At 68.4% G+C, this 111587-nt stretch carries 106 protein-coding genes and 2 riboswitches (1 of these 108 only partly in view); of the genes, 47 read left to right on the forward strand and 59 right to left on the reverse strand.

The features are described 5' to 3' along the window. On the forward strand, window positions 1-1293 hold the 3' portion of the coding sequence (locus ABIC21_RS03985; protein WP_354349117.1) for a UDP-N-acetylglucosamine 1-carboxyvinyltransferase. It extends 231 nt beyond the left edge of the window; only the last 1293 of its 1524 coding nucleotides appear in the window; the start codon falls outside the window, past its left edge; its stop codon occupies window positions 1291-1293. Window positions 1294-1424: 131 nt separating this feature from the next. Further along, window positions 1425-2612 (forward strand): glutamate--cysteine ligase 2, encoded by a 1188-nt coding sequence (locus tag ABIC21_RS03990; RefSeq protein ID WP_354349118.1) that lies wholly within the window; start codon window positions 1425-1427, stop codon window positions 2610-2612. An 18-nt stretch (window positions 2613-2630) separates the two neighbouring features. On the opposite strand, the gene ABIC21_RS03995 is transcribed toward ABIC21_RS03990, so the two are convergent. From ABIC21_RS03995 to ABIC21_RS04010, 4 genes are all read right to left on the reverse strand, one after another. Then, window positions 2631-3839 carry an O-succinylhomoserine sulfhydrylase gene (locus ABIC21_RS03995; RefSeq protein WP_354349119.1) on the reverse strand — a complete coding sequence of 403 codons (1209 nt, stop codon included), beginning with the start codon at window positions 3837-3839 and terminating at the stop codon, window positions 2631-2633. Then, window positions 3840-4271 carry a rhodanese-like domain-containing protein gene (locus tag ABIC21_RS04000; RefSeq protein WP_354349120.1) on the reverse strand — a complete coding sequence of 144 codons (432 nt, stop codon included), beginning with the start codon at window positions 4269-4271 and terminating at the stop codon, window positions 3840-3842. After that, on the reverse strand, window positions 4268-4495 hold the full coding sequence (locus ABIC21_RS04005; RefSeq protein WP_354349365.1) for a DUF1737 domain-containing protein: 228 nt from the start codon (window positions 4493-4495) through the stop codon (window positions 4268-4270). The genes ABIC21_RS04000 and ABIC21_RS04005 overlap by 4 nt, the downstream gene beginning before the upstream one ends. Window positions 4496-4589: 94 nt before the next feature. Beyond that, a riboswitch (SAM riboswitch) is annotated at window positions 4590-4704 on the reverse strand. 84 nt (window positions 4705-4788) lie between these two features. After that, window positions 4789-5751 carry an aminodeoxychorismate lyase gene (locus tag ABIC21_RS04010; RefSeq protein ID WP_354349121.1) on the reverse strand — a complete coding sequence of 321 codons (963 nt, stop codon included), beginning with the start codon at window positions 5749-5751 and terminating at the stop codon, window positions 4789-4791. Window positions 5752-5892: 141 nt separating this feature from the next. Between ABIC21_RS04010 and cls the strand changes: the two genes are divergently transcribed. After that, window positions 5893-7320, forward strand: a complete 1428-nt coding sequence (gene cls, locus ABIC21_RS04015) for a cardiolipin synthase (RefSeq protein ID WP_354349366.1) — start codon at window positions 5893-5895, stop codon at window positions 7318-7320. A 24-nt stretch (window positions 7321-7344) separates the two neighbouring features. Here cls and pabB read toward each other — a convergent pair whose 3' ends face one another. Together pabB and ABIC21_RS04025 are read right to left on the reverse strand one after the other, a co-directional pair. After that, entirely contained in the window at window positions 7345-9408 is a 2064-nt protein-coding gene (pabB, locus tag ABIC21_RS04020; protein ID WP_354349122.1) for an aminodeoxychorismate synthase component I, read from the reverse strand. Beyond that, on the reverse strand, window positions 9405-9986 hold the full coding sequence (locus ABIC21_RS04025) for a low molecular weight protein-tyrosine-phosphatase (protein WP_354349123.1): 582 nt from the start codon (window positions 9984-9986) through the stop codon (window positions 9405-9407). Before ABIC21_RS04025 ends, pabB begins: the two co-directional genes overlap by 4 nt. Before the next feature lie 152 nt (window positions 9987-10138). On the opposite strand from ABIC21_RS04025, the gene ABIC21_RS04030 reads away from it, so the two are divergent. Next, window positions 10139-11074 (forward strand): S1C family serine protease, encoded by a 936-nt coding sequence (locus ABIC21_RS04030; RefSeq protein WP_354349124.1) that lies wholly within the window; start codon window positions 10139-10141, stop codon window positions 11072-11074. 16 nt (window positions 11075-11090) lie between these two features. On the opposite strand, the gene ABIC21_RS04035 is transcribed toward ABIC21_RS04030, so the two are convergent. Further along, complete coding sequence (locus ABIC21_RS04035; protein ID WP_354349125.1) at window positions 11091-11585, reverse strand: MarR family winged helix-turn-helix transcriptional regulator; 495 nt, start codon at window positions 11583-11585, stop codon at window positions 11091-11093. A gap of 242 nt (window positions 11586-11827) precedes the next feature. On the opposite strand from ABIC21_RS04035, the gene ABIC21_RS04040 reads away from it, so the two are divergent. The 6 genes from ABIC21_RS04040 to menE all read left to right on the forward strand — a co-directional run bounded on the left by ABIC21_RS04040 (window position 11828) and on the right by menE (window position 18484). Beyond that, on the forward strand, window positions 11828-12763 hold the full coding sequence (locus ABIC21_RS04040; protein WP_354349126.1) for an SDR family NAD(P)-dependent oxidoreductase: 936 nt from the start codon (window positions 11828-11830) through the stop codon (window positions 12761-12763). A 1-nt stretch (window position 12764) separates the two neighbouring features. Beyond that, on the forward strand, window positions 12765-13658 hold the full coding sequence (locus ABIC21_RS04045) for an amidohydrolase family protein (protein ID WP_354349127.1): 894 nt from the start codon (window positions 12765-12767) through the stop codon (window positions 13656-13658). 1 nt (window position 13659) lies between these two features. Then, a complete protein-coding gene (locus ABIC21_RS04050) occupies window positions 13660-14892 on the forward strand; it encodes an acyl-CoA dehydrogenase family protein (protein WP_354349128.1) in 1233 nt (410 codons plus the stop codon). Between the two features lie 88 nt (window positions 14893-14980). Continuing rightward, window positions 14981-15436, forward strand: a complete 456-nt coding sequence (locus ABIC21_RS04055) for a MaoC family dehydratase (protein ID WP_354349129.1) — start codon at window positions 14981-14983, stop codon at window positions 15434-15436. A gap of 40 nt (window positions 15437-15476) precedes the next feature. Next, complete coding sequence (locus tag ABIC21_RS04060) at window positions 15477-16856, forward strand: MFS transporter (RefSeq protein ID WP_354349130.1); 1380 nt, start codon at window positions 15477-15479, stop codon at window positions 16854-16856. Window positions 16857-16909: 53 nt separating this feature from the next. Then, a complete protein-coding gene (menE, locus tag ABIC21_RS04065; RefSeq protein ID WP_354349131.1) occupies window positions 16910-18484 on the forward strand; it encodes an o-succinylbenzoate--CoA ligase in 1575 nt (524 codons plus the stop codon). A 16-nt stretch (window positions 18485-18500) separates the two neighbouring features. Here menE and ABIC21_RS04070 read toward each other — a convergent pair whose 3' ends face one another. Together ABIC21_RS04070 and ABIC21_RS04075 are read right to left on the reverse strand one after the other, a co-directional pair. Beyond that, window positions 18501-19124 carry a LysE family transporter gene (locus ABIC21_RS04070; RefSeq protein WP_354349132.1) on the reverse strand — a complete coding sequence of 208 codons (624 nt, stop codon included), beginning with the start codon at window positions 19122-19124 and terminating at the stop codon, window positions 18501-18503. 45 nt (window positions 19125-19169) lie between these two features. Continuing rightward, a complete protein-coding gene (locus tag ABIC21_RS04075) occupies window positions 19170-19694 on the reverse strand; it encodes a hypothetical protein (RefSeq protein ID WP_354349133.1) in 525 nt (174 codons plus the stop codon). A 163-nt stretch (window positions 19695-19857) separates the two neighbouring features. Here ABIC21_RS04075 and opgC point away from each other — a divergent pair, with 163 nt between their 5' ends. Further along, on the forward strand, window positions 19858-22350 hold the full coding sequence (gene opgC, locus ABIC21_RS04080) for an OpgC domain-containing protein (RefSeq protein WP_354349134.1): 2493 nt from the start codon (window positions 19858-19860) through the stop codon (window positions 22348-22350). A gap of 118 nt (window positions 22351-22468) precedes the next feature. Beyond that, entirely contained in the window at window positions 22469-23245 is a 777-nt protein-coding gene (locus ABIC21_RS04085; protein WP_354349135.1) for a hypothetical protein, read from the forward strand. Window positions 23246-23267: 22 nt separating this feature from the next. Here ABIC21_RS04085 and ABIC21_RS04090 read toward each other — a convergent pair whose 3' ends face one another. After that, complete coding sequence (locus tag ABIC21_RS04090) at window positions 23268-24083, reverse strand: class I SAM-dependent methyltransferase (protein ID WP_354349136.1); 816 nt, start codon at window positions 24081-24083, stop codon at window positions 23268-23270. Between the two features lie 142 nt (window positions 24084-24225). Here ABIC21_RS04090 and ABIC21_RS04095 point away from each other — a divergent pair, with 142 nt between their 5' ends. After that, window positions 24226-25581, forward strand: a complete 1356-nt coding sequence (locus ABIC21_RS04095) for an APC family permease (RefSeq protein WP_354349137.1) — start codon at window positions 24226-24228, stop codon at window positions 25579-25581. Here the strand turns inward: ABIC21_RS04095 and ABIC21_RS04100 are convergent. After that, complete coding sequence (locus ABIC21_RS04100; RefSeq protein ID WP_354349138.1) at window positions 25508-26038, reverse strand: MarR family winged helix-turn-helix transcriptional regulator; 531 nt, start codon at window positions 26036-26038, stop codon at window positions 25508-25510. The genes ABIC21_RS04095 and ABIC21_RS04100 overlap by 74 nt on opposite strands. 213 nt (window positions 26039-26251) lie before the next feature. Between ABIC21_RS04100 and ABIC21_RS04105 the strand changes: the two genes are divergently transcribed. Further along, a complete protein-coding gene (locus ABIC21_RS04105) occupies window positions 26252-28477 on the forward strand; it encodes an MMPL family transporter (protein WP_354349139.1) in 2226 nt (741 codons plus the stop codon). A 40-nt stretch (window positions 28478-28517) separates the two neighbouring features. Here ABIC21_RS04105 and ABIC21_RS04110 read toward each other — a convergent pair whose 3' ends face one another. Further along, complete coding sequence (locus tag ABIC21_RS04110) at window positions 28518-29480, reverse strand: NAD-dependent epimerase/dehydratase family protein (RefSeq protein WP_354349140.1); 963 nt, start codon at window positions 29478-29480, stop codon at window positions 28518-28520. Between the two features lie 176 nt (window positions 29481-29656). Here ABIC21_RS04110 and ABIC21_RS04115 point away from each other — a divergent pair, with 176 nt between their 5' ends. From ABIC21_RS04115 to ABIC21_RS04145, 7 genes are all read left to right on the forward strand, one after another. Further along, window positions 29657-30418: a TetR/AcrR family transcriptional regulator gene (locus ABIC21_RS04115; RefSeq protein ID WP_354349141.1), complete on the forward strand. Its 762-nt coding sequence runs from the start codon at window positions 29657-29659 to the stop codon at window positions 30416-30418. A gap of 90 nt (window positions 30419-30508) precedes the next feature. Next, window positions 30509-30874 carry a hypothetical protein gene (locus ABIC21_RS04120; protein WP_354349142.1) on the forward strand — a complete coding sequence of 122 codons (366 nt, stop codon included), beginning with the start codon at window positions 30509-30511 and terminating at the stop codon, window positions 30872-30874. Window positions 30875-31148: 274 nt separating this feature from the next. After that, window positions 31149-33011: a molecular chaperone DnaK gene (gene dnaK / locus ABIC21_RS04125; protein WP_354349143.1), complete on the forward strand. Its 1863-nt coding sequence runs from the start codon at window positions 31149-31151 to the stop codon at window positions 33009-33011. 2 nt (window positions 33012-33013) lie between these two features. Then, window positions 33014-33688, forward strand: coding sequence for a nucleotide exchange factor GrpE (locus ABIC21_RS04130; protein WP_354349144.1), 675 nt, complete (start codon window positions 33014-33016; stop codon window positions 33686-33688). Between the two features lie 171 nt (window positions 33689-33859). After that, window positions 33860-34849 carry a DnaJ C-terminal domain-containing protein gene (locus ABIC21_RS04135; RefSeq protein ID WP_354349145.1) on the forward strand — a complete coding sequence of 330 codons (990 nt, stop codon included), beginning with the start codon at window positions 33860-33862 and terminating at the stop codon, window positions 34847-34849. A 15-nt stretch (window positions 34850-34864) separates the two neighbouring features. Then, a complete protein-coding gene (locus tag ABIC21_RS04140; RefSeq protein ID WP_354349146.1) occupies window positions 34865-35287 on the forward strand; it encodes a heat shock protein transcriptional repressor HspR in 423 nt (140 codons plus the stop codon). A 270-nt stretch (window positions 35288-35557) separates the two neighbouring features. Beyond that, entirely contained in the window at window positions 35558-35956 is a 399-nt protein-coding gene (locus ABIC21_RS04145) for a hypothetical protein (RefSeq protein ID WP_354349147.1), read from the forward strand. A 92-nt stretch (window positions 35957-36048) separates the two neighbouring features. Here the strand turns inward: ABIC21_RS04145 and ABIC21_RS04150 are convergent, their stop codons facing one another. Further along, window positions 36049-39588, reverse strand: a complete 3540-nt coding sequence (locus ABIC21_RS04150; protein WP_354349148.1) for a DEAD/DEAH box helicase — start codon at window positions 39586-39588, stop codon at window positions 36049-36051. Between the two features lie 226 nt (window positions 39589-39814). Here ABIC21_RS04150 and ABIC21_RS04155 point away from each other — a divergent pair, with 226 nt between their 5' ends. Continuing rightward, window positions 39815-40693, forward strand: coding sequence for a DMP19 family protein (locus ABIC21_RS04155; protein ID WP_354349149.1), 879 nt, complete (start codon window positions 39815-39817; stop codon window positions 40691-40693). A 31-nt stretch (window positions 40694-40724) separates the two neighbouring features. On the opposite strand, the gene ABIC21_RS04160 is transcribed toward ABIC21_RS04155, so the two are convergent. Beyond that, window positions 40725-41258, reverse strand: a complete 534-nt coding sequence (locus ABIC21_RS04160; protein ID WP_354349150.1) for a COG4315 family predicted lipoprotein — start codon at window positions 41256-41258, stop codon at window positions 40725-40727. Window positions 41259-41446: 188 nt separating this feature from the next. On the opposite strand from ABIC21_RS04160, the gene ABIC21_RS04165 reads away from it, so the two are divergent. Genes ABIC21_RS04165 through ABIC21_RS04175 form a run of 3 tightly spaced genes read left to right on the forward strand, consistent with a single transcriptional unit; the run spans window position 41447 to window position 44571 of the window. Next, entirely contained in the window at window positions 41447-41947 is a 501-nt protein-coding gene (locus ABIC21_RS04165) for a sigma-70 family RNA polymerase sigma factor (RefSeq protein ID WP_354349151.1), read from the forward strand. Continuing rightward, window positions 41944-42675 carry an anti-sigma factor family protein gene (locus tag ABIC21_RS04170; RefSeq protein WP_354349152.1) on the forward strand — a complete coding sequence of 244 codons (732 nt, stop codon included), beginning with the start codon at window positions 41944-41946 and terminating at the stop codon, window positions 42673-42675. Before ABIC21_RS04165 ends, ABIC21_RS04170 begins: the two co-directional genes overlap by 4 nt. A 48-nt stretch (window positions 42676-42723) precedes the next feature. Further along, window positions 42724-44571, forward strand: coding sequence for a hypothetical protein (locus tag ABIC21_RS04175; RefSeq protein WP_354349153.1), 1848 nt, complete (start codon window positions 42724-42726; stop codon window positions 44569-44571). Here the strand turns inward: ABIC21_RS04175 and nagA are convergent. From nagA to trmB, 3 genes are all read right to left on the reverse strand, one after another. After that, on the reverse strand, window positions 44561-45823 hold the full coding sequence (gene nagA / locus ABIC21_RS04180) for an N-acetylglucosamine-6-phosphate deacetylase (RefSeq protein ID WP_354349154.1): 1263 nt from the start codon (window positions 45821-45823) through the stop codon (window positions 44561-44563). The genes ABIC21_RS04175 and nagA overlap by 11 nt on opposite strands. Before the next feature lie 10 nt (window positions 45824-45833). Next, complete coding sequence (locus ABIC21_RS04185) at window positions 45834-46640, reverse strand: DUF1206 domain-containing protein (RefSeq protein WP_354349155.1); 807 nt, start codon at window positions 46638-46640, stop codon at window positions 45834-45836. Between the two features lie 162 nt (window positions 46641-46802). Next, window positions 46803-47726: a tRNA (guanosine(46)-N7)-methyltransferase TrmB gene (trmB, locus tag ABIC21_RS04190; protein WP_354349156.1), complete on the reverse strand. Its 924-nt coding sequence runs from the start codon at window positions 47724-47726 to the stop codon at window positions 46803-46805. 96 nt (window positions 47727-47822) lie between these two features. Here trmB and ABIC21_RS04195 point away from each other — a divergent pair, with 96 nt between their 5' ends. Further along, window positions 47823-49127 carry an MFS transporter gene (locus tag ABIC21_RS04195; RefSeq protein ID WP_354349157.1) on the forward strand — a complete coding sequence of 435 codons (1305 nt, stop codon included), beginning with the start codon at window positions 47823-47825 and terminating at the stop codon, window positions 49125-49127. A gap of 34 nt (window positions 49128-49161) precedes the next feature. Here the strand turns inward: ABIC21_RS04195 and ABIC21_RS04200 are convergent, their stop codons facing one another. Next, window positions 49162-49362: a hypothetical protein gene (locus ABIC21_RS04200; RefSeq protein WP_354349158.1), complete on the reverse strand. Its 201-nt coding sequence runs from the start codon at window positions 49360-49362 to the stop codon at window positions 49162-49164. 47 nt (window positions 49363-49409) lie between these two features. On the opposite strand from ABIC21_RS04200, the gene ABIC21_RS04205 reads away from it, so the two are divergent. Next, the gene (locus tag ABIC21_RS04205; RefSeq protein WP_354349159.1) at window positions 49410-49532 is read left to right on the forward strand and encodes a hypothetical protein; all 123 of its coding nucleotides are present in this window, start codon (window positions 49410-49412) and stop codon (window positions 49530-49532) included. 159 nt (window positions 49533-49691) lie between these two features. On the opposite strand, the gene ABIC21_RS04210 is transcribed toward ABIC21_RS04205, so the two are convergent. Beyond that, window positions 49692-50366 (reverse strand): FAD-dependent oxidoreductase, encoded by a 675-nt coding sequence (locus ABIC21_RS04210; RefSeq protein WP_354349160.1) that lies wholly within the window; start codon window positions 50364-50366, stop codon window positions 49692-49694. Window positions 50367-50490: 124 nt separating this feature from the next. On the opposite strand from ABIC21_RS04210, the gene ABIC21_RS04215 reads away from it, so the two are divergent. Then, complete coding sequence (locus tag ABIC21_RS04215; RefSeq protein ID WP_354349161.1) at window positions 50491-51930, forward strand: MFS transporter; 1440 nt, start codon at window positions 50491-50493, stop codon at window positions 51928-51930. A 96-nt stretch (window positions 51931-52026) separates the two neighbouring features. Here ABIC21_RS04215 and ABIC21_RS04220 read toward each other — a convergent pair whose 3' ends face one another. Together ABIC21_RS04220 and ABIC21_RS04225 are read right to left on the reverse strand one after the other, a co-directional pair. Next, entirely contained in the window at window positions 52027-53511 is a 1485-nt protein-coding gene (locus ABIC21_RS04220) for an amino acid permease (protein WP_354349162.1), read from the reverse strand. A 494-nt stretch (window positions 53512-54005) separates the two neighbouring features. Next, on the reverse strand, window positions 54006-54680 hold the full coding sequence (locus ABIC21_RS04225) for an SAM-dependent methyltransferase (RefSeq protein ID WP_354349163.1): 675 nt from the start codon (window positions 54678-54680) through the stop codon (window positions 54006-54008). Between the two features lie 217 nt (window positions 54681-54897). Here ABIC21_RS04225 and ABIC21_RS04230 point away from each other — a divergent pair, with 217 nt between their 5' ends. Beyond that, the gene (locus ABIC21_RS04230) at window positions 54898-55287 is read left to right on the forward strand and encodes a hypothetical protein (protein WP_354349164.1); all 390 of its coding nucleotides are present in this window, start codon (window positions 54898-54900) and stop codon (window positions 55285-55287) included. A 333-nt stretch (window positions 55288-55620) separates the two neighbouring features. After that, on the forward strand, window positions 55621-57525 hold the full coding sequence (locus tag ABIC21_RS04235; RefSeq protein WP_354349165.1) for a DEAD/DEAH box helicase: 1905 nt from the start codon (window positions 55621-55623) through the stop codon (window positions 57523-57525). Window positions 57526-57639: 114 nt separating this feature from the next. Here ABIC21_RS04235 and ABIC21_RS04240 read toward each other — a convergent pair whose 3' ends face one another. From ABIC21_RS04240 to ABIC21_RS04265, 6 genes are all read right to left on the reverse strand, one after another. Then, window positions 57640-58290, reverse strand: coding sequence for an MBL fold metallo-hydrolase (locus tag ABIC21_RS04240; protein WP_354349166.1), 651 nt, complete (start codon window positions 58288-58290; stop codon window positions 57640-57642). A gap of 10 nt (window positions 58291-58300) precedes the next feature. Next, window positions 58301-59323, reverse strand: coding sequence for an aldo/keto reductase (locus ABIC21_RS04245; RefSeq protein ID WP_354349167.1), 1023 nt, complete (start codon window positions 59321-59323; stop codon window positions 58301-58303). A 134-nt stretch (window positions 59324-59457) separates the two neighbouring features. Beyond that, a complete protein-coding gene (locus ABIC21_RS04250) occupies window positions 59458-59862 on the reverse strand; it encodes a DMT family transporter (protein WP_354349367.1) in 405 nt (134 codons plus the stop codon). A gap of 2 nt (window positions 59863-59864) precedes the next feature. Continuing rightward, window positions 59865-60188 carry a DMT family transporter gene (locus ABIC21_RS04255; protein WP_354349168.1) on the reverse strand — a complete coding sequence of 108 codons (324 nt, stop codon included), beginning with the start codon at window positions 60186-60188 and terminating at the stop codon, window positions 59865-59867. Between the two features lie 9 nt (window positions 60189-60197). Then, window positions 60198-60264, reverse strand: a riboswitch (guanidine-III (ykkC-III) riboswitch). A 209-nt stretch (window positions 60265-60473) separates the two neighbouring features. Beyond that, entirely contained in the window at window positions 60474-61184 is a 711-nt protein-coding gene (locus tag ABIC21_RS04260) for a cache domain-containing protein (RefSeq protein WP_354349169.1), read from the reverse strand. 36 nt (window positions 61185-61220) lie between these two features. Further along, window positions 61221-61961: a FadR/GntR family transcriptional regulator gene (locus ABIC21_RS04265; RefSeq protein ID WP_354349170.1), complete on the reverse strand. Its 741-nt coding sequence runs from the start codon at window positions 61959-61961 to the stop codon at window positions 61221-61223. Between the two features lie 235 nt (window positions 61962-62196). Here ABIC21_RS04265 and ABIC21_RS04270 point away from each other — a divergent pair, with 235 nt between their 5' ends. The 4 genes from ABIC21_RS04270 to ABIC21_RS04285 are packed head-to-tail and all read left to right on the forward strand — an operon-like array spanning window position 62197 to window position 66312. After that, entirely contained in the window at window positions 62197-63270 is a 1074-nt protein-coding gene (locus ABIC21_RS04270) for an ABC transporter ATP-binding protein (protein ID WP_354349171.1), read from the forward strand. A gap of 57 nt (window positions 63271-63327) precedes the next feature. After that, window positions 63328-64515, forward strand: a complete 1188-nt coding sequence (locus ABIC21_RS04275; protein ID WP_354349172.1) for an ABC transporter substrate-binding protein — start codon at window positions 63328-63330, stop codon at window positions 64513-64515. A gap of 1 nt (window position 64516) precedes the next feature. Next, window positions 64517-65443, forward strand: a complete 927-nt coding sequence (locus ABIC21_RS04280) for an ABC transporter permease (protein WP_354349173.1) — start codon at window positions 64517-64519, stop codon at window positions 65441-65443. Window positions 65444-65484: 41 nt separating this feature from the next. Continuing rightward, window positions 65485-66312: an ABC transporter permease gene (locus ABIC21_RS04285; protein ID WP_354349174.1), complete on the forward strand. Its 828-nt coding sequence runs from the start codon at window positions 65485-65487 to the stop codon at window positions 66310-66312. Here the strand turns inward: ABIC21_RS04285 and ABIC21_RS04290 are convergent. Beyond that, window positions 66309-66932, reverse strand: coding sequence for a HutD/Ves family protein (locus ABIC21_RS04290; RefSeq protein ID WP_354349175.1), 624 nt, complete (start codon window positions 66930-66932; stop codon window positions 66309-66311). The two genes, ABIC21_RS04285 and ABIC21_RS04290, sit on opposite strands and share 4 nt — an antisense overlap. Window positions 66933-67181: 249 nt before the next feature. Between ABIC21_RS04290 and ABIC21_RS04295 the strand changes: the two genes are divergently transcribed. Next, the gene (locus ABIC21_RS04295; protein ID WP_354349176.1) at window positions 67182-67808 is read left to right on the forward strand and encodes a phosphoribosylanthranilate isomerase; all 627 of its coding nucleotides are present in this window, start codon (window positions 67182-67184) and stop codon (window positions 67806-67808) included. Here ABIC21_RS04295 and ABIC21_RS04300 read toward each other — a convergent pair. From ABIC21_RS04300 to ABIC21_RS04340, 9 genes are all read right to left on the reverse strand, one after another. Then, window positions 67798-68268, reverse strand: coding sequence for a polysaccharide lyase family protein (locus tag ABIC21_RS04300; RefSeq protein WP_354349177.1), 471 nt, complete (start codon window positions 68266-68268; stop codon window positions 67798-67800). The genes ABIC21_RS04295 and ABIC21_RS04300 overlap by 11 nt on opposite strands. A 340-nt stretch (window positions 68269-68608) precedes the next feature. Then, on the reverse strand, window positions 68609-68779 hold the full coding sequence (locus ABIC21_RS04305; protein ID WP_354349178.1) for a hypothetical protein: 171 nt from the start codon (window positions 68777-68779) through the stop codon (window positions 68609-68611). Further along, window positions 68776-69153 (reverse strand): hypothetical protein, encoded by a 378-nt coding sequence (locus tag ABIC21_RS04310; protein ID WP_354349179.1) that lies wholly within the window; start codon window positions 69151-69153, stop codon window positions 68776-68778. The genes ABIC21_RS04305 and ABIC21_RS04310 overlap by 4 nt, the downstream gene beginning before the upstream one ends. Continuing rightward, entirely contained in the window at window positions 69143-71023 is a 1881-nt protein-coding gene (locus tag ABIC21_RS04315; RefSeq protein ID WP_354349180.1) for a hypothetical protein, read from the reverse strand. Before ABIC21_RS04315 ends, ABIC21_RS04310 begins: the two co-directional genes overlap by 11 nt. After that, complete coding sequence (locus ABIC21_RS04320) at window positions 71020-73131, reverse strand: glycosyltransferase (RefSeq protein ID WP_354349181.1); 2112 nt, start codon at window positions 73129-73131, stop codon at window positions 71020-71022. Before ABIC21_RS04320 ends, ABIC21_RS04315 begins: the two co-directional genes overlap by 4 nt. Before the next feature lie 10 nt (window positions 73132-73141). Then, on the reverse strand, window positions 73142-74242 hold the full coding sequence (locus ABIC21_RS04325) for a hypothetical protein (RefSeq protein ID WP_354349182.1): 1101 nt from the start codon (window positions 74240-74242) through the stop codon (window positions 73142-73144). A 66-nt stretch (window positions 74243-74308) separates the two neighbouring features. Beyond that, window positions 74309-75307, reverse strand: a complete 999-nt coding sequence (locus ABIC21_RS04330) for a glycosyltransferase (protein WP_354349183.1) — start codon at window positions 75305-75307, stop codon at window positions 74309-74311. A 1-nt stretch (window position 75308) separates the two neighbouring features. Continuing rightward, window positions 75309-76160 carry a glycosyltransferase family 2 protein gene (locus ABIC21_RS04335; protein WP_354349184.1) on the reverse strand — a complete coding sequence of 284 codons (852 nt, stop codon included), beginning with the start codon at window positions 76158-76160 and terminating at the stop codon, window positions 75309-75311. A gap of 218 nt (window positions 76161-76378) precedes the next feature. Next, window positions 76379-77416 carry a metallophosphoesterase gene (locus ABIC21_RS04340; protein WP_354349185.1) on the reverse strand — a complete coding sequence of 346 codons (1038 nt, stop codon included), beginning with the start codon at window positions 77414-77416 and terminating at the stop codon, window positions 76379-76381. 203 nt (window positions 77417-77619) lie between these two features. Between ABIC21_RS04340 and ABIC21_RS04345 the strand changes: the two genes are divergently transcribed. After that, window positions 77620-78165, forward strand: a complete 546-nt coding sequence (locus tag ABIC21_RS04345; RefSeq protein WP_354349186.1) for a YceI family protein — start codon at window positions 77620-77622, stop codon at window positions 78163-78165. 15 nt (window positions 78166-78180) lie between these two features. Here the strand turns inward: ABIC21_RS04345 and ABIC21_RS04350 are convergent, their stop codons facing one another. Both ABIC21_RS04350 and ABIC21_RS04355 read right to left on the reverse strand, forming a co-directional pair. Then, the gene (locus ABIC21_RS04350; RefSeq protein ID WP_354349187.1) at window positions 78181-78576 is read right to left on the reverse strand and encodes a hypothetical protein; all 396 of its coding nucleotides are present in this window, start codon (window positions 78574-78576) and stop codon (window positions 78181-78183) included. 25 nt (window positions 78577-78601) lie between these two features. Continuing rightward, complete coding sequence (locus ABIC21_RS04355; protein WP_354349188.1) at window positions 78602-78760, reverse strand: hypothetical protein; 159 nt, start codon at window positions 78758-78760, stop codon at window positions 78602-78604. A 132-nt stretch (window positions 78761-78892) separates the two neighbouring features. Between ABIC21_RS04355 and ABIC21_RS04360 the strand changes: the two genes are divergently transcribed. Together ABIC21_RS04360 and ABIC21_RS04365 are read left to right on the forward strand one after the other, a co-directional pair. Beyond that, the gene (locus tag ABIC21_RS04360) at window positions 78893-79306 is read left to right on the forward strand and encodes a YccF domain-containing protein (protein WP_354349189.1); all 414 of its coding nucleotides are present in this window, start codon (window positions 78893-78895) and stop codon (window positions 79304-79306) included. Window positions 79307-79328: 22 nt separating this feature from the next. After that, the gene (locus tag ABIC21_RS04365) at window positions 79329-79841 is read left to right on the forward strand and encodes an SRPBCC family protein (RefSeq protein ID WP_354349190.1); all 513 of its coding nucleotides are present in this window, start codon (window positions 79329-79331) and stop codon (window positions 79839-79841) included. Window positions 79842-79862: 21 nt separating this feature from the next. Here ABIC21_RS04365 and ABIC21_RS04370 read toward each other — a convergent pair whose 3' ends face one another. The 3 genes from ABIC21_RS04370 to ABIC21_RS04380 all read right to left on the reverse strand — a co-directional run bounded on the left by ABIC21_RS04370 (window position 79863) and on the right by ABIC21_RS04380 (window position 83375). Then, complete coding sequence (locus ABIC21_RS04370; protein WP_354349191.1) at window positions 79863-80732, reverse strand: DUF4031 domain-containing protein; 870 nt, start codon at window positions 80730-80732, stop codon at window positions 79863-79865. A gap of 25 nt (window positions 80733-80757) precedes the next feature. Then, the gene (locus ABIC21_RS04375; protein ID WP_354349192.1) at window positions 80758-81951 is read right to left on the reverse strand and encodes an AI-2E family transporter; all 1194 of its coding nucleotides are present in this window, start codon (window positions 81949-81951) and stop codon (window positions 80758-80760) included. 89 nt (window positions 81952-82040) lie between these two features. Then, window positions 82041-83375 (reverse strand): FAD-binding oxidoreductase, encoded by a 1335-nt coding sequence (locus ABIC21_RS04380; protein WP_354349193.1) that lies wholly within the window; start codon window positions 83373-83375, stop codon window positions 82041-82043. Between the two features lie 171 nt (window positions 83376-83546). On the opposite strand from ABIC21_RS04380, the gene ABIC21_RS04385 reads away from it, so the two are divergent. Genes ABIC21_RS04385 through ABIC21_RS04400 form a run of 4 tightly spaced genes read left to right on the forward strand, consistent with a single transcriptional unit; the run spans window position 83547 to window position 86616 of the window. Then, window positions 83547-83957: a TOBE domain-containing protein gene (locus tag ABIC21_RS04385; RefSeq protein WP_354349194.1), complete on the forward strand. Its 411-nt coding sequence runs from the start codon at window positions 83547-83549 to the stop codon at window positions 83955-83957. Beyond that, window positions 83954-84718, forward strand: a complete 765-nt coding sequence (gene modA / locus ABIC21_RS04390) for a molybdate ABC transporter substrate-binding protein (RefSeq protein ID WP_354349195.1) — start codon at window positions 83954-83956, stop codon at window positions 84716-84718. Before ABIC21_RS04385 ends, modA begins: the two co-directional genes overlap by 4 nt. A gap of 6 nt (window positions 84719-84724) precedes the next feature. Further along, a complete protein-coding gene (locus ABIC21_RS04395; protein WP_354349196.1) occupies window positions 84725-85570 on the forward strand; it encodes an ABC transporter permease in 846 nt (281 codons plus the stop codon). Further along, window positions 85567-86616: a sulfate/molybdate ABC transporter ATP-binding protein gene (locus tag ABIC21_RS04400; RefSeq protein WP_354349197.1), complete on the forward strand. Its 1050-nt coding sequence runs from the start codon at window positions 85567-85569 to the stop codon at window positions 86614-86616. Before ABIC21_RS04395 ends, ABIC21_RS04400 begins: the two co-directional genes overlap by 4 nt. Here the strand turns inward: ABIC21_RS04400 and ABIC21_RS04405 are convergent. Further along, window positions 86604-87125: a carboxymuconolactone decarboxylase family protein gene (locus tag ABIC21_RS04405; protein WP_354349198.1), complete on the reverse strand. Its 522-nt coding sequence runs from the start codon at window positions 87123-87125 to the stop codon at window positions 86604-86606. The two genes, ABIC21_RS04400 and ABIC21_RS04405, sit on opposite strands and share 13 nt — an antisense overlap. Window positions 87126-87873: 748 nt before the next feature. Here ABIC21_RS04405 and clpB point away from each other — a divergent pair. Continuing rightward, window positions 87874-90531, forward strand: a complete 2658-nt coding sequence (gene clpB / locus ABIC21_RS04410) for an ATP-dependent chaperone ClpB (protein ID WP_354349199.1) — start codon at window positions 87874-87876, stop codon at window positions 90529-90531. Between the two features lie 75 nt (window positions 90532-90606). Here the strand turns inward: clpB and ABIC21_RS04415 are convergent, their stop codons facing one another. Beyond that, window positions 90607-91167: a septum formation family protein gene (locus tag ABIC21_RS04415; RefSeq protein ID WP_354349200.1), complete on the reverse strand. Its 561-nt coding sequence runs from the start codon at window positions 91165-91167 to the stop codon at window positions 90607-90609. A gap of 584 nt (window positions 91168-91751) precedes the next feature. Here ABIC21_RS04415 and ABIC21_RS04420 point away from each other — a divergent pair. Both ABIC21_RS04420 and ABIC21_RS04425 read left to right on the forward strand, forming a co-directional pair. Continuing rightward, complete coding sequence (locus ABIC21_RS04420) at window positions 91752-91985, forward strand: DUF3073 domain-containing protein (RefSeq protein WP_282381218.1); 234 nt, start codon at window positions 91752-91754, stop codon at window positions 91983-91985. A gap of 121 nt (window positions 91986-92106) precedes the next feature. After that, window positions 92107-92889 (forward strand): VOC family protein, encoded by a 783-nt coding sequence (locus ABIC21_RS04425; protein ID WP_354349201.1) that lies wholly within the window; start codon window positions 92107-92109, stop codon window positions 92887-92889. 93 nt (window positions 92890-92982) lie between these two features. Here the strand turns inward: ABIC21_RS04425 and purM are convergent, their stop codons facing one another. From purM to ABIC21_RS04440, 3 genes are all read right to left on the reverse strand, one after another. After that, complete coding sequence (gene purM, locus ABIC21_RS04430) at window positions 92983-94155, reverse strand: phosphoribosylformylglycinamidine cyclo-ligase (protein WP_354349202.1); 1173 nt, start codon at window positions 94153-94155, stop codon at window positions 92983-92985. Further along, on the reverse strand, window positions 94152-95834 hold the full coding sequence (purF, locus tag ABIC21_RS04435) for an amidophosphoribosyltransferase (RefSeq protein WP_354349203.1): 1683 nt from the start codon (window positions 95832-95834) through the stop codon (window positions 94152-94154). The genes purM and purF overlap by 4 nt, the downstream gene beginning before the upstream one ends. 77 nt (window positions 95835-95911) lie before the next feature. Next, a complete protein-coding gene (locus ABIC21_RS04440; protein WP_354349204.1) occupies window positions 95912-96256 on the reverse strand; it encodes a hypothetical protein in 345 nt (114 codons plus the stop codon). Between the two features lie 96 nt (window positions 96257-96352). On the opposite strand from ABIC21_RS04440, the gene ABIC21_RS04445 reads away from it, so the two are divergent. Next, window positions 96353-97201 (forward strand): class I SAM-dependent methyltransferase, encoded by an 849-nt coding sequence (locus ABIC21_RS04445; RefSeq protein WP_354349205.1) that lies wholly within the window; start codon window positions 96353-96355, stop codon window positions 97199-97201. Window positions 97202-97282: 81 nt separating this feature from the next. On the opposite strand, the gene bcp is transcribed toward ABIC21_RS04445, so the two are convergent. The 12 genes from bcp to ABIC21_RS04505 all read right to left on the reverse strand — a co-directional run bounded on the left by bcp (window position 97283) and on the right by ABIC21_RS04505 (window position 110544). Continuing rightward, window positions 97283-97762 (reverse strand): thioredoxin-dependent thiol peroxidase, encoded by a 480-nt coding sequence (bcp, locus tag ABIC21_RS04450; protein ID WP_354349206.1) that lies wholly within the window; start codon window positions 97760-97762, stop codon window positions 97283-97285. A gap of 69 nt (window positions 97763-97831) precedes the next feature. Continuing rightward, window positions 97832-98557: a winged helix-turn-helix domain-containing protein gene (locus tag ABIC21_RS04455; RefSeq protein ID WP_354349207.1), complete on the reverse strand. Its 726-nt coding sequence runs from the start codon at window positions 98555-98557 to the stop codon at window positions 97832-97834. Window positions 98558-98568: 11 nt separating this feature from the next. After that, complete coding sequence (gene allB / locus ABIC21_RS04460; RefSeq protein ID WP_354349208.1) at window positions 98569-99912, reverse strand: allantoinase AllB; 1344 nt, start codon at window positions 99910-99912, stop codon at window positions 98569-98571. Then, window positions 99905-101122, reverse strand: a complete 1218-nt coding sequence (locus ABIC21_RS04465) for a glycerate kinase (protein WP_354349209.1) — start codon at window positions 101120-101122, stop codon at window positions 99905-99907. Before ABIC21_RS04465 ends, allB begins: the two co-directional genes overlap by 8 nt. Before the next feature lie 3 nt (window positions 101123-101125). After that, window positions 101126-102916, reverse strand: a complete 1791-nt coding sequence (gene gcl / locus ABIC21_RS04470) for a glyoxylate carboligase (protein ID WP_354349210.1) — start codon at window positions 102914-102916, stop codon at window positions 101126-101128. A 149-nt stretch (window positions 102917-103065) separates the two neighbouring features. Next, window positions 103066-103944 (reverse strand): 2-hydroxy-3-oxopropionate reductase, encoded by an 879-nt coding sequence (locus ABIC21_RS04475; protein WP_354349211.1) that lies wholly within the window; start codon window positions 103942-103944, stop codon window positions 103066-103068. An 80-nt stretch (window positions 103945-104024) separates the two neighbouring features. Beyond that, window positions 104025-104825 carry a hydroxypyruvate isomerase family protein gene (locus ABIC21_RS04480; protein WP_354349212.1) on the reverse strand — a complete coding sequence of 267 codons (801 nt, stop codon included), beginning with the start codon at window positions 104823-104825 and terminating at the stop codon, window positions 104025-104027. 181 nt (window positions 104826-105006) lie between these two features. Next, complete coding sequence (locus ABIC21_RS04485) at window positions 105007-105168, reverse strand: hypothetical protein (RefSeq protein ID WP_354349213.1); 162 nt, start codon at window positions 105166-105168, stop codon at window positions 105007-105009. A 169-nt stretch (window positions 105169-105337) separates the two neighbouring features. Then, a complete protein-coding gene (locus ABIC21_RS04490; RefSeq protein ID WP_354349214.1) occupies window positions 105338-106153 on the reverse strand; it encodes a bifunctional allantoicase/(S)-ureidoglycine aminohydrolase in 816 nt (271 codons plus the stop codon). 23 nt (window positions 106154-106176) lie between these two features. Continuing rightward, window positions 106177-107475: a DUF6986 family protein gene (locus tag ABIC21_RS04495; RefSeq protein ID WP_354349215.1), complete on the reverse strand. Its 1299-nt coding sequence runs from the start codon at window positions 107473-107475 to the stop codon at window positions 106177-106179. 3 nt (window positions 107476-107478) lie between these two features. Continuing rightward, window positions 107479-109077 (reverse strand): malate synthase A, encoded by a 1599-nt coding sequence (gene aceB / locus ABIC21_RS04500; RefSeq protein ID WP_354349216.1) that lies wholly within the window; start codon window positions 109075-109077, stop codon window positions 107479-107481. A gap of 42 nt (window positions 109078-109119) precedes the next feature. Beyond that, on the reverse strand, window positions 109120-110544 hold the full coding sequence (locus ABIC21_RS04505; RefSeq protein WP_354349217.1) for an NAD-dependent malic enzyme: 1425 nt from the start codon (window positions 110542-110544) through the stop codon (window positions 109120-109122). Between the two features lie 231 nt (window positions 110545-110775). On the opposite strand from ABIC21_RS04505, the gene ABIC21_RS04510 reads away from it, so the two are divergent. After that, window positions 110776-111531, forward strand: a complete 756-nt coding sequence (locus ABIC21_RS04510; protein WP_354349218.1) for an IclR family transcriptional regulator — start codon at window positions 110776-110778, stop codon at window positions 111529-111531. Window positions 111532-111587: the final 56 nt, after the last annotated feature.

Consider the following 111587-nt stretch of genomic DNA (forward strand, 5'->3'; position numbering starts at 1 on the left):
GAGGGCGGCCGTACCCTGTCCGGCTCCGTCGACGTCAACAGCAGCAAGAACGCCGGCGTTGCCCTGCTGTGCGCCAGCCTGATCAACCGCGGCACCACCACCCTGCGGCGGCTCGCCCGGATCGAAGAGGTCAACCGGATCGTCGAGGTGCTGACCAGCATCGGCGTCGAATGCACCTGGCTCAACGCCAGCGACCTGCAGATCCGCCGCCCCGCCGTGCTGGACCTCGACTCAATGGATGTCGAGGCGGCCCGCCGGACCCGCAGCGTCATTATGCTGCTGGGCCCGCTGCTGGACGAATCCAGCGAATACCGGCTGCCCTACGCCGGCGGCTGCGACCTCGGCACCCGCACCGTGCAGCCGCACATGCAGGCGCTGCGCCAGTTCGGCCTCAGCGTCGACGCCAAGGCCGGCTTCTACGCCGTGCAGGCGCCGCCGTCGGACGGGCACGACCGCTCCTTCGTGCTCAGCGAACGCGGCGACACCGTCACCGAAAACGCCATCATGGCCGCCGCGCACCGCAGCGGCACCACTGTCATCCGCAACGCCAGCCCCAACTACATGGTGCAGGATCTGTGCTTCTACCTGCAGATGCTCGGCGTCGGGATCGAGGGGGTGGGGACCACCACACTGAAGATCACCGGCCGGCCCGCCGTCGACGCCGACATCGAATACTTCCCCTCCGAAGACCCGATCGAGGCGATGAGCCTCATCACCGCCGGCATCGTCACGAACTCGGAAGTGACCATCCGGCGCGTCCCGATCGAATTCATGGAAATCGAACTCGCGACGCTGGAACAAATGGGCCAGCGGCTGGAGGTGTCCGGCGAGTACCTGGCCCGCAACGGGCGCACGCGGCTGGTGGACGTCACCACCCGGACCTCGGAACTGCACGCCCCCGAGGACAAGATCCACCCCATGCCGTTCCCCGGGCTGAACATCGACAACCTGCCCTTCTTCGCGGTCATCGCCGCGAATGCCCAGGGCCAGACGATGATCCACGACTGGGTCTACGACAACCGTGCGATCTACCTGACCGAGCTGAACAAACTCGGGGCCCAGGTGCAGCTCCTGGACCCGCACCGGATCTACGTCAACGGACCCACCAAGTGGCGTGCGGCCGAGGTGGGCTGCCCGCCGGCCCTCCGTCCCGCGGCCTGCCTGCTGCTGGCGATGCTCGCCGCCCGCGGCGTCTCGGAACTGCGGAACATCTACGTGATCGAGCGCGGCTACGAGGACCTGGCCGAGCGGCTCAACACCATCGGCGCGAAGATCGAGTATTTCCAAGACTGAATGCGCTGACCCACTGAACACATCCCAACAACGCGGGGTCACACCGCTCCTATCAGGGGCGATGTGATGGGCGCGGAGTGACCGCGGGTTGGTGTAGGGCGTTTCCTCGGATCCTGACGCACAATAGAGTCATGCGCACCTTCGGCGTGGAGGAAGAACTGCTGATAGTGGATCCCGAAACGGGGATGCTGCTTGCGCTCGCCGACGTCATGCTGCCCAGCCTGGTCCCGCCGAAGCGGGACGCGGGCCCGGCTGACCCGGCACGGCTGCATGACATCGGTGAGGGCACCGATTTCAGCTACGAACTCAAACTCGAACAGATCGAAACCCAGACGCGGCCGTGCCTGGACTACACAGAACTGCTCCGGCAGCTCAATCAGGGCCGGGACCGCGCGGACCGCGCCGCCCGGGTGCACGGCGGCCGCGTCGCCGCCCTCGCCACCTCGCCGCACGGCTCCGCCACCCACCTGACGCCGAACCAGCGCTATCTGACCATGCAGCAACGCTTCGGGCTCACGGTCCGGAACCAGCTGACCTGCGGCCTGCACGTCCATACCTTCGTGGAGTCTCCGGAGGAAGGCGTGGCCGTCATGGACCGGATCCGCGACAAACTCGCCGTGCTGATCGCGCTCAGCGCGAACTCCCCCTACTGGAACGGCGCGGAGACAGGGTTTGAAAGCTACCGCACCCAGGCTTGGAACCGCTGGCCGGGGTCGGGTCCCACGATGATCTTCGGCAGCCTGCCGGTCTACCGGCGGCTGGTGACCCGGCTGGTGGAAAGCAACGTCCTGATGGACGAGGGAATGGTCTACTTCGACGCCCGGCTGTGCCGGAATCATCCGACCGTGGAGATCCGGGTTGCTGATGTCTGCCTTCGGGCCGAGGACGCGGCCCTGATCGCCGTGCTGGTGCGCGCGCTCGTTGAGTCGGCGTCCCGGGAATGGAACGACGGCGTCGACCCCGCCCCGGTGCCGACACTGCTGCTGCGGATGGCCGCCTGGCAGGCCAGCAACTGCGGGCTCCGTGGCCAGCTGCTGGACTTCGGAACCTTCACCCCTGCCCCGGCCGCGGACGTGGTCCACGCACTGGTGGACTTCGTGGCCCCCGTGCTGGCGGAGCAGGGCGAACTGGACCTGGTGCGGGCGGGCGTCGGCCGGATCCTGGCCCAAGGCACCGGTTCGCAGCTGCAGAGGGAACCGTTCCACTCAGGCGGGCTGGCCGCCGTCGTCGAACGTGCCGTGGAAGTGACGATGCAGGGAACCTCCGCCGGGGACCCGGCGGACCAGGACGAATCCCTGGGCCGGGTCCGCCGCGGCTGACCCCTACCGCGAAAAGCACTAGACCTGCTTCAGCGCCTGGCCAAGGTCGCGGGTCAGGTCCTCAAGGTCCTCGAGGCCCACGGAGAGGCGCACCACGCCGTCACTGAGCCCGATCGCTGCCCGGCCCTCGGGCCCCATGGCGCGGTGCGTGGTGGTCGCGGGGTGGGTGATGAGCGACTTCGAATCGCCCAGGTTGTTGGAGATGTCGATGATCCGCAGCGCATCCAGCAGCGCGAACGCTGCCTCTTTCGCCGAACGCCCGGCGGACGGGGAGAGCTCGAAGGTCAGCACGGTGCCGCCGGCCTTCATCTGCCGGGCAGCCAGTTCGTACTGCGGGTGGGACGGCAGCAGCGGGTACTTGACCCAGCTGACCGCGGGCTGCTCTTCAAGCCATGCGGCCAGCCGCAGCGCGGAGGCGGAGGAGTGGTTCACCCGCAGGGCCATGGTCTCCAGCCCCTTGGTCAGCACCCACGCGTTGAAGGCGGACAGCGCCGGGCCGGTGTGGCGCATGAGCTGCTTGACCGGGCCCTCGATGAAGTCCTTGGTGCCCAGGATCGCGCCGCCGAGCACCCGGCCCTGGCCGTCGATGTGCTTGGTCCCCGAATACACGACCACATCCGCGCCGAGCTCCCCGCAGCGCTGCAGCAGGGGGGTGGCAAAGACGTTGTCGACGACGACCGTCGCACCGGCGGCGTGCGCCAGTTCGCTCACGGCGGCGATGTCCACGATTTCCTGCATCGGGTTCGACGGCGACTCGAAGAAGACCGCCGTCGTCGGCTCCGACAGCGCCGACCGCCACTGCTCCATGTCCGGGCCGTCCACAAAAACCGTCTCGACGCCCCAGCGGGGAAGGATCTCGTTGAGGATCACGAAGCAGGAACCGAACAGCGAACGGGCCGCGACCACCCGGTCGCCGGCGGCCAGCAGGGCGCCGAGGGCAGTGAAGACCGCGGACATGCCCGAGGCGGTGGCGAAGCAGGCCTCGGTGCCTTCGAGCAGCCGCAGCCGTTCCTGGAAGGTGGCCACCGAGGGGTTGCCGTAGCGGGAGTAGACGAAGCGTTCGTCCTCGCCGGTGAAGGCGCGCTCCGCGGCGGCCGCGGATTCGTAGACGAAGCCCGAGTTCAGGAAGACCGGTTCGGACGTTTCCTGGAAGCCGGTGCGGTCGAGTCCGCCGCGGACAGCCTGGGTATCGGCGCTCCAGCCGGCGGCGTCAGGATTGAAGGTCACTTAGTGCTTTCCGGGGTTGGTGGGCAGGCCGCGGTTCTTCCAGCCGTTGACGGTGCGTTCGCCGTAGCGGTCCGGTTCGCCTTCGAAGCCCTCAAGGACGTTGTAGGAGGTGAAGCCGGCGTCCGTCGCTGCGATCGCGGCGGCGATGGACCGGGCGCCCGAACGGCACAGGAACACCAGTTCGGTGCCTTGCTCTTCGGGGGCCGGCTGTTTCAGCTGCAGCTTCAGCTGTTCTATGAACCGCGCATTGGGGATGCCGCCGGCCAGGTTCCACTGGATGAAGAGCGGATCGTTCCGCTTGCTGCCTGCGGCCGCGGTGTCCGGGATGCCGATGTGGGCCCATTCGCCCTCGGTGCGGACGTCCACCAGGATGGCGCCGTCCTCCAGCTTGGCCCAGGCCTCCTGCGGGCTGAGGTCCCCGGCGTAGCTCACGCGTGGCCCTCGCCGTCGAACTCGAGGTCGTCCACGGCATTGGCGACGGCGGCATCGGCGCTGGCGATCGCCGCCGGCAGCACGACGGCCTGCGCCACGATGACGCTGCTGCCGTTGAACGCGGCGGACGGGCTGCCGTGCAGCACGTAGCCCTCGGCGAGGGCAGCCGAGACGCGCTCGCAGAAGGCGCGGTCATCGGGGCCAGTGAACAGGCGGTACGCCAGTCTCTCTTCGGCGGCACCGGGTAATGCGGGGGACGGGGCGGGCGCTGTTTCGGGGACAGCGGGGGCGGACGCGTCAGGCACGACGGATCTCCTTCTTTCACGCTTGCAGCTCGAATGGTCGATATGCCGAGTATTCACCTGAGGCACCCCGCCGCGAAAGGGAGGGTTGCCGACCGGCCAGTCAGGGCTTGGCGCCGGTTCTCATTACTCACCAAAAACGTAACACCTGCGACGCCGGCCCGCACCGCCGCCGCCGTCATGTTAAGTAACGCTCCGCGTTGCTTTCGGGGAGGCTACTCGATCGTGGCGTACAGCGCGTTGAGCTCCGCGGTGAGCTGCCGGCGCAGCTCCGGGGTGCCGATTTCCTTGCCGTCGATGTGGTTGACGGGCGCCAGGAGCCGGATGCTGGAGATCAGCCACACGGCGTCGGCGTCGTACAGGTCACGGGGCTCCAGCGGGCCGTAGCCCAGCTCCCAGCCGGCGGCCTTCGCCGCGGTGAACAGGGCGCCCTGCGAGGTGCCGGGCAGGATCCCGCTGTCGAGCTGGGGCGTGATGAGCCGCCGGACGGTGCGGACCCCGCCGGCGCCGTCGTCGGAGGTCTCCAGGTGCGCGAGCAGCACGGTCGACGTCGGACCCTCCAGGACCCGGCCGTCCGCGGAGGTGAAGATGACGTCGTCCGCGCCCTGGGCATGCGCGTAGCGCAGCGCGGCCATGTTGACGGCGTAGGACAGTGTCTTGGCGCCCATGAGCAGCCAAGGTGCCCGTTCCCCGATGTCGCTGTCGTAGCCGCGGTCCAGCAGGATGACGTCGATCCCGGTGTCGCGCTGGCGCCTCCCGGCCGGTCCGGGGGCGGAGGCCTGGACCCAGCAAGTGGGCCCGGGCGCACCCTCGACGCCGCGGGTCACGAGGAGCTTGACCACGAGTTCGTCGTCCCCGGCGGCCCCGGCGCCAGGGACGTGCTGGCGCCGGTATTCGCCGATGGCCGTCGCGATGGCCCGCCGCCAGGCTTCCTCCGCGGGGATGTCCAGCTCCAGCAGCCGGGCGGACCCGGCCAGCCGGTCCAGGTGCGCCTGGAGCTTGCGGGGCTGCCCGCCCACGGCCAGCAGCGACTCGAAGACCCCGTCGCCGCGGGTGGCGCCCTGGTCCGTCGCCATCAGCTGCGGCCGGGTGGCATCGGCCAGCCGGCCGCCGTCGAACGCAGGATCCAGGAAGACCAGCACCGGGACGGGGGCGGGAGCGGCGGCAGGAGAAGTCATGGCTTCAGCTTAGTGCGGCGGGCTGCGGGATAGGATTTGAAGGTTGCCCGTTCCGGAACTGTTCCGCGGGTCTGGAACTTGAGGGGTTCATCTGTGTTGTGGCCTTTTTCTCTCGCGGAAACTCTCCCGTCCTGGGTGATCATGATCCTCACCGTCGTTGATCTGGCCATCCGGGTGCTGGCCCTCGGCATCATCCCCGGAAACCGCCGCCCCACCACGGCCATGGCGTGGCTGCTGGTCATCTTCTTCGTCCCGGCCGTGGGTCTGGTCCTCTTCCTGCTCTTCGGCAACTTCCGGCTCTCCCGCAAGCGCCGGGCGCAGCAGGACGCCGTGAACACCCGGGTACGCGCCGGCACCTCCGAGCTGGCGATGCTGGAAAGCCGCTATGAGGGCCCGGAATGGGTGTCCTCCGCAGCGGAACTGAACAAGACGCTCGGCTCGCTGCCGATGGTGGACGGCAACCGCGTGGAGCTCCTGCCCGGCTACCCCGACTCGATCAAGGCGATGGCTGCCGCCGTCCGGGACGCCAAGGAATTCGTCAACGCCGAGTTCTACATCCTGAGCTCGGACCACGTCACCGACGAGCTGCTGACCGCGATGGAGGAGGCAGCCGACCGCGGCGTCGAAGTCCGGCTCCTGTTCGACCACCTGGGGACCCTGCGCATCAAGGGTTACAGCAAGCTGATCGCCAGGCTCAAGGCCGGCAAGATCCGCTGGCGTCCCATGCTGCCGCTGAACCCGATGCAGGGGCAGTGGCGCCGGCCGGACCTGCGCAACCACCGCAAGATCATGGTGATCGACGGCGAAATCGCCTTCACCGGGTCGCAGAACCTGATCGAGCCCTCCTACAACAACCCGCGGCACCGCAAGATCGGCCGCGAATGGGTCGAGCTGATGGCCTGCCTGCGCGGGCCGATCGTCACCACGCTCAACGTCGTCTTCGCCACCGACTGGCTCAGCGAAACCGACGAATCCCTCGAGGGCCAGCTCGCGCACCGGCCCGAACTGCACGCCGGGAACGTCACGGCCCAGGTGGTGCCCAGCGGCCCCGGCTTCATCACCGAAAACAACCTGCGGCTCTTCAACACGCTGATCTACTCGGCGCAGCGCAAGATCTCGATCTGCAGCCCGTACTTCGTCCCCGACGATTCGCTGCTGTACGCGGTGACGACGGCGGCGCAGCGCGGCGTCGACGTCGAACTCTTCGTCTCGGAAAAGGGCGACCAGTTCCTGGTGCACCACGCCCAGCAGTCCTACTACGAGGCACTGCTGGAGGCCGGCGTGCGGATCTACCTGTACAAGGCCCCGTTCGTGCTGCATGCCAAGCACTTCACCATCGACAACGAGGTGGCCGTGCTGGGCTCCAGCAACATGGACATGCGCTCCTTCTCGCTGAACCTCGAGGTCTCGGTGATGCTCCTCGGCGAGGACATCGTGCAGCGGATCAGCGCCGTGGAGGACACCTACCGGGGCATTTCGCGCGAGCTGACGCTCGAGGACTGGATGAAGCGGCCGATGGGGGATAAATACGTGGACAACGTCGCCCGGCTGACGGCGACGCTGCAGTAGCCGGCGTCAGGGCCGACGACGGCGTCAGCCGGGCGGGAACTCCGCGCCGAGCGCCGAGAGGACCCCGAAGGCCTTGGTCCGGATTTCCTCGTACTCCTCCTGCGGCGAGGAATCCGCGGTGATCGCTCCGCCGACGCCGAGGCTGAGTCCGGTTCCCCCGCCGGGCTGCTCCGTGAGCACGAGGGTGCGGATCGCGACCGCCAGATCGGTCGCGCCGTTGAGCGAGAAATAGCCGATCGCGCCGGAGTAGACGCCCCGTGGGGCGCCCTCGAGCCGGTCCAGGATGGCCATGGTGCTGACCTTGGGGGCGCCGGTCATGGAGCCGGCCGGGAAGCAGGCCGCGACGGCCTCGGCCCGCGGCATCCCGGGCCGGAGGCGGGCATCAATGGTGCTCACCATCTGGTGGACCGTGGCGTAGCTTTCGATCGCGCAGAGCCGGCTGACGGATACCGTGCCGGGCACGGCGAAGTGGCTGAGATCGTTGCGCAGCAGGTCCACAATCATGATGTTCTCGGCGCGGTCCTTCGGGGATGTCTCCAGTTCGTGCCGCAGCAGCGCGTCCCGTGCGGGGTCCGCGTCCCGGTGCCGGGTACCCTTGATCGGCTCGGCGCGCATCCCGCCGTCGGCCGTGATGCGCAGGAAACGCTCCGGCGAGGTGCTCGCCACGGTGAGGTCCCCGAAGCGCAGGTAGCTCGCGAACGGGGCGGGATTCCTGCGGCGCAGCGCCAGGTAGGCCTGCCGCGGGTCCAGAGCGGCCGCGGGAAGTTCCGCTGCCAGAGCCGTGGTCAGGCAGACCTCGTATGTGTTGCCCTCGGCGATCTCGTGCTGGGCCCGGGTGATTTTGGATTTGTAGGAGACTTCCGAGTCCCGTGCGGCGAAGTCCGGGCCGGCACCGGGGGCGGACGGGTCGACGGCGCTGCTGCCGCCGGCCCCCGCGGCCGGCCCGGAGGATGCCGCGGTGGCGGCCTCGGTGGCGGCGCGGGCCGTGTCCAGCCAGCCGCCGGCGTCCGCGGTGTCCAGGGCCAGCAGCCAGACCGTGCCGTCCCTGTGGTCCAGCACCACCGCGCGGCCGGCGAACAGCAGGCAGGCGTCGGGGGATTCGGCCGTGACGTCGCTGCCGCCGGTCTCGCGTTTGAGCTCGTAGCCGAGGTAGCCCAGCCAGCCCAGGGTGAAATCGCACGGGTAGTCCTCCGGGGCACGGAGGTCAGGCCGGCCCCAGACCCCGTCGAGCCAGCGGAAGAACGGCCCCTCGGTCCTGACGCTGGCGTTGCCGACGCTCACGCGGGTGGCGCCCGAACGGTGCCGGACCGACTGGCCGAACGGGCCGCCGTCGTCCGCCAGGATACTGAAGCGGCTCCGTTCCGCCGCGGCGCTGCCGTCCGGGGCGAGGGAGGAGTCGAGCCAGACGGCGTTGGCGGCGCGGCCGAAGAGGGATTCGAACAGCCGGGCAGGGTCCGGGGTGGCGTCGATCCGTTCGGTGCGCAGCTGGAGGCCGCGGCGGGCGCCCAGCTCGGGGAGGAGCGCCGGGGCGAGGGCCGGCAGGTACTGGAGTGCCTGCAGCACCTCCGCTGGCGCGGCGCCGTCAGCAAGGTTGAGCACGCTGACGTCGGCGTGGGCAGGGACGTCGTCCTCGGCCAGCCATGCCTGCTCCTGGGCGGCCCACGCATCCCAGTAGGGTTCGTAGGTTTCACCGTCGCGGGCCAGGGCCCTGCTGCGCCGGTCGTGTTCGGGCGAATCGGCCCAGATCACCGCGGCCAGGAAGGGGCGGGCGGCCGCCGCGGCGGCGCCTACCCCTTCCACCAGGACGATTTCGGCCGGCTGGGTGGTGCGGGTGTCGCCGTCGTAGTGCGCGGTCCAGTCCCAGCTGACCCATTCGGCCGGTTCGCCGCGGTGCAGCGGGGCCAGAACGGTCGAGACGTAGCGTTCAATGCCGGCTGCGAGGCCGTTCCAGCCGGGGTAGATGTCCTCAAGGTGGAAGAGGGAAACCTTATGGTGTTCGCGGAGCCGTGCCGCCAGTTCGATCGCCAGGGTGGTCTTGCCTGCGCCGGAGCGTCCGTCGATGGCGATGATGACGGGTGCGGGACTCATGAAATAGAGCGTACCGGCTGCTGTGCATTGGGTTGATCCCTGCCGGGGTGTTGCCCGTCCGGCTGTGGACGCCGGGCAAGCTCGGCCCGGACGTGCGCCACAATCCCGGGAAGCGCGGCGTGGATCAGGTTCCAGGTCACGTCGAAGTCGGCGTGGCCGCCGTACCAGGGGTCCTCGATGCCCTGGTCCAGGGGATCCTTGCCGGCAACGGCCGGGTCAAAGCTGCGCAGCATCCGGATCTTGGACAGCGATTCGCTGTCCGGCGCCGCCTGCTGGAGCCAGCCGAAGTGGTCCACGTCCAGGGCCAGGATGAGGTCGCGGGTCTGGAACCATTCCGTCCGCCATTCGCGCGCCACATGGCGGTCCGAGGGGATGCTGTGGGCGGTGAGCTTGCGGGCGGCCCGCGGGTCAATCGGGCGGCCCACCTCATAGGCCGTGGTTCCTGCCGAATCCACGACGGCGCCAGCCAGGCCCGCGGCCGCGATGGCCTCAGCCAGCATCAGCTCGGCCATCGGCGACCGGCAGATGTTTCCGGTGCAGACCGCGATGATCCGGTACTGGCTCGACATTGAGGTCATAGTGCAAGCATGAATCATGCGGGTCCTCTTGGCTAGTTTCCGGACAGTGGATATTACAGAGCTTGTCACACTTGTATTTCATGTTGTCACGGTGGGGGCGTGCGGGGCCTTTGCCCCTACCCGGCCGCGGGCGGACGGTGGAGCATGTCCCCATGACGCTGGGAACGAATGTGCCGCCTCCGGTGTCCGCAGCCGCCGCGGCGGCACAGCATCCGGAGAATGCCCGGCACGTGGCGGTTTGGTCCCGCCGGTACGTGCTCGGTCTCATGCCGCTGCTCGCAATGCTGATGACCGCAGCCCTCGTGGGGGCGGGGGCCGCGCTGCTCGCGGCGCGTGCCACGGGCTGGGGCACCGAGACGGTGGTGAACCGATACATCTCGCCGAACGGCGCGGTGTCGGATCACCCCGCGGATATCAAGGGGCTGCTGGCCGCCTCGCTTCCCTCTGTGGTCGCCGTGAAGGCCACAACAACGCAGGCCAACCTTCTGCTGGACCCCAACAGTGGCGGCCGGGTGATGGCACAAGGGACCGGCGTCGTCATTGGCAGCACGGGTGAGGTCGTTACGAACGCGCACCTGGTCACCGGCGTGGTCAGCGAAGCATCGACCGTGACCGTGACGTTCCACGACGGGAGCCAGCGCACAGCCCGGATTGTGGGCTCGGACTGCGAAAACGACCTGGCCCTGCTGCAGGTCAACGGGGTCAAGAACCTGCCGGTGCTGGAGTTGGCGGACTCGGGATCCACCGAGCCCGGCGACGCGGTCATCGCGATCGGCTACGCCCTGGGCCTGGACGGCGCACCGAGCGTCACCACGGGAATCATCTCCGCCACCGGACGGACGTCCATCGCCAATACGGGCCTCGGAAGCACCTGCAGGCTGACCAACCTGCTCCAGACCGATGCGCCGATCAGCTCCGGCGACTCCGGCGGGCCCTTGATCGACAGCGGCGGCCACGTGATCGGCATCAACACCATGGTGGCCGCGCCCACCCCGCAAACGACGGTGAATGGCATCAGCTTCGCCATCCCGGCGGACACGGTGAAAGCCCTGCTCCCCGGCCTTCGCGCAGGCGGCGCGGGAGGCTGAAGCCGCAATACTTGAACTAACGGTCCGCGGGATTCGCGGACCAGACGGCCTTGCGGAGAATCGACCGCAGGGACGCCACTTCCTCGCCGGTAAGCATTGCCAGCTGTTGCGCTTCGGCGGCCTGGGCTGCCTTCTGGGCGGCGGCGTGAAGGGTGCGGCCCGTTTTTGTGGCGGTCACCAGTTTCTGCCGCCGGTCTGAGGGTCCTGGCTTTCTTTCCACCAGCCCGCGGTGTTCCAGCTCATCGATGAGCGCCACGATCTGGCTGGGGTCCAGGCTGAGGAACTCGGCCAGTTCACGTTGGGTGGGTCCCAGATTGCCGCAGGCCAGCGCCAGTACGGAGTAGGACCGCTCCTTCAGCCCGAACTCTGCAAGGGCGGCGTTGTTGAGCACGCTGCCGGCGGCGTGCAGCTTGGCCAGCAGGAAGCCGATGTCAGTGCTGATGCTTGAGTCCGCCAGCCGGGCGGAAGCCTCGCCGGAGCTTTCGGCGGCGTCGCGTGCCTGAAGTGTCATGGTGCCTTTCGGGCGGGTAGCCGGCCGGGTCGTTGAATTATTCAATGATCCCATGTGCACCGCGCCTGCGAAAAGCGGGCGACGGGAGTTGCGAAGGTGGCGCGCGGGGCCACCATTGCGTGCATAAATAAATGATTGACATTTTCAAGGATTGAGTTTCTAATTGAAGCAGTCAAGGGAGATGTGCATCACACACAGGCTCCCTGGGATATCCGCCGCAAGGCGCAGTGCAAAGGAGCAGCATGAGCCTGTCAGGGAAAGTAGCAATCGTCACCGGAAGCGGCCGCGGCCTGGGCCTGGCGTATGCCCGGGAACTCGCCCGCCAGGGCGCCGCCGTCGTGATCAACGATGTGGATGCCGGGGTGGCCGCCGACGCGGTCCGGACCATTGAGGCCGACGGCGGCCGCGCCGTCGCCGTCGTCGCTCCGGTGGGCAGCACCGAAGCCGCCCGGCAGCTCGTGCGGACAGCGGTGGAGGCCTTCGGCCGGCTCGACATCCTCGTCACCAACGCTGGCATCCTGCGCGACAAGTCGCTCCTGAAGATGACGGACGAGGACTTCGACCTCGTGATCAACGTCCACCTCAAAGGCACCTTCACCTGCGCCCGCGAAGCGTTCGCCTACTTCAAGGAAAACGGCATCGCCGGCCGAATCATCACCATCGGTTCCCCCACCGGCCAGCGCGGCAACTTCGGCCAGACCAACTACGCCGCCGCCAAGGCCGGAATCGTCGGCATGGTCCGCACCTGGGCGCTGGAAATGAAGAAGGCCGGCGTCACCGCCAACGCCGTCATCCCGGTGGCCGCCACCGCCATGACCAAGACCGTCCCGTACTTCCAGAAGGCCGTCGAAGCGGACGAGCGCGGCGAGGCCATGCCGGCCTTCTTCCGGCACGATCTGGGGTTCGGAACCGCCGACGACGTCGCCGGGCTCATTGCCTTCCTCGCCTCCGACGAGGCGGCGGGCATCACCGGCCAGGCGATCGGCGCCGGCGGGGACCGCCTGCAGCTCTGGACCCACCCAGAGGCCGCCGTCACCGAGTACCGCGAGGGCGGCTGGGGCTACCGGGACCTCGTGGAAGACTTTGGCGCGCTCTTCGGCGACAAGCTGCAAAGCGTCGGCGAGGATTTCCTGCCGCTTCCGGAAGACCTCAAGCCCGAACCGGCCGAGGTCCGCTGACATGGCCCCCCAGCGCTATGAACTCGGCATCGACCCCGCGAAGCTCGACGCGATCGACATGCACGTCCACCTTGAGGTGGACGGCCACGGCCACGAATCCCTGCCGCCGGCCCTGACCGAAGCATCCGCCAAATACTTCAAGGCCGAGGACCGGACCCCGTCACTGGACCGGATCGCCGAAATCTACCGCGGACTGAACATGGCCGCCGTCGTCTTCACCGTGGATGCCCGCACCCAGCTCAAGCACGAGCCCAACAGCATTGAAGACCTCATCGCCGGCGCCGCCCGGAACAACGACGTCCTGATTCCCTTCGGCAGCGTGGACCCGCGCACCGGCGCCGAGGCCATCCAGGGCGCCAAGCACCAGGCCATCGACCTGGGGGCCCGCGGGTTCAAGTTCCACCCGTCCCTGCAGGGCTTCGACCCCTCCAGCGAACAGTTCTACCCGCTCTGGGAAGCGCTGCAGGAACTCGGTCTCCCGGCCATTTTCCACACCGGCCAGAACGGCATGGGCGCCGGACTCCCCGGCGGCTACGGCATCAAGCTCGGCTATTCGAACCCGCTCCTGTTGGACGGCGTCGCGGCGGACTTCCCGGGGCTGCAGATCATCATGGCCCACCCGTCCGTGCCGTGGCAGGACGAGGCCAACTCCATCGCCACCCACAAGTCCAACGTGTTCATCGATCTTTCCGGCTGGTCCCCCAAGTACTTCCCGGAATCGCTGGTGAAGATGGCCAATTCCGTGCTGCAGGACAAGGTCCTTTTCGGCACCGACTTCCCGCTCATCACCCCGCAGAAATGGCTGGGTGCCTTCGCGGACCTGCCGCTCAAGGACGAGGTCCGGCCCAAGATCCTCAAACACAACGCCGTCCGCCTGCTTGGACTGGGAGGCTGAAATGTCAGTAGAGACGGACCGGACCGTCAACGCGGTCAACCAAGCCAGGCTGTACGGAGTCTGCGACTATTACGACGCCGAGTCCCTGCTCACCGCGGACGAGCGGCGCGTGCTGGGCAGGCTGCGGACCTTCCTCGACGAGCAGGCCCGGCCGCTGCTGGCGGACCATTGGGAACGCGGAGAATTCCCGGACGAGCTGGCGCAGCCGCTGATCGGCCTGGACCTGATGGAACCGGCAGAACTGACCGGCGCCCCCGGTGCGGAGCGGACGCCGGCCCGGGGAATCTACCAGGGCTTCCGGATCTTCGAACTCGCCCGCACCGACGCCTCGCTCGCCACCTTCTACACAGCCCAGGCCGGACTGTTCCGGACCGCCATCCGGGTCGGGGCCTCCGCGGAACAGCAGGCCGAGTGGATGCCGAAGGTCATCGATTTCTCGCTGAAGGGCGTCTTCTCGCTGACCGAGCCGGAGTCCGGTTCCGACATCGCCGGAGGGCTGTCCACAACGGCCCGCCGTGAGGGCGACGTCTGGGTCCTCGACGGCGCCAAGCGCTGGATCGGCGGTGCCGCCACCGCGGACGTCCTGGCCGTGTTTGCCCGCGACGTGGCCGACGGCCAGGTCAAAGCCTTCCTCGTCGAGCGGGAAGCCCTCGGCGTGACGCTGGAGAAGATCCACGGCAAGACGGCCTTGCGGATGATGCAGAACGCCCACATCACCCTCGATGGCGTGCGGGTGCCCGAATCGATGCGCCTGCACAATGTGGACTCATTCCGGGACGTCGCGGCAATGCTGCGCGCAATGCGCTCCGACGTCGCCTGGATCGCCACCGGCATCGCGGCCGGCGCGTTCGAGGCGGCCCTGCGCTACGTCACCGAACGCCGGCAGTTCGGACGCCCACTCGGATCCTTCCAGCTGGTCCAGGAAAAACTGGCCCGGATGCTCGGAAACGTCACGTCGGCGCTGTCCCTGGTGGTGCGGCTGACCGAACAGCAGTCCAAGGGCATCTACCGGGACCAGGACTCCGCCCTGGCCAAGATGCAGACGTCCCTGCTGATGCGCGAAACCGTGGCCCTGGCCCGCGAAGTGGTCGGCGGCAACGGCATCACGCTTGAGACCGACGTCGCACGTTTCCACGCCGACGCCGAGGCCGTCTACTCCTACGAAGGCACCCACGAAATCAACGCCCTCATCGTCGGCCGGGCCCTGACCGGCGAAAGCGCCTTCACCCGCTGACCCCGGCACCCAACGGAACCAGCGCACCCCCGCTCCGGCACCGCCGTCGGACAGTTCCCTACCCCACCCAGCCCTCCAGGAGGACACCATGCCCAATCTCGTCGTCGATTTCGACAAACTGCTCACCCTCGCCGGCACCGATCTCGGGGTCACCGAGTACCGCGAAATCACCCAGGACCAGATCAACAAGTTCGCCGACGCCACCGGAGACGACCAGTGGATCCACGTTGACCCGGAACGCGCCAAGGACGGCCCATTCGGCGCCCCAATCGCCCACGGCTTCCTCACCCTCTCGCTCATCATCCCCTTCTGGGGCGAGCTGTTCGACGTCGACGGCGTCACCACGAAGGTCAACTACGGGCTGGACAAGGTCCGCTTCACATCCCCGGTCAAGGTAGGCGCGCGGATCCGCATGCGGGCCACCATCAGCGAAGTCACCGAGGTCAAGGGCGGAGCCCAGATCAAGGTCGCCAACACCATCGAGATCGAGGGCCAGGAGCGCCCCGCCGTCGTCGCCGAATTCCTTGCCCGCTTCTACAAGTAAAACCCCTCCACGAACCCTCCCTCTGTTCAAAGGAACAACCATGTCAGGACTCACTCAGCTTCAAGCGATGGGCACCGCCGAGCGACGCAAGGAAGCACGCACGGTCATTGCCTCCAGCTACCTGGGCAGCACCATCGAGTACTACGACTTCCTCCTCTACGCCACGGCCGCGGCGGTCGTCTTCCCCAAGGTCTTCTTCAGCGGCATGGACGACTGGGTGGGCGTTGTGGCCGCCTACGGCACCTTTGCAGCGGGCTACGTGGCCCGCCCGCTAGGCGGCATCATCTTCGGCCACTTCGGCGACAGGATGGGCCGCAAGGGCATGCTGATCATCTCCATGCTGGTCATGGGCGTGGCGTCCACGCTCATCGGCCTGGTCCCGGGTGCCTCCGTGGCGGGGCCGTGGGGTGCGGTGCTCCTCGTGATTCTCCGCGTCTTCCAGGGCATCGCCGTCGGCGGCGAATGGGGCGGGGCCGCCCTGATGGCGCTGGAGCACTCCGAATCGGGCAAACGCGGTTTCGCCGCCTCGTTCGTCAACGCCGGGGCGCCCACCGGCGCCGTCCTGGGCACCCTGGTCATGGGCGCATTCTCTGCCCTGCCGGACGACCAGTTCCTCGCCTGGGGCTGGCGGGTGCCGTTCCTGCTCTCCTTCGTGCTGCTGGGCGTGGGCATGTTCGTCCGGCTTAAAGTGTCCGAAAGCCCGATTTTCACGGCCGCCATCGAGCAGGAAAAGGCCGAGCAGGAGCAAGCTGAACGGGAGAACGAGGCGCAGGGGAACGGCGCCGGAACCACGGCAAAGCAGGCCGCACCCCTGGTGCAGGTGCTGCGGCGGCCGAAGACGCTGATCTTCACCATGCTCGCCGGCGCCGCGGGCTTCGGGCTCCAGGTGGTCCTGGCCACGTTCTCGGTGACCTACGCCGTCTCCCAGGGCGCCGACCGCCAGGGCGTGCTGTACGCCTTCGCCGCTGCCTCGCTGGTCTCCATCGTGTTCGTGATCATGGGCGGCCGGCTTTCCGACAAGGTGGGCCGGCGGCCGGTGATGATCGGCGGACTGGTTCTGTTCGTCATCTACCTGGTGCCGATGTTCCAGCTGCTCTCCTCCAACAACATCATGCTGATCTTCGTGGCGTTCGCGATCGGCCTGATGATCCATTCCACGCTGTTCGGTCCTTTGGCGGCGTTCGTGTCCGAGCAATTCGGCACCACCTCCCGGTACACCGGCGCGTCTCTGGGCTACCAGCTGGCAACCCTGCTGGGCGCCGGGTTCACCCCGGGCATCGTGGCCCAGATCTTCAAGGACTCAGGCCAGGACACGGGATCGGTGGTCTGGTACCTGGCGACCATGTCGGTGGTCTCCATCGTCTTCATCCTGCTGACCCGGGAACCGAAGAACAACGACCTCCAGACCGTCCAGGCCTGACCCTTCATCGGGCCCTGTCAAACGGGCTAACCTCACAGTAGAAAGGATTCGCCGTGGAAAATTTTGGCATCGGCTCGTGGCTGCAGCGTCGCCGCCCGAAGTCCGGCAGCAAAACCGCCCTGATCAGCGGGGACCGGGAACTCAGTTATGAACAGTTCGCTGACCGGGCAGTCCGCCTCGCCAACGCCCTGAGGGACCGCGGCGTGGCCAAGGGGGACAGGGTTGCCTACCTGGGCGAGAACCACCCGTCCTTCCTGGAGACCCTCTTTGCCTGCGGAACCGTGGGCGCCATCTTCGTCCCGCTCAACACGCGGCTGGCACCGCCGGAAATCCAGTTCCAGCTGCAGGACTGCGGCGCCGGGGTGCTTATCCATGCCGGCAGCCTCGGCGAGCTGGCAGCCCGCGGGGCTGACGGAACGGCGGTGGCGACCCTCGTGGCCGTCGCCGACGATGCGGGCGCCGGCAGCGGCCAGGCGGTGAAGGGTGGACCCACCGGGCGAGCGACGCCGGTGGAGGACTTCGAGGACCTGGTGGCCTCCGGCTCGGACCAGCCGGTCGATGAAGCGGTCACTCTGGACGACGGTGCCATGATCCTCTACACCTCCGGTACCACCGGCCGGCCCAAGGGTGCCCTGCTGACCCACGGCAACGTCACATGGAACTGCATCAACGTGATCGTTGATTTCGACTTCTCCTCGCAGGACGTGGCGCTGATGATTTCGCCGATGTTCCACGTGGCGTCGCTGGACATGGGCGTCCTGCCGACCCTCCTGAAGGGAGGGACTGTGGTGCTGGAGCCGAAGTTCGACCCCGGCCGGACACTAGAACTCATTGAGCGGCACCGGGCGACCACCATCAGCGGGGTGCCCACCACCTATCAGATGCTCGCCGAGCACCCGGCCTGGGCCACCGCGGACCTCAGCTCCTTGAACAAGCTCACCTGCGGCGGTTCAGCGGTGCCGATGCGGGTGCTGGAGGCGTACGAAGCGCGCGGCCTGCGGTTCTCCAACGGCTACGGCATGACCGAGACAGCACCGGGCGCCACAACCCTGCCGGCGGCCCGGTCCAGAGACAAAGCTGGGTCGGCCGGGCTTCCGCAGTTCTTCACGGATGTGCGGATCGCCGGCTTTGACGGGAGCACCGCAGCGCCGGGGACGGTCGGCGAGATCCAGATCAAGGGCCCGAACGTGCTTCCCGAGTACTGGAACCGGGCTGACGCCACCGCCGAGTCTTATGCAGAGGGCGGCTGGTTCAAGTCAGGCGATATGGGATACAAAGACGACGACGGGTTCGTCTTCATCTCGGACCGGATCAAGGACATGATCATTTCCGGCGGCGAGAACATCTATCCTGCCGAAGTGGAACAGGCCATCACGGAACTCGAGTCGGTGGGAAGCGTGGCCGTGATTGGCGTGCCGGATGAGAAGTGGGGTGAAGTGCCCCGGGCCGTCGTTCTGCTGCGCGAGGGTGCCCAACTCACTGAAGAGCAGCTCAGACGGTATCTGGAAGGACGCCTGGCACGCTACAAAATCCCCAAGTCCGTGGTGTTTGTCGATGAGATGCCCCGGACGGCCAGCGGCAAGATCAGGAAGGCCGACCTGCGGAAGCTGAGTTCCGTGCAGCCGTGACTGGCAGTCGGCTCTGTCAGTGGATGAGGGCCAGGAGGACCCCCACGGCCATAAACAGCACGCCGAACGTCCGGTTGAGGATCAGCTGCCCGCGGGCATCGTGCGTGAAGCGCTGGAAGGACTTGGCGGCAGCGGCGAAGAAGAACCACATGACGAGGATGTCGATCACGATCACGGTGGCGGACAGGGCCAGGTACTGCGGCAGCAGCGGCTGTTCCGGGCGGATGAACTGTGGCATAAAGGCCAGGAAAAATACGATCGCCTTGGGGTTCAGCAGGTTGACCCACAGGCCGCGGCGGAACATGGAGAAGGCCGGCTCGTTGCGCAGCGCGGCGGCCTTCTCCTGGTCCAGATCGGGTTTGTGCCGGAACTGCTGGATGCCCAGGTAGACAAGGTAGGCGGCGCCGGCATAGCGGATCACGTTGAACGCGACCGGCGAACTGGCCACCAGCACCCCGACGCCGAGGGCCACGATCACGATGTGCACCACCAGGGCCGCCTGCTGGCCAAGGATGCCCCAGATGGAACGCCGGAAGCCGGAGTTCAGGGAATTGCTCATCGTGTTGATGGCGCCCGCACCGGGCGTGAAGCTGATCAGGACGCCGGCGCCCGCCAGGGCCAGCCACAGGGAAGGTTGCACTGATTTAGTGTACGGCCGCGGGCGGGGCTGCCCGCGGCCTTCGCGTCACAACGCCGTCACGCCCCGGCCGTTCGGCACGCCGGCAGGTCCGCACGCTGGGTCGCCCCTGGCGCAGAGGCAGCGGATCAGCTTCGAACGGGACCAGTGCAGCATGGTCCTGGGAAGGTCGTTGTGTCTCGGATATTGATCAAAGTACATGCGCGCGCGGGTGGACCAATAACCCGTTTCGTCGATGACGATGTGGCCAATCAACTGCATCCCCCGTTCGGCGGCCTTCGATTCCAGGATGCGGACCTCGTCCAGGATCGGGTCCGAAAAGCGGAAGTCTTCACTGAGGCTGCCGGGGTGGGCGATCGCGAAGTACTTGGTGCATTTCGGATCCAGCGCGGCCAGGACGGCATCGTGAAATTGGGCCACGCAGCCCTCGAAGTGGTTGGCGACAACGTCCACGCTGTCCAGCTGCATGTCCGCGTCCAGGCAAATCAGCACGAGCCTGGGCGTGAGTCTTCCCTGCTGGAAGATCAACGGGCGGGCGAGTATCTCGAAGTCGAACCCTGCTTGGATGATCATGTCTTGATGCTAGGAAGCCCGCCGTCCGAGCTCCAGGGCGGACCGAGGCTATGTGGACAACGGCCTGCCGCTGACGGTCAACGGGTACTGGTTTCGCCGCCCCTTCCCGGCTCAGCCGCGGCCGAAAGAGGCTGCGCGGTGCCGTGTGGCTACTATTGCGACTGTGAAACTGCGCCGCGCGTTATCCCTCCTGCTGTTCCTCCTTCTGGCCCTGCCGTTCACGGCCGTTTCCGGAGCATCGGCGCAGGCCAGCAGGCCAGGCACGGTTCTCGGCGCAGCCGGGGCAGCGGACCGCGAGACTCCAGCGGAGACGGGAACGGGGCCGCTGTGGGGGGTGCAGCTTGACTGGTCGAAGGATTCGGCCGCCGAGTACGCGCGGCGCCTGGGGAAACCGGCCGCGCTCTATGCCCACGAAATGTCGCTGCCGGTCCAGGAGGACGAAAAGACCTTCATCCCGCAGTTCCTGGAACAGGCGGGGTCCGCCGGCGCCGATGCACTGATCACGGTCAATCCGAGGGTTCCCCTGGCGCAGGTCGACACGGAGACCTCAGCCGCGCTGGCGCAGGAAATGAAAGTCATGGCCGAGGGGTTCACGGGCCGTCTGTTCATCCGCTTCGCCCCCGACATGAATGCGGGCTGGGCGGCCTGGGGCCAGAAGCCGGTTGAGTACACTGCGGCGTTTCGTGCCGTGACGGCCGCGGTGCGCGGAACGCTGGAAAAGCCCGTCATGGTCTGGTCGCCGTTCCAGGGAAGGGACTACCCCTTTGTCCAGGCTCCGGACGTTGCACAGCCCGGCAGCCCGGGCTTCGACGCCCTGGACACGAATGCCGACGGTGCCTGGAACCTTGAGGATGCGGCTTACGCGCCGTATTACCCCGGGGATGACGCCGTGGACTGGGTTGGCCTGTCCGCGTTCCATGACGACTCCGCCGGCGGGCCGCCGGTCAACTCCTTGCCTGCCGCGGACGGTCTTACCCGCATGCTGGGACCCGCGCAGCCGGTCCAGGCCGCTGCGGACTCAAACTTCTACGCCAGCTATGCCGTCGCCAGGGCCAAGCCGCTGCTGCTCGAAACGGGGGCCTTCTACAGCCCGGCAAACGGCGGGCCCAGTGAAGGGGACATTAAACGCGCCTGGCTGAGCCAGATACTCGCGTCTCCGGCCGCCGGATACAACAACGTCGGGGCAGTGCTGTGGAACGAAACCGTTGAACTGCGCGCCTCCGGTGAGGTGGCCATCGACTGGCGCCTGACGGCGGAATCGGGCACCGCTTCGGCGCTGGCAACCGGGCTCGGGGAGGCCCGCTTCCTGATGGGAACGCCGACGGCGGGAGGGGGCGGGGACGCTGCCAGCAGTTCATCGGGCGGCAGGGTAATTGCCGGTGGCTGGGCGTGGCTGGCTGCGGCGGCGGGGCTGATGCTGGCCGCCGCCTTGTGGGTGCTCCCGTTCCGCTGGCCGGCCGCACGGTCGTGGGCCTACCAGGACGAGCACGCCAGGGACAGGCGCGTGGATATGCTGCGCGGCATGGCCATCCTGTTTGTGGTGGTGAACCACGTTGGCCTCACCTCGTTGTTCCAGCTGCTGACCCAGGAAACGATCGGCGCGGTGTCCGGCGCGGAATTCTTTGTCCTGCTTTCCGGCGCGGTGCTGGGCATGGTCTACGGGCCAAGGATCACCGACAACCTCGGGGACGTGGTGGACAAAACCGCCGGCCGCTCCTGGAAGCTCTACGTCACGGCCCTGACCGTCGTCATGACGGTCTTCGCTATCAGTCTCCTCCCGCTGGTCCAGAGCTCGGTCCTGACCGCCTTCACCGACCAGGGGACCGGCGCGGTGGGCACCGCGGCGGCCGGCCGCAGCTATGACCTGTATTCGGAGGTGGAGGGGCTGCTGCAGTTTCCGGTCCCGGCCTGGCTGATCCCGAAAATCCTGCTGCTCGAGTTCGGCCCGTGGCAGTTCAACATCATGGGCCTGTACGTCGTACTCCTGCTGCTCAGCCCCCTGATCCTGTGGGCGCTGTCCCGCAAGCTGGCATGGCTGGTTCTGCTCGTCAGCGCCGCCGTCTACACGGTGGGGGCCCTGTCCCGGATCCGAGTCCTGCCCTCCCAGTTCGAAGATTCCTTTCCCTTGATGGTCTGGCAGATCCTCTTTGTCGTGGGCCTGACCGCCGGCTACTACCGCAGGCCCCTCGTGGAGTGGTTTTCCCGCCACAAGGGTGTGCTGGCACTCTGTGCGCTGCTGACGGTCCTTTTTGCACTGTTCGCCTGGTCCAGCCCCTACCTGTCCAACGCCTACGACGTCCGGCTGGCACTGCTGCCGGACGCCCTGCACCAGACGCTCTACAGCGGCTATTTCGGCCGGACGTATCTGGGTGCGGGGCGGCTGCTCAATGTCGTGTTGGTGGTCATCACTGCCTACACCCTCTTAACCGCCTACTGGAAGCTGCTGGAACGGGCGCTGGGCTGGTTCCTGATCCCGCTGGGGCAGGCCACTTTGTATGTGTTCATCATCCATGTGTTCCTGATCCTGGCCGTGGCCAATATTCCCGTGCTGCACCTGGGCAACGTCTGGCTGAATACGGGTGCCTATGTGCTGGTGCTGGGCCTGGTGTGGACGATGGTCAAGACGAAGTTCCTGTTCCGGATCATCCCCCGCTGACCCCGCCCCGCCAGCTCCGTCGCCCACCGCCCGATGCATGGAGACAGCCCGGCCGCGGGAGGCTAGGATGCAGTCAACTGCACGGTCTCAGTGCGGACAGCCGGGCTTGGGGGAGTCGATGGACAGGATTGTCGGAGCGCTGCTGGCCGGGGCCGTCCTGCTGACCGCCTCGTCCTGCGCGCTGCCAGGGTCCGGACAGCCGTCAGAAACTGTCCCGCAGACCGCAGCCGCCACGGCGGCTGCGGCATCCCAGAAGGCTGTCCCGGGACAGACGGCCGCCACGACGCCGTTTGCGGCGAATCCGGGGAGTGCAGCGGGCCAAGCCGCCGTGCCCCTGCCCGCGGCACGGTTCGCCAACCCCGACTACTACGCCATGCCCGGCCAGACGATCACCTTCAACGTCTCGGAATCGCTGCCCCGCGGGGTCAACATTGCGCAGTACGAATGGGATTTCGACGGCGACGGTGTCATTGACGAGGTGGGTCCGATCCCGGTGGCGACCCACAGCTATTCCGCCGTGTTCGAGGGCGCCGCGACAGTGCGGATCATCCATGCCACGGGAGGCTTGTCGACGGCATCAACCGGGGTCCACATCGACCGGGGCCCGCGGGACGGGCTCCCCGCCGCGCCGGTCAACGTGGGCGTGGTGGTGACAGCCCACGCGGACGGCATCAGCACCGTCCAAATAACATGGGAACCTGATGGGCCGGAGCCCTACCGCTGGGGCGTCACCGTGGACGGCTTCCCTGCCGGCATGGTGGAGGGCGGGGCGCGCACCGCGACCATGACCGACGTCCACCGGGCCGAGGACGTGAAGATCGGCGTCGTCGGATTCAGCGAGAACGGCGGCATGGGCGACAACGCCGGCGTGACGCTTCCCGCGCTGCCGGAATAGATGGCCGCCCCGGCCGGGGCACTCACGCCCTGGCGATCACCTCGCCGTTGGGGATCAGGAACCAGCCGTCATCGGTGGAACCCCAGCGGTGCCAGCCGGCCGAAATCCGGGCCAGGTCGGCGGCGTTGGCAAAGCCGTACTCGAGCGCCTGGTCCGCGAAGGCCGAGTGCAGCACACGTTCACCCCAGACCCGGGCCTGCCAGCGGCGCTGCTGGCCGGTGGCGTAGAGCCAGTTGCTGCTGGAGGGCGCGACGTCGGTGAACCCGGCGGCCTGGGCCCACGAGACCAGGCGCCGGCCGGCATCGGGTTCGGCCCCGTTGCGGCGGGCGATCCGCTGGTAGAGCTCCATCCATTCATCAAGCTCGGGGACGGCCGGGTACCAGCTCATGCCGTGGAAATCGGCGTCGCGCACCGCCACGATCCCGCCGGGCTTGGCGGCGCGGCGCATTTCCCGCAACGCAGCAACCGGGTCCGTGAGGTGCTGCAGGACCTGGTGGGCGTGCACGACGTCGAACGTTTCGTCCTCGAAGTCGAGGTCGTAGATGTTGCCGGCGACAAACTCGACGTTCTGCACGCCGCGCTCGGCGGCGAGGGCGGCCGCCTGGCTGATCACTTCGGGCGAGCGGTCCAGCCCGGTGACCTTCCCGGGGGAGACGAGCCCGGCGAAATCGCAGGTGATGCTGCCCGGCCCGCAGCCGACGTCGAGCACCGAAACCCCGGGGGTAAGGTGCGGGATCACAAACGCCGCGGAATTCTCCGCCGTCCGGGAGGCATGGGCGCGGACCACCGACTCGTGGTGGCCGTGGCTGTACACATCGTCAGGCTGCTGCGCACTCATAAGGAAACGCTACCGCCTCGCGGCTTCAAAGCGGCAGAAGCGGGGGCAAGCGGGGAAAGCAGCCGGCAAGAAGGCAGGATTTCGCGTGTGGCCGTCAGTTTTGCCGCTTCTGGCCGGGGCGGTTGTGCGGATGATTAGAGGAGTGAAGACCAACAGCAGCAAGGCAGGGCTCGGCCTGTTCCGGGCCACCGGCATCTATGTCGGGGCGATCCTGGGCTCGGGAATCCTGGTGCTCCCGGCCATCGCCGCCAGGGAAGCGGGGCCGGCGTCGCTCCTGGCCTGGGCCCTGCTGCTCGTGTTCTGCACCCCCGTGGCCTTCAGTTTCGCGGAGATGAGCCGCCAGCAGCCCGACGCCGGCGGGATCGCGCACTTCGTCACGCGGGCCTACGGCCGGCGGGCCTCGGCCGTGGCCGGCTACCTCTTCTACTTCGCCATCCCCTTCGGCGCTCCGGCGACGGCCGTGATCGGCGGCAACTACATCGCCCATGCCCTCGGCGGCGGGCGCGGGACGGCGCTGGTCGCTGCCGCGCTGCTGCTGGCTGCCGCCTTTGCGGGCAATGCCGTGGGGATCCGGATGTCCAGCGGCATCCAGTTCGTCCTGATGGTGCTGCTGGTCGGACTGCTGGCCCTGGCCGTGGCCCTGGCTGCGCCGTTTGCCCGGGCGGAACACTTCGAACCGTTCGCGCCGCATGGCTACTGGGCCGTGGGCGGGGTGGCCAGCCTGCTGTTCTTCTGCTTCGCCGGCTGGGAGGCGGTCACGCATCTCGCGGGCGAATTCCGAGACCCGGAACGGGACCTCAAGCGGGCCACCTGGCTCACCCTGGTCGTGGTCGGCGTGGTCTACCTTGGCGTGGCCGCCGCCTCGGTCGCCGTCCTGGGCCCGGCCCTTCCGGGCAGCGACGTCCCGATCGCGCTGCTGCTGGAGAAGGGGCTGGGCGGACTCGCGGCCCCGCTGACCGCCGTCGCCGCCGCGGTGCTGACCTTCGGCCCGATCAACACCTTCGTCGCCGGCGCCAGCCGGCTGGGTGCCAGCCTGGCGTCCGACGGCGTGCTGCCGCGGGCGTTCGCGCGGGGCGCCGGTCCGGGCCAGGTGCCAAGGGCCAGCCTTGGGCTGCTGGCCGGAATGACGTTCCTGTCCTTCGGGGCCGCCGCGGCCGGGCTGGGCAGTATGCAGTTCCAGATCGCCGCGGCGTCGGCCTGCTTCACCGCCGTGACAGCGTTTGGGCTGCTGGCCGGGATCCGTCTGCTGCCCGCCCGGACGCCGGCCTGGTTCGGCGTTATCGTGGCCGCCGGAGTGATGCTGGCGGTGCTGCTGTTCAGCGGCTCGGCGCTCGCGGTCCCGCTGGGGCTGGCCGTGGCCGCTGTCTGGGTGGGCCGCCCGGCTGGCTGGAGGATACTGCCGTCCGGACGTCCGGAAACGTCAACTACTGCGGTGCAGTTGGATGCGGTCCCGTTGGCGGCGGCACCGTCTGCTGCGCCGCCTCCTGCCCGGCGCTGACCGTGGCCTCGATCATCGAGGTCATGAACCGGGTGGCGATCTCCAGTTCCGCCGGGGTGAATTCGGCCATCGCGGCGGCCATGTGGCGGGCCAGCGGCTGGAACATCGCGCCGCCGTCGCGGTAGGCCTTGGGCGTCATCCGGAGCTGGACCTGGCGGCGGTCCGCACCCTGCCGTTCGCGGACCACGTGGCCGGAGTTGTGCAGCCGGTCGATCAGCGCCGTGGTGGCGGGTGAGCTCAGGTGGAGTTCCTTGCGGAGCACGCCGGGGGTGACGATCTGGTTCCTCGCGGTGTGCTGCATGATCACGGCGAGGGCGTTGAGGTCTGTCCGGTGCATGTCGTTGCGGCCGCCGGCGGAATCCACGTAGCGGTTGGCCTCCAGACTGAACTCCTGCAGCAGCCGCACCAGCGGCGGCGGCCCGGAAGATTCGGGGCGTCCCGGGGGATCAATGGTCACGGTGCACCCTCCTCTCTGCTGTTGCCTGTGACGCCTGCTCCGCAGAGCGCGCCCTCCGGAGTTTACTTCAGCGCCACGCGGCATTGACCCGGCTAAGCCCGGGGAGGTCACGCGGTTTTCCCAAGTTTTGATCCCGTAAGGGTTATCTCCATTGTGGAGATAGTCTATTATGGACTCAATTCTACTCCTCCGAGGCAAGCACCAGAAGGAACCATGAACAAGACCCAACCCGGCAGTGCCCGCGTCCCCTTCTGGCTGCGCTGGCTGGTTCCCGTCCTGCTCGTCATCACCTGGCTGGCCATCGCCGGGATCGGCGGCCCCACCTTTGGCCGGCTGGACGAGGTTTCCTCGAACGACCAGGCGTCCTTCCTGCCGGCCGGAGCCGAGGCCACGGAGGTCCAGGACTGGCAGGCCAAGTTCCGGGACACCAACGAGATCCCCGCCGTCATTGTCATTGAGAGCAGATCCGCCTTCACCCCGGACCAGCTCGGTGAGGTGGCGGCCCTCAAGGGCAAGCTGGAGGCCGTCGGCGCCGGCAGCACCGTCATCGGCCCCATTCCGTCCGAGGATGCCAAAGCCGTGCAGTTTGTGGTCCCGATCGATTCGGCCGGCGAGGTAAAGGAAGTCGTCCAGGAGCTCCGCGACGAGGTGCAGGCGTCCGCCCCGGAGGGCATGCAGACCTTCGTGACCGGTCCGGCCGGGCTGACGGCGGACCTCGTCAGTGCCTTTGCCGGCATTGACGGCATCCTGTTGCTCGCGGCACTCAGTGCGGTGTTCGTGATCCTGCTGGTTGTCTACCGCTCGTTGCTGCTGCCGATTGTCGTCCTCTTCACCTCGGTCTTCGCCCTTTGCGCCGCCATCCTGCTGGTCTTCGGCATGGCCAAGCTCGGCTGGATCCAGCTCAACGGCCAGAGCCAGGGCATCCTGTCCATCCTGGTGATCGGTGCCGCCACGGACTACGCGCTGCTCTACGTGTCCCGGTTCCGCGAGGCGCTGACGCACACCACCAACCGCACGGCCGCCGCGCTGACGGCGTGGAAAAATTCGTGGGAACCCATCGTTGCCTCCGGCGCCACGGTCATCATCGCGCTTCTCTGCCTGCTGTTCTCCGATCTCAACTCCAACAAGGCCCTCGGCCCGGTAGCCGCCGCGGGCATCCTCTGCTCGCTCTTCGCGGCCCTCACCCTGCTGCCGGCTCTGCTGGCACTTTTGGGCCGCGCCGCGTTCTGGCCGTTCCTCCCCAGGCTGCTCCCGGAGACTGAACGCGAGCCTGCAATTATCACCGGCCTTGAGGGGCAGAAGGGCCTCTGGCGCGCCACCGGTTCCCTCGTTTCCCGCCGGCCCCGGACCGTCTGGACCGCCTCCGTGCTGCTTCTCCTGGTGGCCTCCGCCGGCGTCCTGCAGCTCAAGGCCAACGGGGTTCCGCAGACCGATGTCATCCTCACCGCCTCCAACGCCGTTGACGGCCAGGACGCCCTGGCCCGGCATTTCGACGCCGGAACCGGCAGCCCTGTCGTGATCGTCGCCAACGAGGCCAAGGCGCAGGAAGTGCTGGAACAGACCAAGGCGACCGACGGCGTCGGTGACGCGTACCTGCTGGCCGACGGCGGCGTGCCGATCATCGCGGGCGCACCGGCTGCCCCGGGCGCTCCCGCCGCCCCCACGGCTCCCGCGGTGCGGGACGGCAAGGTCCTGATCAACGCGACGCTGAACTTCGCCGCGGACTCCAACGAGGCCGAAAACGTTGTGGTGGCCCTCCGCCAGGAACTCAACAAGGTTGACGACGGCGCCCTGGTCGGCGGCGTGACCGCCACTGCGCTGGACACGAACACCACCGCCCAGCGTGACCTCGTCACCATCATCCCGGTGGTCCTCGCGGTCATCCTCGTGATCCTTATGATCCTGCTGCGTTCCGTGCTGGCACCGGTCCTGCTGGTCGCCTCGGTGGTCCTGTCCTACGGCGCCGCGCTGGGGGTTTCCGCCTACGTGTTCAACAACGTCTTCGGGTTCCCGGGCGCCGATGCCACCGTGCCCCTCTTCGGGTTCGTCTTCCTGGTCGCGCTTGGGGTGGACTACAACATCTTCCTGATGAGCCGGGTCCGGGAGGAATCCCTGAAGCACGGCACCCGGCCCGGCATCCTGCGCGGCCTGGGCGTCACCGGCGGGGTGATCACCTCCGCCGGCGTAGTCCTCGCGGCCACCTTCGCGGCCCTGGGCGTCATCCCCATCATGTTCCTGGTGCAGCTGGCGTTCATTGTGGCCTTCGGGGTCCTGCTGGACACCATTGTGGTCCGGTCCCTGCTGGTCCCGGCCCTGGCCTACGACATCGGCCCGCGGATCTGGTGGCCGAGCAAGCTGGGGCGCCCCGAGACAGATGCCGCCGCACGCGCCCTGCCGTCCGCCCCGGAGCCGGAAGCAGCCGAGGCGGGAATCCGCTAGCCGGCACGCTGCCCGCAGGAACCCTCTACCGCAGCCGCCGTCACTGGCCCTGGTCCCCCCACCAGGCAACCGTGGCGGCGGCTGCCTCCTTGAGCGGGGTGGGCCGCAGCCCCAGGGCTGCCTCGCTGGCGCGCGAGTCCATCACGAAGGGACTCTCGAACTGGTACAGGGTTTCGGCCAGTTCCCGCGTTCCGGGGGAGAACAAGCCCATCGTCCGCAGCGCCCAGCCCGGGACGGCGGACACGCGCGGTGCCCGGGCGCCGGCGGCGGCTGCGAACGCCGCGGCGATCTCCCGCTGGCTCAGTGCGGGGCCGGTCGGCGCGTGCCAGACCGTGTTCCATAGTGTGCGGTCCTTCGCGGCCACGATCATGGCGGCGGCCAGATCCGGCACATACGTGAACGAATGCGGCAGCCCCGCATTGCCGATCACCATCAGGGATTTGCCCGCCACCACCGGCTTCACCATGCGCTCGCCGGCGTGCGCATTCCGGACCCTGGGGCCGAAGAAATCGCCCGCCGCCACGCTCACGGTGTCCGTTGCGGACGCCGCCCGGGCCTTCAGCAGCGCGGTGCGGACGCCGCGTTTGCCGCCCCGCGCCTCGCGCGGACCTTCTTCGGTCATCGGCCGGTCGGGCTCGCTGTATGAATACAGGCTCTCCGGGAAGACGACGACGGCGCCGGCCTCGCCTGCCGCGGCCAGGACGGCCTGCTCGGCCCCCGGCAGTTCCGCCGCCCAGACCTTCGCGCTGTACTGCGAGCCGTGGATGCAGTGGAACACGGCCGTGGCGCCGTGGAACAGCCCGCCGAGCCGTGCAGGGTCGGACACGTCCACTGCCTGCTTCTCGATCAGCGGGTGATCGGGCCCGCTGCCTGATCGGGTGAGCACCCTTACCCGGTGGCCCGCTGCGGCGAGCTGTTCGGCGACGGTCCAGCCGACCGGGCCGGCGCCAGTGACGACGTACAGTGCCGGGGACTGGACCTCGGGGGATTCGGACTCGGACATTGGGTGCTCACTTTCGCTGGGTTCAATCGCCTGCTGCCGGCACGGGTCTGCCCTGCCGGCTCTGCCTTAGTTTGAGAGCAGTGCTCTCTGAAATCAGAATGCCGCCAGTCCCGGCAGGAGTCAAGAGCATTGCTCACATTTGTTGACACTGCTCTTGTTTGTGGAATGCTGGAACCATGCCGCAGACCGCCAGTGCCCCCTCGGGAAAGCCGCCCACACCCCGGGAACGCGCCCGGGAGCGGACCATCAACGATATTGTGCGCCTCGGCCGGGAGCATCTCGTGCTGCATGGGGCTGCCGCGCTGTCCCTTCGCGCCGTGGCCCGGGATCTCGGCGTCGTCTCCTCCGCGGTCTACCGCTATGTGGAGAACCGCGAGGAGCTGCTGACGCTGTTGCTTATTGACGCCTACAACGAGCTGGGGGACGAAGTGGACGCCGCCGTGGCAGCCCTGCCCGAGGCCGACCATGCCGGACGCTTCAACGCGCTGGGCTCCGCGGTGCGGCGCTGGGCGTTGCATGAGCCGGCCCGCTACGGCCTCCTGTTTGGCAGTCCCGTCCCCGGATACCGGGCGCCGACCGAGCGGACCACGGGCCCGGGCACCCGGGTCATCCATGCCCTGATGTCGCTCCTCGACGGCGCCTACCGCGCCGGGAGACTCGTCGCGCCCGGCGGCCAGGCCGCCGTCGTGCCGCCGCTCGCCGCTGACCTGGAGCGCATCCGCCGCGACATGGGGCTGGCTGTGCCCGACATTTTGCTGGCGCGCGGCGCGCTGGTCTGGACCTCCCTGTTCGGCGCCGTCAGCTTTGAGGTGTTCGGCCAGTACGGTGCCGACACCTTTGCCGCCCCGGATGAACTGTTCGCCCACCATCTGGCCGTGCTGGCGGGTCTGGCGGGTCTGAGCGCGTCGGCCCCGCAGGACGGTGGGCCGGCGGAGTAGCCGCCCGCCCCTGTTGCCTCCCGGCGGGTGCTCGATAGACTGCCCCTGCGCCTGCCTGGGCGCGCCGAGGCTTCCAGGAAGGATCCAACCATGTCTGAAAACAACGAGTTTGATCGAACGGCAGCGGAATCCGACGACGAGGCCGCCGAGGGCCAGTATGTCGAGGGGGACTACGGCAAGGCCGGCACGGCCGGGGAGAACCCGCCCGAGGCCGCAGAAGGCGAATACCCCACCGGCGACTACGGTGCGGCGGGCGTCAGTGGCGCCACCGCCGTCGGCGCGGAGGAGGGCGACTACCCCGAGGGCGACTATGGCGCGGCAGGTGCCGGCACGACGCCGCCCGCCGCTGTGGAGGGCGAATACCCCGAAGGCGACTACGGAACCGCCGGCGATGCGGGCGAAAAGACGCGCACGCGGGACGACTCCGCGGGCGAGGCCGACCGCCGGGACCGCTAAGCGGAGGGCTTCGCGCTCAGCGAAATCGGCGGCGGCCAGCCCGGCCGCCGCCTCAAAAGAGCCGGAATTCCGCGGAAGCGGGCCGTCCGGTGGCCCTGCATGCCATCCGCCATATTCAAAGTTGAGCGTACAGCGCTCAACTTTGAATTGACTTTGAAACGGCCCTGAGTAAAGTTGAGTGCAGATCACTCAATAACGGCTGGATCCAGCTCATTAGCAGCACCGCGGTCCGTAGCCATCTCAGTAAGTTTCCAAGGAAAGAAGGAAGCAACACATGTCACGTGCAGTAGGTATTGACCTCGGTACAACCAACTCTGTCGTCTCTGTTCTCGAAGGTGGCGAGCCCACCGTCATTGCCAACGCCGAGGGTGGCCGCACCACGCCGTCGGTTGTTGCATTCTCCAAGTCCGGTGAAGTGCTGGTTGGCGAGATCGCGAAGCGCCAGGCAGTCAACAACATCGACCGCACTATTGCCTCCGTCAAGCGCCACATGGGCACCGACTGGAGCGTCGCCATTGACGACAAGAAGTACACGGCGCAGGAAATCTCCGCCCGTATCCTCATGAAGCTCAAGAACGACGCCGAGTCCTACCTGGGTGAAAAGGTCACGGACGCCGTGATCACCGTTCCGGCCTACTTCAACGACGCCGAACGCCAGGCCACCAAGGAAGCCGGCGAAATCGCGGGCCTCAAGGTCCTGCGCATCGTCAACGAGCCCACCGCGGCCGCCCTGGCCTACGGCCTGGACAAGGGCAAGGAAGACGAGCTCATCCTCGTCTTCGACCTTGGCGGCGGAACCTTCGATGTCTCCCTCCTCGAGGTGGGCAAGGACGAAGACAACTTCTCCACCATCCAGGTCCGCTCCACCGCAGGCGACAACCGCCTCGGCGGCGACGACTGGGACCAGCGCGTGGTCAACTACCTGCTGAACCAGCTCAAGGTCAAGGGCATCGACCTGTCCAAGGACAAGATCGCCCTCCAGCGTCTGCGTGAGGCAGCGGAGCAGGCCAAGAAGGAACTCTCCTCCTCGACCAGCACCAACGTCTCCCTCCAGTACCTCTCCGTCACCCCCGACGGCCCGGTACACCTGGACGAGCAGCTGACCCGCGCGAAGTTCCAGGACCTCACCAAGGACCTGCTCGAGCGCACCAAGAAGCCGTTCCACGACGTCATCAAGGAAGCCGGCATCCAGCTTTCCCAGATCGACCACATCGTGCTGGTCGGCGGCTCCACCCGTATGCCGGCCGTCTACGACCTGGTCAAGGAACTCGCCGGCGGCAAGGAGCCGAACAAGGGCGTGAACCCGGATGAGGTCGTCGCCGTCGGCGCAGCCCTGCAGGCCGGTGTCCTGAAGGGCGAGCGCAAGGACGTCCTCCTGATCGACGTCACCCCGCTCTCCCTCGGCATCGAAACCAAGGGCGGCATCATGACGCACCTGATCGAGCGCAACACGGCCATCCCGACCAAGCGCTCCGAGACCTTCACCACGGCCGATGACAACCAGCCGTCCGTGGCCATCCAGGTCTTCCAGGGCGAGCGCGAGTTCACCCGCGACAACAAACCGCTGGGCACCTTCGAGCTGACCGGGATCGCTCCGGCCCCCCGCGGCGTCCCGCAGGTCGAGGTCACCTTCGACATCGACGCCAACGGCATCGTGCACGTCTCGGCGAAGGACAAGGGCACCGGCAAGGAACAGTCCATGACCATCACGGGCGGTTCCAGCCTCTCCAAGGAAGACATCGACCGCATGGTCAAGGACGCCGAAGAGCACGCAGCAGAGGACAAGGCCCGCCGCGAGGCAGCCGACACCCGCAACACCGCCGAGCAGCTCGCCTACTCCGTGGACAAGCTGATCGCCGACAACGCCGACAAGCTGCCGGAAGAGGTCAAGACCGAGGTCAAGGCCGACGTCGACGCCCTCAAGGCCGCGCTCGAAGGCACCGATGACGCCGCCGTGAAGACCGCGTTCGAGAAGCTCCAGGCTTCCCAGAGCAAGCTCGGCGAGGCCATCTACGCCCAGGCAGGTTCCCCGGACGGCGCCACCGGCGCCCAGGGTGACCCCGCCGGTGAGCAGGCAGCCGGCTCCGACGAGGACATCGTCGACGCCGAGATCGTTGACGAAGACGAGAAGAAGTAATCATGCCGCATCACGGTAACGAAGAAGAGCACGGTTCTTCCGAGAGCCGTCGCGACGCTGAACAGCGGGAGAACGAGCCGCAGAAGCCGATCATCCACGACAACCGCAAGGTTGATCCGAAGACCGGCCAGGCCCGCCACCCGGACCAGGAGCGCGCCGCCGCTGGGGAGTCTGACTCCGGGGACGCCCTGTCCCAGGCGGAGGACATCCTCAACAGTGTCGAGGTGCCGGCCGCGGAGTCCGTGGCCCAGGGTGCCGACGGCGCGGAGGCGGAGGAGCTCAGGAATGACCTGCGCCGTCTGCAGGCCGAGTACGTCAACTACCGCAAGCGTGTCGAACGCGACCGTGCCGTGGCAGGGGAGATGGCCGTTATCGGCGTCCTGAACTCCCTGCTCCCGGTCCTGGACGACGTCGACGCCGCCCGCCAGCACGGTGACCTCTCGGACGGGCCGTTCGCGGCGATCGCCGCCAAGCTGGAGAACGCGCTGAAGACGTACGGCCTGGTGCGCATCGATGAGACCGGTGTGGAGTTCGACCCCACGATCCACGAGGCACTCATCCAGCAGCCCGGACCGGATGTCGAAATCGACACCGTCAGCCAGGTCCTGCGCTCGGGCTACAAGTCCGGCGACCGGGTGCTCCGCGCAGCCCAGGTCATCGTGGCTGTTCCGGCGTAATAACCTGTCGCGAAGCGAGACAAGGGGCCCCGCCCCTACGCGTGGCGGCTTTGGTCCTGCGGACCAAGCCGTCACGCTCCGGTAGGCCCGATGCCACTCCCGGGCCCCTTGTCTCGCTCCGCTCTTGGGGTTCTCTCGCCTTAACTCTTTGTACTTTGAAAGGAAACGCCATTGGCTAGCCAGGACTGGGTGGACAAGGACTTTTACAAGATCCTTGGAGTCGCCAAGGACGCTTCCGACGCCGACATCAAGAAGGCCTACCGGAAGCTCGCGCGGCAGCACCACCCGGACACCAACGCGGGGAATGTCGCTTCGGAGAAGAAGTTCAAGGACATCTCCGAGGCCTACTCCGTGCTCTCCGATGCCGACGAGCGCCAGCAGTATGACGCCATCCGGGCGATGGGCGGCGGCGCCCGGTTCGCCCCGGGAGGTAGCGGCGGCGCCGGCGGCGGGGCCGGCTTCGAGGACCTCTTTGGCGGTCTGTTCACCGGCGGCGGCGGACGCCACTCCGGCGGCTACAGCACCTCCGGCGGCATTCCGCCGGAGTTCGCCGATCTCTTCGGCGGAGCGGGCGGCGGCTTCGGCGGCGGCGGGCAGTCGTTCCAGCGGGCCCCGCAGAAAGGCGCGGACCGGACGGCGTCGACCTCCATTTCCTTCGCCGGATCCATCCGCGGCACCACCATCGGCCTGCGTGAACCGGACGGCGAAGTCATCGACGTGCGCGTCCCGGCCGGCATCAAGGACGGCCAGAAGGTCCGTGTCCGCGGCAAGGGCCAATACGGTCCGGCCGGATACGGGGACCTCATGGTCACCGTCTCGGTGAAGCCGCACGATTTCTACGTCCGCGACGGCGACAACCTGCGCATCCACGTGCCGGTCACCTTCCCGGAGGCCGCCTTGGGCGCCGACATCGAGGTTCCGACCATCGACGGCGACAAGGTCAAGGTCCGCGTGCCTGCAGGCACGCCGTCCGGCCGCACCCTCCGCGTCAAGGGCCGCGGCGTCAAGCACGCCAAGGCCACCGGGGACCTGCTGGTGACCATCGACGTCGCCGTCCCGCGGAAGCTGAACAAGGAAGCCGAGGAGGCCGTCCAGGCCTTTGCCGCGGCCACCGCCGGCGAGGACGTCCGCGCCGAACTGGCAGCCAAGGCCCGGCTCTAGAAGCGGACGCCTGCCATGGCCATCGACTACGAGCAGCCGATCTTCGTCATCTCCGTCGCCGCGGAACTGGCGGACATGCACCCCCAGACGCTGCGGCAGTACGACCGGCTGGGCATCGTCTCGCCCAGCCGCGCCCCCGGCAAGTCCCGCCGCTACTCGCAGCGCGACATCACCATGCTCCGCGAGGTGCAGCGGCTCTCGCAGGAGGGCGTCTCCCTCGAAGGCATCAAACGGATCCTCCAGCTGGAGAACCAGGTGGCAGCCCTGCAGCGGCGCGTCGCCGAGCTGAACGAAGAACTCGAACGCCGCCCCCGCGGCCTGGAGTCCCGCATCTTCGCCGCCGGAGCCGCGGGCGACGTCGTCAGCCTGGCCCGCGGCAAGCGACCCCGGGCCCGGTCCCAGGCCATCGTCGTCTGGCGGCCGCGGAACGGCGAATGACGCCGCCCGCGAGAATGCTCCGGTCCGCGCCGTCCAAGTAGTCGACGGGCCCGGGGCAAGTATTCGCCCGCGCGGCCGGGTAGCACCCGTCCGGAAAGACGGGTACAGGGTTTGCGTGACTTCAGGGCCGCCCGGCCGTTTGAATTGTCGTGCAGGAACGCCTGGCATCACAGCCGGCGAAACAGCGAGGACAGCCGGGGGGCACCGCATGTTTGATCCATCTTCGCCGGGAAAATCGGCACCTGGACCCGCACTGATCGCGGGCAGGCCATGAACTCCGGGCTGCAGGCCCTCACCATGTTCGCAGGATCGCTCACGGGCTCCATCCTGCTGACCCTGGGCCAGACCGTCGTCGTCATTTGTGTCTGCTTCGACATGGTCCGCGCCCTCTCGGTGCCGCGGTCCCACCGCCGCTACGTGGCCAACACCGTCTTCACAACACTGGCCTGGCCCTCGATCCTGATCTGCGCCGTCAGCGTGCTGATCGATGCCGCCAGCGGGACGTGGCGCGACGTCGCCGCCGGGGTCTTCATCATGGTCATGGTGATCTACCGGTGGCGGAACGGCGGCGATGAGGACAGCTGGTGGAAGGGCAAGGGCAAGAAGCTGGCCACCTGGTTCCGGAACCAGACAGCCTCCCGGTCCGTGACAGCGCCGGCCGCTGCCTGATTCCGGCAATGCGGGGTCATTCCGCGCCCATCCTGAGGGGTTTTACCGGCGCTGCGTGACCCCGCATTGCTGTAGGGGGCGGCTGAATCGCGTCAGTCGGTGAACAGCGCGGCCAGGTCCTCGGCCGTCAGCGCTCCGCCGGAGAGGGCGTCGCCTTCCATGACGTCCGCGAACAACTGGGACTTCCTGGCCTTGAGCGCCATGACCTTTTCCTCGATGGTGTCCTTGGCGACCAGCCGGTAGACCATGACGTTGCGGGCCTGCCCGATCCGGTGCGTGCGGTCCACGGCCTGCGCCTCGGAGGCCGGGTTCCACCACGGGTCCAGCAGGAACACGTAGTCCGCCTCCGTCAGGTTCAGCCCGAAGCCGCCAGCCTTGAGGCTGATCAGGAACACCGGGGCGGCGCCGTTCTTGAACTCATTGACGACGTCGGTGCGGTTGCGGGTGCTGCCGTCGAGGTAGCAGAACTCGATGTTCTCCTCGATGAGCCGCTCGCGGACCTTGCCCAGGAAGCCGGTGAACTGGCTGAAAATCAGGGCGCGGTGCCCCTCCGCCACCAGGTCCTCCAGCTGCTCGAAGAGCACATCGAGTTTGCTGGACCGCACCCCGGAGAGCGAGGGGTCGATCAGTGAAGGATCCAGGCTGAGCTGCCGCAGCAGGGTGAGGGACTGGAAGATGGTGAAGCGGTTCTTGTTGACGTCGTCGATCAGGCCCAGGATCTTCTGCCGTTCCCGCTGCAGGTGCGTCTGGTAGACCTTCTGGTGCCGCGGGTTCAGCACCACCTCGAGGATCTGCTCCTGCTTCGGCGGCAGGTCGTGGATGACCTGCTCCTTGGTGCGGCGCATCATCAGCGGACGGACCCGGCGGCGCAGCTTGTCCAGCTGGGCCTTGTCACCGTTCTTTTCGACCGGCTTCTGGTAGTACTCGGCGAACCGCTTCGGGCTGGAAAAGAGCCCAGGCGCAACAATCGAGGTGAGCGCCCAGAACTCCATCAGGTTGTTCTCCAGCGGGGTGCCCGTGATGGCGAGTTTGAACACCGCCGGAAGTTTCCGGGCACACTGGTAGGCCTTGGACTGGTGGTTCTTGACGAACTGGGCCTCGTCCAGGACCAGGCCGGCCCATTCCTTGGAGGCATAGGCCTCATAGTCGATCCGGAACAGGGCGTAAGAGGTGATGACGATGTCCGCCCCCGCCATGGCCTCCACAGGGTTCGAGCCGCTCTTGGCAAACGTCTCGCCGATGGCGCGCACCGTGAGGCCGGGGGCGAACCGCGCGGTCTCGGCCTCCCAGTTGCCCACCACACTTGTGGGGGCCACGACCAGGAAAGGCGCGACGCCGGGCGCCGCTCCGCCGGGCGCCGCTCCGCCGGGCGCCGCGGCGGCAGGCGCGCCGGCGGCAGCACCGCCGTCGGACGCTCCCGTGATCCCGTTTGCTGTGATCCCGTTTGCTGTGGTCCCGCTTGCAGCGTCCTTGGCGGCGCAGATCAGCGCCAGCGCCTGCACGGTCTTGCCGAGGCCCATGTCATCGGCCAGCACCCCGCCGAGCCCGTGCCGGTAAAGGAAACTGAGCCAGTTGAAGCCCTCCAGCTGGTACGGGCGCAGCTCGGCGTTGAGGGTTGCGGGCAGCGGCAGGCCCTTCACGCCGCCTTCCAGCAGCCCACCGACAGCCTCACGCCAGGCCGCGGCCTGCTCGTCCACGATGCCCAGCTGCGCGAGTTCGTCCCAGAGCCCGGCCTGGAAACGGCTGATCTGCAGCGGCGCGTCCTTGTTGTCCTGCAGTTCCCGCGCCTCTTCAATCAGGGCCCGCAGCTGGTGCAGTTCGGGCAGGTCCAGGGAAAAGTAGGCGCCGCTGGGCAGCAGCATCTTGGTCTGCCCGGCCGCCAGGGCGGAGAAAACGGCCGCGAAGGACACCGGCTGGCCTTCGAGGGAAATCTGGATGCCCAGGTCGAACCAGTCCCGCTGCTCGGTGGCCTTGGTGGAGATGGACACCACCGGGGCCTCCTCCGCCTCGCGGTAGTCGGCGATCTCGCCCGCCGTGTCCACGCTGACGCCGGGGACCTCGCGGAGCGCAGGGAGCAGTTCCTCGGTGAAGGCCAGGGTGTCGAGGCCGCTGAGTTCGGCCGAGGCTGCCAGCCGCGGAGTTCCCCAGCCGCCCGTGGCCGACTCACCCAGCGCCGACACCACGTCCCAGGGCTGTCCGACGGCTTCGAGGATGCGGGCCTCGGCAGGGTCGTCCCGGTAGCCGTGATCGCCGGGGTGGCGCCACAGCGGCTGCGACGTGACGAGCGTGCCGGACTTGTAGTGCCATTCCCAGTGCAGCCGGACCCGGTGGTCGGCGCCGTAATTCGCCAGCAGCGACAGGGTGGGAACGGCCAGTTGGGGCAGCACCACGGACTCATCGGAGGCCGTGACCCGGGCGCTCTGCTTGAGTTTGGGGTAGAAGCCGGTCAGGAAGCGGCTCTCGTCGCGGGCCGGAATGTGCAGCGTGGTCCCCGCCGTCACGAAGGTCAGGAGCTCCTCGCTGAGCCCGCTCTCCAGCGGGGCGAGCGTGATGACGGAGTCTGTCGGCGCCACTCCCGGCAGTGCGTCCGCCCCGGAGGTCAGGAAGATCCCGTGGGCCGGCCGCCCGATGGTCCCCACACTTGCCGGATCGACCACTTCGCCCTCGACGGTGATGCTCGGGGCGAGCGACAGCCCGCCGTCATCCCCGGCCGTGGCGGCGGGGACGACGGCGCCGTTCCCGTCGTCGGGGACCGGCGCGGTGCCGAACCGGGTCAGGTTGAGGCCGACGGCGGCCGGCTGCTCCACGAGCCGCACGGGCTCCGCGCCGCGGCTGTGGACCAGGGCGACGCCGATCTTCCCGGCCTGGGCCAGCAGGCTCCACAGGTTCTTGCCGGCATAGGTGTTCAGGCCCAGCCACAGCCCGGTTCCGGCGTGCTGACGGTTCGCCTGGGCGGTGTGCGAGGCGAGGAACTCCTGCATCCACTCGACGTGGGCCTCGTTGCATTCGCGCCGGTAGCTCAGGTAGCTCAGGGTGTTCCAGGAGACATCGCCACGGATCCATTTGCCCTTGGCGCCCATGATCACGGGACGGGCCTTCAGCTGGCGCACGCTGCGCAGCGGATCGCGGCGCCCGGTGTAGGAGAAGTGCGGGGCGGGTTCTTCAATCTCGAACTGAAGCGCCAGCGGGACGCCACTGGTGGACTGCGTGATCCCCGGCTGGGCGATCAGCGGGCTGAGGGCCTGTTCCCAGTCCGGGAGCTCGAGGACCGGGGCCTGCCGGGACAGCCGGCTGACGTCGGCGGGGGCCAGCAGCTGGACGCGGATCGCCGGGTTGTCCTCGGCGGAGAACAGCAGGGCGGCCACATGCTTGCAGTCCTTCCGGACCGGGCAGCTGCAGACGCCCACGGTGCAGCTCCAGCCGCCCGCCTTCCGGACCAGCTTCGCCGTCGTCGAATACGGCACATCGGCGCCGCCCCGCACCTTGCCGAGCATGAGCCCGGTGGCGGCGTCGAAGGAAATACCGGAAACGCGGCTCCCCATGGCGTAGGCGAGTCCGGCCGCAAGGGAGCGGTCGTTGATCGCGGGAGTCTGTATTGCCAGTGCCGCACTATCGTCCGGATGGGATGGCATGTGCGCACTACTTTCAGCAGTTGGTCATCTGATCCATCTTAGCGAGCCTGGCCGGGCTCCCCGTACTGGGTGCCCGGACCTGTGGACAACGCAGCCGGGGACGCGCCTATCCCGGGACACCCAAACTTCGCCGGACGTTCAGCTCCGGCTCAACCGCAGCGCCGGAGGTGCAACGTACGTTGAAAGGGTTCGGAGCGGCACCAGCCTTCAGCAGTAAGGATTTTCCATGAGCAACAGCCTTTCCACCACCCTTCCCGCCACCGGCTACGCGACGGTTCTGCCGCGGGAGCTCATCAACGGCAGCGACGCGGAGGTCGTCGACGCCAACGTGGAGGTGGTCAACGCCATGTACGCGGAGCTCCTCGACATCGAGGAAATTTCGCCGAATGCACTGCGCAGCTACTACGTCGACTTCTACCTGACGCAGTGCCTGGGCGGCGGTTTCGCCCAGTACGTGTTTACCGCGCCCGACCGCGAGGACATCGACGCGTACGTGCGGGCCGGGCTGGAAGACATGGGGGCCAGCGCGCACCTGGACCTCTTCAACCGCACCGTGGCCGCCTTCGACGCCCTCTCCGAGGAGGACGCCGACGCGTACCTTGACCGGGACGCGGATCTGGATTCGGATCTGGAGGGCGGCACGGTGGTCCCGGACGCGGTCCGGCACCTGGAGGAGCTCGACGGCGAGTTCGAAACGCTCCTGGAAACCGAAGACATCGTGGCGCTCAACGCCGCCTGGCTCCGGGGCCAGCCGGACCTCCTGGTCCTGGACGAGGGGGAACTCGACCGCCACATCGCCGAGCGGGTGTCCCGGATCCCGAACCTGGCGGAGCGCCAGGCCGAGGCCGCCGAGGATGACGTGCAGGACACCCCGGAATTCGAAATGATCATCCGCGAGCTCTGCGACGTGGCCGGCCACACGCTCCTGAAGATCACCATGGGCGACCCGAACTACGACCACGACGGCCAGACCACCCTGGCGTGGCATTTCACCACGGACCAGGGCGAGTTCCTCATGCTGGACGACGACCAGGAAGCGGTCATGGTCCACCCGGAAACCAAGGAGATCCTGGCCGCCGTCGAGTTCGAGGTCGAGGACGACTGAGCCGGCCCGCCGGCCGCCGGGGCTGCCTTCGCTAGTACCCGGCGGCTCCGGTGATCATTTCACCGGACGGGGCGACGAGGTACCAGACGCCGCCGACGCCCTGGCCCAGAATGTCCCCCGCAGCCAGATCCTTGGCGTAGTAGTACACGGGCATCCCGTTGATGGTGAGTTGCTGCTTGCCATCCGGGGTGGCGATGGTGCCCACGGTGCCGGTGACGCCGTCGACGGCCGGGGTGTCGGCCGCGGCGAGGACCGGGGGCCACGCGTCGAGGCAGCTGCCGGTGCAGGTGCTGGTCCCGGAGTCCTTGACGTCCTTTGTGTAGTAATAGACGCTCATGCCCTTGCCGTCGACCACAATCCTGCCGGCGCTGGAATCCGCGACCTTGAGGTCCGGGGCGGCCGCGGCGGGTGCTGAGGTCGACGCCGGAGCCGAAGTCGCCGCGGCGCTGCCGGGCGGCGTCGTGGCGGCCGCCGACGTCGGCGACGTGCCCGTCCCGCCGGCACAGCCGGAAAGAAGCGCGGCGAGGGCGAAAGTGGACAGGCCGATGCTGAGGTGCTTTTTCATCTGCTGCTCCTTGACTCGAACCGGCCAACTGGCCAGGCCGGCGCTAACCGTTACGACGGCCCCGGGGGAAGAATGGTTCACAGCAGGCTTTGGGCGGCGCCCCGGAAGACGCGCGGGTGAACCGTTCCGGCGGTCAGCGCGTCATAAGGGGCAGCAGGGCAGAAACCCGAGGGCCAGGGAGGACGGTCATGTCGCTGGACGAAGACGTGGTGGCGGCGATTTACCGCGACCACGGGCCGGCCCTCCGGCGTTTCGTGCTCAGCGCGTGCCGGGATCCGCAACTGGCGGATGACGTGGTGCAGGAGACCATCCTGCGGGTCTGGCAGCAGGCCCCCCACATCACCGGGAGCCTGCGCAGCTACCTGTTCAGGACGGCCCGCAACATCATGATCGACAACTACCGCAAGGCCCAGCGCCGGCCCCGTGAGACGTCGGACAGGGAGCTGGCGGACCCGGCAGACGGCGCGGAACGCGTGAATGAACTCCTCAACCGGGTGCTGATGGAAGAGGCGCTGTTGCGGCTCAGCGCAGAGCACCGGGAGGTTCTCGTGGCCCTCCATTACCGCCGCTACACCGTCCAGGAGGCATCGGTCAGCTTGAATATCCCGAGCGGAACGGTGAAGTCCCGGGCGTTTTACGCTGTGCGGGCCCTCCGCGCGATCCTTGATGAGATGGGGGTGGAACGGTGAGCGGCACGGAGCTGCACCAGCTGCTCGGCGCCTACCTGCTGGGCGGCCTGGAGCCTGACGAGGCCGCGGCCTTTGAGGAGCATCTGGGCAGCTGTACTGACTGCCGGCAGGAGCTGGACGATCTGGCCAGCCTCCCCGCGCTGCTGGACGCCCTCCCGGTCCCCGACGCCGTCGCCCTCGCCGCCGCTGTTCCTGCCTCTGCTCCTGCCTCCGCTCTTCCTGCCTCCGCTGTTCCTGCCGCTGGGGGGCGGGAACCGTCGACGTCGGTTTCCGCGCCGGCCGCCGTGCCGCGGCGGATGCTCGACGAACTGTCCACGCGCCGCCGGAAGACCCGACGCCGCTGGACCGCGGCGCTCGCAGCGGCGGCCGCGGCATGCCTAGCCCTCGGGATCCTGGCCGCACCGCTGTTCGACCAGCCGCCCAAACCGGACGCCAGCTATTCCGTCCAGGCCAGTGACGGACTGCAGATCACCGTAGGCATGGTGAAGAAAACCTGGGGAACCGAGCTCGCAGTCGAGGGCCGGAGCCTGCCGGTGGACGGCACCTTCTCGCTCTGGGTGAAGGACAGCGACGGCGTCGAAGACCGCGCCTGCGCGTGGACGGCAACGCCCAGCGGCAGGGTCAGGATCACCGGAGCCACGCCCCTTCAGCTCACCAACATCGCCAGCGTCGAGATGCGGAACGGGCAGCAACAGACGATGGCGGTCATCGCCGTCCCGCGGGGATAGCAGCGACGACACGGCCCGCACTAACTGTCGGACCCCTCTGCTCTACTCATGCTTGGGGGATCCGACGGTTTCCCCACCACCTGCGGCACGCACGTCCGCACCGGCGATTGGGGATTCGTTATGGAACAGTCTTTTGTGGTTGTCACCTCCGGGAAAGATCTGGCGCTGCGCCTGGCGGCGGCCGGGCGGACGAAGCCGGCGGCGGTGATTTCCTGGCATCCGGAGCAGCGGGAGAGCCGGATCGACGTGGAACATATCGCCCGGGAAATTGGTGATCTGGCGGACGTTTTCTGGCTGGAGAACGGACCGGAGAGTTATGCCTTCGGCGACGGTCTCCCGTCCGGGGCCCACGTGTTCGGCAACGCGGCACGGGTCTACGCGGAGGATCTTCGCTGGATGAAGGACGTGCACCGCAGCCCGCTGCGGATGGCCCGGGACCGCCAGTCGGCTGTCCGCGCGGCCGGGGACATCATCGAGGATGTGCTGGGCCTGATCACCGTGGTCCCGCCGAAGGCTGCGCCGGTCCGCACACTGCCCCGGCGCGTCCGGGGCACCGTCAAGGCCTTCGCCAGCGCGGGTTCCCGGGCCATCGTCGAACTGGGCGACGGCAGCTGCTGCACCATCCAGCGCGAGCACGTGGTCCCGCCGGTCCGTCTCGACTGGATGCTGGATCTTGGCCAGTCCGTCGAGGGCGATCTCAACGATGAGGACGGGACGCTCGACATCAACGGGCTGAAGACTGCGCCCCGTCTCGCCGAGCTCTACCGGCCCGGCGACCTGGTCCTCGCCCTGGCCGAACAGGTCAGCGCCAGGAATGCGAAGCTCACCCTCTACCCTGGCTCCAGCTGGACCGTTGACCAGGCCCGGATCTCCTCCAACCCCCTCGACGCTGCCGACAGCCTGGTGACGGAAGGCGAGGTGGTGGTGGCGCGGTTCCTGCGGGAACACGGGGCGGTGGTGCTGTCCCTGCTCGACGTCGACGATGACGCCGACGTCGTGGCCGCGCCGGCGCTGCTGGCCGGCGGCACCCCCTGGCTGCGGTCCGGGCGGCACCTCACCGAGCAGCCCGCCTCGGGCCGGACGTACCCTGCCGGGGCTCCCGGCGTCCCCCGGGCGGGGGGAGCCGGGGCCGCGGAACAGGGCAGCGGTTCCGCGGCGGCCGGGCCCGCTCCGAAACCGTCCGCTGCGCTGATGACCGCGCAGCTCCAGCTCGAAGCCGAGCGGAGGAAGGTCTCGGCCCTGCAGGAACTCGTTGCCGCCGCCAGCCAGGCCGGGGCCGGACTGGTCAGCCTTCAACAGGAGCAGGATGCCCTTCGTCGGGAACTTGGGGCGGAACAACAGCTCGCGGAGGATGCCCGGGCGGCGCTGGCGGACGCGGAGGTCCGGCTCGCCCGGCGGAATGACGAACTCCTGGACCTCAGGGCCTACAAGCGCCGGACGCAGCCCGCGCTCAAACGAGCCCTGGCTGCCGGTTCGGATGCGCTGTTCGCGACTGCCGGAGAGCGCCTGCGGCACGATGTTTACCTCGCGTGGGCCAAGAACGTTCCGGCGTCAGATAAGGCACGGCAGCCGCTGCCCTCGGACTGGACGGCCGGACCGGAGTTTGCGGCGTCCCTCTACGGATTCACCGAGCCCGGAGTCGTGGCAAAAGCGCTGAAGGCCATGGTGGAGGTCCTGACCGGGGCAGCGGAGCGGAACGCGGCGCGTGAAGTCCACGCGCTGCGGGCCAATGCGGGCGGAGACACGGCCCAGCTGGTCCGCGAGGACGGGGCAAAGTGCTACCGCGCGTCGATCGAGCAGAATGTGGCCTCGGCCCGGCGGCTGCACTTCTGGCGTCTGCCGGACGGCTCGATTGAGCTCTCGCGCGTCGTGGTCCACGACGACTTCAAGCCCTGATCCCGGCGGGGTGGGGCAAGGGCTGGCCGCCGCGCAGGACCGCAGCCAGCCCGAAGTCACCGTCGACCGCCACGATGTCGGCGCGCATGCCTGGCTTCAGGCTGCCGATCTGGTCGTCAAGGCCCAAAATCCTCGCCGGAACCAGGGTCGCTGCCCTCACCGCGTCTTCGGGCGCCACCCCGGCCGCGATGGTCTTCCGGACCACATCGAGCAGGGTGGCCGTGCCGCCGGCGAGGGCCCCGTTGCTCTTCAGTGCCGCCACGCCGCCGCGCACCGCCACGGCGGAGGGGCCCAGCTCGTAGTCGCCGTCGGGCAGGCCGGTCGCCGCCATGGAATCGGTGACGAGGACGACGTTGTCGGCGCCGGCCAGCTCGAAAACCATCCGCACCGTCTCGGGGTCCAGATGGACGCCGTCGCCAATGAGTTCCACGGCGACGGTGCCGGCAGCCGCCAGGCGCAGGCATGCCGCCGCCGGTCCGGGATTCCGGTGGTGGAGCGGCGGCATCCCGTTGAACAGGTGCGTCACCGTGGGCCGGCGGTCTGCTCCGGGCCCTGCAGTCCCGCTGGACCGCAGGGATTCGGCCGCCGCGGTCAGGGAGTCTGCGGTGGTGCGGGCGTCGGCCTCGGTATGGCCCAGTGACGGCGTGACACCGTTCCCGGCGAGCATGCTGACCAGCCGGCCGGCCCCGGGGAGTTCGGGGGCATACGTCATGGTCTTGAGCGTGCCGCCGGCCGCATCCAGCAGCCGGCGGAGCAGCTCAAGGTCCGGGGTCCGGAGCCACTCCGGGTCCTGCGCCCCGCAGCGGGCCGGGGAGAGGAACGGGCCCTCGGAGTGGATGCCCGCGATGAGCCCCTCGTGCGCCAGTGGCCTCAACACCGCGATTCCCCGGAGGAGTTCTTCCTCTGGGGTCGTGACAAGGCTGGCCAACAGCGTCGTTGTGCCGTTGCGGTGCAGGAATCCGGCGGCGTCGCGGCACGCACGGCCGTCGCCGGTGGGGAAGCTGCCGCCCGCAGCGCCATGGCAGTGCAGGTCGATAAGTCCGGGGAGTATCGAGCTGCCCGGCGGAAGGGTGAGCTCCCGTGCGCCCCGGAAGCCAGCGGTGCGGAAGCCGCGTCCGGACCCGGCGTAGGCGATCCGGCCGCCGGTCACCGCGACGACAGCATCAGCAGTGGCCCGCCCGTCCGAGATCAGCGTCCCGGACAGGACGTATGCGGACCCCGGGGCGGCTGCGCGGAGTTCCGGACTGGGCATGGCCGGGCGACTACATCTTGGCGAGTTTTGCCCGCACCATCATGAAGATGCCGTAACAGATCAGGCCAATGCCCACAGCGGCCAGCATGTACATCCCGAAGGGCTGGTCGCGCAGGCCCTTCAGCCCGCCGTCGAGCCCGGTCGACTCCTCGGGGTGCACTTTGACGGTGGCGATGATGATCAGCAGGCCGGCCAGCAGCAGGGCGATGCCCTTGGCGGTGTAGCCGACGACGCCGAGGACGATCACCGCCGTCCTGGCTTTCGCCGAAGCGGGGAGCCGGAGGTGCTTGGCGAAGGACTGCCGGAAGCCGCGGATGGCATAGACGATGCCGGCGATGGCGATCCCCGCGCCGACGGCCAGCAGGAGCAGATAACCGCCGGGGGCTTTCATCACAGCGATGGTGAGGTCGCTGCTTGAGCTGCTGTGGTCCTTGCCCGCGCCGATGGCGAAGGATGCCAGGGTCACGGCGAGCCCGGCGTAGACCACAGCCTGGAGAACGGCCTTGGCCTTCTTCGCAGCCTTTTTCTTGGCCGGAAGGTGCTCAAAATCGAAGATGGCGTCACTGGCCTGCCAGATGGCGAGGGCCACGCATGCCGCGAAGGAACTCCACAGCAGCAGTGGCCCGGCCGGCTGCTGGGCGAGTTGCTCCACGGCTCCGCTGACGTCGGCCTCACCCTCGCCGCCCATGGCAAGCCGGATCGCGACCAGCCCGATCAGCAGATGCAGGACACCGCTGACGGCAAACCCGGCCCGCGCCGCAATCTCCAGCGTCCGCGAATTGGTGATGTCCTCCGCCGCGTCCGCGGCGTCCTTCAATTCTCTTTTGATGATCGATCCTTCAACTGACTCGGGTGGTTCTGCCGGACCGCAGTTCAGCCCGGTTTATGCCTCTGACGTAATCGTGCCACGCCAGACCCGCCGGGAACAGCACCAGGACTGACCAGGACCCTGCGACGGCGATTCACCCCGGCCGGGCGCTCAGCGGCGGCGGTAGCTGAGGTCGAAAATGAGCCGGCCGGCGTCGTGCGCCTTGTTCTCGAAACTCGTCAGGATCCGGCCGTCAAACCGCGGCGCCCAGCCGCCCGTCTCATCGACGCCCTCGTTGGGTCCGGTGTGTTCGGTGCTCACAGGTGCGCGGCCCTCCTTGACCGGCGCCCCGCCCACAAGGGACTCGACGCCGGATTCCCAGACCTGGGTGAGGGGGCTGTCGGCGCCGCTGCGCTCGCCGTCGTGCAGGTTCTCGAAGTCGGTCGAACCGGCCAGAACCTCGCGGACGTGGACGGCATAGTTGGACCAGTCCGTCGCGATGCGCCAGAGTCCGCCGGGTTTGAGGGCCCGGGCGGCGAGGTCGGCGAAGGCCGGCTGGATGAGGCGGCGTTTGTGGTGGCGGGATTTGTGCCACGGGTCCGGGAAGAACACCCACAGCTCCGTCACGGAACCGGCCGGCAGCATGGTGGCGAGCACCTCGGGGGCGTTCGCCTCGACCACGCGGACGTTGCTCAGGCCGCGGCTGTTGATCTTGATCAGCGTGTTCGCCAGCCCCGGGGTGTAGACCTCCACGGCGAGGAAGTCCTTGTCCGGGTTCTCCTCGGCCGCATGGCACACGGCGTCGCCGAGCCCGGAGCCGATCTCCACGATCAGCGGGGCCTTCCGGCCGAACTCGGCGTCGGCGTCGAAGACATAGTCCGGGTGCACGGACGTGTTGGCGACATGGCGGGGGACCTCGACGGCCCAGCGGTCAGAATGTTCCTCCCATGCCACCTGCCGGCGGCCCTGCAGGCGGGTGCCGCGGCGCACAAAGCTGACCGGACGGCCTCCATAGGTGCCGAACGAGGCCTGGGTGCCGGGGGTCACCGGGCGCGACGGCTGCGGTGTGTCGGGGGATTCTGGGGATTCACTCATCCCTTCCAGAATAATGGAGGCCCGGCCGCTGCGCGGGCGGGCGGCATTGCCTGTCCGGATGCTCATGACACCGCAGCCGCCACGGAGCCTGCCAGAATGGGGTCCGTGACCATACCGAAAAGCGCCCAGGACTCCACCGCCGGCGGCACCGAGGCGGACCGCCCGGGCATCCTGGTGGACGCCGAAATCGACGACGTCCCCGCGGCGGAGCCCACCCGGGTCGGCAGCCGCCGCACCCTGGCCTACCTGGGCGTGTGCCTGGTCCTGATCGGGCTGAACCTCCGCACCGTCTTTTCCAGCTTCTCCGCGGTACTGCCCGAAGTGACGGCCGACGCCGGGCTGCCGGGCTGGGCGGTCGTCGTCCTCACCACGGTCCCGGTCACACTGCTCGGCGTTTTCGCCCCGCTGGCTCCCGTCCTGGCCCGCCGCTTCGGGGCCGAGCGCGTCCTGCTGGGCGCGATGGCGGTGCTCACCGCCGGGCTGCTGCTGCGGCCCCTCGAGGCCGGGGACGCCGGGCACCTTCCCGCCCTGCTGGCCGGCACGGCCGCCTGCGGTGCCGCGATCTCGCTCTGCAACGTGCTGCTGCCCGGCCTGGTGAAGAGGGACTTCCCGCACCGGCTCGGCCTGATGGGCGGCCTCTACACCACCGCGATCTGCGCCTCGGCGGCCCTCGGCGCAGGCTTCACCTACCCGGTCTTCAGTGCGACGGGGGACTGGACTGCGGCGCTGCGGTTCTGGGCGCTGCCCGCCGGCGTCGTGCTTCTGCTCTTCCTGCCGCTGGCCATCCGGCAGCGCCACGGCCGGCACCAGACGGCGCACGGCGGAGTGAATGTGTGGCGCTCGGCGGTCGCCTGGCAGGTGACCATTTTTATGGTGCTGCAGGCCATGATGTCCTTCAGCGTGTTCGCCTGGCTGGCCCCGATCCTGCGCGAACGCGGGGTGGACGGCGGCACGGCGGGGGTGATCGTCTCCGTCTCGATCCTGCTGCAGATGCTGGGATCCCTGTTCGCCCCGGCGCTCGCCACCAGGTGCCGGGACCAGCGCGCGATCAACACCATTGTGGCGCTGATGACCGGCGGCGGCTTCGCGCTGAGCATCTTCGGCCCGCTCGAGCTGATCTGGCTGTGGACCGGGCTGCTGGGCCTGGGCCAGGGCAGCCTGACCGCCGTCGCGCTGACCATGATCATGGTCCGCACCCGGGACGGCCACACCGCCGCGCACCTGTCCGGGATGATGCAGGGCGTCGGCTACGGGGTGGGCTCCACCGGGACCCTGATGGTCGGCCAGTTGCACCAGGCCACGGGCTCGTTCGCGGCGGCGGGGGTCCTTTTCCTTGTGGTCGGATCGCTGGCCGCGGTGTTCGGCTACCGCGCCGGCCGGAACCGCTTCATCGGCGGCTGACGGTGAGGATGCGTCGCGCCCGCCCGGCAGGGACTCAGGGGCGCCGGACCTGCAGATACTTGTCTGCGAGGTAGTCCGCAATGGCCAGGCAGGACGTGGCGGCCGGCGACGGCGCATTCCGCAGCAGCGTCACCGGGCCGATCTGGTCCACCGCGAAGTCGTCCTGCAGCGACCCGTCGCGGCCCCAGGCCTGGGCCCGGACTCCCGCGCCGGACTTCGTCGTGAGGTCCGGCATGGTGAGTTCGGGGATGAAGCGCCGGGGCTTGCGGTAGTAGAGCGTTTTTGACGAGCGAGGCGCTGATCTCGTCGACGCCCATCCGCCAGTGCTTCCTGGCCAGCGGGCCCGCCCCGGGCCACCGCAACGATTCCCAGGTGTCCTTCGCCGAGACCGTGAGCCACCCATAGCCTTCCCGGGCGAGGGCGGGCACGGCGTTGGGACCCACGTGCACGTCGTCGTAGACGCCGCGGGTGAAGTGCACCCCGAGGAAGGGGAACCGCGGGTCCGGCACCGGGCAGATCATCCCCCGCACCAGGAAGTTCGGCTCCGGGTTCAGCGACCAGTATTCACCCCGGAAGGGGAGGATTTTCGGCGAGGGGGGCACCCACCAGGCGGGCCACGACGTCGGACTGCAGACCTGCGCAGGCAATCACGCGGTCGAAGACGTGCTCCGACCCGGCCGTGCCGACGCGCACGGTGGCGCCCTCGACGGCCATCGAGACCACCTCCCGTCCGAGCAGTACGGTGCCGCCGGCCGTCCGGACGTCCTGGGCCATCGCCTCGGTAATCGCAGGGAAGTCGACGACGGCGGTGTGCGGGGAGCGGACCGCTGCCACGCCTGCGACGTGCGGTTCGATCTCATGCAGCCGCGCGGCGCCGTCGATCCGGGCCAGGCCGGGCACGCCGTTCGCCCTGGACCGCTTTTCGATTTCCGCCAGGGCAGGCGGCTCGGATTCGTCGACGGCGACCACCAGTTTGCCGACCTCCCGGTAGGGGAGGTTCTTCTGCAGGCAGTTGTCGCGCAGGGCGGACCGTCCCGCCACGCACAACTGCGCTTTCAGCGATCCCGCTGCATAGTAGAGACCGGCATGCACGACGCCGGAGTTGTGGCCGGTCTGGTGTGCGGCCAGCCGGTCTTCCTTCTCGAAGACAGTGACCTCACCGAGCCCGCGCTGGACGAGGGAGCGTGCCAGCGCGATCCCAACGATCCCGCCGCCAATGATTCCGATCCGTTCACTCACGTCATTGCGTCCTTAGCCGCCGTGGTCTTCCCGCGAGTATAGAACCGATGATGGGCCGGTGGTGCGCCCCGCCCGCAAGCTGTGGCATGCTTCCCCTTTAGCCACTATTGATCAGGCCACGCCCTTGCCCCGTTCCGTCCCCGCTCCGACGCTGGAATCAGCCGGCATCTTCCACCGCGACTATGTGCTGGTGACGCTGGGCGCGTGTGCCCTCGTGTTCCTGGCCGCCTTCGAATCGCTGGCGGTGACCACGATCATGCCGGTGGTCAGCCGGGAGCTGGACGGGGCCGCCCTCTACGCCCTGGCATTCGCCGGCCCGCTCGCCACCGGCGTCATCGGCATGGTGGCCGCCGGCAACTGGTCCGACCGGCGCGGCCCGGTGGGGCCGCTGTACGCGTCCGTGGCCCTGTTTGTGCTGGGCCTGCTGATCGCCGGAACAGCAGCGGACATGCCTGCCCTGGTGGCCGGGCGGCTGGTCCAGGGCCTCGGCGGCGGCGCGATGACGGTGGCGCTGTACGTGGTGATCGCCCGGGTCTATCCGCCCGTGCTGCACCCGAAGATCTTCGCCGCGTTTTCCGCAGCCTGGGTGATCCCCTCGCTGGTGGGCCCCTTCGCCGCCGGCCTCGTGGCGCAGCTGCTCAGCTGGCACTGGGTGTTCCTCGGTGTGGTGGGGCTCGTGGTGCCGGCCCTGCTGATGGTGGTGCCGGCCCTGCGCGGGCTGCACGGCACGCCCGACGGCGGAACCCGGGAACCCGCCGCACCGGGGGACATGTCCACTCCTGAACCGCGGAAGTCCTCGGGCTCCGGCCGGCTGGCCTGGGCCGCGCTTGCGGCGCTCGCCGTGCTGGGCCTGAACCTCTCCTCCCGGCTGCCGGTGGCCGGCGGGATCGCGGCGGTGGCGGCCGTCGCCGTGGCGCTCATCGCCGTCCGCCCGCTGGTGCCGCGGGGAACCTTGACCGCGCGCCGCGGACTTCCCAGCGTTATCCTCACCCGCGGCCTGGCCTCCGCCGCGTTCTTCGGCGCCGAGGTGTACCTGCCCTATCTGCTGGTGGAGCGCTACGATTTCTCACCGACCTTCGCCGGGCTGGCGCTCACGGGCGGCGCCGTCTCCTGGGCCGCAGGCTCGGCGGTGCAGGGCCGGCTCGGGTCGCGCCTGGACCACCGCCGCGCGGTCCGGACCGGCGCGGCCCTCGTTCTCGGCGCCGTCGTCCTGGTGCTGGTGACCACGGTCCTCAACTGGCCGGCCGCCGTCGCGATCACCGCCTGGGTGTTCGCCGGGGGCGGCATGGGGCTGATGTATGCGCGCCTGAGCGTGATGACGCTGGCCCTGTCCAGCAGGCAGAACGAGGGCTTCAACAGTTCCGCGATGTCTATTTCCGATTCGCTCGGCGGGGCGCTGTCCCTGGCCACGACGGGCATCATCTTTGCTGCGTTCCCGACGACGGCGGCGTCCTTCGGCGGCGTCTTCGCCCTGACGGCGGTGATCGGCGTCGCCGCGGTGGTCGTCGCCGCGCGGGTCGCCGGGCGCCGGCCAGGTCGCCACCCCGGAACGGCCCAGCCTTAGGGCCGTGGAGATGAGGCAAAGGAGCTCCGGCCGGTGGATCCGGCCGGAGCTCGTTTCCGGACCGCCCTTCCGGGTGCCCGGGAGGCGGGTGCTGCCTTAGCCCGCTGCGGGGACGGCCTCGGCGTCGTGGACGGCCTTCCATTCCGCAATCCGGGCCTGTTGCAGCGGCGTCTGGCGGTTGAAGTGCCAGGCCCCGCCGAGCAGCAGGAACCAGACGGGCGCCACCAGCAGCGCGAGCCGGGTGTCGTCGGCCTGGCCCAGTGCCACCAGCATGAAGCCGAAGAAGGCGAGCACCACGTAGGGCATGAAGCCCGATCCGGGCATCTTGAACTTCGAGGCCGCATGCAGGGCGGGCCGGCGGCGGCGGAACACGATGTAGCTGATGAGGATCATGGACCAGACGAACATGGTCAGCACGGAGGCCACGGAGGTGACCACGGTGAAGGCCCCGATCACGGAGTCGCCCGAGTAAAGCAGGACCAGGCCTGCCAGCAGGAAGATGCAGGAGAACAGCAGGGCGTTCTGCGGAACCTTGCGGATGCTCAGCTTGCCGAAGGCCTTCGGGGCGTTGCCGTCCTGGGCCAGGCCGTAGACCATGCGCGAGGTGGAGTAGATGCCGGAGTTGGCGCTGGAGGCCGCGGAGGTGAGCACCACCAGGTTGATGACCACCGCTGCGATGCCGAGGCCGGCCAGGGTGAACATGCCGATGAAGGGGCTGCCGGCGGCATCGATGGTGCGCCACGGGTTGACTGCCATGATGACCACCAGGGCACCGACGTAGAACAGCAGGACCCGGATGGGGATGGAGTTGATGGCGCGCGGCAGGTTCTTCTCGGGGTCCTTGGTTTCTGCGGCCGCGGTGCCCACCAGCTCAATGCCGGCGAAGGCGAAGATGGCGATCTGGAAGCCGAGGACGAAGCCGAACATGCCGTGCGGGAACATGCCGCCGTCGTTCCACATGTTGGCCAGGTTGGCCACCGCGCCGTTGGGGGAGGTGAAGTTCGTGGCGATCATGACGATGCCGGTGCCGATCAGCGCGAGGATGGCCACCACCTTAATGATGGCGAACCAGAATTCGGCTTCGCCGAAGGCCTTGACGGTGGGGAGGTTCAGCAGGATCAGCACCACCGGGGTGATCAGGGCCGGGATCCACAGCGGTGTGCCGGGCGCGAGCTTGTCGACGTACCCGGCGATCGCGACGATGTCGGCCACGCCGGTCACCACCCAGAAGAACCAGTAGGACCAGCCTGTAAAGAAGCCCGCCCAGGGGCCCAGGAGGTCGCCGGCGAAGTCGCTGAAAGACTTGTAGTTCAGGTTGGAGAGCAGGATCTCGCCCATGGCCCGCATGACGAAGAACAGCATGAAGCCGATGATCATGTAAACGAAAATGACGGACGGGCCGGCCAGGGAGATGGTCTTGCCGGAGCCCATGAACAGTCCGGTGCCGATCGCGCCGCCGATGGCCAGCAGTTGGATGTGGCGGTTCCCCAGGGCGCGGGCGAGGTGCGGTTCCTGGCCGTGGCTGCTGGAGGAGGTCTCTGGTGCGGTTTTCGGGACAGCCGTGGTGGTGCGTTCAGACATTAGGCTTCTTCCTTGTTACAGGCGGGGCAAGGGCGGAGGACATTCCGCCGGGGCCCGCACGGATCCATCGAGGATGTGACGGAGGTAACACTTTGTCGTGTGGATTAAGCGTAGGGGCGGCATTCGGGCGGCCCCGCAACGCCGCCGCCCGCCGGGCCGGCGCCGCTGCGCTTCCCGCCGCGGGGCCGGCGGGGGTTGCAGGGGGCGTCCCTCCAGGGCCGGAAACGTGCCCGCTCCGTTGCGGATACGGGAATTTTCGACGCCGGCGCCAGCCCGCCGCCGCCGGTCCGGCCCGCCCTGGGGGGCGGGTTTCGGCAGCACCATCATGGTCGACAACTGTCGACCATGACTGCCTCAGCTGTCGTCCCGTGTCCCATGTCACATCTGAAATCGCCGACGGACCGAAACACGCCAGTTCGCCGGAAACGTGCCCGCTCGCCGAAACCTTCCGGCGAGCGGGCACGCTATGCGCGAAGTCGGCGCGGGTCGGCGCGTCAGCGGGCGGCGAGGCGGGTGGCGCGCAGCACGGCGTCCGTCAGCGCGGCAGCCTCGCCGTCGGGCCCGGTGGCGCTGCGGTGACGGGTGTCCATGACGTCAATCCGCCACTCGGGCTCCGCGATTCCCAGCTCGCGGGCCAGCTGCTCCGCGGTATAAAACCGTTCCGCCGCGTGATCATGGTGCTGGCCCCACGGCGGCAGCCCGTCGGGGTGGTGGCCCACGATCAGCAGCGTGCCGCCGGTGCGTACCGCTGCGGCGGCCAACTGCAGGGCCTGCTGCCAGGGCATCACGGTGGAGTGCAGGAACTGGGCCGTGACCAGATCGAACAGCTCGGTGGGAACCCAGGTGGCCAGGTCCTGCCGCACCCAGGTGATGTTCCCGCCCTGGCCGCGTTCCTGCGCATGCGCCTCGGCGCGCTCCAGCGCGACGGCGGAGACGTCGACGGCGGTGACTTTCCAGCCGCGGCTGGCGAGCCAGATGGCGTCCGCTCCCTCGCCGCAGCCCAGGTCAAGGGCGGTCCCGGTTGGCAGGTGCGCGGCCTCGGCGATCAGCTGCGGATTCGGCTCGCCGCTCCAAATTCTGGCCCGGCTGCGGTACTTTTCGTCCCACACCTGGGCCGCACTGACAGTGCTGCCGTGCTCGGCGTGCTCGGGGTGCTGGTGTTCCGTCATCGTTGTCCTCGCCGGTCTTGGGGTGTCGGGTTGCGGGTCCGTTTCCCACATCATGGCAGGGGAAGGCTGCGGGCGACACCCGGAAAATCGGCTGGACCCCGAAATCGACACACGAAGATCACCGCCCGGAAACGCCCGCGAAACCTCGGTGGTGGAGGCTGAAGCCGGAGAACGGAACGACGCTGGGGTGCATCCGGATCTAAGGAAGGAACAGGCCATGACTGTAGACGTTGCGCAGCAGGTGACATCGTGTGAGGAGCTGTCGGTGGGGGACCAGATTGAAGCGTGGCACAACGGGAAACTCTTCCACCGGGGCGAGGTCATCCGGACGGTGGCGGCCACGGACCTTTTTTGGATCCTGGACGAGCGGACCGGAACCCGGAAGTTGATCGACGCCGAGGTGCTGGTGATCCGGCGGGTAGCAGTCCCGGCAGCCAGGAACGGTTCCGCCGCCAAATGCGGTTCAGTGACCGAGCGCAGTTCGGCGGACACGGACCGTTCGGCGGCCGCGGGCAGGACGCCCGGACGGGCGGCGTCGGAGGCTCCCGCGCCCGCAGTGCCGGCGTCGCACGTGCCGCTGTTCCAGGCCCCCAGCCTGGCGGGCTGAGCTGGTGAGCCGGGGCGGAAGCCGGCCCTGGCCTCGCTTGATGATAGACTGAGGGAACTTGATGTGCAGTGATGCCCACTTTGGTCTTGAATGATCGGTCCGGTTCATCAACCGGTTCCCCTGCGGATTCCTTTCGGATTCAGGTAGGGAGTGGGATTTTTTCATGTGAGAGGCACATCCTGCGTCGATGAACGCGTTCTATTTGGTCCCGGCCGCCGCCCTAACTGGCAGCTGGCCGGTTGATCACCTGACTTTTCTTCGGCGAACCCCTGGGCCAACCGGCACCGGGGGCCGATATCCGCACGGATACCGCCTGAAAGACCTCTGAAACATATGACTACTTTTGCTGCGCTCGGCACGCCCAAGGCACTCGCCGACACCCTCACCGCCCAGGGAATCGTTGAACCGTTCCCCATCCAGGTCAAGACCCTCCCGGACACCCTGGCCGGACGCGACGTCCTGGGCCGCGGCCGCACCGGATCCGGCAAGACCATTGCCTTCGCCATCCCGCTTGTAGCACGACTCGCTGAGCGGGAAGCCAAGCACTTCCGCAAGCCCGGCCGCCCGATGGGCCTCGTCCTCGCGCCGACCCGTGAGCTGGCCACCCAGATCAACGCCACCATCGAGCCGATGGCCAAGGCCATGGGCCTGAACACCACGGTCATCTACGGCGGCATCTCCCAGGCCCGCCAGGAAAAGGCCCTGCGTGCCGGCGTCGACATCGTCATCGCCTGCCCGGGCCGCCTGGAGGACCTGATCCGCCAGCGCGTCCTGACCCTCGAAGGCGTCGAGATCACCGTCCTGGACGAGGCCGACCACATGGCCGACCTCGGCTTCCTCCCGGTGGTCAAGAAGCTCATGGACATGACCCCCAGCCAGGGCCAGCGCCTGCTGTTCTCCGCCACCCTGGACAACGGCGTGGACAAGATCGTCCAGCGCTACCTGTCCAACCCCCTGACCCACGCCGTGGATGAATCACAGGCCGCGGTCACGACCATGGAACACCACGTGCTCGTCGTCAACGACCAGACCGTCAAGAAGCAGCTGATCGTCGAGCTCGCCTCGGGCGCCGGCCGCCGCGTGCTCTTCCTGCGCACCAAGCACCACGCCCGCAAGCTTGCGAAGACCCTGACCGACGCCGGCATCCCCGCCGTCGACCTTCACGGCAACCTTTCGCAGAACGCCCGTGACCGCAACCTGGCCGAGTTCTCCTCCGGCGAGGTCCGCGTCCTGGTCGCCACCGACGTCGCCGCCCGCGGTGTCCACGTCGACGACGTCGAGCTGGTTATCCACGTGGATCCGCCCACGGAGCACAAGGCGTACCTCCACCGCTCTGGCCGTACGGCCCGCGCCGGTTCCGACGGCACCGTGGTCACGCTGACCCTGCCGGAGCAGCAGTCCGACGTCAAGAAGCTCATGAAGGCTGCCGGCGTCGACGTCAACTTCGAACGCGTCACCGCCAACTCCCCGCTGGTCGCCGAACTGGTCGGCGAAATGGCCGACAAGATCGATCCGCGCACCCGCGCCGCACTGCTGGCCGCCAAGTCTAACCAGGGCGGCGGCAGCTCCACGGGTGCCAACGCCGAGCGCAAGCGCGCCCGCCGCACCACCCAGGCTGCACCCACCGCGGGTGGCCGGGGCGGCCGTGGCGGACGCGGACGCGTCGGAGCCGAAGCTCCCCGCACCGACCTTCCCCGCGCCGAGCGCCGTGCCGTGGCCTACGAAGGCCAGGCCGCAGCGCGCAACGCCGCGGAGCGCGTCATTGAGCGGAACGAGGACCGGCAGGATGCCGAGCGCGCCGAACGCCGCAGCACCCGGGCCCGCGCAACCTCGTACGGCACCCACCGGAACGACGTTCCGGCCGCCGGCGGCCGCGCCTCGGCAGGCCGCGGCTCCGACGGCCGCGCCGCAGAAGGACGCAGCGACGCCCGGGGCGCTTCGGCTCCCCGCAGCGGCGCACCCCGCAGCGGCGCACCCCGCAGCGGCGCCCCCCGCACGGGTGGCGCAACCGGCGGCCAGCGCGGCGGGCGTCCGGCAACGGGCCAGCGTGCAGCTGCCGGCGCCAAGACCGGCAACACCGGTGGCAACTCGGCTGTCTGGTCCTCCAACACCGGCGGCACCTCGGGCGGCTCCTACGCAGGCGGCGGCAACGGCCGCTCCGGCGAAGGCCGTCCGGCACGCAGCGGCGGCCCCCGCCGCGCGTCGGCCCCGGCGTCGAACGAACGCCGCAGCCGCTAAGGTTCCGCGTTCTCGCTACATAAAGTAGCTCGCGCTACGCGAAATGCCGGACGCTACGGGAATACCGCAGCGACCGGCATTTCGCGTAGCGCAAACCACGAAGCGCGGCGCCAGCTACCAGCCGCGGGCGCGCCACTCCTCCAGGTGCGGGCGTTCCGCACCCAGGGTGGTGGGCTCGCCGTGGCCCGGATGCACCACGGTGTCATCCGGATAGGCCCCGAACAGCCGCTCGCTGACATCGCTGATCAGCTGGGCAAACCGTTCCGGATCGTTCTGGGTGTTGCCCACGCCGCCCGGGAACAGCGAGTCGCCGGAGAAGATGTACGCCGGGCCCTCCGGGTCCTGGTACACGAGTGCGACCGACCCCGGGGTATGGCCGCGCAGGTGCACTGCCGTCACGTCGAAGCCGTCGAAGTTGCCGACGTCCCCGTGATCCAGCAGCACATCCACCGGCACCGGCAGCTCCGGGGCGTCCTCCGTCCCGGCCGCCGTCTTCACGCCGGTGGCCGCCACCAGGCCCGGCAGCGCCCGGACGTGGTCCCAGTGCTGGTGGGTGGTGGCAACCAGCGCCAGCTTCGGCGTCGCGGAGGTATCCGCGGCGGCGTCGGCAAGCAGCCCCTGGATGGCGGCCAGATCATCGGCCGCATCGATCAGGAGCTGCGCACCGGAGGCTTTGCTGGTGAGCAGGTACACGTTGTTGTCCATCTCGCTGACCGAAATGCGGCGGATGGTGATGTCACGTAACGAGTGAATGAGCGAGTCCATGGGCTTCAGTCTACGAAAGACGCTGTTCACGGCCCTGGGACACCCAGTTGGGGTCCGCGGAGCGGGAGCCGACGACGGCGTCCGCGGCGGCGTCGAGTTTCTCGAGTTGCGCTGCGGTGAAGTCGAGCGACAATGCCCCGAGGTTCTCGTCGACCCGGTCCGCCCTGCGGGTGCCGGGGATGGGGACCACGGGCAGCCCCAGCTTCCGTCCCTGCGCGAGCAGCCAGGCCAGCGCCACCTGGGCAGGAGTTGCAGCCTGCCCGGCGGCGGCAAGTTCAGCCGCGACGGACTGCACTGCCGCGACCACACCCTGGTTTGCGTCCAGTGCCGCCTCGGCGAACCGCGGGATGTTGCGGCGGAAGTCGTTGCTGCCCAGCTTCGACGCGTCCACGGTGCCGGTGAGGAATCCCCGGCCCAGCGGAGAATAGGGCACAAAGCCCACCCCGAGCTCGGCCGCGGCAGGAACAACGTTGAGTTCCACGTCGCGGCTCCAGATGGACCATTCGCTCTGGACCGCGGCGATCGGGTGGACGCTGCTGGCTTCCCGCAGCTCCTCGGCCGTCACCTCAGACAGGCCGAGATGCCGCACCTTTCCGGCCTGTACCAGCCCCGCCATGGCCTCCACGGTTTCCACTATCGGAACGCGGAGGTCACGGCGGTGCATGTAGTACAGGTCGATGGTGTCGGTGCCGAGGCGTTGCAGGCTGCGGTCCACGGCCTGCCGCACATACGCGGCGTCGCCCCGGATGTCCGAATAGCCCGTCGCCGGGGTGCCCACCAGTCCAAATTTGGTGGCCAACTGCACCTCGCCCCGGCGTTGCTTGAGGAGCCGGGCGATGAGCTCCTCGTTGCTGCCCCCGCCGTAGATGTCCGCCGTGTCGATGAAGCTGACCCCGGCATCCACCGCATGGTGCAGGGTCCGCAGGGCTTCGGCCGGATCCACCTCCCCGTACACCGGGGTCAGGGCCATGCCGCCGAACCCCAGGGGACTGACCATCAAACCGTCGCCGAGCATGACTGTTGCTGCCTTCATCGGGGCCTCTCTTTCGCTGTTTCTACCCCCAACCCGTGGCCGTTCCGGTGTATTCCAACGCTGCAGCCCAGTTACTTCCGGCGGACTGCCCGCAGCCACGGCGTGTCGCCCCGGATCACCCGTCCGGACGCGGACTAACTGGGCGGGAGCGCCGGGGAAGCCGCGGATTTCCCGGCCGGCAGCAGCTTCAGCCCGGCAGCGCAGCCCACAATCCCCGCGATGAACAGCAATTTCAGCGGGCTGGCGGGCTCGACGCCGGTCGCCATCGCCCAGCCGACCGTCAGGGCCGCGCCGATCCCCACCCAGACGGCGTAGGCCGTGCCGAGCGGTATGCTTTTCACGGCCAGGCCCAGCCCGGCCATGCTGAGGGTCGCCGTCACGGCGAACACGAGGGTGGGCAGCGGCCGGGTGAACCCGTCGGACAGGCCCAGGGCCGTGGCCCAGACCGCCTCCAGCACGGCGGAGGCGAGCAGGATAAGCCATGCCAGGGTGGCGGCCGGCGCTTTAGTTGCCGGGTTCGGTGTGCGGTTCGCAGCCATGGTCACGCCACCAGCTTCAGGCCGGCGACGCACGCCACGATCCCGCCGAGCAGCAGGATCCGCGCCGCCGTCGCGGGCTCGACCTTGGTGATCATGGCGTAGGCGGAGGTCAGCACCACGCCGACGCCGACCCAGACGGCGTAGGCGGTGCCGGTCGGGATGGACTGCATGGCGATGGCGAGTCCGCCGGTGCTGGCCAGCACGGAAACGAGGAAGACGGCGGCCGGCGCGATCCGGCGGCGGCCCGTGGCCTGCGCGGTCCGGTGCAGGGCGGCGGCCCAGACGGCTTCCAGCGAGCCTGAAAGAATAAGAATTAACCACGACATGACAGCTCCTGTGGCCAGTCTTGTCGCGTGCCGGGTACTGAACCGTCGTCCGGAGGTCCCTGAGGCAGGGCCTTGATTCCAGCCTAGCAACGCCCCTGCGCCGAGGCGAATCCACGCAACGATGGGCGAAGACCCACTGCAGGGCGCTCCCCACCCGGCCCCCTCGTCTCGCAAGTCCGGCCAGGGAACCGTCCCGGGGTGCGCCCCACCATCGAGTGCTCCAGAACCGCCCTTTTGAGGGTCCATAACGGCGGTTCCGGGGCACTCGATGAGAGGGGGCGCGGGTCAGAGCGCGGTGGCGCCGCTCCAGATCCGGAACTTCCGGCCCACGGGATGGACGCTGCAGCCCTCCGCCGCGGCGGCGAGGTCCCCGGCGGCGATGTCCGGGGCGGCCGAGACGATGGCGCGGCCGTCCGGGTTGACCAGCGTGGCGCGTTCGCCGATCCGGCGCAGGGCAGGCATGGCGCCGCGCTCCAGCCGCTGCACGGTGACGTCCATCCCCACGATGCCCACCACGGGACCGTCCGCGCGGCAGAAGACCGGGTGCGTGAAGGTCAGGACGTATTCGTCCGTGCACAGGAAATCCACATACGGCCCGGTTACATGGGCCTGCCCGGTTTTCACCGGGACGCGGAACCACTCGGACTTGACATAGCGGCTGATGGAGTTGGGGCTGAAGTTGGCGAGGGCGTCCACGTGCTCCAGCTCCTCGCCCTGCCACCATGCGATGTAGCTGCGCTCGGGCCCGAGCAGCCCGGCGTTGGCAAGGAATCCTGCGCCGGCCACGTATCCGTCGGGAGCCCTGACCAGTTCCTCGACCACCGGCCGGATGAGTTTGTCCACGGCGGTGCCGGTGACCTTGCCGGAGAGCGCGGCCAGGGCGGTTCCCGTGTCCGCAGCCCACGCAGCAAGCCGGTCCTCGATCCCGGTGATGGCAGCGTCCAGTTCTCCGGCACGCAGGGTGGTGGTGTCTATGGAGGCGGTGGTTTCAGACATGGGGGTCGCTGCCTTAGCTCGAAGGAACCGGGATGGTCAGTAGCGTTTGGACTGCTCGGTCAGCAGCCAGTCCGTGGTGGCGGCGACCAGCGCTTTCACCGCGGCTTCCGCGGCGGCCGGCTGGCGGGCCTCGACGGCGGCCGCGACGTCCCCGAGGAGCCCGGCGGTCGTTTCGCGGTAGCCGGCGTCGCCGCAGGGCAGCAGCGTGAGGGTACCAAGGTCGGCCTGCAGCCGGATCAGTTCCCGGGCCAGCCGGGCCGAGCGGGCGATGGCGGCCACCTCGAGCAGGAACTCGGAGAGCGCCAGCCGCCAGTGCGGCGGATCCGCCTCCGCCGTTGGGATGAAGGAACGCAGCGTGGCCACGTCCGCGGCGTCGGAGCGCCGGGCCGCGACACTGGCGCAGGCGGCGGCGATGGCCTGATAGTGCAGCCCCAGGTCGCTGATCTGGAGGCGGGTCAGATCCCGCAACTGGTCCAGGGCCCGTTCCCGGGAGGGCAGGACGTCATCGGCGATGAAGCTGCCACCGCTGCGTCCCCGCGCCGTGCGGATGATGCCCGCGGTCCTCAGCTGGGACAGCGCCTCGCGGGCGGTCACGGCAGAGACGCCCAGGGCGGCGGCGAGTTCGGTTTCGTTGGGCAGCCGCTGGCCGCTGGTGAGCAACCCGGTTTCCACCGCCTGCTCGATCCGGCCGCACACCTCGTCCACCAGGCCCCGTGACCTGATCGGCGTGAACACGGCCGCGAGGCTGCGGGAGGCGCCCTGCGGTGTCAGCAGCATCCCGGCCTCCCTCGCAGTTTTGGCGTCGTGTCCCCGGCACCTGGCCCTGGCATCCGGGAGCCGGCGCGCTGGGGCCGCTGGCGCCCGGTTGATGCCATCCTAATCCGGGCTTTCGCAGGGGTCTATACACAAAACCTATGGAGTAATAGTATTTGGCCAGCAGCCCGTTGTGTCCTGGATCACATCCTGCTGTGTCGCATCTAAGACGATCCGGCAACGGAGTTAGGCGCACCCCATGACCGAAACGCTCGCCGCCGGAACGCATGCGGAAACGGACGCGGTGCCGGCGATCCGCCTGCGGAACCTGACCAAGGTCTTCGGGGACACCGTCGCCGTCAACAACCTTGACCTGGACATCCGCCAGGGCGAGTTCTTCTCCATGCTCGGGCCGTCGGGATCCGGCAAAACCACCGTCCTGCGCCTCATCGCGGGCTTCGAGCTGCCCACCTCCGGAAGCATCGAGCTCGAGGGCAAGGACGTCACCGGCATGGCGCCCTTCGAACGGGACCTCAACACCGTTTTCCAGGACTATGCCCTGTTCCCGCACATGTCCCTTGTCGACAACGTCGCCTACGGCCTGCGCGTGCGGGGCATGCCCAGGAGGCAGCGACAGGAGCGCGCCCGCGAGGCCCTGGAACGCGTGCAGCTGGGGAAGTTCGTCGGACGAAAGCCCGCCCAGCTCTCCGGCGGCCAGCGCCAGCGGGTGGCACTGGCCCGGGCGCTGGTGGTGCAGCCGAAGGTCCTGCTGCTGGACGAGCCGCTCGGCGCCCTGGACCTCAAGCTCCGGCAGCAGATGCAGGTGGAACTCAAGGAACTGCAGCGCTCGCTCGGCATCACCTTCATCTTCGTCACCCACGACCAGGAGGAGGCCCTGACCATGAGTGACCGGATCGGTGTCTTCAACAACGGGAGCCTGGAACAGATCGGCACGGCGCACGAGATCTACGAACGCCCGGGCGGGACATTCGTGGCCAACTTCGTCGGCACCTCCAATATCTTCGACGCCACCCAGGCCCAGGAACTCTACGGCCGCGCGGAGCAGGTCTGCATCCGGCCGGAACGGCTGCGCCTTTCCTGGACGGCGGCGCCGGAACCGCGCGCCGGCGTCACCTCCCGGCCCGGAACCGTCACCGCCCTCGTCTACGTCGGGCACGCCACCCAGGTGCGGGTGCAGCTCGACGACGGTCCCGCCGTCGTCGTCCTCGCGCCGGAGACGCTGCCCGGCGGCGACGCCGAACTGGTGGACCGGCGCGTCACGGTGAGCTGGGACGACGACGCCGCCGTCTGGCTGCCGCCCGCCGGCTCCTAAAGCTTCAGTAGTTCCCAGGCGGACCCAGTTTCACCCCCACAACGAAAGGTAACGATCATGGCAACAAGGACTAGGGCCTCCCTCGTGGTCGGGGTGGCCGCGGCGGCAGCGCTCGCTTTGGCGGGCTGCGGCACCACCGGCGGGGGATCGGCCAGCCCGTCCGCGCAGCCGGTGAAAACTGAAATCGGCCAGGGCGAGGGGCAGCTCACCATCCTGGGGTGGCCGGGCTACGCCGAGGACGGCAGCAACGACCCCGCCGTCGACTGGGTGACGCCCTTCGAAAACCAGACCGGGTGCAAGGTGAGCTTCAAGCCCTTCGGCACCTCGGACGAAGCGGTGACACTCATGCGCACCGGCCAGTACGACGTCGTCTCGGCCTCCGGTGACGCCTCCCTGCGGCTGGTTGCCGGCAACGACGTGGAGCCCGTCAACATGGATCTGCTGAAGAACTACGCCGACGTTTACCCGTTCCTGAAGGACAAGGCCTGGAACACCGTGGACGGCAAGAACTACGGGATGCCCCATGGCTGGGGAGCCAACCTGCTGATGTACTCCGAGGACACCGTCACCCCGGCACCCACCTCCTGGCGCGCCGTGTTCGACGACGCCGCCCAGCACAGCGGCAAGGTCACCGCCTACGACTCGCCGATCTACATTGCCGACGCCGCCGTGTACCTGATGGCCCACAAGCCGGAACTCGGGATCAAGAACCCCTACGCGCTGGACAAGGACCAGCTCGCGGCATCCGTGGACCTGCTGAAGCAGCAGCGCCAGCACATCGGCGAGTACTGGAGCGACGTCGTCAAGGAGGTCCAAGCCTTCGCCAGCGGCAGCACGGTGGTCGGCACCACGTGGCAGGTCGGCGCCAACATCGCCGTGGCGAACGGGACCAAAGTGAAGACCCTGCTCCCCGAAGAGGGCGCCACCGGCTGGTCGGACACCTGGATGATCGGCTCGGACTCCAAAAACAAGAACTGCGCCTACCTGTGGCTCGACTACATCGCCAGCCCCGAGGCCAATGCGGCGGTGGCGGAGTACTTCGGCGAATCGCCGGCCAACCCCAAGGCCTGCGAACTGACCAAGGACAAGGCACACTGCGAGACCTTCCACTCCGGTGACGAGGCCTACGCTAAGCAGATCTGGTACTGGACCACCCCGGTGGCCGAATGCCTGGACGGCCGCACGGACGTCAAGTGCACGGATTACTCGGAGTGGACGAAGGCCTGGACGGAGATCAAGGGCTGACATGACGCTCCAGACGCAGCACCCGGTCCCCGGGGCGCCGCCGGCCGCCGTCGTGCCGCCTCCCAAGCCCCACAGGTTTTCGGCGCTGCTCCACCGCTCGCCGAACCTGCGGCTGGCGGGGCTGGTGACCGCTCCCGCCGGCTGGCTGGTGCTCGTCTACATCGCCGCCCTCGCGGCGTTGCTGGTGACCGCGTTCTGGACCGTGGACACCTTCACCGGCAAGGTGTCCACGGAATGGACCACCGAGAACGTGGTGACGGTCCTGACGGATCCGGTCTACCAGCGGATCACCCTGCGGACACTGTGGATCGCCATCGCCGTGACCCTGATCGACCTGGTCCTGGCGCTGCCCATGGCGTTCTTCATCGCCAAGGTGGCCAGCCCCCGCTGGCAGAAGCTGATGGTGGTGGCCGTGCTGATGCCGCTGTGGGCCAGCTACCTCGTCAAGGCCTACGCGTGGCGGAACGTGCTTGCCGACGGCGGCCTGCTGGAGTGGCTGGGGGCGCCGATCGGGCTGGAGTCCCCGGGGTACGGCGAAACCGCGGTGATCCTGACGCTGGCCTATATCTGGCTGCCGTTCATGATCCTGCCGATCTACGCGGGATTCGACCGGGTACCGGATTCGCTGCTGGAGGCCTCCGGGGACCTGGGTGCGAAACCGCTGACCACCATGCGCCTGGTCATGTTTCCCCTGCTGGTCCCCTCCATCATTGCCGGGACGATCTTCACGTTCTCGCTCTCGCTGGGGGACTACATCACGGCCCAGATCGTCGGCGGCACCACCCAGATGCTCGGCACCGTGGTTTACGCGAACGTCGGGGCCGCGAACAACCTCCCGTTCGCGGCGGCCGTCTCGCTGGTCCCGATCGCGATCATCACGCTGTACCTCTTCATCGTCCGGCGCTCCGGCGCCCTCAACAGCCTGTGAGCAGTGGCGGCGTTTAGCCCCGAACAGGCGGCAGGAGCACCATGAGACTTTCCCGAAGCGCCAAGGTCATCCTCGGCGTCGTCACCGCGCTGGTGTTCCTGTTCATCTATCTTCCGCTGCTGCTGGTGGTGGTGAACTCCTTCAACGCGGACCGGACGTTCGGCTGGCCGCCGCAGGGGTTCACGCTGGAATGGTGGGGGCGGGCGTTAGATTCCACCGGCGTCCGCGAGGCCCTGGTGTCCTCGCTCTGGGTGGCGGCGGTCTCGACAATCATTTCGCTGGTGCTGGGGACACTCCTGGCGCTGGCGCTGCTGCGCTACAAGTTCTTTGGCCGGGACGTCATCAGCCTGCTCGTGATCCTGCCGATCGCGCTGCCCGGCATCGTGACCGGCATCGCTTTGAACAACATGTTCACCACGATCCTGGGCGTCTCGCTGAGCATGTGGACCGTCGTGATCGCGCACGCCACCTTCTGCATGGTGACCGTGTTCAACAACGTCATTGCGCGGCTGCGCCGGATGCAGGGCGGCCTGGAGGAGGCTTCCGCGGATCTGGGCGCCGGCGTGTTCACCACGTTCCGGCTGGTCACGTTCCCGCAGCTCCGCTCCGCCCTGCTGGCCGGCGGCCTGCTGGCCTTCGCGCTGAGCTTCGATGAGATCATCGTGACCACGTTCACCATCGGCGCGGGGGACACCACACTGCCGATCTGGATCCTGCAGAACCTCTTCCGGCCCAACCAGGCGCCGGTGGTCAATGTCGTCGCCGTCGTCCTGATCGTCGTCTCGATCGTGCCGATCTGGCTCGCACAGCGGCTGTCCGAGGACTCCGTGGGCATCGGCGCCACGCGGGTGAAGGTGACCGAGGGCTAATCCGCGACGCGGTCGATCGACACGACGGCCAGGAAGCCGCGGCCCAGAATCTCGGGGGTGTCGGTATCGGAACCGGCGACGGCGTCGTAACGGTTCAGCGTCGTAGGCTCTGCCGCCTGCGTCCCGGCGGAGCCCGCGGCGGGCTCCGCGCCGCCGGTGCCGGAAGCGACCGCCGCCTGGCCCTGCAACAGGATCCCGAACTGGCCCTCGAACACGGGATGCGCCCGCTTCTTGGAGAGTTCGATGATGGACGTGTAGCCCTTGAACACGCCCGAGCGGGTGATGACGTTCAGGTCGCGGATGTCGCCCGTGGGCAGCGCCCCGGATGCGGCGGCGTCGCCGGAGAAACGGAAGGGACGGAACTTCTCAAGCGGGTGCTCGGCGCCGTCGACGCTCAGCAGCAGCAGTTCGCCCTCCACCACCGTGAGGACACGGTCCATGCCGGGGTACGCCGAGAAGTCGCCAGCCTTGGACACGTCGGCGATGCTCACCCGCCAGTCCCAGCCGGCTCCCGGGGCGTGCGCGGGGGCGGCCGCGGGATGGCTGGCCAGTTCGCGGGTCACCCCGCCGCCATTGCGCCAGGGGTGGGCTTTCAGCTCGGCATAGCGGATGATCTCCATCCCTCCACCCTAGCGGCCGGGCCGCCCGCGGGTTCCGGACGCCGCAGCGCCGGCCGGTAACGTCATCCCGTGTCCCGTCGCTGCCACTGCCACTGCCACTGCCACCGGCGCCGAGGTCAGATTTCGCGCCCATGTTCTGGACGAGTATGGGCACCAAATCTCACCTCGGGGGCCGGTGGGGCGCCGGCTTGCCACGGTCCTTGCTAACGTCGGAGGCAGAAACAGGGTAAACACCGGAGAAGGAGCCGAATGTTCGTCAAGGTATGCGGGCTCAGCACCCCCGAGTCGGTCCGGGCCGCCGCCGAAGCCGGGGCGGACGCCGTCGGCTTCGTCCTGACCCGCAGCCCCCGCGCAGTGACGCCGGCGCAGGCACGGGAACTCCTGGCCCACGTCCCGGGCGGTCTCCCCGCCGTCGGCGTCTTCCGGCACGAAGCCGCGGCGGACGCCGTCGTGCTGGCCCGCGAGGCCGGGCTGGGCTGGGTCCAGCTCCACGGCGACCGCACGCCGGCGGACGTGCGCACCGTGCACGACGCCGGACTCAAGCTCATCCGGGCCGTGACCATGTCCGCCGCGCCCGAGGCGTTCGCGGACTGGGGCGAGGACCTGCTCCTGATCGACGCCGCCGTCCCCGGCTCCGGCGAGGCCTGGGACTACGCCTCGGTCCGCGCCAAGGGGCTGGCGGGCCGGGCCTGGTTGCTGGCCGGCGGGTTGGATCCGGCCAATGTTGCTGACGCGGCGGTGCAGTCCGGAGCCTGGGGGGTTGACGTGTCCTCGGGGGTTGAATCGGCCCGGGGCGTCAAGGACCTCGACAAGATCCATGCGTTTGTGATCGCCGCCAGGTCAACGGGCGCCCCGACCCGCGGTCCTAATAGCTGAGCCGCTTGATGATTACGTCGTCGATGTACTCATCGCCCTTCTGCCGGCTGTGCTCGGCCCCCAGCTGAACCTTGCTCAAGGTTGTGGCATTCATGTTGACCGCTGTGCTGGAGTATTTCAGCGAATTGTCCAACCACACCTGGATCGTTGACTGGGAGCCGTACGTCCTGACGCGCATGGCGACTCGATGCCAGGCGTTCATGGAGACGCTTCCGGCGGTCAGTTTCGTGTAAACGAACGCCCCGGTGGGCGAGGTGACGCGCAGCCACAGCTGCCCATTGTTGTTGTAGCGGTAGACGTCGGCAATCCGGGTTGAGCCGGAGAAAAAGCGGAAATACGGAACATTGCTGCCCGTATTGCCTGCGGCGGTGATGTTGAACCAGCCGTCGGCGTACGCCGTCTTGGTGGTCGTGGTGAAGGGCATGGACAGGTTTGCCAGGGAGCCGGAAGTGTCGGTCACGTGCAGCTTTGTCGATTTGGTTCCGGTTTTTTTTAGGGCGGTCGAGATGGAAACCGTGCCGTTCCCGCCCACCTTTGGAACGAGGCCGCAATAACCGCCGGACTCAAAGCTCGTGTCCAATACGGTGGTACCCGGAAACGAGTTTGACGGTGAGGGCTCGCAGATTGCAGCGGTAGCCGCCGGAGCGGAACCAAAAACCAGGCTACCGGCGACTAGCAACCCGAGGGTCCCCGCCGTGCTGAGTGCTTTCAGTGTTCTCATTAATTCACTCTCAGTATCAGTTGGTGGTGTAATCCGATGTGTGCGGGCTGGCCCAGCGGCGTGGGCAGGCTGGTGCCGCTCAGAGAAGGCGCATCAGCTGCGCTACTACCGAGAGACCTATGACGGAAAGAAGAGCAGCCGTCGCATATACAGCGGCCCGCGGGAGTTGTTTCTCGGGATTCAATACCCGCAATACATCGCACGTCACGAGCGCGGTGATGGCGGCCAGCCCGGTCAGGAAGACCATCATTTCGCACCTGCCAACAAGCCCCGCGACCGCTTGGCCTCGAGTGCCAGCAGACCGAGGGTGAGAAGGGCCAGGAAGCACACGCCGGCCGGGGGTGACCAGAAGAGTGCATAGATCATTGCTGTCGAGACGAGTGTTGACATCGCGAGACTGAAGGCAATTGCCACCGCGATGGCAAGGGGAAGCGCCCCGCTGCTCTGCCCGGACGGCGGAGGGCCGAACCGGAGCAGAAGGACCAGGGCCGTTCCCGGACCGGCGAGCATCAGCAGCCCGATGACGGCCAGTCGAAGGCCCTCGGGACCGAAAAATGACAGCGGCACGGCGGCTATGGCGACGGCGGCCGTCGCATAGGTCACGTACCGGCGTTCAATTGCCATTTCTAACTCCTTCAATATGGAAGATCACGCCATCTTCGTTCTTGAAAACTGTCACCCAGCCAGGGCTGTTGCCGCACGTCGCGACAAAGTTCTGCAGGTCCCCTGCCGGTGTTGCACCGAAGAGTTCTGCCGCGTGCATCTGGCTCTCCGTGACAATGAGGTAGGCCCCGGAACGCGCGGCTATCTTGTTGGCGGCATCACACGTCAGCGGGCTTGCATCAGGCCGGGGCGCGACGGGAACCAGCGCCCTGTAGTCGTACCCGGCGTAGTGCTGGAACTTCCACGGCGTGTTGCGCACCCCTTCGATGAGCACGGAACCGGCGGGTGCGGTCTCATAGAGGTGGTTCACCAGAGCGATTTCGTTGGGAGTGAAGCTCTCCATAACTTCGTTGCCGTAGCGGGAAACGATCGTGGTTGTGGCGAGAACAGCCCCCAGCAGGAAGAGGGCAATGCCGCGTCTCAGACCCGGGCCGGTGGGTTTGTCCGACATCAGCGGAAGGACGGCCAGGCATACCGCGAACGGCAGGCTGAAGAGGAAGATCCGCAGCAGCAGCTCGCCGCCGTAGGGCTGGATCGGGATGAGGACCAATGACGCGAGTGCGCCGACCGCGGCCGTTAGCCACGGCGTCCCGCGCCGCCAGCCGACGACAGCCCCCACGACAGCCAGTATCCACAGCACCGCCACCTCGGCCAGACGCGTGTAGACGACAAACATATGGGCGTCGCTGCCGGACACCCTCGAACTCAAGCTGCCGAAGGCGTTGGCGCCGATGTCTCCGAAGGAGCCGAACAGCTTGTCATAGTGACCCGCCAGGTACGCGTATGCCGCAAACACCAGCCACCCCACCGGGAGCACCACGGCCAGCACCGGCAGGAAGCGGAGCCGCAGCCGTCCGGTCAGCAGGAACGCGGCCAGAAGGGGGATTACCGCAAAGGGAGTCAGCTGGTGGGACGCCGTCATCGCAACGAGGAGTACCGCACAGACCACGACGAGGACGGCACTATCTTGCTTGGACGGACCGGGCAGGCCTCCCTGCGGGATGGCAGTGTCCAGTTTGCCGACGATCCGCGCCAGCCCAGTGGAAAAGCGGTTCCGGTCGGTCCGCCATGCCCACCCGGTAAAAGTACTGAGGATGCAGGCAACGAGGACCAGGAGGAGTATGAAGGCGTAGGCCTGCGGCGCCAGATAGTCTTGGCCGACCCAGCTGGTCAGATAGAAGAGCCAGACGGCTGCCCAGGCCTGGCGGCGGTGGGCCGTCAGCTGTGTTGCCAAGGCCAGCAGCGGCGCCAGGAGGATCAGGTTGACTCCGATGGGCGCCCACGCCGCCACAGCCATCAGGTCCCTTACTCCGCTTGCGCCTGCGAGCATTCCCAGCAGATCGAAGAAGCCGGGCCAGTTGAAGTACGCATCCAACGTAGGGTCCAGGCGGCCGGACTGGGCAATGTGGTCGGCAATCCCGAGGTGCCGGTAGCTTGCCTCCAGCCGCGGGAGGCCGTGGATGATCGGGTCGGCCCCATGCAGGAGTACCACCGTGACCAATACCTGCCAGGTCTGGAGGGCCGCATTGAATCGAGGAAGGCTCAGCGAGGCTACGAATCCGGCGAGGCTGAGAGCAAGGGCCACGAAATAGATGGGCGGGAGCTCCAGAATCAGGCCGGAACCTCCAAATTGCAAGGGATCGACGCTGGCCAGGCCCCAGATTCCGAGGATCAGGGCTACCGCAGCGACGGCGGCGAGTGCGCCGATTTGCCACGCGGGCGTCGTCCCGGGCCCGCTGTCGGACGGTGGTTTCCCTCCGCGGTCACTCACGCTGCCCGCCAGGCTCCGCCCGGTAACTATAGGTACGGTGTCAACTGATTTGTGTGTCATGGTGTCTCCTTTCCAGTCGGCTCCTGGTTCGCCGACGAAGGAATCTGGACGGCAGCGGAGGAGGAGGCTTTTGCGTGGGTCAGTACGAGCAGGCGCCAGCTTGCGATTAGTGCCGCCGCTCCCTGCGCCAGGGACCACAGCATAGAAATACCGGTGAGGCCGTACTGGTGGGCAACGGCGGCAGCCGGCACCAGTATCAGGGCCGCAGCCACCCCGGCGACGGCTGTGGATTCAACGAGGCGCCCTTGGGCCCGGCACAGTCCGTAGTACACCTGGGTGACGCAGCTCAGGAGCAGCGCGGGAACAAGGATGGGAATGAGCACCCAGGCCGAGGCATAATCCGGTCCCAGGAAGCGGAGCAGAAAGGGGCCAATTAGGATGAGCAGGCCGCCAGCCACAACCGTCAGCAAGACGCTGGTCCGGATGGCTGAAGAGACCAGGCCGGGCCGCGAGCGCGTTCCGGCCAAGGCCGTCTGAAGGGAAAAGCCGGCCGACTGCGGCACGAAGAAAACTGCCGTCGCCATCATCCAGACGATGTACCAGGCGGCTGTCGGCGCGGGGCCCAGTGTGGCGGCGACGATGAGGGGAAGCAGGTAGCCGGGTGCGCGGTCGGCGAGCATCAGGGCGTGGTTCGGGAGCCCGGGCCTGAGGAGCTTCAGGGCGTTCGGGGGCCGCAGCCCGCGCCGCCAGTCGGGGGACGCCTTGGCGCGGCGGAGCTGGCGCAGCCCCACCACGACACTGGCCAGCGCGCCGGTTGCCACGGCACCGATGACGACCGACAGTTCGTGGATTCCGAACGCGAAGGCGAGCGCCAGTACCGAGAGCTGCACGATGCTCTGGACGATGCTGCGGAAGAGTGCCCGGTCGGCGCGCTCCTGGGCGACGCCAATGTGGTCGAGCTGATAGGCCAGGGCAGCGAGTACGGCTGTGGCGAGGAACAGGACCGTCACCAGCGGGTTGTGCCAGGCCTCGCCGACACCCGAACCGAAGTATCCGGTTAGGGCGGCGAGCCCCGCGGCAACCGCGAGAGTGAAGGTCGCGACAGTCAGCAGACTGGTCGCCATGAGGCGGCGGCCGCCGTCCGTTTCGGCGGGCAGGAGGGTCAGCGTCGCAGGTCCGACGCCGAACATGCCCAGTTGTACGGTCAGGAGCGCCGCCGACACCACTACGGACCCCAGCCCGGTTTGGGCCGGGGAAAGGACGAGCGCAACCAGGGCCCAGAAGAGGAAGCCCGTGACCATCGGGGCCACCCTGGCTGCTGCGAGCCACGCAGCGTTTCCACCAACCGAAAGGGGCCCGCCCGAAGGGCGCAGGATCTCACCGATCATGGAGCGGTAGTTGTAGATGAGGAATCCCGGCCAGTAGGGCAGGTACCGGGGTGCGCGAACAAGGGACATGCCCATTCCGCGCACCGTGGCCAGCAGGGGGAGCGCCACCATCCATCCGGCGCTGGCCGGATGTTTGCGGATTGTCCGGGCCATTCCGGCGCCGTCCTGCTCCCACTGGTCGCGGGCGCCATCGAAGGTGTCGGCAAACCGGTGGCGGACCACCGTCGTGGGTGAGACCCCCAGCCGATAGCCGGCCTTCTCCAGACGGATCCGTAACTCAACATCTTCGCCCGAGCGGAAGGAGTCATCGAAGCCCACCGACAGCAGGAGGTCCCGGCGTATGAGGGTCGCGCAGACACCGAACCAGGAACGCACCCTGCTGTGGTTGTGGTGCCAGGCCAGGGCTGATCCCCAGTATCCGGGCCCGTCAGCTTCGCTGGCCAGCCCGAACTGCAAGCCGTCGAAGTCGCCCGCTTCAAATTCGCCCAGGAGCCGCGCCAGGCTGCCCGGCGGAAGGATGACGTCGGCGTCTATCAGCGTGACAACATCGCATTGGGCGCTCCGGACCCCCATCATTCGCGCAGCAGGCAAGCCCCGCCCCTCGTCAGAGATGACCTCAGCACCGAAGGAGCGGGCGATCTTGACCGTGTCATCGGTCGAGCATCCATCGACCACAATCACTTCGCGGGGGCCCTGATCGGCGATGGATTCCAGGCATTCGCCCAGCCAGGCGGCGGCGTTTCGGGCCGGAACAACCACCGATACGTCAAGTTCGAGCACGTCCCCCACCTCACCCGTCGAGCTTTGAACGCACCACGTTCGCGACGAAGTCCGAGGTCCGGTCCGCGGACCACGTGACAGGAAGCCGAAGCAGCGAGCACGGCACGCCGTCAAGGGCGCGCCGCACCACGGCGGCCTTCTCACCGAAATGCTCTTCCAGGGGGACGAGCCCCGACGCGCCCAAGGCCTCTATGAGACGGCGGGAAACCGTCGGGAGTTCGGAATGGAAGTTCCCGATGATGCGGGAGGTCATCCACTCGGTGCTGCGGGGTTCGAGAAGTGCTTCAGCGCCGTCGAACCGCTCAAGGAAGATGGCCAGCTGCGCCGGGGCTGCCGATGAGATCCGCTCCGCGCCGAAGACCTGTTCCGGGTGCACCATCCGGTGCTCTGGACTCCAGCGCCTCGTGAACGCGGCGGTTTTGGGGTAGCGCACAATGACGGGATGGACGGCCGTGGCCAGATGCGCGACGGGGGTGGTGAGCCAGCCCGGAGCCAAGGGTTTGCGCGTTCCGTGGAAAAGTGCGGGATAGATGGCCCGGTGGTGGGGCTTGATGAACATTGGTTTCGCGTATCCCAGTAGCATGCCGCCGGCGCCCAGGAACGCCCAGTCATCTGCCATGAACCGGACGTCTCGCATGGCAACGAGTTTGGCAACGGTGCTTGTTTTTCCCACCCCGCCCCATGCCGGCAGGAGTACTCCCGCGCCGCGGAAATCGACAACTGCGGCATGGATCATGGCGGTTTCTTCCTGGACGCATAGCCGGTCCAGCAGGGGGATGACCGCGGTCAGCAGCTCACCGCTGCCCTCGATCCGGTATCCGTCCGGTGTTTCGATGATCTGGACGCGGTCCCCGGGGAGGTACAGTGACTCCGCTGTGAAGCGATATGCGTCTTCGGCGTGTGACTGGCCGGAGACCGGCGAAATCCCTTCGCTGATGTGGAGGCGCCTGGCCGCGGAGGATTTGCCCAGAAAGGGGGCGAGCATGTCCCGCAGCTGCGACTCGCCGGGCGTTCCGGGTGCCACCTCTATGCCGACCACGCCATGGACATCAAATCCGGCTCCGCTGGCGGCCCCGGACTGCTCAATGACGTCTCGTTCAGACTGGCTCATAGCGGGAACTTCCTGACGTTGGGACTGCCGGGGCAATCTGTGGGATGTGCGGCGGGTAAACCTGACTCACTGAACTTCCCTCCACGGCTCGTCCTTTGGCGGCGAGCCGGTTTCCGGTACCGCGGATCCGGAGGGCAGGCGGCGGCCGCGGACGTAGCCGGCGGCAGTGACCGCGAGTACAGCGATAATTGCTCCCGCCCGGCTCAGGCCCGCCGGGTCGTTGCCCCGGGTCCAGCCGCGGACCCCGGCGAAGACTGCCCGCGGCAGCACCTGCCGGACGTATCGCCGTTCAGGGCCGAGGGCACGCTTGTGGCCGACCACGCGGCTCACCTGTGCCTTGGAGATGCCCTCGGCCCACGAACGTGCCAGCATGTAGCGCCACGTGCCCCGCTCGGCGGGAACATGGTGGCTGACGAGCGCCGCAGGCTCGTAGACGACCCTGGAACCGGGGGCGCCCATGACCGCCCGGATGCACAGTTCGGTTTCTTCACACGCGAGGGGGACGGCATCCTGGCGGCCCAGCGAGGGGTTGAATCCGCCGACCCGTTTCAGGACTTCGGCGCGGAATGACATGTTCGCGCCGATGACGTTGCGGACCTCGGCGGCGACCCTGGGCAGGCCGCGGTAGGTGCAGCCGACGATCCAGTCCAGTTCCTTGGCGAAGTAGCCCGGCCGTCCCGCCGCCCACAGCGGTTCGACGCGGCCGCCCACTGCGAGGACGTCCGGATCGTCATACATGGCCGCCATGCGTTCGAGCCAGTCCGGGGCGGCTTGGGCGTCGTCGTCAAGGAACGCCACAATCTGGCCGTTCGCGAGCTCGGCCCCGGTATTGCGGGCGCCGGAGAGCCCCTTGGGTCCGTTGTTTTCGACAATCACATCGTCCGGCACCGTGGAGATGAGCCGTTTATACAGATCCATGTTGTAGTCCACGACCACGATCGTCTCTTGCGGGAGCTGCGTCTGGGCCCGGACCGAGTCCAGGGCGCCCATCAGCATCTCCCACCGCTCCTCCGCGTAGGTGCAGACAATTACGGAAACCGTCGGCATCCCTGAGTCGTGGGACATCTTAGGCCCCCGACCCCAGCCCCAGGACACTCTGGGGATCGGTAGGGATGTGCGGCAACATGACATTCGGATACTTGTATTTCACCCGGCGCAGGGCCTCGGGCCGGGCTCCGGCGGTAGGGGCCTCCCAACTGATGCTTTCACGGGCGAGGGTCCGCAGCACGCGCCAGCCGTCCCGGAAAGTATGGAGGTTTGACTTCCCGGAAATGCGGCACAATTCGTGGCTGGGGACCTCCGCGATCCGAAGGCCCGCCCGGGCAGCGCGCACGATCAGCTCGGTCTCGATTTCAAAGCCATCGGACCGCAGCTCCAGGATGTCGACGCACTCCCGGCGGAACGCCAGGTATCCGTAGCAGAGATCGGAGTAGTCACTGTTGAGGACGGCGTTGGCGATCCACGTCAGAACGCGGTTGCCGGAACTCCGCAGCCGGGTCAGGTCATCCGAGCCGCCGCCCGTGACGTAGCGTGAACCCTTCACGAAGTCGTATTCATGCTGGAGCGGTGTGACAAGCCATCCGATTTCCTGCGGATCCATGCTGCCGTCCCCGTCCAGCATCACGATGATGTCACCGGATGCCGCGGCGAATCCGGCCCGCACCGCGTTGCCTTTGCCGGCTCGTGGTTCGTCGACAACCACTACGTCGAGGCGCAGTGCCCGGGCGACGTCGACGGTGCTGTCCAGGGACCGGCCGTCGACAATGACAACTTCGTCAACGTACGAAGGCATCCGGCGCAGCACCCAGGGCAGGTTCATCGCCTCATTGAGCGTGGGAATCACGACGCTGACGGAGGGGCCGGACTGGGGCGACGCCGCTTGGGAGCTAATCTTGCGGTTAAGATTTGGGATGGACATCGGCCTCACCACTCAGGAACTTCTGCTGCCCCAACCACAGTTTGGCCTTAGTGCGAACCGGGAAAGTACAGCCATTTCGCTGGAAAATTGAAAGCATTGGTTAAAATTCCCCCAGCTAGATACTGGTCCGTTTACCTTCCGAAAACCTTGGGTTTACCTGAAGCTTCAACTTTGTGAGCGATGAATTCCCCCGGGCCGGCGCAGGGCACCGCGCCGAGCTACTTGCGCTGAATCCGGAAGGAGTCTGTGAGGCTGTATCCCTCGGCGGGAACAAACCGGGCACTCAAGTCGCCGGCGGTAGCCTTGACGTCCAGCGTGCCGAGGGCGGGGTTTAGGTTCTTGCCGGACCACGTCGCGAAATAGCCCATCTCAGGATCATTGTCCGTGATTTCGTAGAGTCCAACGCCGCCGACGCCGATGGTTGCGAACACCGTTCCGGCGCCCTGCACCATGCTGCTGTCGGAGTCGGTCAGGCAGTTCGCGGAGAAGGATGCCGCCACGAGTCCCGGGCAACGGCTTCCCGTTCCCAGCTGATGTGACCGCTGATAGACGTGATCATGGCCGGACAGCACCAGATCGACCTTTTTCTCGATCAGCATGTTGGTGAATTCCTCTCCCGCCTGGCAGTCATATCTACCCAGGCTGAGACAGGGGACATGCATGCCGACAACGGTCCAGGGAATGTTTTCAGACTTTGCTGCGTCAATGGCGTCCGCGGTCCAGCGCCACCGTTCGCTTCCCCTCGAGTAGTCGAGCGGCCCGTTCCGGAAGTCGATTCCGGGGGACACCAGGATAAAACGGATCACCGGGTTCTTTTCCGGGACGTCCGCGTACCACTGTGTGCCGTAGTCCCCCTGCATGCCGGGCAGCTTATTGGGCAGGCAGCGGACAAAATTTTCGATGTCGCCGTCCTGCCCGTCGCTCTCGTGGTTTCCGGTCACGAGCTGGTACGGCAACTCCGTGCCCAGTTTGCCCGTGACCATGTCGCAGAACTGTTCTTCGAGGCCGGCTTTGTACGAGAAGTCGCCGAGGGCCAGGTTCAGCTGTGGCTTGAGGCTCGCGACGACGTCGAGCACCTTCTTGGCCCCCGAGCCGACACCGATGTCCCCCTGGGCTGTGAAGTGCACTGCGGCATCACCCGGCGGCCTGGGATCGTCCGGCGGCCCGGGCACGCAGGCTGTCGTCACAAGGAGGATCAGGGCCAGAAGGCCGGCCCAGACGCTGGACCTGCCGCGTGTGCGTCGTGAACCGGGCACGATTCCTCACCTTGGATGGATCAGGCTTCCGTGAAAGCCGGGTATTTTTACAGGCCAGACTAACGCCGGGGTGGGCTGAACACCAGATGTCCAGCTGTCGCCGGCCCCTAGCCGGGTACGGTCGACCTCGTTAGCATGCTGGTTGGGGGAATACCCCGATTGCACGGCGGGTCCGTCCCGCCACCCTCGCTAAGGAGACCGTTGTGACCCTGCCCGAAGGTTTGACCGCCGGCGTCTGGACGCTGGACATGTCCCACAGCGAAGTCGGCTTCAGCGTCCGGCACGCCGGCATCAGCAAGGTCCGCGGCCGTTTCAACGAGGCCACGGCGGAGGCACATGTCGGCGATTCGCTCGCGGACTCCAGCCTGCACGCCAGCATCAAGACCGCCAGCTTCGACTCCGGCGATGCCAACCGCGACGCCCACGTCCGCGGCGCCGACTTCTTCGACGTCGACGAGTACCCGGAGATGACGTTCCGCGCCACGGGGATCAGGGGCGACGGCGAGGACTATGTGCTGACCGGCGACCTCACCATCCGCGGCGTCACCAAGCCGGTGGACCTGGAAGTCGAATTCACCGGCGTCGCGGTGGACCCGTTCGGCGCCACCCGCGCCGGGTTCAGCGCGGAGGCGGACATCAGCCGCAAGGCGTTCGGCCTGACCTGGAACGCCGCGCTCGAGGCCGGCGGGCTGCTGGTCAGCGACAAGGTCAAGATCAGTGTCGAGGCGGCCATGGTGAAGCAGGCGTAGCCGGCCGGTCAACTTTCAGAACAGCAGCAGGACGAAGCCGCCGACCGTGGAAACGATCCCCACCCCGGTGAGGATCCAGCCGAGGGTCCAGGCGGCATTGTCCTGCTTTGGCGGGGTGAGTCCCCAGCGCGACGGGTGGCACACGTCGTAGAAGAGGTCGACGTCGGACCCGACCACCAGGCCGTGCGACTCGGCCGCGGGCAGCAGCGACCGGTGGTCGGCGTCGTCGTGGTCCGTCCAGCTGTAGCCCGTGAATCCGCCGGCGCTGATCACCTTGCCGGTGGTCCCGGCCCACTCGCAGTGGCGCCGTCGGGAAATCCAGCCCCACACCAGCAGTGGCAGGCCCAGGACGAAGCCCACCCACGTCATGACTTCGAGGATGGGGCCGAGCAGGTCCCCGATGTTTGTCATCTGCGCGTGTCCCGGGCGGGCGGCGTCAGCGCGTGATGCGCGAGCGGCGCAGGAAGAACATGATGCCGGCGCCCACCAGGACCAGGAGGCCCACGTAGAGCAGGAACTGGACGGCCTCCACAACAAGCCCGACGACCAGCAGGACGAGGGCAACGATCAGGGCAATCTTCAGGAGTGCAGGCATGTTCCCAGTATTGTGCCCTTTCGCGCGTTCGCAAAGCCCGCATCCCGCTGCCCGCGTCCCCGGACACATTTCAGGAATTCTTCAGGGTGAACCCCTAGGCCGGATCGGCCTCCGGCGGGGGACAATGGAGCCATGAAGACATTGCTTAACCTCATCTGGCTGCTCTTTGGCGGGCTCTGGCTCGCGCTCGGATACTTCGCGGCCGGGGTCATCTGCTGCCTGCTGGTCGTCACCATCCCGTGGGGGCTCGCGTCGTTCCGCATCGCCAACTATGCCCTCTGGCCGTTCGGCCGCACGGTGGTGGACCGCCCGGGCGGAACCGGGTTGTTCTCCCTCCTCGGGAACGTCATCTGGCTGCTTGTCGCCGGTATCTGGATAGCGATCGCCCACGTGGTGACTGCCTTCGCCATGGCCATCACCATCATCGGCATCCCGCTGGCCATCGCCAACCTCAAGCTCATCCCGGTCTCGCTCATGCCCCTGGGCAAACAGATCGTCCCGACTGACAGGCCCTTCGTGACGACCTACAGCAAGGCATACCGCTAGCCACCATCAGAGGAGGACCGCAATGTCCGAGCATGTCACCGCTGTTCCGGCAACGTCCGGCCAGGATGTTGCCCCCGCTTCGACCGACGACCTCATGCTGGTCATCACCCGCGAATTTCAGGCCCCCATTGCCCGGGTGTGGTCCGCCCTGACGGATGCGGAGCAGGCACCGGACTGGTGGGGGCCGCGCGGTTTCCATGTTCCCCGCGAGAGCATCGACGCGGACCTGGAGATCGGCGGCCTCTACCGGGCCTGCATGGTCCGCGACAGCACGGGGGAGGAACACTGGTGGAGCGGCGTCCACACGGACATCGAACCGCCCAATCTCTTCATCTTCACCCACGCCTGGGACAAGCCCGACGGCACCCGCGGCTTCGAGACCGAGGTGACCTTCCAGCTGGAGGAGATCGACGGCGGTACCCGGATGACGTTCTTCCAGGGCCCCTTCGACACGATCGACAACCGCGACAGCCACGGCGTCGGCTGGCGGGAATCCTTCGACCGGCTGTCTGAACACCTCCGCCGCACCCCCTGACCCCGCGGTGCCTTGCTAGGCCTACCCGAGCTCGGCCTGCAGGTTCCGCCGCGCCGCGTCCAGCCACAGCTCCCGGCCCCCCGGGGTGTGGAAGAGGGGGTCCAGCTGCAGGAGCCGGCGGACGACGGCGGCGCGTCCGGCGGCGAAGTCGTCGTCGCCGATGTGCGCAAAGTCCTGCCGGACGGCGGCCAGGTACCGGGCGTAGGCTGCCGGGTCCCCGCCGAGCACGGAGAGGTCGGCGTCGCTGAGCAGGGCGGCGGCGCCGTCGCCGGCCTCCGGCTGGTGGTCGGCAGTCATCCGCACCAGCCGGGCCACCTCGTCTACCTCGGCCGCGGGAAGGCCCGCGTGGGCGAGCCGGTCCTCGGCGAGCCGGGCCGATTCCTCCTCGTCCTGGTCCGCGATGCCGTTGTAGACGGCGTCGTGGAACCAGGCGGCGAGCAGCACGGTGCGGGGAGGGTCGGCGGGCTCGGTGAGGAGGTCCAGGGCCTCCAGGACCGACAGCAGGTGGGTGCGGCCGTGGTACTTCCGGTGCTCTTCGCCCCAGCGGTCCAGCAGGTCCAGAAAGAGCGCGTCGTGGCCGGGCAGCACGGCGTTCCAGCGCGTGAGCAGGGGAAGCTTGAGTGAGCTGCTGCGCCGCCGGGCCGGGATCCGCAGGCCGCTGGCGATCAATTTGCGGACCAGCACCCGTCCCTCGACGGGGACGGCACCGGCGGCCACGAGGGCGCCGTACCGGGCTTCGGCGACGTCGTAATGGTCACCGTCGAACGCCCTGTCCGGGATGCCGGCCGCCGCAGCGAAGGCATGCAGTTCCTCCAGCGAGGTGTCCGAGATTAGGTGCGAGAAGTGCGTTCCGTGCGCCGGCCAGAGCGGAGGGTCCAGGTAAATGGCCATGGAGGAAGTCTAGTCCGGCCGCGGATCAGCCCTGGCTGGCGTCAGCGGCCGCGGTGTCGGACTGCTGCTCCTCCTGCGTCCGCGCACGGAGCGGCTTGGAGCGCACGCCCTCGCCCTTTTCGTTCAGCCGTGTCTCATGCTCAGCTTCCGCGATGTCCGCGGGAGTGATGTCGCCCCCGGAGTTCCAGGCCTTGATCGCGGCCCAGGCTACCGCCACGAGGGGGACGGCCAGGATCGCGCCGATGATGCCGGCGAGGATGGTGCCGGCCGTGAGGGCCAGCAGGATGACAAGGGCATGGACGTTGAGCGCCTGGCCCATCACCACCGGCTGCAGGAAGTTGCCCTCCAGCTGGTTGACGACGATCACGACAATGATGACGACCAGCGCCGCGAGCGGGCCGTTGGCGACCAGCGCGACGAGCGCCGCGAGGATCCCGGCAAGGGTGGCGCCGATCAGCGGGATGAAGGCTCCGATGAAGGTCAGCGCGGCGAGCGGCAGCGCGAGCGGCACCCCCATGATCACCAGCGCCAGGCCAATGAAGAACGCGTCCACGAAGGCCACGATGGAGGTTCCGCGCACATAGCCGCCGAGCACGTTGAGGCTCCGTTCCCCGGCGCGGCGTGCCTTGACAAGCTTTTCGCCCTTGAACGCCCGCAGCATGAACGCCCAGATGCTTTCGCCGTCCTTGAGGAAGAAGAACAGGATCACCGCCATGAGCAGGGCGCCGGTGATGAAGTTGCCGGCCGCGCTGAGCCCGGAAATGGCCCCCGCGCCGACGGTGCTGCTGGTGGCGAAGTCGATGGCGGCGTCGCGCGCCTGCTGGATCTGCTGGTCATCGATCGGGATAGGGCCGGTGCGGATGAAGTCGTAGACCCGGTCGAAGCCCTCCGTGGCCTTGCTACCCAGCTCGTCCGCCTGGCTCATGACGGCGAAGACGATGCCGGTGATCACGGCCCCGAAGGCGAGCAGGAGCAGCACGAACGACAGGGTGGTGGCGGCGGTGCTGGGCCAGCCGCGGCGGCGCAGCCAGTGCACGAAGGGGGCGATCGCGGCGGCGAGGATGAGGGCCAGCAGCGCCGGAATCACTACGAGCCGGACCTGGATCAGGGCGTAGACCACCACCACGGTCAGGACCAGCAGCAGGAGGACCTGCGCGGTCCTGATGCTGGCGCGGCCCAGGCTGTCGCCCCAAGGGGTTGTTTTTTCCGGACTGCCCATGCTGATTTGTCTCCCACTGTCGGATGGTCATGTTACTTACCAACCGTCTCACAGCCGGAGGCCCCAGCCCGCGGAGCCTGGCCCGTTTATCAGGAAGTGGCGGGGCGGATGTTCTGGTTGCCGTGGAAGGTGTTCTCCGGATCGAACTCCCGTTTCACGCGGGCCAGCCGGGCATAGTTCTCGTCCCCGAAGGCCGCCCGGACCCGCTCCTGGCCTTCGTCGCCGATGAAGTTAAGCCACACGCCCCCGGTCGCGTACGGCGCGATGTCCTGGCGGAACCTCTTGACCCAGGCCTTCGCCTCCAGGCCGTCCTGCGGGGTTTCGCCCAGGCCGAAGGGGTGGGTCACCCAGTTGGCGTTCCTGTTCGTCAGCGGGGTCGCCGCCGCGGCCGGACCGCCCACAGCCCCGCCCCAGCGGGCAATCAGCTGCTGCGAACTCGGCCCCGGGAGGTTGCGGGCGGAATCGACGATAACGTCCAGGGCGGCGTCGGACAGTTCGTCGTGGTAGTCCGCGCTCCAGTAGTTGTACTTGCCGGGCGGGTCGTCGAGGGAACACTGGAAGTCGGCGTAGTCGATGTCCTCCAGGAAGTCCGCGGCAGGCTTCAGCGCACGGTAGGGCCTGGCGTGTTCGGCGCCCTCCGCGGCGTCCCCGGCGTAGAGGTAGACGACGGCGACCGCCATCTTGCCGACCAGCTCCGGCGGCATGCCGGGCTCGTCCGGGACGGTCAGGTAGATGAGGGCGCCGGTTTCCTCGTTCGGCGCCGCGAGCGCCAGTTCCCGGAAGCCCCGGCTGATTTCGTCCGCCGCGTCGCCCGGCCACAGCATGAGGCCCGCGTGGACCTTCGGGCCGAGCCGGTTCAGCCCGAACGTGAAGGACGTGGCGACGCCGAAATTCCCACCGCCGCCGTGCAGGGCCCAGAACAGCTCGGGGTTCTCCGTGGCGCTGGCGGTGACCTGTTCGCCGGAAGCCGTCACCAGGTCCACGGAGCGGAGGCCGTCGCAGGCGAAGCCGAAGGCCCGCTCCAGCCAGCCAGAGCCGCCGCCCAGGGTGAAGCCGGCCAGGCCCGTGGTGGAGACCCGGCCGCCGGTGAGGGCGAGCCCGTGCTGCTGGGTGGCGCGGTCGAATTCCCCGCACGTCAGGCCGGCGCCAGCGGTGACCGTGCGGGCGTCCGGGTCCACGCTCACGGACTTCATGGGGCGCACGTCGATCACCAGGCCGCCGTCGTTCAGCGACATGCCGGCCACTGAATGACCGCCGGCGCGGACCGCGACGGCAAGGTTGTGGTCGCCTGCGTATTTCAGCGCCTCGGCGACGTCGGCCGGGGTGCTGCAGGGGGCAATCACCGCGGGGCGGCGGTCGATCATGGCGTTGAACAGCGTCCGGGACTCGTCGTAGCCCGGGTCCTCAGGTTTGATCCACTTCACGGCGGTGCTCCTCGGCGACCGCGGCTCCACCCCTCGCAGAAACTTTAAGTCCGGTGACGGCGCGGGGGCTAGAGTCCGCGGGTTGGCCCCCGACGCCGACACGGGAGGCGAGCTCCGAATTTGCGGATCAAGAGAGCATCATTAGTCGCAAACGCGGGTTAGGGTTGCCGTATGCCTAATATTCGCGTTTCCGAGGCGGCACGGTTGCTGGGTGTCAGCGACGACACCATCCGGCGCTGGACGGAGAACGGAAGCCTGACGCCGCTCAAGGACGACGCCGGACGGCTCGCCGTCGACGGGCTGGAACTGGCGCGGCTTGCCCGGGAGCAGGCCCAGCTTCCGGATGACCCGGCCAAGGCCGGCAGCTCGGCCCGCAACCGCTTCGTCGGGCTCGTCACCGCCATCACCGCCGACACCGTCATGGCCCAGGTGGAACTGCAGTGCGGGCCGTTCCGGGTGGTGTCCCTGATGAGCAGCGAGGCCGTGCGGGAACTCGGCCTGGAGCTCGGCTCGGTCGCGACCGCCGTCGTCAAAGCCACCACGGTGATCATCGAAACGCCCAAAGGCAAGGGCATCATATGAGGACTGCCATCAGGGCCGCCGCCTCGCTGGTGGCAGGAATTGTTGCCACCGGCCTGGCGGGCTGCGCCGCACCGGCCGGGGGCGCCGGCGGGACCGTCACCGTCTTCGCCGCGGCTTCCCTCAAGGCCCCCTTCACGGCGCTCGCCGAGGAGTTCGAGGCCGCGCACCCGGGAACCACCGTGACGCTCAGCTTCGCAGGGTCCTCCGACCTCGCCACCCAGATCAGCCAGGGCGCCCCGGCGGATGTCTTCGCCTCCGCCGATGCCAACACCATGGCCAAACTCAGCGGCGCAGGACTGGTGGAAGGATCACCCCGGGACTTCGCGAGCAATGTGCTGACCATCGCCGTGCCCCCGGGGAACCCCGCCTCCATCGCCACCTTTGCGGATCTCGCCAGGCCCGGCGTCAGGACGGTTATTTGCGCGGCGCAGGTCCCGTGCGGCGCGGCCACGAAGGCCCTTGAACAGGAAACCGGCACCACGCTGCAACCGGTCAGCGAGGAGTCCTCCGTGACCGACGTCCTGGGCAAGGTCGTCTCGGGGGAGGCCGACGCCGGCCTGGTCTATGTCACGGACGTCAGGACCGCAGGCGGCAAGGTGCAGGAAGTCCCCTTCCCCGAGTCGGCGCGGGCCGTCAACACCTATCCGATCGCAGCGGTGCGGACCGGCGGGAACAATGACCTCGCGGCCGCCTTCATCGAGACCGTCACAGGCTCCGACGGCCAGCAGCTCCTCCGCGGCGCCGGCTTCGGAACCCCCTAGGCCCGCATGAAACGCAGAGACAGCACCTACAACGGGATCCCGCGCTGGGTCGCGGCCATTGCCGCCGTCGGGGCGCTGTTTGTGCTGTTGCCGCTCGCGGCGATGCTGGGCCGGGTCAACTGGCCGCAGTTCATCCCGCTTGTCACCTCGGAAGCCTCGCTTACCGCTCTGGGGCTCAGCCTCCGCACGGCCGCCGCGAGCACGGTGCTGTGTGTGCTGTTCGGGGTGCCGCTGGCGCTGGTGCTGGCCCGCGGCGACTTCCCGGGCAAGCGGCTGCTGCGTTCCTTCGTCCTGCTGCCGCTCGTGCTGCCCCCCGTGGTGGGCGGCATCGCGCTGCTCTACGCCTTCGGACGCCAGGGCCTGCTGGGGCAGAGCCTCGAAATCGCCGGCATCCAGATCGCGTTCACGACGTCGGCGGTGGTGCTCGCCCAGACCTTCGTGGCCTTGCCGTTCCTGGTGGTCAGCCTCGAAGGCGCCCTCCGCTCGGCCGGCAGCCAGTACGAGGCCGTGGCCGCGACCCTCGGCGCGCGCCCCACCACCGTGCTGCGCCGGGTCACCCTGCCGCTGGTCCTGCCCGGGCTGGCGTCCGGGGCCGTGCTCTCCTTCGCCAGGAGCCTGGGCGAATTCGGCGCCACGCTCACCTTCGCCGGGAGCCTGCAGGGCGTCACCCGCACGCTGCCGCTGGAAATCTACCTGCAGCGGGAGACCGACGCCGACGCCGCCGTCGCGCTTTCCCTGCTGCTGGTCGTGGTGGCGGTTGTCGTCGTCGGGCTCTCCTACCGGGGACCGGCGCCGGCCGGGTCCGGCGGCCGGTCGGCGCGGACCGCCACCCCCGGGCGGGTGCCGGCATGACGTTCACTTTCGACGCCGTCCTCGCCGCCCGCCGCTTTGAGGTGTCGCTGAGCCTGGCGCCGGGGGAGACCGTGGCCGTGCTCGGCCCGAACGGGGCCGGAAAATCGACCCTGCTCTCGGTGGTCGCCGGGCTGCTCCGCCCGGACACGGGCCGTGCCGAAGTGAACGGGCGGGTGCTGTTCGAGCTGGGTCCCGGCGTGCACACCTGGACTCCGCCGCACCGCCGCGGAACCGCCCTGCTGGCCCAGGATCCCCTGCTGTTTCCGCACCTGAGCGCCCTCGAAAACGTCGCCTTCGGGCCGCGGAGCGCGGGGGTTCCCCGGCGGGAAGCGCGGGAGACCGCCCGGCGCTGGCTGGCCGAGGTCGACGCCGCCGGCCTCGCCGACCGCCGGCCCGGGGAGGTGTCCGGCGGGCAGGCGCAGCGCGTGGCGGCGGCCCGTGCCCTGGCCGTGGATCCTGAAGTACTGCTGCTGGACGAGCCCCTCTCCGCCCTGGACATCCATGCGGCTCCGCTGCTGCGGCGGCTGCTCAAGCGGGTGCTGGCCGGGCGGCGCGCCATCATCGTCACCCACGACGTCCTGGACGCCTACATGCTCGCGGACCGGGTGATCGTGATGGAGGACGGCCGGGTCACCGAGGATGGGCCCACCCGCGAGGTCCTCCGGCGTCCGCGCAGCCGGTTCGCCGCGGGGCTGGCCGGGCTGAACCTGGTGGCGGGGACCGTGACGCCGGCCGGGATCCGGTCCGCCGAGGGCCTGGACTTCGCGGGCCAGCACGACGCGCCGCTGGTACCCGGGCAGGCCGGTGTGGCGGCGTTCCCGCCGTCGGCCGTCTCGGTGTTCCTGGGCGAGGCGCACGGCAGCCCGCGGAACTCGTTCCGCGTCACAGTCACGGACCTGGAGCCGCACGGGGACCAGGTCCGGGTCCGCGCCGGCGAGCTGTCGGCGGATGTCACCCCGGCCGCGTCCGCGGACCTGGGCCTGGCTCCCGGCCTTGAGGTCTACTTCGTGGTCAAGGCCGCGGCGGTGTCGATCTACCCGGCCTGACGGCGGCCGGCGGCGGGCTCCCCGCGGTCCTTGCGGACGGGGTGCTGGCTGACGATCGACACCCGGTTGAAGGCGTTCATGGCGATCACGAGCCAGCTGATGGCGGAGAACTGCCCGTCCGTGAGGTGTTTCCGTGCGGCGGCGCCCTCGTGCTCGCGGGCGCGGGCGTCCGAGATGTTGGTGATCGCCTCGGCCAGGGTCAGGGCGGCGCGTTCCGTCTCGGTGAACAGGTCCGTGTCCCGCCAGGCCGGCAGGACCGCCAGTCGCTGCGCGGATTCGCCGTTCTTCACGGCGTCACCCACGTGTAGGTCCAGGCAGTAGGCGCAGCCGTTGATCTGCGAGATACGGACATTCAGCAGCTCGATCAGCGTCCGGTCCAGGCCGGCCTCATCCGCGGCCTCCTTCGCTTTCAGGCCCAGTCCGTTGAGGGCACGCCAGGCGGCCGGGTGCTCCTTGTCCAGAAAAATGGATCGGGTGGTGGGGTGCTGCGCTGCCGCTTTCTCATCCATGCTCAAAAGACTACCCACGGAAAACTTCAAAAAAGGGACGTGACAGATTTGTCATATGTGTGACAAGATGCATGAACAACTAAATCCCACGCGGGAGCGGTTCCCTCGACCGCCCCCGGAGCTGGTCCGCCGACATCGGACCAGCCCCCATCAATCGACGGTCGGCTCCTTGGGGGAGCCGACCGTCGAATGGGTTTAACGGGAATTGAATGGGGTTGGCGGGGTTGGGGGGTGGCGGGGAGTGCTGGGGGCTTCCCGAACACGGGCGCACTGGACATGTCCATTTGTGCGGCCCAGCCCCTGGGGACATGCCCAGTGTTTGGCTCCATGAGGGGGCATGTTGGGACTATGTCCAGTGGCCAGCGCGCACGGAGGGCATGTCCATTCCAGCGACCCGGTCCAAATGGACATGTCCATCGGAGGCGCCAGTTCCGGGCCCGTGGGCCAGGGGGCATGTCCATTCGCGGGCCGTCCCCACGCCACTGCGCGAGGGGCATGTCCATTCGCGCGGCTCAATCCCTGGGGACATGTCCAGTCTTTGGCTCCATGAGGGGGCATATTGGGACTATGTCCAGTGGCCAGCGCGCGCGGAGGGCATGTCCCCCGGGCGGAGAAGTGGGCCTGCGGGGGACTCCGGCCCTAGACAGCAGTTTCGCCGTCGGCAAACATGGAGCCAAAGGGACCGGATGCAAAGTTGAGCGGAGTAGACTCAACTTCAATACCAGCATGTTCCCGGAAGGAGCTCTCTTTGGACGCCAAATTCACCACCAAGAGCCAGGAGGCTCTTTCGGCAGCCGCCATGAACGCCTCAACGGCGGGCAACCCCCAGCTCGAACCCGCTCATCTGCTCAAGGCGCTCATGGACCAGCGCGAGGGTGTGGCCGTGGCGCTGCTCCGCGCCACCGGCACGGACCCGGATTCCGTCAGCGTCCAGGCCAGCACCGCGATCAAGGCGCTTCCCTCGACCTCCGGCAGCTCGGTGCAGCAGCCGCAGCTGTCCCGCACCGCCCTGCAGGCCATCAAGAACGCCCAAAACGAGGCCGAGCAGCTCGGCGACACGTTCGTCTCCACCGAGCACCTGCTGCTGGGGCTCGCGTCCGGAAGCGACGCCGTCGGCAAGCTGATGCGCGACGCCGGAGCCTCCCACGAGGCCCTGCTCGCCGCCCTCCCGGGCATCCGCGGCGACCGCAAGGTGGACTCCGCCGACCCCGAAAACACCTTCCAGGCCCTGGAGAAGTACGGCACCGACCTCACCGCGATTGCCCGCTCCGGCAAGCTGGACCCGGTGATCGGCCGCGACGCCGAGATCCGCCGCATCATCCAGGTGCTGAGCCGCCGGACCAAGAACAACCCCGTCATCATCGGCGAACCCGGCGTCGGCAAGACCGCCGTCGTCGAAGGCCTCGCCCAGCGGATCGTCGCCAACGACGTCCCCGAAAGCCTGCGCGGCAAGACCCTGATTGCCCTGGACCTGGCCTCCATGGTGGCCGGCGCCAAGTACCGTGGCGAATTCGAGGAGCGGCTCAAGGCCGTCCTGGCCGAAATCAAGGGCTCCGAAGGCCAGATCGTCACCTTCATCGACGAGCTCCATACGGTGGTCGGGGCGGGCGCGTCCGGTGACAGCTCCATGGACGCCGGCAATATGCTCAAGCCCATGCTGGCCCGCGGCGAGCTGCGGCTGATCGGCGCGACCACGCTGGACGAGTACCGCGAGAACATCGAGAAGGACCCCGCGCTGGAACGCCGCTTCCAGCAGGTCTTCGTCGGGGAGCCGAGCGTGGAGGACACCATCGGCATCCTGCGCGGCCTCAAGGAACGCTACGAGGCGCACCACAAGGTCTCCATTTCCGACTCCGCCCTCGTCGCCGCCGCCACGCTCTCCAACCGCTACATCTCCGGCCGCCAGCTCCCGGACAAGGCGATCGACCTCGTCGACGAGGCCGCGTCCCGGCTGCGCATGGAAATCGACTCCGCTCCTGAGGAGATCGACCAGCTGCGCCGCCAGGTGGACCGCCTGACCATGGAGGAGCTGGCCCTGGCCGGCGAAACCGATCCTGCGTCGGTGGAACGCCTTGCAGCCCTGCGCGCGGACATGGCGGACAAAAAAGAGGAACTCGCGGCCCTCAACGCCCGCTGGGAGGCCGAGAAAGCAGGGCTGAACCGCGCGGGCGACCTCCGGGCCAAGCTTGATGAGCTGCGCTCCAAGGAGGAAAAGGCCGAGCGTGAAGGCGATCTGGAAACGGCTTCCCGGCTGCTGTACGGCGAGATCCCCGCGCTGGAGCGTGAACTGAACGCGGCCGCCGAGGCAGAAGCGGCAGTGCCGGACAAATCCGGGCAGATGGTGGCCGAAGAGGTCACCGCCGACGACATCGCCGAGGTGATTTCCGCCTGGACCGGCATCCCCGCCGGCCGCATGCTGCAGGGCGAGAGCCAGAAGCTGCTGGAGATGGAGCATGTGCTCGGTGAGCGGCTCATCGGCCAGGCCAAGGCCGTCACTGCGGTCTCTGACGCCGTCCGCCGGGCCCGGGCCGGCATCAGCGACCCCAACCGGCCCACCGGCTCCTTCCTGTTCCTTGGCCCCACGGGCGTCGGCAAGACCGAGCTGGCGAAGGCCCTGGCCGATTTCCTGTTCGACGACGAACGCGCCATGGTGCGGATCGACATGTCCGAATATTCCGAGAAGCACTCCGTGGCCCGGCTCGTCGGGGCGCCCCCCGGCTATGTGGGCTACGAGGAGGGCGGCCAGCTCACCGAGGCCGTCCGCCGCCGCCCCTACTCGGTGCTGCTGCTGGACGAGGTGGAGAAGGCCCACCCGGAGGTGTTCGACATCCTGCTGCAGGTGCTCGACGACGGCCGGCTCACCGACGGCCAAGGCCGCACCGTGGACTTCCGCAACGTGATCCTGGTCCTCACGTCCAACCTGGGCAGCCAGTTCCTGGTCGACCCCACCCTGGATGCGAACGCCAAGCGCGAGGCCGTCATGGCCACCGTGCACGCCTCGTTCAAGCCCGAGTTCCTGAACCGGCTCGATGAGGTGGTGCTGTTCGACCCGCTGAGCGTCGAGGAGCTGTCCCGGATTGTGGAGCTGCAGGTCAAGGAACTGGGCGAACGGCTCAAGGGCCGCCGGCTCAACCTGGAAGTGACCGAGGGGGCCCGTGCCTGGCTCGCGGTGACCGGCTTCGACCCCGCGTACGGTGCGCGGCCGCTGCGCCGCCTGGTTCAGCGCGAGATCGGCGACCGGCTGGCGAAGGCCATCCTGGCCGGCGAGATCACGGACGGCGACACCGTGCTGGTGGACACCGCCCCGGACCTGACGGAGCTGGCCCTGGGCGGCGTCGCAGCGTCGGACCGGCCCAACGGCGGCGCCTCGACCGGCAGCGGGCTCTCCGTCCGCCGCAAGGAGTAACGCAGCCTTAAACAGGAACGCCGGCCGGAGCGTGCTCCGGCCGGCGTTCCTGTGCGCAGAACCTCTGCGGGAAGCCTAGGGAACCAGCGATTCCATGATGACGTTCCCGGCATCCGCGGTCACGTAGCAGTCCACACGGCGGTCGCCGTTGTCCCAGCTCGAGGAGCTCGGGTAGGCATTGCGCTGCAGCAGGTTGTAGGTGGTGGCGGCAGCGGCGGCCACCTGCGCATTGCGGCACGTCTCACGGCCCTTGTCCTTCAGCGCGGCCAGCCCGGGATAAGCGTCCGAGGCCTGGTAATGGTGGATCGCGATCAGCTGGGCCGAGTGCCCCGTCGTGCAGTCCACAATGGTGGACTGCGGCGCTTCCGGATCGAAATCCTTGAAGCAGTCGCCGAGCCGGAAGTCCAGTGGCCCGACCCCCTCCAGCGGGAGCGGTCCCCGGCTCGCGGGGGCGGCCGACGTCGCGGCAGGAGCGGGGGAGACGTCCGCCGCGGACTGCTTCGGCCCGCCACCCAGCGAGGTCAGCAACCAGATCAGCAGACCCATGACGGCGACGGCGGCCACGGCGGCGCCCGTCCTCGCGGCACCCTGGCGGCGTACCCAGCCTCCGAGCTGGGACCCTTTGTCCGACGCCATTTTGCCGGCTCCCGCCAGTGCGGCGGTGACGGAACCCGCGGAACGCGGGGGAACCGAGGTCTCCGGGGCGCCGTCCTGCCCGCCGTCGGGTCGGTTGGCCGGCTGCACAGTCGGGCGGGCGGGCGGAGCGGGTGGGGTCGCCGGCGGGGCCGCTGGCGGCACTACGGGTGTCGCGGATGTGGGCGGCGCAGACGGTTTCGGGGGTACGCCGGGCGCGGATCTCTCGCCGGGTCGGCCGGCCGGGGGGACCCCAGACGTGCCGGGGTTGCCGGGCCTTTCGTTCTCTTCGGTCACCGAGAATTCACCACTTCCGTGCATCTGCGCCGTGGCGGGACGCCCGGCGGTGGAACCCGTTTCCAGAAGTCCACTAGGGAACTCTATCTAAGATGCCGTGCGGCCGGCATGCCGCCGCAACGCCGTCCGGAGGGGTGGCGCGCCCGACACTGTCCGGGGCGGCCGTCGCGGGGAGCAGTTACCGCTGAAAGCATGTAATCTAGGTGTACGACAAATTGACCAAACATTCCGGGGCCTCACTAACGCCAATGGTGACCACCTCCGGTCCGAGTACAAAAGGGGGTCACGCCATGGGGCGCGGCCGTCAAAAGGCAAAAGCTACCAAGCAGGCTCGGGATATTAAGTACTATTCCCCGAACACTGACTACACTGCTCTTCAGCGTGAGCTCAAGAGCTCTGAAGTCCGGGCACCGAGTCGATTCTCGAGTGAGCCTGTCGAGCCGGATTATTCGGCCTACGTGGACAAGTACGCGGACGATGTGGAAGAGGACGACGACGAGGTAGATTCCCGTCGGATAGGTTAGTCGACACTTCTTTCCGGCATGCTCCTCCGTTAGCGGAATGCCGACCACATGATTTCAGGCCCGCCGGCCACTCCCAGCAATGGGGTGGACGGCGGGTTTTCTGCTACCCGAAAGGACTGCCATGACCATTCGCACGGGTTTCACCGAGGGGGAAGTCTGCTGGACGGACCTCCAGACCAGTGACGTCGCGGCGGCCAAGGCGTTCTATGCCGCGGTCTTCGGCTGGCGCTTTGAGGACCTGCCCACCCCGGACGGGCGCAGCTACGCGCAGGCATTCCTGGGCGAGGACCTGGTCACCGTAATCGCGCCGCAGAATCCGCAGCAGCAGGCCGCCGGAGCGCCCGGCCAGTGGAACGTGTACTTCGCGTCCTCCGACGCCCAGGAGCTCGCCGACGGTCTGGTCCACGCCGGCGGCACCCTGGAGTTCGGCCCCGAGGAGGTGGGCGGCACCGGCGTGATGGTCTTCTTCGCCCCGCCCGGCGGCGGCACCACCGGAGCCTGGCAGGCCGGCAGCCACTTCGGCACCGTCCGCAGCGGAGAGCCCGGCGCCCTGGCGTGGGCCGAACTGCTGACGCCCGAGCCGCAGTCCGCCGTCGGATTCTTCCAGCAGCTGTTCGGCCAGGACGTGACCGAGTACCCGCAGGACGACGGCGGCAAGTACAGCACGCTGATGGTCAACGGCGCGGAGGTGGCCGGCATCGCCGCGGTCCCGGCGGATGCCGAGGGCACGCTCAAGCCGGGGTGGCAGGTCTACTTCGGGGTGTCCAGCGTCCCCGGGGCAGTCGCGGCGGCCGAGGCAGCCGGCGGCACGGTCCTGATCGCACCGGACGGGGACGAGGAAGCCGGCACCATCGCCACCCTCGAGGATCCGCAGGGCGGCGTGTTCAGCGTCCTGGAGGTCTAAGTCCGCGGCTTAAAAACATCGAGTGCTCCACAACTGCCGTTTTGGGGGTTCTAAACGGCAGTTGTGGAGCACTCGATGGGGGTTAAGCGGGGGTCAGGCGTACGCGTTGACCAGCCGGACGGCGCCGCCGTCGACGCCCTTGGCGCCCTGGACGTAGTCCGGTCCGGTCTTGACGATCGAGTCCGAGTTTTCCTCCACGGTGCCCATGACCCAGGCCGGCAGCCCACGCTCGTTGAGCCGGTTCACGGCGGCGTCGGCGGCCTCGGGGGAAACGATCGCGACCATGCCCACGCCCAGGTTCAGGGTGCGCTCCAGGTCGGCCAGCGGGACGTTGCCCAGTTCGGCGACGAGGCGGAAGATGGCAGGCAGCTGCCAGGTGGCGCGGTCCACGGTGGCCAGCAGGCCCTGCGGCAGGACGCGGGCCAGGTTGGCGGCGAGCCCGCCGCCGGTCACGTGGCTGAAGCCGTGCACGGCCTGGCCGGCGGCGGAGCCGTTCACCGGGAAGGTGCGGGCCAGGTCCAGGCAGTCGGCGGCGTAGACGCGGGTCGGTTCCAGGAGTTCCTCGCCCAGCGTGCGGCTGAATTCGGAGACGTGGCGGTCCAGCGCCCAGCCGGCGTGGTTGATGACGCGGCGGACCAGGGAGTAGCCGTTGGAGTGCAGCCCGGAGGACGCCATGCCGATCACGACGTCACCGGCGCGGACGCGGTCCGGGCCCAGCAGGTCGGCGGCTTCGACAACACCGGTGGCGGCACCGGCGACGTCGTACTCGTGCTCGCCCAGCAGGCCCGGGTGCTCGGCGGTTTCGCCGCCCACCAGGGCGGTGCCGGCCACGGAGCAGGCGGCCGCGATGCCGCGGACGATGTCCGCGATGCGTTCCGGGACCACCTTGCCGCAGGCGATGTAGTCGGTCATGTACAGCGGCTCGGCGCCCACCACGACGATATCGTCGACCACCATGCCGACAAGGTCGAAGCCGATGGTGTCGTGGATGTCCATGGCCTGCGCGATGGCTACCTTGGTGCCGACGCCGTCGGTGGAGGTGGCCAGCAGCGGGCGCTTGTACGTGAGCAGGCGCGAGACGTCGTACAGGCCAGCGAAGCCGCCGACGCCGCCGATCACCGAGGAGTTGTGGGTCGCCTTGATGGCGTCCTTCATGAGTTCGACTGCGCGGTCGCCCGCTTCGACGTCGACGCCGGCAGAGGCGTAGGTAATGCCGACGGCGTTCTGGGCGGCGTTCATGTCAGCGGCCGGGGAGGCGGAAGTCATACGGGCTCTTTCTTGTCGGCAGCAATGGTTCGATCAACGCGATCGGCATCGGTGAGCAGTTCTTCAAATTCGGCGTCCGGACCCGGATCGCAGCCGGTGGCGCCGGACTTCTCCGCCGGATCCTCGTCGGGGCTGATCCCGGCGGCCGCTTCGGCGGCGGTTTCCGACGCTGCGGCGCCGAGCGCGGCATCTCCGCCGGCAGGGAGCCCGCCCAGGTCGGTGCGTTCGAGCAGGTTCTTCCCCAGCTTGTCGGCCCCCGGAAGCTCGATCGGGTACTGGCCCGTGAAGCATGCCGTGCACAGCCGTTCGCGCGGCTGCTGCGTGGCGCCGATCATGCCGTCTTCGGAAATGTAGGCCAGGGAGTCGGCGCCGATGGCCTGGGTGATCTCTTCGACGGTGGCGCCGTTGGCGATCAGTTCCGCCCGGGAGGCGAAGTCGATGCCGTAGAAGCACGGCCACTTCACCGGCGGGGAGGAAATCTTGATGTGGACGCTGGCGGCGCCGGCCTCCCGGAGCATCCGGACGATTGCGCGCTGGGTGTTGCCGCGGACGATCGAGTCATCCACCACCACGACGCGCTTGCCGCGGATCACGGATTCCAGCGCGTTGAGCTTGAGCCGGATGCCCAGCTGGCGCAGCGTCTGGGAGGGCTGGATGAAGGTCCGGCCAACGTAGGAGTTTTTCACGAAGCCGTGGGCGAAGGGGATGCCGGATTCCTCGGCGTAGCCGACGGCTGCGGGGGTTCCGGATTCCGGGACCGGGATGACGATGTCCGCTTCCTGGGTGTTTTCGCGGGCCAGCTGGCGGCCCATTTCCACGCGGGACTCGTACACGGAGCGGCCGGCGATGGAGGCGTCCGGGCGGGCGAGGTAGACGTACTCGAAGACGCAGCCGGCCGGCGTCGCCTCCGCGAAGCGCTGGGAGCGGACACCGTCCTCGTCGATCGCGATGAACTCGCCGGGCTCGATTTCGCGGATGAAGCTGGCGCCGACGGTGGCGAGGGCGGACTGCTCGGAGGCGACCACCCAGCCGCGCTCCAGCCGGCCCAGGCAAAGCGGGCGGATGCCGTACGTGTCGCGGGCTGCGTAGAGGGTGCCTTCGTCCATGAAGACAAAGCAGAAGCCGCCCTTGATCTTGGGCAGCAGCTCCATGGCGGTCTGTTCGAGCGACCTGCCGGCTTCGCCCTCCAGCAGGGCGGTGACGAGGGCCGTGTCCGAGGTGTTGCCCTGCTTCATTTCACCGGTGAGCTGGCCGCCGTTGCGGTCCACGATCATGGCTTTGAGCTCGGCGGTGTTGGTCAGGTTGCCGTTGTGGGCCAGGGCCACGGTGCCGGTCGCGGTGGCGCCCAGGGTGGGCTGCGCATTGGCCCAGTGGCTCGCGCCGGTGGTGGAGTAACGGCAGTGGCCAACGGCCAGGTGCCCGGTCAGGGTGTTGAGCGTGGTCTCGTCGAAGACCTGGGAGACAAGTCCCATGTCCTTGTAGACGTTGATCCGCTTGCCGTCGCTGGTGGCTATACCAGCCGACTCCTGACCGCGGTGCTGCAGTGCATACAGCCCGTAATAGGTGAGTTTTGCAACCTCTTCGCCGGGAGCCCAGACCCCGAAGACGCCACATGCGTCCTGGGGGCCTTTTTCGCCAGAGAGAAGGTCATGAGAAAGTTTTCCATCGCCGCGTGCCACTGGTCGATTATCTCACGTTGTGCGCTAGGACTTTCCCGGCGGCCGGTTTATGACCTCCGGGGGTTGGCCGCCGCCGGTCAGGCGCCCGGCCGGTCCTCGGTGTCGGGCTCGGAATCGGGAACGGATTCGACGACGGCGCGCTGGGCCCGGCGCACGCTCAGGCGGTCCAGGACGAGCGCCGCGACGCCGCCCAGGACGACGCCGCCCGCGCCGCACAGGATCAGGAAGAAACCGAAGACGGCGCCGGCGTCGAAGGCCTCATCGCCCGGGAGGCCGTAGGCGAGGAAGGCGGCCACGCCGAAGCCCAGAAGACCGCCCAGGACCAGGAAGGGCACGAACTTCGGCGCCCGGCGCACGGTGATCTCGCGCCGTTCGGGGATGTGCTGCTCGCCTGCGGTGCCGGGGTTTTCGGGGGTAGACATGCCGTTAAGCCTACTGCCCCGGCAGCCATTGCTCCCGCCGGGCGGCGGGGCCACACTAGGGGGGTGGGGGAGGGCACGGAACAGCCAAGGAGCGCCATGTCAGCCTCACCCGAGCAGATCAGGGACCAGCAGCGCAGCACCTGGGATGAATTTTCCGCAGGCTGGCAGAAATGGGACGCCGAAGTGCTCGGCTGGCACGCGCCGTTCGGTGATGCGGTCATCCAGGAGGCGTGGCTGCGCCCCGACTCCGTTGTCCTCGACGTCGCAGCCGGAACCGGGGAACCGGGTCTCACGGCGGCCGCCCTCGTCCCCCGCGGCAGCGTCACCCTGCTTGACCTCTCCGAGGGGATGCTGAGCGTGGCGGTCGAGAAGGCGTCGGGCCGGGGGCTCACCAACGTGCACACCGCCGTCGGCGACGCCGCCCAGTTGCCCTTCGGCGACGCCGCGTACGATGCGGTCCTCTGCCGCTTCGGCCTGATGTTCTTCCCCAGGATGTCCGACGCCGTGGACGAAATGGTGCGCGTCGCCAAGCCGGGCGCCCGGATCAGCGCCGCCGTCTGGGGCCGGGCCGCGGAGAACCCGTGGGCCACGCTGATCCTCGGCACGATCGCCCGCCATACCGAACTGCCGGTGCCGCCCGCTGGCGCACCCGGCCTGTTCCGGTGCGCTGCGCAGGGCTTCATGAGCCGGGTCTTTACGGAGGCCGGCCTGGTCGACGTCATCGAACGGAAAGTCAGCACGGACCTGGTGCAGGCGTCACCGGAGCTCTACTGGGAGTTCATGACCGACATTGCGACCACGGTGGCGGTGGGACTGGCCAGGGCGGACGCGGAATCCCGCGAGCTGATCCGCTCCGACGTCTTCCAGCTGCTGGGCCGCTACGAGCACAACGGCGCCATCCGGCTCCGCTCCACGGCCACCATCGTGGCGGGGACGCGGGCGTAGCCGGGTTCGCGGCACTTTCGGACTGGCGCGGCGCGGATCCGGGGCGCGCGCGTCCGAAAGCGCCGCGGAATCGCAGCGTCCCTAGACGCCGAGTTCGTCCTTCAGCGCGGCGACGTGGCCCTGCGCCTTGACCTGGTACTGCGCCAGCTTCACCTTGCCCTCGGGGTCGAGCACCACGGTGGAGCGGACGATCCCCTCGGTGACCTCGCCGTTGACCAGCTTCTCGCCCCACGCGCCGTAGGCCAGCGCCACGGCGTGGTCCTCGTCGGCGAGCAGCGGGAAGGTGAGTGCGAAGTCGCCGGTGAAGTGCGCCAGTTCCTCCGGCGCGTCGGGGGAGATGCCCAGCACCTCATACCCGGAACCCTGCAGGGACGCCAGGCTGTCGCGGAAATCGCAGGCCTCGGTGGTGCAGCCCGGGGTGGCGGCCTGCGGGTAGAAGTACACAATGACGTTCTTGCCGCGGTAGTCCGCCAGCGCGACCTTCTGTCCCGCGGCGTCCGGAAGCGTGAAGTCCGGGGCGGGGGTTCCGGGCTGGAGTTTGATGGTCAGCTGAGGGCTCATGGGGTTCCTTCGGGGTCTGTGAGGGGTCTGTCTGCGGGAATAGCGGTCTGCCGATGCACAACCACTGATTCAGATGCTGTATTCCGCGGGCCCGCGCACCTTGGTGTGGGGTCCGGGCACAAACTGGTAGCCGCCGCCGCGGACCGTGGCGATCGCGTGCCGCCCGCCCCGCAGCTTGCGCCGCACCCGGCCCACATACACGTCGATGGACCGGGACGCCGCGGCGGGGGAATCGAACGATTCGAGGAACAATCGCAGCTCCTCCCGGCCCACAGTGCGGGAGCAATGCTCCACCAGGTACCGCAGCAGTTTGAATTCGACGCCGGTCAGCGGCACCCGCTGCCCGTCCAGGTGCACGTCGCCGGCAGCCAGGTCCACGGACACGAGGCTGCCGGGGCCGGCCGACGGCGGCAGGCGGGTGGCGCCGCCGTCGTCCTCCTGCGGGGAGTCCTCCGCAGCGGACGACGACGGCACCGGGTTTCCGCTCTCCGCGGGAGTTGCAGCCCCGGCGGCGGGCCAGACCCGGACGTCCGCCTCCGGGGCAATCTTCAGGGCGTGTGCCAGGAGCAGTTGCGCGGCCCTCGCCATCACGGCGTCGTCGACGTCCAAGCCGGCGCCGGGAGCCACCCAGACGGCCAGGCCGTGGGCCTTGAGCGCCGGCCCCGACCGGGAGCGTTCCGGGTGAGTCGGCACAGCCTGAGCCGGCACCGCCTGAGCCGGCACAGCCTGCACGGGCGCCGGCTGCGTCGGGCCCGTCGCACATATGCCGCGTGGGGAATGTACCTGGACAGCCATGACTTGGGGCCTCAGACGCCGCCGCGGCGGATGAGCTTTCCGCCGGGAGTCTGGCCGTCGATCTCATGTCCGCGCAGGAAGGTCTTCCGGACCACCCCGGAGAGCGCCTTGCCGTCGTAGGGCGTGATGGGGTTCTTGTGCTTGAGCTTGGACACGTCCACCACGAAGGCCTCGTCGGGCGCGAAGACCGAGAAGTCCGCGTCGTACCCGAGAGCCAGCTGGCCCTTGTTGGAGAGCCGTGCCAGGGCGGCAGGCTTCTCGGCCATCCAGGACACCACCTGCTCCAGGGGGATGCCGCGGTGCCGGGCTTCCGTCCAGATCAGGGACAGGCCCAGCTGGAGCGAGGAGACCCCGCCCCAGGCCACGGCAAAGTCGCCGTTTTCGAGGTCCTTGAGGTCCAGGGTGCTGGGCGAGTGGTCGGAAACGATGCAGTCGATGGTCCCGTCCTCCAGGCCCTTCCACAGCAGCTCGCGGTTGGAGGCCTCGCGGATGGGCGGGCAGCACTTGTAGGCTGTGGCACCATTGGGGATTTCCTCGGCCATGAGCGTGAGGTAGTGCGGGCAGGTCTCCACGGTGAGGTGGACGCCGTCGCGTTTGGCGGTGGCGATCATCGGCAGGGCGTCGGAGGACGAGAGGTGCAGGATGTGGGCGCGGGCGCCGGTCCAGCGGGCACGCTCGATCACCTCCGCGATGGCCTTGTTCTCGGCGCCTCGGGGACGGGAGGCCAGGAAGGTCGCGTACTGGTCGCCGCCCGGGTGGGGTGCGTGGTCAATGGCGTGGGAGTCCTCCGCGTGGACGATCATGAGCGAGTCAAAGGACTTGAGCTCGGCCATGTCTTCTTCCATCTCGTCCGCTTCCAGGTGCGGGAACTCATCCACACCGGAGTGCAGCAGGAAGCACTTGAAGCCGAACACGCCCTCGTCGTGCAGGCCGCGCAGCTCTGCCTTGTTGCCCGGTACGGCACCGCCCCAGAACCCGACGTCCACAAACGCCTGGTCCTCGGCCACCTCGCGCTTGAGCTTGAGGCCTTCCACGGTGGTGGTGGGCGGGATGGAATTCAGCGGCATGTCGATGATGGTGGTGACGCCGCCGGCTGCGGCGGCGCGGGTGGCGGACGCGAAGCCCTCCCACTCGGTGCGGCCCGGCTCGTTGACGTGGACGTGCGTGTCCACCAGGCCCGGGATGAGGGTTTCGTCGTCGGCCAGTTCAATCACTTCCGTGCCGGAAAGTCCGTTGCCGAGCGGCTCGATGGCGACGATCTTGCCGCCGCGCACACCCACCTCACGGGCCGCGATGCCGGCGGTGGTGAGGATGCGCCGGCCCCGGATGACGAGGTCAAAGCTTTCTTCAGACATTGAGGGGCTCCTTTGTGCGGGCATTCTTCGCTGGCGGGGTGGCGGCCCGGGTCAGGTCTGCCAGTTCCGCGCCGATTTGCTTTCCCAATTGTTCAAGCAGGGGTCCTGCTTCGGCTATACATATTTCTACCTTGGCCTCCAGCGAGGTCAGCGGGTAGACCTGCCGGAATCCGGAATCGTTCTGCTGATCCGGCGTCAGCGTGGTGCGGCCGCAGACGGCCACCACCGGCACGCCGGCCCGCGCAGCCGCCCGCGCCACACCCATCGGGGTCTTGCCGAGCAGGCTCTGTTCGTCCAGGCTGCCTTCGCCGGTGATCACCAAGTCCGCGCCGGCCAGCCGGTCCGCCAGCCCGGTGAATTCCAGGACGACGTCGATGCCCGGCCTACGGGTCGCGGCCAGTACCGCGATCGCCGCGTAGCCCACGCCGCCGGCCGCCCCGGCGCCCGGAGCGGCGGCGGCCTTCAGCGCGCGGGGCCCGATCTCGGCCGCGAGGACGTCCACAAAGTGGGCCAGCGCGGCGTCGAGCGCCGCCACGTCCGCCGGGGTGGCACCCTTCTGCGGGCCGAAGACCGCCGCGGCGCCTTCAGCTCCGAGCAGCGGGTTGTCGACGTCGCTGGCCAGCACAAAGCGGGCGTCGTCCAGCCGGGAGTCGAAGCCGGAGAAGTCGATCCGGTCCAGCCGGGCGAGGGACGCGCCGCCGGGCGGGAGTTCGTTGCCGTCGGCGTCGAGGAGCCTGGCGCCGAGTCCCTGCAGGACGCCGGCGCCGCCGTCGGTGTTGGCGCTCCCGCCGACGCCCAGGATGACCTGCCGGCAGCCGGCGTCGAGAGCTGCCCGGATCAGTTCGCCGGTGCCCAGGCTGGTGGCGGCCTTCGCGCTGGCGGAATCGGGCCGGCCGCCGCCTTCCCCCGAACCGCCGGGCAGAACGGCCAGGCCGGACGCGGTGGCCATTTCGATGACTGCCTCCCGGCCGCGGACCGCGAACTCTGCCCGGATCCGCTGGCCGGTGGGGCCGCTGACGGAGGCGCTGCGGCGGGCGAAGCCCGAGCCGACGGCGGCATCCAGGGTGCCTTCGCCGCCGTCGGCCACCGGAATCCGGATGACTTCAAGGTTGGAGCCCGTCGCCGCCTGCAGTCCAGCCGCCAGATGCCGGGCGACGTCCGGCGCGGAGAGGGAGCCCTTGAACTTGTCCGGAGCTATGACGACCCGCATTTCCTACGCCTGCAGGGCCAGGATGGCGGTGGGGGCGTCCTCGCGGGTTTCGGCCAGTGCCTCGAACTCGTTGACCGCGTTGATTTCCACGCCCATGGAGATGTTGGTGATCTTTTCCAGGATCACTTCCACGACGACGGGAACCTGGAACTCGCCCATCAGGGCCGTGGCCTTGTCGAAGGCGGACGCCAGGTCGTTGGGGTCCTCCACCCGGATGGCCTTGCAGCCCAGGCCCTCGGCCACCTTGATGTGGTCCACGCCGTAGCCGCTGGCGGTCGCTGAGAGCTCCGTGGAGTTGATGTTCTCGAACGCCAGGGAGACGTTCTGCTCCATGTCGAAGCCGCGCTGGGACTGGCGGATCAGGCCCAGGTAGGAGTTGTTGACCACCACGTGGATGTAGGGCAGGTTGAACTGGGCGCCGACCGCCAGCTCCTCGATCATGAACTGGAAATCGTAGTCACCGGACAGGGCGACGACGGTCTCCTCCGGCTTGCCGCGCACGACGCCCAGGGCGGCCGGGGCGGTCCAGCCCAGGGGGCCGGCCTGGCCGGCGTTGATCCATTTGCGCGGCCCGAACACGTGCAGCATCTGGGCGCCGGCGATCTGGGACAGGCCGATCGTGGAGACGTAGGTGGTGTCCTTGCCGAACGCCTTGTTCATCTCCTCGTACACACGCTGCGGCTTGATGGGGATGTTCTCGAAGTGCGTCTTGCGGTGCATCGTGGCCTTGCGCTCGGCGCATTCGGCGGCCCAGCCGGAGAAGTCCGGCAGGGTGCCCGCCGTCTGGCGCTCGCGGGCCAGCTCGACCAGTCCCGCGAGGGCGGCGCCGGCGTCGGAGGCAATGCCCAGGTCCGGGGAGAACACCCGGCCGATCTGGGTGGGCTCAATGTCGATATGGACGAACTTGCGGCCGGCCGTGTAGGTGTCCAGGCCGCCGGTGTGGCGGTTGGCCCAGCGGTTGCCGATGCCGATGACGAAGTCCGAGGCCAGCATGGTCTCGTTGCCGTAGCGGTGCGAGGTCTGCAGGCCCGCCATGCCGGCCATCAGCGGGTGGTCGTCGGCGATGGCGCCCCAGCCCATCAGGGTGGGAATGACCGGCACGCCCAGCAGTTCGGCCAGTTCCACCAGGTCCGCGGACGCGCCGGCGTTGATGATGCCGCCGCCGGCCACGATCAGCGGGTGCCGGGCAGCGGTGAGCATGTCCAGCGCCTTCTCCAGCTGCCGGCGGCTGGCCCGCGGCTTCTCGATGGCCAGGGGTTCGTAGGCGTCGATGTCGAACTCGATCTCGGCCAGCTGCACGTCGATGGGCAGGTCCAGCAGCACCGGACCCGGGCGGCCGGAGCGCATCAGCTGGAAGGCCTTCTGGAAGGCGCCCGGCACCTGGCCCGGTTCCCGGACGGTCATGGCCATCTTGGTGACCGGCTTGGCGATGGACTCGATGTCCACGGCCTGGAAGTCCTCCTTGTGGAGCTTGGCCACGGGAGCCTGGCCGGTAATGCACAGCATCGGGATGGAATCGGCCCAGGCGGCGTACAGCCCGGTGATCATGTCCGTGCCGGCGGGCCCGGAGGTGCCGATGCAGAGGCCGATGTTGCCGTCCTTGGCCCGGCTGTAGCCGTCGGCCATGTGGCTGGCGCCTTCGACGTGGCGGGCCAGGGTGTGGCGGATCCCGCCGTGGTTCCGCATGGCGGAATAGAACGGGTTGATGGCCGCGCCTGGCAGGCCGAACGCCTCGGTGGCGCCCTCCTTTTCCAGGATGGCGACGGCAGCGTCTACGGTGCGCATCTTAGTCATGGTGTACTCCTCGGAAGTCTGTTTTTGGGTGTGTTGAAGGAAGGCCCGGCGGTCGCGGGGCACTTTGGGGGGAGCCGGCGTCGTAAACCACGACGGCGGCCGGCGTGTCCGTGTCGAAGTGCCCCCGGACGGCCGGGGCGGGCCGGTTGCTAGTTGCGGCCGCTGAGCTGCAGGACCTGCTTGAAGAGCCCGGAGTGGTCCAGTCCGCCGTCGCCCTGGTTGACGGCGGCGGCGACGAGCTGGGCGACGACGGCGCCGAGGGGTACGGCGACGTTGGCTTCGCGGGCGGCCGAGGTGACGATGCCGAGGTCCTTGTGGTGCAGGGCCAGGCGGAAGCCGGGGTCGAAGTTGCGGTCGAGCATCTTCTGGCCCTTCTGGTCCAGGACCTTGGAGCCGGCCAGGCCGCCGCCGAGAACCTTGAGGGCGGCGTCGGTGTCGACGCCGTAGGCCTCGAGGAAGGCGATGGCCTCGGCGAGGACCTCGATGTTGACGGCGACGATCAGCTGGTTGGCTGCCTTGACGGTCTGGCCGGAACCGGACGGGCCGACGTGGACGATGGTCTTGCCCACCGCGGTGAGGACATCCTGGGCGGCCTCGAAATCCGCCGCTTCGCCGCCCACCATGATGGACAGGGCGGCGTCGATGGCGCCCTGCTCGCCGCCGGAGACCGGGGCGTCCAGGGCCCGGAGGCCGGCGGCCCGGGCGTCGTCGGCGAGGCGCTTGGCAACGTCCGGGCGGATGCTGCTGGCATCAATCCACAGGGTGTCCGGCGTGGCGTGGGCGAAGACGCCGTCGGGGCCGGCGACGACGCCCTCGACGTCGGGGGAGTCCGGCACCATGGTGATAACGACGTCGGCGTCCTTGACGGCGTCGGCGATGCTGGTGGCACCCCGGCCGCCTTCGGAGACCAGCTTGTCGATCTTGTCCTGGCTGCGGTTGAAGCCGGTGACGGTGTGGCCGGCCTTGACGAGGTTGATGGCCATGGGCAGGCCCATGATTCCGAGTCCGATGACTGCAACGTTGCTCATGATGGTTCCTTTACTGAAGTCTTTTTAGCGCGGGTGTGCTGTTGTGCAGGTGCGGGTGCGGGTGCGGGTGCGGGTGGGGACTACCGCGAGACGCGCTGGCGGATGGCCCATGCGAAGGCGGTTTCCGCCGGTTCCTTGTACTCGAGGCCGATGTAGCCCTCGTAGCCGAGTTGGCGGCTGCGGGCGATCCAATCGCCGAGGGGCAGCTCACCGGTTCCGGGGGCCCCGCGGCCGGGGCTGTCGGCGATCTGGATGTGGCCGAAGTCCTTGGCGTGCTTTTCGATGACGGCGGCGACGTCGTCACCGTTGACCGAGAGGTGGTAGAAATCGGCGAGGAGCTTGATGTTCTCCGCGCCGGTTTCCTCGTTCACGCGGGAGATGACCCGGAGCGCGTCCTCAGCGGTGAGGAGCGGGTAGCGCGGGGCGCCGCTGACCGGCTCGAGCAGCACGGTGCCGCCGATGCCGGCCACTCCCGCGGCGGCGGCCGCGAGGTTCTGGACCGCCAGTTCATCCTGGGCCTCCGGCGTGTGCCCGTCCTGACGGTTGCCGTAGAGGGCGTTAAAGGATTTGCAGCCGAGCCGCCCGCCGATGCCGGCTACCACATCGATGTTGTCCTTGAACTCGGAGCTGCGGCCCACCCAGGACACCAGGCCGCGGTCGCCGCCCGGCATGTCGCCGGCGTTGAAGTTCAGGCCGGTGAGCTGGACTCCTGCGTCGCTGATGGCCTGCTCGAAGCGGGTGACCTCGGCGTCGGCGGGGACGGACGCCGCGAAGGGCCACCAGAACTCGACGGCGTCAAAGCCGGCGGCCTTCGCCGCGGCGGGCCGCTCAAGGAGGGGCAGTTCGGTCATCAGGATGGAGCAGTTCACGGTGTACGTCATGGTGGGTTCTTTCCGGTGTGGGCGGGAGCTGGAGGAAAAGCTTCTTTGCATTTCACAACTTCCACTTTGTGGAATAAAGATTCTGCTTTATGAAAAGTGTAGGGAAGGTAGGGCGGGTGCGTCAAGGGGTGAAAGGGGGTGGGGCGTCAGGGCCTGGGGATTTCTGGGGCGGGGGCGTCCGCTACCCCTTCGAGGGGTCTTTCCGGGCGGCCAGGCCTACCAGCGCGCCGACGGCCACGCCGATCAGAAGGCCCGTGAACGGCTTGTCGGCGGTGGCCACGCCAATGGCGAAGCCGAGGGCTGCGCCAAGGAGCATTCCGATCCACAGGGATTCGTACTTCACAGCCTCAGGCTAGCAAGCGCCGCCAAGCACTCAAGGCGCAGCAGGGGGACAGAATGCGCCAGCGGGGCGCCTCGGCGCGCATTCAGGGCGCGCATTAAAGGTGCCCGGGGCCGTAACCGCCGGTAGGCCCGCCCCGGCAGGCGGGGCGGGCCCAGTGCTTTGGACGTGCCTAGGTGAGGCGGACCTGCCGGTTGACGTCCTTGTACAGCAGGTAACGGAACGGTCCCGGTCCGCCGGCGTAGCAGGCCTGCGGGCAGAAGGCGCGGAGCCACATGAAGTCCCCGGCCTCGACCTCCACCCAGTCGTCGTTGAGCCGGTAGACGGCCTTGCCCTCGAGGACAAAGAGCCCGTGTTCCATCACATGGGTTTCGGCGAACGGGATCGACCCGCCGGGCTGGAACGTGACGATGTTGACGTGCATGTCGTGGGCCAGGTCGTCCGGGTCCACGAAACGGGTGGTCGCCCAGGCACCGTTGGTGTCCGGCATGGGCCGCGGCTCGACGTCCTGGTCGCGGGTCACGAAGGACTTCGCGGTGAAGCCGTCCAGCGGCTCATAGGCCTTGCGGATCCACTGGAAACTGGCGGCGTCCCCGGCGGAATCGTTGAAGACCTTCCAGTCCGATCCCGCGGCGAGATAGGCGTAGCCGCCGGACTCCAGGTGGTGGATCTCGCCGTCGAGCGTCAGCGTCAGTTCGCCCTTGGTGAGGAAGATGACGCCTTCGACGCCGGCCTCCGCCTCGGGCTTGTCGCTGCCGCCGCCCGGCGCCACTTCCACGATCAGCTGCGAGAAGGTGGTGGCGAAGCCGGCGATGGGGCGGGCGATGATCCACGCGCGGGTCTTGCTCCAGCCGGGGAGGTTGCTGGTGACGATGTCGCGCAGCACCCCCTTGGGGATGACCGTGTAGGCCTCTTTGACCACGGCGCGGTCGGTGAGGAGCTGGGTCTGCGGCGGCAGGCCGCCCTCGGGGGAAAAGTAGGTGCTCATGGGGTTACTCCTGTTGAACGGGATCAGTGGTTGTGGGAGGCGGCAGGCTGGGCCAGCCGGGGGTGGGCCAGGGCGGTCAGCCGGGGCAGTCCCAGGCCGGTCAGCCCGTGGACTTCGTCGGCGCCGGCGGCACCGCACTGGACGCCGCGCAGCACGAAGGCCGCGAGGGCCCTGGCCGTGGCCGGTTCGTCCATGACGCCGCCCTCGGTGCGCTCCACATAGTTGCGGAGCCGCGCGGCGGCGGCGGGAAGGCCCTGCCGGTAGAACGCGTAGGTGGCGGCGAAGCGGCTCGGCAGCTGTGCGGGGTGGAGGTCCCAGCCCTGGTAGTAGCCGCGTTCCAGCGAGCGGCGGACCAGCCGGCCGTGGAGCCGCCAGGCGTCCTGCACCCCGTCGCCGACCGGGATCACGTTGGTGGACCCGTCGGAGAGCCGGATGCCGGTTCCGGCCACGGCCAGCTGCATCACTTCCTTGGCATAGTCCGCCACCGGGTGTTCCATGGACTGGTATTCCGCGGCGATCTGCAGCGAGGCCGAGTAGTCATAGGTGCCGTAGTGCAGGGCGCTGATCCGGCCGGGGACGGCGTGCGGCAGCTGCGCCACCGGGGAGGTGCCGTCCGGGCCCAGGATCAGCTGCGGCGTTTCCACCTGGACCTCGAACCGCAGCCGGCCGGCGGGCAGCGAGTGGGCTTCCTCCAGCCGGGACACGGCGTAGTCCATGGCCTGCACCTGGGCCACGGTGGTGACCTTGGGCAGGGTAAGGATGAGCCCGTCAGGGAGCTCGCCGGCGGCGGCCAGGCCGGAGACGAACAGGTCCAGGGTGCGCAGCCCGCGGGCGCGGGTGGGCGCCTCGAAGCACTTGAACCGGATCCCGATGAACGGCGGGGCACTGCCGTCCGCCACAGCGGCGGCCACGGCGGCGGCGGCAGCGACGGCGTCGGCGTCCTCGGCGTCGTCCCCCCGGTCCCCGTAGCCGTCCTCGAAGTCCAGCCGGAGGTCCTCGATCGGCTCACTGCCGAGCTTCGCGGCCACACGGGACGCGACGGCGGCGGCCAGCTCCGGGTCCTGGCCCAGCAGGGTGCCGAGCTGTTCCAGCCCGCCGTGGGCGTCGGCCGCGGCCAGGGCCTGGGCGCCCCAGCCGGCGGCGAACCCCGGAGTGAAGCGGTCGGCCGGGACGTAGACGGTGTGCACCGGCTGGCGGGTGCCGTCGTCGCCCGGGTAGTTCCGTTCCAGCAGCTCATCCGTCGCCGCGAGCTGGGCATCGATCCGGCCCAGGTCTGCGGAAGAGAGCGCCCCGGAGGACGGCCCGGAGGGAGATAGGGCCACGGCTCAGCCCACCAGTTCGTAGGCGGGCGTGGTGAGGAAGTCCGTGTAGTCCTCGGAGAGGCAGATGTCGCCGATGAGCTTGCTGGCGGGCAGGTAGTGCTTGGCGAACGCGTCCTCGCCCACCTCGCCGCGTAGCTTTTCGGTTTCCTCGGCCAGGATCGCGGACACCAGCTCGCGGGTCACGGTCCGGCCGGTGTCGGCGAGGACCACCTGGTTGCGGATCTGCTGCCACACCTGCGAGCGGGAGATCTCGGCCGTCGCGGCGTCCTCCATCAGGTTGTGGATGGCGACGGCGCCGTTTCCCGAGATCCATACGGCGGTGTAGGCGACGGCGACGTAGAGGTTCAGGCGCATGCCCGCCTCGGTGACCGTGCCGTTCGCGGAGGCGATGTCCAGGAGCTGGTCCGCGGTGACCGAAACTTCCGGGCGCTGCTTGCCCAGCTGGTTCGGCCGCTGGCCCAGGACGGCATCGAAGACGTCGCGGCAGACCGGGACCAGGTCCGGGTGCGCCACCCAGGAGCCGTCAAAACCGTCGTTCGCCTCGCGGGTCTTGTCCGCGCGCACCTTCTCGAAGGCCTGGGCCGTCACCTCGGGCTCGCGGCGGTTGGGAATGACGGCCGCCATGCCGCCCATCGCGAAGGCGCCGCGGTGGTGGCAGGTCTTGACCAGCAGTTCGGTGTAGGCGCGCATGAACGGCGCGGTCATGGCCACGGTGGCGCGGTCCGGCAGCACAAAGCGCGGGCCGGCGTCGCGGAAATACTTGATGATGCTGAACAGGTAGTCCCAGCGCCCGGCGTTCAGTCCGGAGGCGTGGTCGCGGAGTTCGTAGAGGATCTCGTCCATCTCGAACGCGGCCGGGATGGTCTCGATCAGGACGGTGGCGCGGATGGTGCCCTGCGGGATCCCGAGGTAGTCCTGCGCGAAAACGAAAATCTCGTTCCAGAGGCGGGCCTCGAGGTGGCTCTCCATCTTGGGCAGGTAGTAGTAGGGGCCCTGGCCGTTTTCCAGCAGCTGCTTGGCGGTGTGGAAGAAGTGCAGGCCGAAGTCCACGAGGGCGCCCACGGTGTGCTCGCCGCCGATCAGCAGATGGCGCTCGCTCATGTGCCAGCCGCGCGGGCGTGCCACGACGACGGCGAGCGGGGCATCGGTCCGGAGCTTGTATTCCTTGCCCTCCGGGGAGGTGTACGCCAGGGTGCCCGCCGCGGCGTCGCGGAGGTTCAGGATCGATTCGATCACGTTGGACCAGGTGGGGGTGCTGGCGTCCTCGAGGTCGGCGAGCCAGACTTTGGCGCCGGAGTTCAGGGCATTGATGGCCATCTTGGCCGGCGCGGCCGGGCCCGTCATTTCCACCCGGCGGTCCTGCAGGGCTGCCGGGGCGGCGGCAACGCTCCAGTCGCCCTCGCGGACGTCGCGGGTCTCCGGCAGGAAATCGAGCCGGCCGGTGCGTGCCACCTCCTCGCGCTTGGCCGCGCGGGCCTTGAGCAGATCCCCGCGGGTGGCGGCGAAACGCTGGTGCAGTTCCTCGATGAACGCCAGGGCCTCGGGGGTGAGGATCTCCTCCGCACGGTCAACGGGGCGCTGGGCTGAAATGGTGAGGGCCATTGTGGTCCTTCCTGTTCGGTGAATCAGGGCTGCAAATGAGGATCAGGCGTGGGCGGGCGCGGCGGCCGGGACCGCTGCATGGGCCGCTGCGTGGGCCGCCGCGGCGACGGCGGCCGCGACGTCGGAGGCCACGTGGGGGTCGAAGACGCTGGGAATGATGTAGCTGGCATTGAGCTCATCGTCGGCCACCCGGTTCGCGATCGCCTCGGCGGCGGCCACGAGCATCTCGGGGGTGATGTCCGAGGCCCCCGCGTCCAGCAGCCCGCGGAAGAAACCGGGGAAGGCCAGGACGTTGTTGATCTGGTTGGGGAAGTCGCTGCGGCCGGTCGCCACCACAGCGGCGTGCCGTGAAGCGACCACCGGGTCGATTTCCGGCGTGGGGTTGGCCATGGCGAACACAATAGCGTCCTTGGCCATGGATGCCACCTGTTCTTCGCCGATCACGTGCGGTGCGCTGACGCCGATGAAGACGTCGGCTCCCTTGAGCGCTTCGTGCAGGGTGCCGGAGAAACCCTGTTCGTTGGTGTTCTCGGCGATCCAGGTGCGGTGCTCGTCGTCGTACTGTTCGCCGAAGTGGATCGCTCCCGAGCGGCCAGCGGCGATGATGTTGCGCGCCCCCTGCGCCTTGAGCAGCTGGATGATGGCGGAGCCGGCCGCGCCGACGCCCGACACGACGATCCGGACGTCGGGGAGCTTCTTGTCCACCACGCGCAGGGCGTTGGCGAGGGCCGCGAGCGTGACGATGGCGGTCCCGTGCTGGTCGTCGTGGAAGACCGGGATGTCGAGTTCCTCGCGGAGCCGGTTTTCGATCTCGAAGCAGCGCGGTGCGGCGATGTCCTCGAGGTTGACGCCGCCGTAGACCGGGGCGAGTGCCTTGACGATCCGGATGATTTCCTCGGTGTCCTGGGTGTCCAGGCACACCGGCCACGCATCGACATTGGCGAACTGCTTGAACAGCGCCGCCTTGCCCTCCATGACCGGCAGTGCGGCGGCGGGGCCGATGTTGCCCAGGCCCAGGACGGCGGAGCCGTCGGTGACGACGGCGATCGTGTTGCGTTTGATGGTGAGGTTCCGGGCGGCCTCGGGGTTCTCCGCGATGGCAAGGCATACGCGCGCCACGCCGGGAGTGTAGGCGCGGGAGAGATCGTCACGGTTGCGCAGGGCGACCTTCGGGACGACCTCCAGCTTGCCGCCGAGGTGCATGAGGAAGGTACGGTCCGAGACGTTGCGGACGGTGACGCCGTCGAGCGCGTTCAGCGCGTCCTTGACGCGGGCGGCGTGGGCGTCATCCGTGGTGTTGCAGGTGACGTCGACCACCAGGGTCTCGTGGTGGGACTCGGTGACGTCCAGGGCGGTGATCGCGGCGCCGGCGGCACCGACGGCGGCGGCCAGTTCGCTGGTGGCGGTGAAGCTGGACGGTGCCTCCACGCGCAGGGTGATCGAATTTCCGGGGCTCGGATTCGCCATTGAATTTTCCTCCTGGTCGGCCCGCTGGCGGGCGTTCGCTGTTCTTACTTATTTCGTATTATGGATATTATTATCTACTTTGTGGAAATACAAGCCCGGAGCGGTGGCGCTTCCGGCGTGTTGGCGCCGCGTCGACGGCGCGCGGGCGGTGCTGTATCTTGGGTCTACTAAGCACTTTTTTCACGATGTGGATAAAAGTTGTCGCAAGCGATCCCTCAGGAGACCCAAGTTATGGCGGAAAAAGCCCCCGGAGGCGTGCAGTCCGTTGAGCGCGTTTTCGAACTGCTGGAGCTGATCACTGATGCCGGCGGGGACGTCACGCTCAGTGAACTGTCCTCCTCCACCGATCTGCCGCTGCCCACCATCCACCGGCTGCTCCGCACCCTGGTCACGCTGGGCTACATCCGGCAGCTGCCGAACCGCCGCTACGCACTGGGCCCGCGCCTGATCCGCCTGGGCGAGGCAGCGAACAAGCAGCTGGGGGCGCTCGCGCGGCCGCAGCTCCAGTCGCTCGTGGAGCGGCTCGGGGAAACCGCCAACATGGCGGTGCTGGATTCGGACATGGTGATGTACGTGGCCCAGGTCCCGTCCCTGCACTCCATGCGGATGATCACCGAGGTGGGCCGCCGCGGATACATGCACGCCACCGGCATGGGCAAGGCGATCCTGGCGCAGCTGGACGACGAGACGGTGCGCGGCATCGTCACCCGGAAGGGCATGCCAACCCCCACCCCGAAGAGCATCGGCGACGTCGAGTCCCTGTTCGCGGACCTGAAGCTGATCCGGGACCGCGGCTACTCCATCGACGAGGAGGAGCAGGAGATCGGTGTCCGCTGCTTCGCGATCGCCATCCCCAATGCGCCGACCCCCGCGGCGATTTCCGTCTCCGGCCCCGTGTCCCGGGTGGACAAGTCCTTCGCGGACCGGGCCGTTCCACTGCTGCGCGAGGCGGCCCGGGCGATTTCCCAGGACCTGAACAAGAGCTGACCCCCGGCCCTCATGCGGCAGCCGGCGAGGCCACAGCGCGGCCCCTTTTCCTTCCG

The sequence above is a fragment of the Pseudarthrobacter sp. PvP090 genome (genome assembly GCF_040547365.1).
Classification (GTDB): Bacteria; Actinomycetota; Actinomycetes; order Actinomycetales; family Micrococcaceae; genus Arthrobacter.

Coding starts and splice junctions, on each gene's coding strand:
- ABIC21_RS04275 (WP_354349172.1), top strand. CDS start 63,328: ATGGCAACAAGGACTAGGGCCTCCCTCGTGGTCGGGGTGGCCGCGGCG.
- ABIC21_RS04295 (WP_354349176.1), top strand. CDS start 67,182: ATGTTCGTCAAGGTATGCGGGCTCAGCACCCCCGAGTCGGTCCGGGCC.
- ABIC21_RS04270 (WP_354349171.1), top strand. CDS start 62,197: ATGACCGAAACGCTCGCCGCCGGAACGCATGCGGAAACGGACGCGGTG.
- ABIC21_RS04490 (WP_354349214.1), bottom strand. CDS start 106,153: ATGAGCACCTACTTTTCCCCCGAGGGCGGCCTGCCGCCGCAGACCCAG.
- ABIC21_RS04405 (WP_354349198.1), bottom strand. CDS start 87,125: ATGGATGAGAAAGCGGCAGCGCAGCACCCCACCACCCGATCCATTTTT.
- ABIC21_RS04325 (WP_354349182.1), bottom strand. CDS start 74,242: ATGAGCCAGTCTGAACGAGACGTCATTGAGCAGTCCGGGGCCGCCAGC.
- ABIC21_RS04510 (WP_354349218.1), top strand. CDS start 110,776: ATGGCGGAAAAAGCCCCCGGAGGCGTGCAGTCCGTTGAGCGCGTTTTC.
- ABIC21_RS04290 (WP_354349175.1), bottom strand. CDS start 66,932: ATGGAGATCATCCGCTATGCCGAGCTGAAAGCCCACCCCTGGCGCAAT.
- ABIC21_RS04200 (WP_354349158.1), bottom strand. CDS start 49,362: ATGCCGGACCTCACGACGAAGTCCGGCGCGGGAGTCCGGGCCCAGGCC.
- ABIC21_RS04420 (WP_282381218.1), top strand. CDS start 91,752: ATGGGGCGCGGCCGTCAAAAGGCAAAAGCTACCAAGCAGGCTCGGGAT.
- ABIC21_RS04040 (WP_354349126.1), top strand. CDS start 11,828: ATGAGCCTGTCAGGGAAAGTAGCAATCGTCACCGGAAGCGGCCGCGGC.
- ABIC21_RS04425 (WP_354349201.1), top strand. CDS start 92,107: ATGACCATTCGCACGGGTTTCACCGAGGGGGAAGTCTGCTGGACGGAC.
- ABIC21_RS04505 (WP_354349217.1), bottom strand. CDS start 110,544: ATGGCGAATCCGAGCCCCGGAAATTCGATCACCCTGCGCGTGGAGGCA.
- ABIC21_RS04385 (WP_354349194.1), top strand. CDS start 83,547: ATGCCTAATATTCGCGTTTCCGAGGCGGCACGGTTGCTGGGTGTCAGC.
- ABIC21_RS04440 (WP_354349204.1), bottom strand. CDS start 96,256: ATGTCTACCCCCGAAAACCCCGGCACCGCAGGCGAGCAGCACATCCCC.
- ABIC21_RS04445 (WP_354349205.1), top strand. CDS start 96,353: ATGTCAGCCTCACCCGAGCAGATCAGGGACCAGCAGCGCAGCACCTGG.
- ABIC21_RS04030 (WP_354349124.1), top strand. CDS start 10,139: ATGACGCTGGGAACGAATGTGCCGCCTCCGGTGTCCGCAGCCGCCGCG.
- ABIC21_RS04475 (WP_354349211.1), bottom strand. CDS start 103,944: ATGAGCAACGTTGCAGTCATCGGACTCGGAATCATGGGCCTGCCCATG.
- ABIC21_RS04375 (WP_354349192.1), bottom strand. CDS start 81,951: ATGGGCAGTCCGGAAAAAACAACCCCTTGGGGCGACAGCCTGGGCCGC.
- gcl (WP_354349210.1), bottom strand. CDS start 102,916: ATGACTAAGATGCGCACCGTAGACGCTGCCGTCGCCATCCTGGAAAAG.
- ABIC21_RS04360 (WP_354349189.1), top strand. CDS start 78,893: ATGAAGACATTGCTTAACCTCATCTGGCTGCTCTTTGGCGGGCTCTGG.
- ABIC21_RS04155 (WP_354349149.1), top strand. CDS start 39,815: ATGAGCAACAGCCTTTCCACCACCCTTCCCGCCACCGGCTACGCGACG.
- allB (WP_354349208.1), bottom strand. CDS start 99,912: ATGTCTGAAGAAAGCTTTGACCTCGTCATCCGGGGCCGGCGCATCCTC.
- ABIC21_RS04110 (WP_354349140.1), bottom strand. CDS start 29,480: ATGTCCGAGTCCGAATCCCCCGAGGTCCAGTCCCCGGCACTGTACGTC.
- ABIC21_RS04455 (WP_354349207.1), bottom strand. CDS start 98,557: ATGGCTGTCCAGGTACATTCCCCACGCGGCATATGTGCGACGGGCCCG.
- bcp (WP_354349206.1), bottom strand. CDS start 97,762: ATGAGCCCTCAGCTGACCATCAAACTCCAGCCCGGAACCCCCGCCCCG.
- ABIC21_RS04105 (WP_354349139.1), top strand. CDS start 26,252: ATGAACAAGACCCAACCCGGCAGTGCCCGCGTCCCCTTCTGGCTGCGC.
- aceB (WP_354349216.1), bottom strand. CDS start 109,077: ATGGCCCTCACCATTTCAGCCCAGCGCCCCGTTGACCGTGCGGAGGAG.
- dnaK (WP_354349143.1), top strand. CDS start 31,149: ATGTCACGTGCAGTAGGTATTGACCTCGGTACAACCAACTCTGTCGTC.
- ABIC21_RS04060 (WP_354349130.1), top strand. CDS start 15,477: ATGTCAGGACTCACTCAGCTTCAAGCGATGGGCACCGCCGAGCGACGC.
- ABIC21_RS04075 (WP_354349133.1), bottom strand. CDS start 19,694: ATGATCATCCAAGCAGGGTTCGACTTCGAGATACTCGCCCGCCCGTTG.
- ABIC21_RS04115 (WP_354349141.1), top strand. CDS start 29,657: ATGCCGCAGACCGCCAGTGCCCCCTCGGGAAAGCCGCCCACACCCCGG.
- ABIC21_RS04175 (WP_354349153.1), top strand. CDS start 42,724: ATGCTTGGGGGATCCGACGGTTTCCCCACCACCTGCGGCACGCACGTC.
- ABIC21_RS04465 (WP_354349209.1), bottom strand. CDS start 101,122: ATGCGGGTCGTCATAGCTCCGGACAAGTTCAAGGGCTCCCTCTCCGCG.
- ABIC21_RS04370 (WP_354349191.1), bottom strand. CDS start 80,732: ATGGCCATTTACCTGGACCCTCCGCTCTGGCCGGCGCACGGAACGCAC.
- ABIC21_RS04055 (WP_354349129.1), top strand. CDS start 14,981: ATGCCCAATCTCGTCGTCGATTTCGACAAACTGCTCACCCTCGCCGGC.
- ABIC21_RS03990 (WP_354349118.1), top strand. CDS start 1,425: ATGCGCACCTTCGGCGTGGAGGAAGAACTGCTGATAGTGGATCCCGAA.
- cls (WP_354349366.1), top strand. CDS start 5,893: ATGATCCTCACCGTCGTTGATCTGGCCATCCGGGTGCTGGCCCTCGGC.
- ABIC21_RS04045 (WP_354349127.1), top strand. CDS start 12,765: ATGGCCCCCCAGCGCTATGAACTCGGCATCGACCCCGCGAAGCTCGAC.
- ABIC21_RS04330 (WP_354349183.1), bottom strand. CDS start 75,307: ATGTCCCACGACTCAGGGATGCCGACGGTTTCCGTAATTGTCTGCACC.
- nagA (WP_354349154.1), bottom strand. CDS start 45,823: ATGCCCAGTCCGGAACTCCGCGCAGCCGCCCCGGGGTCCGCATACGTC.
- ABIC21_RS04240 (WP_354349166.1), bottom strand. CDS start 58,290: ATGGACTCGCTCATTCACTCGTTACGTGACATCACCATCCGCCGCATT.
- ABIC21_RS04250 (WP_354349367.1), bottom strand. CDS start 59,862: ATGGCTGCGAACCGCACACCGAACCCGGCAACTAAAGCGCCGGCCGCC.
- ABIC21_RS04130 (WP_354349144.1), top strand. CDS start 33,014: ATGCCGCATCACGGTAACGAAGAAGAGCACGGTTCTTCCGAGAGCCGT.
- ABIC21_RS04050 (WP_354349128.1), top strand. CDS start 13,660: ATGTCAGTAGAGACGGACCGGACCGTCAACGCGGTCAACCAAGCCAGG.
- ABIC21_RS04335 (WP_354349184.1), bottom strand. CDS start 76,160: ATGTCCATCCCAAATCTTAACCGCAAGATTAGCTCCCAAGCGGCGTCG.
- ABIC21_RS04225 (WP_354349163.1), bottom strand. CDS start 54,680: ATGACGGAACACCAGCACCCCGAGCACGCCGAGCACGGCAGCACTGTC.
- ABIC21_RS04395 (WP_354349196.1), top strand. CDS start 84,725: ATGAAACGCAGAGACAGCACCTACAACGGGATCCCGCGCTGGGTCGCG.
- ABIC21_RS04255 (WP_354349168.1), bottom strand. CDS start 60,188: ATGTCGTGGTTAATTCTTATTCTTTCAGGCTCGCTGGAAGCCGTCTGG.
- ABIC21_RS04120 (WP_354349142.1), top strand. CDS start 30,509: ATGTCTGAAAACAACGAGTTTGATCGAACGGCAGCGGAATCCGACGAC.
- ABIC21_RS04150 (WP_354349148.1), bottom strand. CDS start 39,588: ATGCCATCCCATCCGGACGATAGTGCGGCACTGGCAATACAGACTCCC.
- ABIC21_RS04010 (WP_354349121.1), bottom strand. CDS start 5,751: ATGACTTCTCCTGCCGCCGCTCCCGCCCCCGTCCCGGTGCTGGTCTTC.
- ABIC21_RS04195 (WP_354349157.1), top strand. CDS start 47,823: ATGGGGTCCGTGACCATACCGAAAAGCGCCCAGGACTCCACCGCCGGC.
- ABIC21_RS04350 (WP_354349187.1), bottom strand. CDS start 78,576: ATGACAAACATCGGGGACCTGCTCGGCCCCATCCTCGAAGTCATGACG.
- ABIC21_RS04285 (WP_354349174.1), top strand. CDS start 65,485: ATGAGACTTTCCCGAAGCGCCAAGGTCATCCTCGGCGTCGTCACCGCG.
- modA (WP_354349195.1), top strand. CDS start 83,954: ATGAGGACTGCCATCAGGGCCGCCGCCTCGCTGGTGGCAGGAATTGTT.
- ABIC21_RS04365 (WP_354349190.1), top strand. CDS start 79,329: ATGTCCGAGCATGTCACCGCTGTTCCGGCAACGTCCGGCCAGGATGTT.
- ABIC21_RS04315 (WP_354349180.1), bottom strand. CDS start 71,023: ATGACACACAAATCAGTTGACACCGTACCTATAGTTACCGGGCGGAGC.
- ABIC21_RS04400 (WP_354349197.1), top strand. CDS start 85,567: ATGACGTTCACTTTCGACGCCGTCCTCGCCGCCCGCCGCTTTGAGGTG.
- ABIC21_RS04025 (WP_354349123.1), bottom strand. CDS start 9,986: ATGACCTCAATGTCGAGCCAGTACCGGATCATCGCGGTCTGCACCGGA.
- ABIC21_RS04230 (WP_354349164.1), top strand. CDS start 54,898: ATGACTGTAGACGTTGCGCAGCAGGTGACATCGTGTGAGGAGCTGTCG.
- ABIC21_RS04160 (WP_354349150.1), bottom strand. CDS start 41,258: ATGAAAAAGCACCTCAGCATCGGCCTGTCCACTTTCGCCCTCGCCGCG.
- ABIC21_RS04035 (WP_354349125.1), bottom strand. CDS start 11,585: ATGACACTTCAGGCACGCGACGCCGCCGAAAGCTCCGGCGAGGCTTCC.
- ABIC21_RS04355 (WP_354349188.1), bottom strand. CDS start 78,760: ATGCCTGCACTCCTGAAGATTGCCCTGATCGTTGCCCTCGTCCTGCTG.
- trmB (WP_354349156.1), bottom strand. CDS start 47,726: ATGAGTGAATCCCCAGAATCCCCCGACACACCGCAGCCGTCGCGCCCG.
- ABIC21_RS04245 (WP_354349167.1), bottom strand. CDS start 59,323: ATGAAGGCAGCAACAGTCATGCTCGGCGACGGTTTGATGGTCAGTCCC.
- ABIC21_RS04220 (WP_354349162.1), bottom strand. CDS start 53,511: ATGTCTGAACGCACCACCACGGCTGTCCCGAAAACCGCACCAGAGACC.
- ABIC21_RS04415 (WP_354349200.1), bottom strand. CDS start 91,167: ATGGCGTCGGACAAAGGGTCCCAGCTCGGAGGCTGGGTACGCCGCCAG.
- pabB (WP_354349122.1), bottom strand. CDS start 9,408: ATGAGTCCCGCACCCGTCATCATCGCCATCGACGGACGCTCCGGCGCA.
- ABIC21_RS04265 (WP_354349170.1), bottom strand. CDS start 61,961: ATGCTGCTGACACCGCAGGGCGCCTCCCGCAGCCTCGCGGCCGTGTTC.
- ABIC21_RS04145 (WP_354349147.1), top strand. CDS start 35,558: ATGAACTCCGGGCTGCAGGCCCTCACCATGTTCGCAGGATCGCTCACG.
- ABIC21_RS04090 (WP_354349136.1), bottom strand. CDS start 24,083: ATGAGTGCGCAGCAGCCTGACGATGTGTACAGCCACGGCCACCACGAG.
- ABIC21_RS04305 (WP_354349178.1), bottom strand. CDS start 68,779: ATGATGGTCTTCCTGACCGGGCTGGCCGCCATCACCGCGCTCGTGACG.
- ABIC21_RS04085 (WP_354349135.1), top strand. CDS start 22,469: ATGGACAGGATTGTCGGAGCGCTGCTGGCCGGGGCCGTCCTGCTGACC.
- ABIC21_RS04140 (WP_354349146.1), top strand. CDS start 34,865: ATGGCCATCGACTACGAGCAGCCGATCTTCGTCATCTCCGTCGCCGCG.
- ABIC21_RS04480 (WP_354349212.1), bottom strand. CDS start 104,825: ATGACGTACACCGTGAACTGCTCCATCCTGATGACCGAACTGCCCCTC.
- ABIC21_RS04280 (WP_354349173.1), top strand. CDS start 64,517: ATGACGCTCCAGACGCAGCACCCGGTCCCCGGGGCGCCGCCGGCCGCC.
- purM (WP_354349202.1), bottom strand. CDS start 94,155: ATGACTTCCGCCTCCCCGGCCGCTGACATGAACGCCGCCCAGAACGCC.
- ABIC21_RS04310 (WP_354349179.1), bottom strand. CDS start 69,153: ATGGCAATTGAACGCCGGTACGTGACCTATGCGACGGCCGCCGTCGCC.
- ABIC21_RS04235 (WP_354349165.1), top strand. CDS start 55,621: ATGACTACTTTTGCTGCGCTCGGCACGCCCAAGGCACTCGCCGACACC.
- ABIC21_RS04260 (WP_354349169.1), bottom strand. CDS start 61,184: ATGTCTGAAACCACCGCCTCCATAGACACCACCACCCTGCGTGCCGGA.
- ABIC21_RS04165 (WP_354349151.1), top strand. CDS start 41,447: ATGTCGCTGGACGAAGACGTGGTGGCGGCGATTTACCGCGACCACGGG.